102 protein-coding genes (2 of these 102 running past the window's edge) are annotated in these 115,343 nt (G+C 38.5%); 43 read left to right on the forward strand and 59 right to left on the reverse strand.

The window, feature by feature from the left end:
• The 3 genes from iolC (GQR44_RS01035) to iolE all read right to left on the reverse strand — a co-directional run.
• Positions 1-458 carry the beginning of a 5-dehydro-2-deoxygluconokinase gene (gene iolC / locus GQR44_RS01035; protein WP_166368350.1) on the reverse strand. It extends 541 nt beyond the left edge of the window, so 458 of the gene's 999 nt are visible here — the first part of the coding sequence; it begins with the start codon at positions 456-458; its stop codon lies off the left edge, out of view.
• A gap of 10 nt (positions 459-468) precedes the next feature.
• Positions 469-1,647: a Gfo/Idh/MocA family oxidoreductase gene (locus GQR44_RS01040; RefSeq protein WP_166368352.1), complete on the reverse strand. Its 1,179-nt coding sequence runs from the start codon at positions 1,645-1,647 to the stop codon at positions 469-471.
• A 138-nt stretch (positions 1,648-1,785) separates the two neighbouring features.
• The gene (iolE, locus tag GQR44_RS01045; protein ID WP_166368354.1) at positions 1,786-2,679 is read right to left on the reverse strand and encodes a myo-inosose-2 dehydratase; all 894 of its coding nucleotides are present in this window, start codon (positions 2,677-2,679) and stop codon (positions 1,786-1,788) included.
• Between the two features lie 602 nt (positions 2,680-3,281).
• On the opposite strand from iolE, the gene iolG reads away from it, so the two are divergent.
• Positions 3,282-4,265 carry an inositol 2-dehydrogenase gene (gene iolG / locus GQR44_RS01050; RefSeq protein WP_166368356.1) on the forward strand — a complete coding sequence of 328 codons (984 nt, stop codon included), beginning with the start codon at positions 3,282-3,284 and terminating at the stop codon, positions 4,263-4,265.
• 146 nt (positions 4,266-4,411) lie between these two features.
• Complete coding sequence (locus tag GQR44_RS01055) at positions 4,412-5,239, forward strand: sugar phosphate isomerase/epimerase family protein (protein ID WP_166368358.1); 828 nt, start codon at positions 4,412-4,414, stop codon at positions 5,237-5,239.
• Positions 5,240-5,324: 85 nt separating this feature from the next.
• On the opposite strand, the gene GQR44_RS01060 is transcribed toward GQR44_RS01055, so the two are convergent.
• The 11 genes from GQR44_RS01060 to iolC (GQR44_RS01110) form a co-directional block, all read right to left on the reverse strand.
• Positions 5,325-5,858: a helix-turn-helix transcriptional regulator gene (locus GQR44_RS01060; RefSeq protein WP_346774305.1), complete on the reverse strand. Its 534-nt coding sequence runs from the start codon at positions 5,856-5,858 to the stop codon at positions 5,325-5,327.
• Positions 5,855-7,228, reverse strand: coding sequence for a HipA domain-containing protein (locus tag GQR44_RS01065; protein ID WP_166368360.1), 1,374 nt, complete (start codon positions 7,226-7,228; stop codon positions 5,855-5,857). The genes GQR44_RS01060 and GQR44_RS01065 overlap by 4 nt, the downstream gene beginning before the upstream one ends.
• 1,136 nt (positions 7,229-8,364) lie before the next feature.
• The gene (locus GQR44_RS01070; protein WP_166368362.1) at positions 8,365-9,099 is read right to left on the reverse strand and encodes an NYN domain-containing protein; all 735 of its coding nucleotides are present in this window, start codon (positions 9,097-9,099) and stop codon (positions 8,365-8,367) included.
• Between the two features lie 142 nt (positions 9,100-9,241).
• Entirely contained in the window at positions 9,242-10,312 is a 1,071-nt protein-coding gene (locus tag GQR44_RS01075; protein WP_166368364.1) for a hypothetical protein, read from the reverse strand.
• A 122-nt stretch (positions 10,313-10,434) separates the two neighbouring features.
• The gene (locus GQR44_RS01080) at positions 10,435-11,046 is read right to left on the reverse strand and encodes a hypothetical protein (protein WP_166368366.1); all 612 of its coding nucleotides are present in this window, start codon (positions 11,044-11,046) and stop codon (positions 10,435-10,437) included.
• Between the two features lie 363 nt (positions 11,047-11,409).
• Positions 11,410-12,189, reverse strand: a complete 780-nt coding sequence (locus tag GQR44_RS01085) for an ATP-binding cassette domain-containing protein (protein WP_166368368.1) — start codon at positions 12,187-12,189, stop codon at positions 11,410-11,412.
• A gap of 1 nt (position 12,190) precedes the next feature.
• Positions 12,191-13,375 carry an ABC transporter permease gene (locus tag GQR44_RS01090; RefSeq protein ID WP_166368370.1) on the reverse strand — a complete coding sequence of 395 codons (1,185 nt, stop codon included), beginning with the start codon at positions 13,373-13,375 and terminating at the stop codon, positions 12,191-12,193.
• A gap of 83 nt (positions 13,376-13,458) precedes the next feature.
• The gene (locus GQR44_RS01095) at positions 13,459-14,409 is read right to left on the reverse strand and encodes a sugar ABC transporter substrate-binding protein (protein WP_166368372.1); all 951 of its coding nucleotides are present in this window, start codon (positions 14,407-14,409) and stop codon (positions 13,459-13,461) included.
• Positions 14,410-15,201: 792 nt separating this feature from the next.
• Positions 15,202-15,960 carry a sulfite exporter TauE/SafE family protein gene (locus GQR44_RS01100; RefSeq protein ID WP_166368374.1) on the reverse strand — a complete coding sequence of 253 codons (759 nt, stop codon included), beginning with the start codon at positions 15,958-15,960 and terminating at the stop codon, positions 15,202-15,204.
• A 266-nt stretch (positions 15,961-16,226) separates the two neighbouring features.
• Positions 16,227-17,735, reverse strand: a complete 1,509-nt coding sequence (locus GQR44_RS01105; RefSeq protein WP_166368376.1) for a CoA-acylating methylmalonate-semialdehyde dehydrogenase — start codon at positions 17,733-17,735, stop codon at positions 16,227-16,229.
• A 105-nt stretch (positions 17,736-17,840) separates the two neighbouring features.
• Positions 17,841-19,811, reverse strand: coding sequence for a 5-dehydro-2-deoxygluconokinase (gene iolC, locus GQR44_RS01110; RefSeq protein WP_166368378.1), 1,971 nt, complete (start codon positions 19,809-19,811; stop codon positions 17,841-17,843).
• A gap of 449 nt (positions 19,812-20,260) precedes the next feature.
• On the opposite strand from iolC (GQR44_RS01110), the gene GQR44_RS01115 reads away from it, so the two are divergent.
• A complete protein-coding gene (locus GQR44_RS01115; protein WP_166368380.1) occupies positions 20,261-21,088 on the forward strand; it encodes a MurR/RpiR family transcriptional regulator in 828 nt (275 codons plus the stop codon).
• A gap of 9 nt (positions 21,089-21,097) precedes the next feature.
• Here the strand turns inward: GQR44_RS01115 and GQR44_RS01120 are convergent, their stop codons facing one another.
• On the reverse strand, positions 21,098-21,514 hold the full coding sequence (locus GQR44_RS01120; RefSeq protein ID WP_166368382.1) for a group II truncated hemoglobin: 417 nt from the start codon (positions 21,512-21,514) through the stop codon (positions 21,098-21,100).
• A 415-nt stretch (positions 21,515-21,929) separates the two neighbouring features.
• Here GQR44_RS01120 and GQR44_RS01125 point away from each other — a divergent pair, with 415 nt between their 5' ends.
• From GQR44_RS01125 to tnpA, 11 genes are all read left to right on the forward strand, one after another.
• A complete protein-coding gene (locus tag GQR44_RS01125; RefSeq protein ID WP_166368384.1) occupies positions 21,930-22,721 on the forward strand; it encodes a transporter substrate-binding domain-containing protein in 792 nt (263 codons plus the stop codon).
• Positions 22,722-22,736: 15 nt separating this feature from the next.
• On the forward strand, positions 22,737-23,405 hold the full coding sequence (locus GQR44_RS01130) for an amino acid ABC transporter permease (protein ID WP_166368386.1): 669 nt from the start codon (positions 22,737-22,739) through the stop codon (positions 23,403-23,405).
• A gap of 12 nt (positions 23,406-23,417) precedes the next feature.
• Complete coding sequence (locus GQR44_RS01135; protein ID WP_166368388.1) at positions 23,418-24,068, forward strand: amino acid ABC transporter permease; 651 nt, start codon at positions 23,418-23,420, stop codon at positions 24,066-24,068.
• The gene (locus GQR44_RS01140; RefSeq protein WP_166368390.1) at positions 24,055-24,783 is read left to right on the forward strand and encodes an amino acid ABC transporter ATP-binding protein; all 729 of its coding nucleotides are present in this window, start codon (positions 24,055-24,057) and stop codon (positions 24,781-24,783) included. Before GQR44_RS01135 ends, GQR44_RS01140 begins: the two co-directional genes overlap by 14 nt.
• 46 nt (positions 24,784-24,829) lie before the next feature.
• Positions 24,830-25,648 (forward strand): MurR/RpiR family transcriptional regulator, encoded by an 819-nt coding sequence (locus GQR44_RS01145; RefSeq protein ID WP_166368392.1) that lies wholly within the window; start codon positions 24,830-24,832, stop codon positions 25,646-25,648.
• A gap of 39 nt (positions 25,649-25,687) precedes the next feature.
• A complete protein-coding gene (locus GQR44_RS01150) occupies positions 25,688-26,692 on the forward strand; it encodes a bile acid:sodium symporter family protein (RefSeq protein WP_205962916.1) in 1,005 nt (334 codons plus the stop codon).
• Positions 26,693-26,784: 92 nt separating this feature from the next.
• Positions 26,785-28,020, forward strand: a complete 1,236-nt coding sequence (locus GQR44_RS01155; RefSeq protein ID WP_205962917.1) for an amidase — start codon at positions 26,785-26,787, stop codon at positions 28,018-28,020.
• A 2-nt stretch (positions 28,021-28,022) separates the two neighbouring features.
• Positions 28,023-29,615: a gamma-glutamyltransferase family protein gene (locus GQR44_RS01160; RefSeq protein ID WP_166368394.1), complete on the forward strand. Its 1,593-nt coding sequence runs from the start codon at positions 28,023-28,025 to the stop codon at positions 29,613-29,615.
• The gene (locus GQR44_RS01165; RefSeq protein ID WP_166368396.1) at positions 29,605-30,837 is read left to right on the forward strand and encodes an alanine--glyoxylate aminotransferase family protein; all 1,233 of its coding nucleotides are present in this window, start codon (positions 29,605-29,607) and stop codon (positions 30,835-30,837) included. Before GQR44_RS01160 ends, GQR44_RS01165 begins: the two co-directional genes overlap by 11 nt.
• 11 nt (positions 30,838-30,848) lie before the next feature.
• Positions 30,849-32,081: an allantoate amidohydrolase gene (locus GQR44_RS01170; RefSeq protein ID WP_166368398.1), complete on the forward strand. Its 1,233-nt coding sequence runs from the start codon at positions 30,849-30,851 to the stop codon at positions 32,079-32,081.
• A 161-nt stretch (positions 32,082-32,242) separates the two neighbouring features.
• Positions 32,243-32,671, forward strand: coding sequence for an IS200/IS605 family transposase (tnpA, locus tag GQR44_RS01175; RefSeq protein ID WP_166368400.1), 429 nt, complete (start codon positions 32,243-32,245; stop codon positions 32,669-32,671).
• Positions 32,672-32,786: 115 nt separating this feature from the next.
• Here the strand turns inward: tnpA and puuE are convergent, their stop codons facing one another.
• Positions 32,787-33,719: an allantoinase PuuE gene (gene puuE / locus GQR44_RS01180; RefSeq protein WP_166368402.1), complete on the reverse strand. Its 933-nt coding sequence runs from the start codon at positions 33,717-33,719 to the stop codon at positions 32,787-32,789.
• A gap of 795 nt (positions 33,720-34,514) precedes the next feature.
• On the opposite strand from puuE, the gene GQR44_RS01185 reads away from it, so the two are divergent.
• The 3 genes from GQR44_RS01185 to GQR44_RS01195 all read left to right on the forward strand — a co-directional run bounded on the left by GQR44_RS01185 (position 34,515) and on the right by GQR44_RS01195 (position 37,917).
• Positions 34,515-35,951: a solute carrier family 23 protein gene (locus GQR44_RS01185; RefSeq protein ID WP_166368404.1), complete on the forward strand. Its 1,437-nt coding sequence runs from the start codon at positions 34,515-34,517 to the stop codon at positions 35,949-35,951.
• A 410-nt stretch (positions 35,952-36,361) separates the two neighbouring features.
• The gene (locus GQR44_RS01190; protein WP_166368406.1) at positions 36,362-37,483 is read left to right on the forward strand and encodes a permease; all 1,122 of its coding nucleotides are present in this window, start codon (positions 36,362-36,364) and stop codon (positions 37,481-37,483) included.
• A 140-nt stretch (positions 37,484-37,623) separates the two neighbouring features.
• Complete coding sequence (locus GQR44_RS01195) at positions 37,624-37,917, forward strand: metalloregulator ArsR/SmtB family transcription factor (RefSeq protein ID WP_166368408.1); 294 nt, start codon at positions 37,624-37,626, stop codon at positions 37,915-37,917.
• A 118-nt stretch (positions 37,918-38,035) separates the two neighbouring features.
• Here the strand turns inward: GQR44_RS01195 and GQR44_RS01200 are convergent, their stop codons facing one another.
• Positions 38,036-38,794, reverse strand: a complete 759-nt coding sequence (locus GQR44_RS01200) for a DeoR/GlpR family DNA-binding transcription regulator (protein ID WP_166368410.1) — start codon at positions 38,792-38,794, stop codon at positions 38,036-38,038.
• Between the two features lie 437 nt (positions 38,795-39,231).
• On the opposite strand from GQR44_RS01200, the gene denD reads away from it, so the two are divergent.
• The 10 genes from denD to GQR44_RS01250 all read left to right on the forward strand — a co-directional run bounded on the left by denD (position 39,232) and on the right by GQR44_RS01250 (position 50,369).
• Entirely contained in the window at positions 39,232-40,179 is a 948-nt protein-coding gene (denD, locus tag GQR44_RS01205; RefSeq protein WP_166368412.1) for a D-erythronate dehydrogenase, read from the forward strand.
• 31 nt (positions 40,180-40,210) lie between these two features.
• Positions 40,211-41,710, forward strand: coding sequence for an SLC13 family permease (locus GQR44_RS01210; RefSeq protein ID WP_166368414.1), 1,500 nt, complete (start codon positions 40,211-40,213; stop codon positions 41,708-41,710).
• A gap of 414 nt (positions 41,711-42,124) precedes the next feature.
• The gene (gene ltnD, locus GQR44_RS01215; protein ID WP_346774311.1) at positions 42,125-43,042 is read left to right on the forward strand and encodes an L-threonate dehydrogenase; all 918 of its coding nucleotides are present in this window, start codon (positions 42,125-42,127) and stop codon (positions 43,040-43,042) included.
• 1 nt (position 43,043) lies between these two features.
• Entirely contained in the window at positions 43,044-44,300 is a 1,257-nt protein-coding gene (otnK, locus tag GQR44_RS01220) for a 3-oxo-tetronate kinase (RefSeq protein WP_166368418.1), read from the forward strand.
• The gene (locus GQR44_RS01225; protein ID WP_166368420.1) at positions 44,297-44,929 is read left to right on the forward strand and encodes an aldolase; all 633 of its coding nucleotides are present in this window, start codon (positions 44,297-44,299) and stop codon (positions 44,927-44,929) included. Before otnK ends, GQR44_RS01225 begins: the two co-directional genes overlap by 4 nt.
• Complete coding sequence (gene otnI / locus GQR44_RS01230) at positions 44,929-45,705, forward strand: 2-oxo-tetronate isomerase (RefSeq protein WP_166368422.1); 777 nt, start codon at positions 44,929-44,931, stop codon at positions 45,703-45,705. Before GQR44_RS01225 ends, otnI begins: the two co-directional genes overlap by 1 nt.
• Positions 45,706-46,609: 904 nt before the next feature.
• A complete protein-coding gene (gene kduI, locus GQR44_RS01235) occupies positions 46,610-47,449 on the forward strand; it encodes a 5-dehydro-4-deoxy-D-glucuronate isomerase (protein ID WP_166368424.1) in 840 nt (279 codons plus the stop codon).
• Between the two features lie 31 nt (positions 47,450-47,480).
• Positions 47,481-48,461, forward strand: a complete 981-nt coding sequence (locus GQR44_RS01240) for a TRAP transporter substrate-binding protein (RefSeq protein ID WP_166368426.1) — start codon at positions 47,481-47,483, stop codon at positions 48,459-48,461.
• 55 nt (positions 48,462-48,516) lie between these two features.
• Positions 48,517-49,062 (forward strand): TRAP transporter small permease, encoded by a 546-nt coding sequence (locus GQR44_RS01245; RefSeq protein ID WP_166368428.1) that lies wholly within the window; start codon positions 48,517-48,519, stop codon positions 49,060-49,062.
• Complete coding sequence (locus GQR44_RS01250; protein ID WP_166368430.1) at positions 49,062-50,369, forward strand: TRAP transporter large permease; 1,308 nt, start codon at positions 49,062-49,064, stop codon at positions 50,367-50,369. The genes GQR44_RS01245 and GQR44_RS01250 overlap by 1 nt, the downstream gene beginning before the upstream one ends.
• 180 nt (positions 50,370-50,549) lie before the next feature.
• Here GQR44_RS01250 and GQR44_RS01255 read toward each other — a convergent pair whose 3' ends face one another.
• Complete coding sequence (locus GQR44_RS01255) at positions 50,550-51,320, reverse strand: FCD domain-containing protein (protein ID WP_166368432.1); 771 nt, start codon at positions 51,318-51,320, stop codon at positions 50,550-50,552.
• A gap of 469 nt (positions 51,321-51,789) precedes the next feature.
• On the opposite strand from GQR44_RS01255, the gene GQR44_RS01260 reads away from it, so the two are divergent.
• Genes GQR44_RS01260 through GQR44_RS01270 form a run of 3 tightly spaced genes read left to right on the forward strand, consistent with a single transcriptional unit; the run spans position 51,790 to position 55,274 of the window.
• The gene (locus tag GQR44_RS01260; protein ID WP_166368434.1) at positions 51,790-53,223 is read left to right on the forward strand and encodes a mannitol dehydrogenase family protein; all 1,434 of its coding nucleotides are present in this window, start codon (positions 51,790-51,792) and stop codon (positions 53,221-53,223) included.
• 9 nt (positions 53,224-53,232) lie between these two features.
• Positions 53,233-54,249 carry a zinc-binding alcohol dehydrogenase family protein gene (locus tag GQR44_RS01265; RefSeq protein WP_166368436.1) on the forward strand — a complete coding sequence of 339 codons (1,017 nt, stop codon included), beginning with the start codon at positions 53,233-53,235 and terminating at the stop codon, positions 54,247-54,249.
• 17 nt (positions 54,250-54,266) lie between these two features.
• Positions 54,267-55,274, forward strand: a complete 1,008-nt coding sequence (locus GQR44_RS01270) for an Ldh family oxidoreductase (RefSeq protein WP_166368438.1) — start codon at positions 54,267-54,269, stop codon at positions 55,272-55,274.
• Positions 55,275-55,358: 84 nt separating this feature from the next.
• On the opposite strand, the gene GQR44_RS01275 is transcribed toward GQR44_RS01270, so the two are convergent.
• The 5 genes from GQR44_RS01275 to GQR44_RS01295 form a co-directional block, all read right to left on the reverse strand.
• Positions 55,359-56,126 carry an IclR family transcriptional regulator gene (locus tag GQR44_RS01275; RefSeq protein WP_166368440.1) on the reverse strand — a complete coding sequence of 256 codons (768 nt, stop codon included), beginning with the start codon at positions 56,124-56,126 and terminating at the stop codon, positions 55,359-55,361.
• Between the two features lie 401 nt (positions 56,127-56,527).
• Positions 56,528-57,415 carry an SMP-30/gluconolactonase/LRE family protein gene (locus GQR44_RS01280; RefSeq protein WP_166368442.1) on the reverse strand — a complete coding sequence of 296 codons (888 nt, stop codon included), beginning with the start codon at positions 57,413-57,415 and terminating at the stop codon, positions 56,528-56,530.
• A gap of 11 nt (positions 57,416-57,426) precedes the next feature.
• Positions 57,427-58,542 carry a substrate-binding domain-containing protein gene (locus GQR44_RS01285; RefSeq protein ID WP_166368444.1) on the reverse strand — a complete coding sequence of 372 codons (1,116 nt, stop codon included), beginning with the start codon at positions 58,540-58,542 and terminating at the stop codon, positions 57,427-57,429.
• Positions 58,542-59,579 carry an ABC transporter permease gene (locus GQR44_RS01290; RefSeq protein WP_166368446.1) on the reverse strand — a complete coding sequence of 346 codons (1,038 nt, stop codon included), beginning with the start codon at positions 59,577-59,579 and terminating at the stop codon, positions 58,542-58,544. The genes GQR44_RS01285 and GQR44_RS01290 overlap by 1 nt, the downstream gene beginning before the upstream one ends.
• Positions 59,566-61,104 carry a sugar ABC transporter ATP-binding protein gene (locus GQR44_RS01295; protein WP_166368448.1) on the reverse strand — a complete coding sequence of 513 codons (1,539 nt, stop codon included), beginning with the start codon at positions 61,102-61,104 and terminating at the stop codon, positions 59,566-59,568. The genes GQR44_RS01290 and GQR44_RS01295 overlap by 14 nt, the downstream gene beginning before the upstream one ends.
• 411 nt (positions 61,105-61,515) lie before the next feature.
• On the opposite strand from GQR44_RS01295, the gene GQR44_RS01300 reads away from it, so the two are divergent.
• Positions 61,516-61,653: a hypothetical protein gene (locus GQR44_RS01300; protein ID WP_166368450.1), complete on the forward strand. Its 138-nt coding sequence runs from the start codon at positions 61,516-61,518 to the stop codon at positions 61,651-61,653.
• A gap of 222 nt (positions 61,654-61,875) precedes the next feature.
• On the opposite strand, the gene GQR44_RS01305 is transcribed toward GQR44_RS01300, so the two are convergent.
• The 17 genes from GQR44_RS01305 to uraD all read right to left on the reverse strand — a co-directional run bounded on the left by GQR44_RS01305 (position 61,876) and on the right by uraD (position 77,041).
• Entirely contained in the window at positions 61,876-62,199 is a 324-nt protein-coding gene (locus GQR44_RS01305) for a hypothetical protein (RefSeq protein WP_166368452.1), read from the reverse strand.
• A gap of 50 nt (positions 62,200-62,249) precedes the next feature.
• On the reverse strand, positions 62,250-63,200 hold the full coding sequence (gene tal / locus GQR44_RS01310; protein WP_166368983.1) for a transaldolase: 951 nt from the start codon (positions 63,198-63,200) through the stop codon (positions 62,250-62,252).
• A 20-nt stretch (positions 63,201-63,220) separates the two neighbouring features.
• The gene (locus GQR44_RS01315) at positions 63,221-64,090 is read right to left on the reverse strand and encodes an L-ribulose-5-phosphate 3-epimerase (protein ID WP_166368454.1); all 870 of its coding nucleotides are present in this window, start codon (positions 64,088-64,090) and stop codon (positions 63,221-63,223) included.
• Between the two features lie 9 nt (positions 64,091-64,099).
• Positions 64,100-64,858 (reverse strand): IclR family transcriptional regulator, encoded by a 759-nt coding sequence (locus GQR44_RS01320; RefSeq protein ID WP_166368456.1) that lies wholly within the window; start codon positions 64,856-64,858, stop codon positions 64,100-64,102.
• Positions 64,859-64,865: 7 nt separating this feature from the next.
• The gene (locus tag GQR44_RS01325; RefSeq protein ID WP_166368458.1) at positions 64,866-65,510 is read right to left on the reverse strand and encodes a 3-keto-L-gulonate-6-phosphate decarboxylase UlaD; all 645 of its coding nucleotides are present in this window, start codon (positions 65,508-65,510) and stop codon (positions 64,866-64,868) included.
• Entirely contained in the window at positions 65,503-66,996 is a 1,494-nt protein-coding gene (locus GQR44_RS01330; RefSeq protein WP_166368460.1) for an FGGY-family carbohydrate kinase, read from the reverse strand. Before GQR44_RS01330 ends, GQR44_RS01325 begins: the two co-directional genes overlap by 8 nt.
• Positions 66,996-67,487, reverse strand: coding sequence for a YhcH/YjgK/YiaL family protein (locus GQR44_RS01335; RefSeq protein WP_205962920.1), 492 nt, complete (start codon positions 67,485-67,487; stop codon positions 66,996-66,998). The genes GQR44_RS01330 and GQR44_RS01335 overlap by 1 nt, the downstream gene beginning before the upstream one ends.
• 7 nt (positions 67,488-67,494) lie before the next feature.
• On the reverse strand, positions 67,495-68,307 hold the full coding sequence (locus tag GQR44_RS01340) for a Cof-type HAD-IIB family hydrolase (RefSeq protein ID WP_166368462.1): 813 nt from the start codon (positions 68,305-68,307) through the stop codon (positions 67,495-67,497).
• Positions 68,308-68,319: 12 nt separating this feature from the next.
• Complete coding sequence (locus tag GQR44_RS01345; RefSeq protein WP_205962921.1) at positions 68,320-69,018, reverse strand: L-ribulose-5-phosphate 4-epimerase; 699 nt, start codon at positions 69,016-69,018, stop codon at positions 68,320-68,322.
• 83 nt (positions 69,019-69,101) lie between these two features.
• On the reverse strand, positions 69,102-70,076 hold the full coding sequence (locus tag GQR44_RS01350) for a DctP family TRAP transporter solute-binding subunit (protein ID WP_166368464.1): 975 nt from the start codon (positions 70,074-70,076) through the stop codon (positions 69,102-69,104).
• Between the two features lie 19 nt (positions 70,077-70,095).
• Positions 70,096-71,376, reverse strand: a complete 1,281-nt coding sequence (locus tag GQR44_RS01355; protein WP_166368466.1) for a TRAP transporter large permease subunit — start codon at positions 71,374-71,376, stop codon at positions 70,096-70,098.
• A gap of 3 nt (positions 71,377-71,379) precedes the next feature.
• Positions 71,380-71,865, reverse strand: coding sequence for a TRAP transporter small permease (locus tag GQR44_RS01360; protein WP_166368468.1), 486 nt, complete (start codon positions 71,863-71,865; stop codon positions 71,380-71,382).
• A 25-nt stretch (positions 71,866-71,890) separates the two neighbouring features.
• Positions 71,891-72,892 (reverse strand): 3-dehydro-L-gulonate 2-dehydrogenase, encoded by a 1,002-nt coding sequence (yiaK, locus tag GQR44_RS01365; protein WP_166368470.1) that lies wholly within the window; start codon positions 72,890-72,892, stop codon positions 71,891-71,893.
• A 574-nt stretch (positions 72,893-73,466) separates the two neighbouring features.
• The gene (locus GQR44_RS01370; protein ID WP_166368472.1) at positions 73,467-74,381 is read right to left on the reverse strand and encodes a homocysteine S-methyltransferase family protein; all 915 of its coding nucleotides are present in this window, start codon (positions 74,379-74,381) and stop codon (positions 73,467-73,469) included.
• 284 nt (positions 74,382-74,665) lie between these two features.
• Positions 74,666-75,895, reverse strand: coding sequence for a urate hydroxylase PuuD (locus GQR44_RS01375; protein WP_166368474.1), 1,230 nt, complete (start codon positions 75,893-75,895; stop codon positions 74,666-74,668).
• A gap of 286 nt (positions 75,896-76,181) precedes the next feature.
• The gene (uraH, locus tag GQR44_RS01380) at positions 76,182-76,547 is read right to left on the reverse strand and encodes a hydroxyisourate hydrolase (protein WP_205962922.1); all 366 of its coding nucleotides are present in this window, start codon (positions 76,545-76,547) and stop codon (positions 76,182-76,184) included.
• Positions 76,544-77,041 (reverse strand): 2-oxo-4-hydroxy-4-carboxy-5-ureidoimidazoline decarboxylase, encoded by a 498-nt coding sequence (gene uraD, locus GQR44_RS01385; RefSeq protein ID WP_166368476.1) that lies wholly within the window; start codon positions 77,039-77,041, stop codon positions 76,544-76,546. The genes uraH and uraD overlap by 4 nt, the downstream gene beginning before the upstream one ends.
• Before the next feature lie 528 nt (positions 77,042-77,569).
• On the opposite strand from uraD, the gene GQR44_RS01390 reads away from it, so the two are divergent.
• The 7 genes from GQR44_RS01390 (at position 77,570) to GQR44_RS01420 (ending at position 85,461) form a co-directional block, all read left to right on the forward strand.
• Positions 77,570-79,150: an ABC transporter ATP-binding protein gene (locus GQR44_RS01390; protein WP_166368478.1), complete on the forward strand. Its 1,581-nt coding sequence runs from the start codon at positions 77,570-77,572 to the stop codon at positions 79,148-79,150.
• On the forward strand, positions 79,143-80,231 hold the full coding sequence (locus tag GQR44_RS01395; protein ID WP_166368480.1) for an ABC transporter permease: 1,089 nt from the start codon (positions 79,143-79,145) through the stop codon (positions 80,229-80,231). The genes GQR44_RS01390 and GQR44_RS01395 overlap by 8 nt, the downstream gene beginning before the upstream one ends.
• Before the next feature lie 22 nt (positions 80,232-80,253).
• On the forward strand, positions 80,254-81,180 hold the full coding sequence (locus GQR44_RS01400) for an ABC transporter permease (protein WP_166368482.1): 927 nt from the start codon (positions 80,254-80,256) through the stop codon (positions 81,178-81,180).
• 1,289 nt (positions 81,181-82,469) lie between these two features.
• Positions 82,470-82,691, forward strand: coding sequence for a transposase (locus GQR44_RS01405; protein WP_166368484.1), 222 nt, complete (start codon positions 82,470-82,472; stop codon positions 82,689-82,691).
• Between the two features lie 588 nt (positions 82,692-83,279).
• Positions 83,280-83,993, forward strand: coding sequence for a hypothetical protein (locus GQR44_RS01410; RefSeq protein WP_166368486.1), 714 nt, complete (start codon positions 83,280-83,282; stop codon positions 83,991-83,993).
• A gap of 831 nt (positions 83,994-84,824) precedes the next feature.
• The gene (locus GQR44_RS01415; protein ID WP_166368488.1) at positions 84,825-85,229 is read left to right on the forward strand and encodes a hypothetical protein; all 405 of its coding nucleotides are present in this window, start codon (positions 84,825-84,827) and stop codon (positions 85,227-85,229) included.
• Position 85,230: 1 nt separating this feature from the next.
• Positions 85,231-85,461, forward strand: coding sequence for a hypothetical protein (locus GQR44_RS01420; protein ID WP_166368490.1), 231 nt, complete (start codon positions 85,231-85,233; stop codon positions 85,459-85,461).
• A gap of 361 nt (positions 85,462-85,822) precedes the next feature.
• On the opposite strand, the gene xdhC is transcribed toward GQR44_RS01420, so the two are convergent.
• The 3 genes from xdhC to xdhA are packed head-to-tail and all read right to left on the reverse strand — an operon-like array spanning position 85,823 to position 90,600.
• Positions 85,823-86,725, reverse strand: coding sequence for a xanthine dehydrogenase accessory protein XdhC (gene xdhC, locus GQR44_RS01425; RefSeq protein ID WP_166368991.1), 903 nt, complete (start codon positions 86,723-86,725; stop codon positions 85,823-85,825).
• Positions 86,712-89,090 (reverse strand): xanthine dehydrogenase molybdopterin binding subunit, encoded by a 2,379-nt coding sequence (gene xdhB, locus GQR44_RS01430; RefSeq protein ID WP_166368492.1) that lies wholly within the window; start codon positions 89,088-89,090, stop codon positions 86,712-86,714. Before xdhB ends, xdhC begins: the two co-directional genes overlap by 14 nt.
• Positions 89,077-90,600, reverse strand: a complete 1,524-nt coding sequence (xdhA, locus tag GQR44_RS01435; RefSeq protein WP_346774306.1) for a xanthine dehydrogenase small subunit — start codon at positions 90,598-90,600, stop codon at positions 89,077-89,079. The genes xdhB and xdhA overlap by 14 nt, the downstream gene beginning before the upstream one ends.
• Before the next feature lie 219 nt (positions 90,601-90,819).
• Here xdhA and GQR44_RS01440 point away from each other — a divergent pair, with 219 nt between their 5' ends.
• Entirely contained in the window at positions 90,820-91,887 is a 1,068-nt protein-coding gene (locus GQR44_RS01440) for a BMP family ABC transporter substrate-binding protein (RefSeq protein ID WP_166368494.1), read from the forward strand.
• Between the two features lie 129 nt (positions 91,888-92,016).
• A complete protein-coding gene (locus GQR44_RS01445; RefSeq protein ID WP_166368496.1) occupies positions 92,017-92,706 on the forward strand; it encodes a TetR/AcrR family transcriptional regulator in 690 nt (229 codons plus the stop codon).
• Positions 92,707-92,882: 176 nt separating this feature from the next.
• On the opposite strand, the gene GQR44_RS01450 is transcribed toward GQR44_RS01445, so the two are convergent.
• The 8 genes from GQR44_RS01450 to GQR44_RS01485 all read right to left on the reverse strand — a co-directional run bounded on the left by GQR44_RS01450 (position 92,883) and on the right by GQR44_RS01485 (position 101,208).
• Positions 92,883-94,259: a TRAP transporter large permease subunit gene (locus tag GQR44_RS01450; protein ID WP_346774312.1), complete on the reverse strand. Its 1,377-nt coding sequence runs from the start codon at positions 94,257-94,259 to the stop codon at positions 92,883-92,885.
• Positions 94,259-94,825, reverse strand: coding sequence for a TRAP transporter small permease subunit (locus GQR44_RS01455; protein ID WP_166368500.1), 567 nt, complete (start codon positions 94,823-94,825; stop codon positions 94,259-94,261). The genes GQR44_RS01450 and GQR44_RS01455 overlap by 1 nt, the downstream gene beginning before the upstream one ends.
• Before the next feature lie 196 nt (positions 94,826-95,021).
• Positions 95,022-96,068, reverse strand: coding sequence for a TRAP transporter substrate-binding protein (locus GQR44_RS01460; protein ID WP_240923538.1), 1,047 nt, complete (start codon positions 96,066-96,068; stop codon positions 95,022-95,024).
• 177 nt (positions 96,069-96,245) lie between these two features.
• On the reverse strand, positions 96,246-97,226 hold the full coding sequence (locus GQR44_RS01465; RefSeq protein WP_166368504.1) for a DMT family transporter: 981 nt from the start codon (positions 97,224-97,226) through the stop codon (positions 96,246-96,248).
• A 73-nt stretch (positions 97,227-97,299) separates the two neighbouring features.
• Complete coding sequence (locus tag GQR44_RS01470) at positions 97,300-98,094, reverse strand: HAD-IIB family hydrolase (RefSeq protein ID WP_166368506.1); 795 nt, start codon at positions 98,092-98,094, stop codon at positions 97,300-97,302.
• Positions 98,095-98,148: 54 nt separating this feature from the next.
• Positions 98,149-99,432, reverse strand: coding sequence for a TRAP transporter large permease (locus tag GQR44_RS01475; RefSeq protein WP_166368508.1), 1,284 nt, complete (start codon positions 99,430-99,432; stop codon positions 98,149-98,151).
• Between the two features lie 8 nt (positions 99,433-99,440).
• On the reverse strand, positions 99,441-99,950 hold the full coding sequence (locus GQR44_RS01480; RefSeq protein ID WP_166368510.1) for a TRAP transporter small permease: 510 nt from the start codon (positions 99,948-99,950) through the stop codon (positions 99,441-99,443).
• A gap of 229 nt (positions 99,951-100,179) precedes the next feature.
• On the reverse strand, positions 100,180-101,208 hold the full coding sequence (locus tag GQR44_RS01485; protein ID WP_166368512.1) for a C4-dicarboxylate TRAP transporter substrate-binding protein: 1,029 nt from the start codon (positions 101,206-101,208) through the stop codon (positions 100,180-100,182).
• Positions 101,209-101,521: 313 nt separating this feature from the next.
• On the opposite strand from GQR44_RS01485, the gene GQR44_RS01490 reads away from it, so the two are divergent.
• Together GQR44_RS01490 and GQR44_RS01495 are read left to right on the forward strand one after the other, a co-directional pair.
• Complete coding sequence (locus GQR44_RS01490; RefSeq protein WP_166368514.1) at positions 101,522-102,235, forward strand: glycerophosphoryl diester phosphodiesterase; 714 nt, start codon at positions 101,522-101,524, stop codon at positions 102,233-102,235.
• Positions 102,232-102,966, forward strand: a complete 735-nt coding sequence (locus GQR44_RS01495; RefSeq protein ID WP_205962923.1) for a DeoR/GlpR family DNA-binding transcription regulator — start codon at positions 102,232-102,234, stop codon at positions 102,964-102,966. Before GQR44_RS01490 ends, GQR44_RS01495 begins: the two co-directional genes overlap by 4 nt.
• Positions 102,967-103,090: 124 nt before the next feature.
• Here the strand turns inward: GQR44_RS01495 and GQR44_RS01500 are convergent, their stop codons facing one another.
• The 8 genes from GQR44_RS01500 to GQR44_RS01535 form a co-directional block, all read right to left on the reverse strand.
• Entirely contained in the window at positions 103,091-104,704 is a 1,614-nt protein-coding gene (locus tag GQR44_RS01500; protein WP_166368516.1) for a glycerol-3-phosphate dehydrogenase/oxidase, read from the reverse strand.
• A 414-nt stretch (positions 104,705-105,118) separates the two neighbouring features.
• On the reverse strand, positions 105,119-105,922 hold the full coding sequence (gene phnE / locus GQR44_RS01505) for a phosphonate ABC transporter, permease protein PhnE (protein WP_166368518.1): 804 nt from the start codon (positions 105,920-105,922) through the stop codon (positions 105,119-105,121).
• Entirely contained in the window at positions 105,922-106,719 is a 798-nt protein-coding gene (gene phnE, locus GQR44_RS01510) for a phosphonate ABC transporter, permease protein PhnE (protein WP_166368520.1), read from the reverse strand. The genes phnE (GQR44_RS01505) and phnE (GQR44_RS01510) overlap by 1 nt, the downstream gene beginning before the upstream one ends.
• A complete protein-coding gene (gene phnC, locus GQR44_RS01515) occupies positions 106,707-107,477 on the reverse strand; it encodes a phosphonate ABC transporter ATP-binding protein (RefSeq protein WP_028868552.1) in 771 nt (256 codons plus the stop codon). Before phnC ends, phnE (GQR44_RS01510) begins: the two co-directional genes overlap by 13 nt.
• Positions 107,478-107,651: 174 nt before the next feature.
• The gene (gene phnD, locus GQR44_RS01520; RefSeq protein ID WP_166368522.1) at positions 107,652-108,683 is read right to left on the reverse strand and encodes a phosphate/phosphite/phosphonate ABC transporter substrate-binding protein; all 1,032 of its coding nucleotides are present in this window, start codon (positions 108,681-108,683) and stop codon (positions 107,652-107,654) included.
• A gap of 253 nt (positions 108,684-108,936) precedes the next feature.
• The gene (locus tag GQR44_RS01525) at positions 108,937-110,304 is read right to left on the reverse strand and encodes a sigma-54 dependent transcriptional regulator (protein WP_166368524.1); all 1,368 of its coding nucleotides are present in this window, start codon (positions 110,302-110,304) and stop codon (positions 108,937-108,939) included.
• The gene (locus GQR44_RS01530; RefSeq protein ID WP_166368526.1) at positions 110,291-112,168 is read right to left on the reverse strand and encodes an ATP-binding protein; all 1,878 of its coding nucleotides are present in this window, start codon (positions 112,166-112,168) and stop codon (positions 110,291-110,293) included. Before GQR44_RS01530 ends, GQR44_RS01525 begins: the two co-directional genes overlap by 14 nt.
• Before the next feature lie 741 nt (positions 112,169-112,909).
• Positions 112,910-114,493: a BCCT family transporter gene (locus GQR44_RS01535; protein WP_166368997.1), complete on the reverse strand. Its 1,584-nt coding sequence runs from the start codon at positions 114,491-114,493 to the stop codon at positions 112,910-112,912.
• Positions 114,494-114,816: 323 nt separating this feature from the next.
• Between GQR44_RS01535 and GQR44_RS01540 the strand changes: the two genes are divergently transcribed.
• On the forward strand, positions 114,817-115,343 hold the 5' portion of the coding sequence (locus tag GQR44_RS01540) for a ring-hydroxylating oxygenase subunit alpha (RefSeq protein WP_166368528.1). Its footprint extends 595 nt past the window's final position; 527 of the gene's 1,122 nt are visible here — the first part of the coding sequence; the start codon lies at positions 114,817-114,819; its stop codon lies beyond the right edge, outside the window.

Below are 115,343 nucleotides of genomic sequence, written 5' to 3' on the forward strand. Positions count from 1 at the left end.
CTTGGACTTGCTGACAATGCCGTACCGGTAACAATTAATGTTTTACTTTTTTTAATATAATCAGGGTCAATTTGTTCTGTTTTCAGCATTAAATCCGAAGCATTATTGCGATAGATTAAAACATCACAATCACTCGGTTTCATTTCCGTAAAGGCGACGGAAGTACGCGAACCACTACCATCAACCATCATGCCATCAAGGTTAATACCCTGTTTTTCCATATAACCCTGTACATAACGCCCAAATGAATCGTCTGCGACACAACCAATAAAACCTACCTTTGCACCCAGCTTATTAATCGCTACGGCAATATTAGCCGCAGAACCACCGACATATTTTTCAAAACCAGAGACATCGGCAATATCCGTATTCGCTTCACGAGCATATAAATCAACACCTGCACGCCCTAATACAATTGCATCTAACGTTCTGTCTTGTAAAAAATTCACTTGTGCCATTGTTTATTCCTTAGTCTTTAAAATTAACCCATTGCGAACCGTTATCTGCAGACTCAGCACATTTCTCACAGAGTCGGGTACCTTCAATGCCAGCATCAATACCTGGAAACCACATGCTATCTAAAGCGGCTTGATCATCTTCTGCAACGGCATTAAATGCATAGGCAAAACGAGCATATAAATTAGCCCAAGATTCAAAATAACCTTCAGCATGACCACCACCAATTCGGTTACATGAAACACCTTGATCATCTTGATATAGATACGGCATACCTCGGTCTAATACACGAGGTGCTTCACCTTGAATTTCATAACGAAGTTGATTTGGAAATTCATCCCACCATTCAATCGATGCTTTCGATCCAACAATGCGAATTTTTTGTTGATGCATAGAGCCTGAATTAATTGCAGATGCCCATAATGTACCAACAGCACCACCTTTAAATTTAAGCATCACATGCGCATTATCTTCCAATGGCGCGCGCGATTTAATAAAGCTTTGACGCATGCAACATAGGCTCTCAACTTCCATCTCAGTAATCATTTCACATAAAAAATGAGTATGTGTGCCTAGGTCGCCCAATACATAAGTAGGACCCGATGCGGCAGGTGTTACACGCCACTTTAAACTTGGATCATCTTTCTCATATTCTTCGTTATGAAAACCATGAGCAAATTGCGCATTAACAACACGAATATCACCGAGATCACCACGACGAACCATTTCACGAGCTTGGTGGATCATAGGGAAACCTGAATAACCGTACATCACACCAATAAGGCAGTTATTTTCAGCAGCTAACGCTTTAAGCACATACGCCTCATCCGTGGTAAAAGTCAGCGGTTTTTCACAAATAACATGTAATTTAGCTTCTAATGCTGCTTTACATATTTCAAAGTGAGTGCTGTTAGGTGTTGCAATTGAGACAGCTTGAATACCATCTTCTCGGCCTTTTTCCTGTGCAAACATCTCTTTATAAGTTGCATATGAACGCGTTCCGTCAATGCCCAAATTCACCGCAAAATCACGACCACGATCAGCGTCTAAATCAAAGGAGCCGGCAACAAGCTTAAATAAACCATCTCGTTGCGCTGCATTTCTATGCGAATAACCAATTTGACTACCACGACCGCCGCCGACCATCGCCCAACGAATAGGCTGTTTTAAATGACTTTCTTCATTAAACATGTTGTTCTCACATTTCATTAAATAGCAGGAAACAAAACGACTACAAGTGACTAATGAAAGGCCTAACATGCTCCGTTAAACCTTTTATACGCATTCATTTCCTAACAAACAAAGGTACCTTGCTAAACAGTCAGCGGCTTATAGGCCAAATTTTTGTGCGTAACCAGAGATATTTTGATAAGCCGTTTTAGCAAAAACTAATGGATTAGCTTTGGCAGGATCTTGCTCCGCTTCAACCAATAACCAGCCTTCATAATCGCGTGCTTTTAATGCAGTGAAAACATCATCGTAATTAACATCACCGGTACCAGGTACAGTAAATACGCCATCTAATACTGCACTTAAGAATGATTTATCTGCAGCACGTGCCGCTTCCATCACTTCTAAACGTAAATCTTTAAAATGCATATGCCCAATACGATCACCCCAGCGGTTAATAATATTCACAGGGTTACCACCACCGTAAGTAATATGACCCGTGTCTAAGGTTAAAAAGACAGAAGGACCCGTCACTTCCATAAAGGTATCAATGTCTTTTTCGGTCTCACAAATAGTGCCCACGTGATGATGGAAAGACAGCTTAATGCCATGCTCGTTTAATAAATAGTCAGCAACAACAGTAATTTTTTGACCGTATTCTTGCCATTGTTGATCGTTTAAAATCACACGTTTAGAAACAGGAATGGCGATATCACCATGTACAGAATTACTCACTTCGCCATATACCATTGCTTTACAACCAGCGGCTTTCAATAATTTAATATGCGTTTGCATCGCTTCAATTTCTTGCTCTGCAGTGTTGGTCATTAAGTTACCGCTAAACCAACCAGATGCGAGAACTAAACCGTGACTTTTAAGTAAAGGAACTAATATTTCAGGATCTCTTGGATATTTAGTGCCAAGCTCAGTGCCTGTAAAACCGGCTTCAGCCATTTCACTTAGACACGTTTCTAGCGGGATATCGCCACCTAGCTCTGGCATATCGTCATTGGTCCAAGTTAAAGGGCTAATACCATATTGAACTTTACTCATACTTATCTCCGGATTAATTGTGGTTACTGAATGAATTGAGCGTACAAGCTTTAAATCCTAATGAGCATTGACTTGTCGCTAGCCAAATCGAATATACGTCAAAAAAAATATAATGAAAATATTTTTTCATTAATACTTAGTGCTTTATCAACTTTTTTTGGAAAAAATTTATTGACCCTCTATTTTCAAGTAAAACAAAAAATTAACATAAAAAACCATTTAAAAATAAAATACATAAAAAACAACAACTTAATTTGTTTTATTTTTGTTAAATTTATACCCCGTGATAAGCTTAACGTTTCAATAAAAATAAATAGTAAAGAAATAGCGCTTTGATAAAATAAACAATAATATCAACCCACCAATAAAAATGAAAAATATTTTTCTATTGAAAAACTTTATTTGCACACCCAGTAATAGAGATTAATTTTTATTTTAAAAAGACCTATAAACAGCACTTACCGAAACGAGTAAGCCGTAAACTGGTTAAAGCCCTCTCTAAGCCTTATAAATGGCAGTTAGAGTAGGAAAAGGTTAAAAGCGAAAGCAACGTAAACACAAAATCATAAATGACAGCACATTGACACTTTAAGGAACACAGTATGTTTAATATTGCATTATTTGGAGTTGGAAGAATTGGACGCATTCATGGACAAAACATTCATGATCATGCTCAAACTAATCTTTATTCGGTTATTGACCCCTACGTAGAAGGGCGAGAAGAGATATCTGAAAAGTACGATGCCAAAATTCAAACTACAGAAGAAGCAATGGCAGATCCAAATGTAGATGCCATCTGTATCTGCTCTGCAACGCATACTCACGTCAACCTTATAGAGTTAGCGGCAGCCCATGGTAAAGCAGTCTTCTGTGAAAAACCCATCGATCTCGATTTAGCAAAAGTACGTAATTGCCTCAAAGTCGTTGAGCAACACGACACCATCTTATTTATCGCCTTTAATCGTCGTTACGATGCGCACTTTAACGAATTAAAGGGTCGCTTAAGTGAGAATGCAATTGGACAAATTGAGTCACTGATCATCACCTCTCGAGACCCTTCTGCTCCACCAGCAGAATATACTAAGATCTCAGGTGGCATGTACCGAGATATGACTATTCATGACTTCGATATGGCACGTTATTTAATGAATGAAGAACCTACTAGCATTACCGCATACGGTAGTTGTATGGTTGATCCTGAAATTGCTAAAGCCGGTGATATTGATACGTCAGTGGTTGTTTTAACTTTTGCATCGGGTGCGATTGCAACCATTAATAATAGCCGACGCTCAGGTTACGGATACGATCAACGAATCGAAGTACATGGCAGTAAAGGCCTCTTAACTGCAGGTAACATCAATGAAAACTCAGTCAAACAATTCGGTGACCAAGGGACTATTGAAGCAAACCCTGAATACTTCTTTTTACAACGTTATGCAGGAGCCTACAAAAATGAATGGAACCATTTTGTTGAAGTCTTAGGTGGAGCGGAGTCATTATCACCTGGTATAGATGGTGAAAGAGCACTGGCGTTAGCAGATGCGGCACTAGAGTCATTACAGACTAACAAAACAGTAACATTATAAAGACTGCGTTACTAAAACGTTAAAAATAAACCATCAACAACATGGTTAACTACTGGTATTAAAGAAGATAAACCAACAGTGGTTTATTTTCTTATTTGCTATCAAAAAGCTTGGATTTAAGTTCAAGACAATGAATAGGTGATTGTATGAAATTTGCATTACACGGCATGTGTTCTTTACATAACAATATTGTAAGCGATATTCGTCTTGCAAAAGAAACTGGCTATCAAGGTTTAGAAATCCATACGGAAAAATTATGGCGTTATATAAATAGTGGCTTAAGCAGTGCCGACCTAAAAGCGAAACTAGATAATGCAGGCATTTTACCCTCTGCAATTGATATCATCGGCAGTGTTGAAGCACCTGATAAAGCGACACAACAAAGTGTGTTCAAACAAGTTGAAACCCTATGTCAATTTGCAAGCGAGATTGGCGCTCCCACTATTCAAGTAAACTCATTTGAAGGGCTCAATGGCCTATCAGTTGAAGACAACATAAAAATCACCGCGCAAAATATTACACACATTGCAGATATCGGTAAAGAGCATAACATTCGCTTTCAGTTTGAAGGTGCAGCGTGGACACCTATTGCAAAATTAGATGATTATCATCGTTTACATGATGCCGTTGGCCGCGATAATTTTGGCTTTGTATTAGATACTTGGCATCTTTGGTCTTGCCGAGGCGCAACCTTAGAGCAAGTCGCTAAAGTAGACAAAGAGCTAATTTACAACATACATATTTCCGATGGTCTAAGACCTGCTGAAAACCAACCTTGGGTAGATGAAAAAGAGTTACGAGGTTGCTTAATTGGTGAAGGTGAAATCCCACTACAGGAATGGATTGATGCTATCCAATCTACAGGATATGACGGTTTCTATTCCGGTGAATTTTTAAATGATCAACTATGGGAAGGTGATCATTATGAGACAGCAGAGAAAATGCTATCAGGCATGAAAAAACTCGTTAAATAACCCTTTAAAATACCCTTTCCCTGTTGGCTTCATTGTCGTTCTAACCGACCTTGAGGCCTTTTTTATTGTGCTGCTGAAGCTTTAACTACTCGGGTAGATAAGCAGTAAAATTATTATAATCCTCAAGCACATCTTTTAATACTGTCGGTGATATTGGAATCAGCCCTACGTTTAAACCAAAAGGCTTAAACACTTTATTCAAGATTTCCACGCTTGAGTTGCTTCTATTATTTTCTATATCTGAAAGTTTTTTACGAGAAACATTAACTAATTTTGCATACTTTTCTTGGTTAAAACCTAGTACTTGAATGCGTAGCTGAATTAAAGCATCTCCTTGAGTAATCTCAGAAAATAGTAATTTAGCAATAACACTATTAATGACCGCCTTGCGTAACTGAGCATCTTTAATGGCAGTATTATTAGACGAACGTTGCCTTACTTTAACTTCATCGGCTTCCCCACTATGCACAACAACAGGCACACCGGATAATTTAACTTTCCTCTGTGACTCATCATTTTTAGCATTGATACGTTCACCCTCACTATTAAATTTCATATTCCTATCTGCATTATGCTTTTTTAAGAAGTTGACGGTATCCGTTAAACTTTTATTTTTCACAACAAGCCCCACTGTTCTAATTTTTCATCAAGAAAGTCAAATCCAATTGCAGGCATATTAACTATTTGTTCGGGAACACCACGCACTATTAGCCTCTGCTTTAAACCTACTAACTGACGCGCTGTTGCTTTTAGCTCGCTTAATAAGTGTTCTGGTTCAATTAAATCACTCAAGGAGTATGCAATCTCAACAAAGTTAAATGCACCACCAAGCTCTAAAGTTGGCGCAGCCCATTTAGTTGTTCGAGGTATACCTTCTGGATCTGCTTTCATAGGTGCAAAGTCATAGATGGGTGTTAACCTTATTCCTTTTTCATCTTTATAGAATGATGTATTTCTTCCGTGGTTATCACTATTACCAAAGGCAACATTTAACAGATCACGACGAACCCATTCGATGATAAATGCCTCTACATCAAAGTGCAGTTTTTTCTCTTTCACCGTATTACTTTCAGTGATCAGCGTAATCAAATCACGTATTGTTTCACCATGATCTAAAATAGCACCAGGTTGTTTTCTTAACATTGAATACACAGATTCCATACCATAACGTTTGGTCGTCCCATCTGCTTGAGTCTCTATATCGAACCTTGGCAACCAAAGTGAATGATAGTTTTCACCTTGTTCTAACTTCATGTTTGCTACAGGTATAGTAATAAACCCCATATCGGTTAACTCATGATAATAATGGTATTCGGTGACGAGTACCGCATCGTTAACTCCCCTTTTATTCCCTCTTGGAAATTTAACAAGATAATACATATCGTCCACATTTGTATTTTCTTGATAGGTATCTATCCAGACAAGATCATCTTTACTACGTCTTAACAAAAGTTTCGGTGCTTCTCCACCCGCACCTGTTGCCCCGCCTGCTGCTGCGCCTCGAGTTTGTGCATAACTCAAAAAGTCTGCAGCTCTGCTTGTGACTTCCGAAACTTGGAAATATTGCGTAGGTATTTTATCAATCGCTTCGATAGACTCTTTAATACGTAAATTGCCAATGGGAGAAATAGTACCGTATGTAAGTAAAACAAACTTTTGTTGATTACTAGACATCCCTTCAGTATCTATTTGGGTTAACCAGTATTTACGACTTGAACCACTAGGAATAATATCGTCAATGAACTTCAACCAACCTCGTTGCCCATTACCATCAAAAAATAATTCAACAGGATGATTAATAGAGACTGCATGATGGTCATCCTCAGAAAGATGGTCAATTGCATAATCAAATTCATAATCAACTTCGCTAATATCATAGGTGTAGTTAGCATTATTCGGGAATGTAATCTTCGCAATATCCTTCCATGAGTTATCAATGAAAGCTTGTACCGTTAGCTCATTTAAATTTTCAAAATTAATCGCCTTCATAGAATCCCCCTCAATAATAATGAACACTATAGCACTCAAAAAAGAACAATTATCGAAATAAAGTTCATTATAGTACTCAATATTTTTTGATGTTGAGTTATTAACCACAACCCGACCCATTGATTTGATGTTTAGAGATAATTTATTGAATATCTTCAGATAAAATATTAATGCGTCTTATGGTACTCAATAATTAACATTAAAATCATTTTTGAGTACTATAATACCCATTTTTGATATTAGGTACTTAACTATATTTAGTATGAATTGAGTAATCGGAACCTGTAGCGATGCTTGGGCTGACGGAAATTGAACTGTAAAGGCGATAGGCAAAAGACAAGACTTGCCCCATTTTTTAAGGTCAAAAGCGGTTTAACCACGAAGGCACGAAGGGTGAAGAAGATTAAGTATTTAACTTTAGGTTATTTTAAGTTGTTATTAGTAAAGTATAAATGTTGATTAAAGTTTGTGGATATATAGCTCTATCATTAAGGTCAAAAACGGGTTAATCACGAAGGGTAAAGAAGGTTGAGTATTTAATCTCAGATTATTTTTAAGTCGTTATTAGTAAAGTGTAAATTTTGATTAAAGTTTGTGGGTGTCCAGCACGTTCACTTACCCTTTTGGCCTTATTGTCGCTCTAACCGACCTTGAGGCCTTTTTTAAGGTCAAAAGCGGGTTAACCACGAAGGGTGAAGAAGGTTAAGTATTTAATATCAGATTATTTTTAAGTCGTTATTAGTAAAGTATAAATGTTGATTAAAGGTTGTGGGTGTTATTCGTGAAGCGAAGCGCTTCGTGGTTGCTTTATTTTTAAGCTCAAAAGCGGGTTAACCACAAAGGCACGAAGGGTGAAGAAGGTTAAGGATTTAACTTCAGGTTATTTTAAGTTGTTATTAGTAAAGTATAAATGTTGATTAAAGTTTGTGTTCTGCGTTTTTATGGCATTCAACATATAACATACTGATATAATTTAGGTATCAATTGTATACTAGCGAGACTCGTCTTAAAGAAAGTTGAATCATTGAGCCAGCCAGAAACCAATTCCACTATTTACTATATAAAGCAGAGAGCCTCGTTCGGGCTTGTCCAACAACCAGATAAGGTGTCGGCTGTGCGACACCTATCCTTGTTTGTTATCCGATGTTAATTTCAAGAAGACGATTTGCCCTCTTGCCAAAATCAACTTTTATACAGTTTTGTTCAATCATTGTTTCGACTAAACGATTAAAACGCTTGTACTCCGTTTTTGACACATCAAAACTAGGGTCTAAACTTTTCATTCTGTCATTTATAACTGACACATTAACAGGTAATTTACTGTGGTTAATGTAACCTAATGCTTCTACAAATAATGATTCAATTACATTTACTTTTTTTCGTTTTACTTTTATCTCATCAAATTTATAGTCTTCAAGAAAGATCATGTTATCAAACGCTTTAGATAAAATTACTCTATCTTTATCTGATCTCCTACAAGCTAACCACACTTCTCTGCCAAATTTTCTTAACCTGTCTCCAATAACAGTAAAGTCAGAATCGCTAGTCATGAAGCAATAGCGATCTATTTCTGGTGTATTTAAATAAAGAGTTTCAAAGGCATCTAGACTCATCAATAAATCCGCTCGATTCTTGCTTTTTGATATATGAGGAGTGTCTATAATATTAAAGTTATGATCAACAACCGACTTTTTAAATTTAGCCGGCATTTTGGACTGCTCTCCATATGCAGACTTTATTGCAAATATGAAGTTAAGATTATCCTGGTCTGATTTAGTAAAAGACTTCATTATTTCTTCTAGGCTAAAATCAATACCACAAACATTTTCCATATCGATGTATACGGCGATATTAAAGTTTTCTTTTCTCATATATGGAGAACACTCTCTATAGTTAATGGAATCAACGCGGTAATAAGCGGACTAAGACAGTGGGTTAAAATGTGAAGCGAAGTTAAACGTAACCCACTGTTTTAGTAACGTTTAATTGCTTTGCCATGCCCTGGCTTAAAACTTATTCTGTTAGCACTAATATGTTATTTCTGGTGTATTCAGAGAACTGTAACAATCCAAAGTAATGGCCAAATCTACGCAAGTCTTTTATAGAAGGTTCTATTTCATCCCATGTTTCAATAATCGTTCGCAAATAGGCTTTCCCGTTAGTTCGATTTAAATTACCTATTAGAAAGTACTCATCTGGTATTTCTGGTTGCTGAGTTCTACATCGAAGCCAAAATAAACCCGCAGCCGTAGCTGCTTGATTACACATCCCAACAGTCATTTCGCGCTTAAGTTCAATTCCAATATGTTTATGAAGTTCAGAAACACTCAAAAATTCATATATTTGAGGTATAACATTTTCTAGTCTGGTTAATGGGTTAGGGTGACTTCCTCTAGGTAAACAATCTAAATCAAGAGATTTTTCACCATGGAAACGATACAATATCGTGGAAATCCCACACACAAATAAGTAGATTGACGCCTTTAAATCTTCACCAGAAAAATGTCTTATCAACTCAGAGATGCAAGAGTCAATCGCTTCAAAATCCGCTGCCATTTCAGTCACATGATAAATAGCAGCAGTCTTCCCCTCAATCGTTATGTTTTTTTCAATATGACATTCGTTAATTAATTCTTGTTTTGTATTAAGAAATTGGCTTCTTATATATCCATGTTCTTGCTTCAGGTGCCCTAGCTCATGAAAAAATACCCACGTAATCGCACTAATGAACATATTTTTTCTTTGAGCTTCAGTAGAGAATAGTGATGGTAACATTTCAATAGGCTGTTCTAAATTTTGAAACCAAAAGTCAAAAGCCTTGCTATCAAGATCACTTTCTAGATATTTACAAAAAGCTTCAATATCTCTATATAGTTGACGGACTAGTTCATAATGAATACCAATTTTGTGGTTAGGTGGCTCATTAATAGGAGCCAAAGATTCAGCCCATGCGTTTACCGTTGGGATCTCGCTCCATACTAAAGATAATTTTCCATTAAGATTTAAATAAATTTCTTCATTTAAGTCACTAGTTATAGAAGAAAGCACATCACCTGCTAATTGGTATATTTCTAGATCTTTCAAATTTTGGCCTAATTGATTGAATCCACCACAAGGGGTACAACGCCCATATTAACAAGCTAAAAATTGTGGGCTAAAATAGCGAAGCGATAGCCCGCTGTTTTAGTCCTTGTTGAATTGTCTTGTTAGAGCTCATATTTAGAATAATAATTTTCTATTTGGTTTAGTTGTTTTTTACATGCTTCATTCAGGTTTATGTTATGGAGTAATTGCTTGAACTCTACTAGATTTGGAGCTGATTCAAAACTATGGTTTCCAATTTTTTTACTCGCAATTATAGAAAATTCATCTTCACCAGCTCGTTCGATATTACCACTAAGCTCTTTCACCATATCCCAAGCATTTATACGAATGTATTTTCTTTTTGCTTCGTCTAGAGTCTCATCTTTTAGGCTAATTTCTGTTTCTAAAGCGACTAATTTATCGAAAAGCTCATGACTTTTATTAATTGCATCTCCTCCACCAAAGCGTCCAGCATTAGTAATGAGATCTAAGTTCGTTATTAGGAGAGGAGTTGCGACCGATTTTAAATGCTCAACGGTGGCATTGGCTTCATCTACCACACTCTTGAGTTCAGCTTCAAACCCAGCACCTTTAAATTTTGAAAATTTATCTAAATTTGCAAAAGCTAAAAAAACAGCACTAGCCGCAACAGCAATTCCCATTTCAACTGCCATTCCTTTCAAACCAAATAAAAATATAGAGACAACTAATAAAACAAAACCAATAATATTCAAAAATACTCTCCTAAAGTTGGATTACTCATGAGTTCTAACAGCTTCTTATACAGAAAAATTCCATATTTCCGGTGGAAATGCGGAATACCTTAATTTGTTAAAATTGAATCAACAATACGCTGATCAAGTCTAAAAACAATAACTTAAAATAAATAATCAAATCTTCGTCATGTGGATAGATAGAATAATTCTGTATTAACAACAGGAATACGGATTAGTTTTAAAAATGAGAGTATTGGAATATGAAATAAGAAATTTAATAGCAATGTGAGGTTTTGATCGAGGTGAGAGGTTTAGAGCGTGGTGGCATAATTATTGATACCCAAATCAGGCCAACCGGTTTGGGTATCAATATAATGATGGTTAAATAGTACCAGCTAGTGAGCCTTCTATTGTTGCAAGCGTTGCACCACCCGCCATTAGGTTTTGTAACTCTTCAGACGTTATTTCACCTTTTTTGGCTGTGCCTAATGTGTGACCTCGATTCAATACTGTGAAGCGATCACCTACCGCAAGAGCATGGCGTACGTTATGGGTAATAAATACCACGGCAATGCCACGTTTACGTACTTTATCAATGGTTGCTAATACATTCGCTGTTTGGCGAACTCCTAATGCAGACGTTGGCTCATCCAGAATAAGCACCTTCGCGCCAAAATGTACCGCGCGCGCAATGGCTACTGTTTGTCGTTCACCGCCTGACAAAGTACCAATCGCTTGATCGGCAGAGCGCAGGTGGATGCCCATACTTTTCATTTCTCGCATGGTAACTTCATTAGCGAGTTTATGGTCAAAGAAACTAATGCCTGCAATTTTTTTAGTTGGCTCATTACCCATAAAGAAGTTACGTGCCACAGACATTAACGGGATCATGGCTAAGTCTTGATAAACCGTTGCAATCCCTGCGTTGATGGCATCGCGAGGACAATCAAAGTCCATCTCTTTGCCTTCAAAGTAAATTTCACCTACCGACGGTTTATGCACACCAGACATGGTTTTAATAAATGTCGATTTACCCGCACCATTATCACCTAATAAACATAAGCATTCGCCAGCCATCACTTTCAAGGACACACCAGAGAGCGCAATTACAGATCCAAAATGTTTCTGTATCTTTTTCATTTCAATAATTGGTTCGCTCATACTATTTCTCCCCTGTGATCATGCGACGTATATATGTATTCAGTATTACTGCAAATAATAAGATTGCGCCGAGGAATACTCTAAATAGAGAGCTTTCAACACCAGCAAAGAATAAACCTTGTTGTACTACTCCGAAAATAATTGCACCTAGTGCGGCACCGATAACAGAGCCGTAACCACCAGTTAATAATGCGCCACCAATAACCACTGAAATAATGGCTTCAAACTCTTTTAATAGACCACGGTCTGCACCAGCTGAGCCGAACTCAATAACTTGTGATGTTGCAAAAACACAGGCACAAAATGCCGTAAACATGAACATTAAGATTTTAACGCGATTAACTGGTACACCAACATAAGTGGCCGCTTGTGCGTTGCCGCCAGAAGCAAAAATCCAGTTACCAAATTTTGTTTTTGTTAATAACCAATGACCGAATACAAGTAATATTAAAGCCCAGACCATTAACATTGGGATGCCTTCTACAACTGGTTGTCCTTTTTTGAAACCACGCTCAAAGGTTTCAATCCAACCGTTATCACCCATCCATTGAAATAAACCAGTGAATACTTTGCCGCCAAATACAGGGGCAAGCCAATCACCTTGTGCAGCATCTTTAATGCCACCGACAATGGTTTTATTGGTGGTAGAAATTGCAGCAAAGATAGTTAAACCACGAAGAATAAATAAGAAAGCTAAAGTAACGATGAAACTAGGTAATCCAGTTTTAATCACTAACCAACCACTTAATGCACCGATTCCCATGCATAAAATGAACGTTGCGATAATGGCCACCCACATAGGTAAACCAAAAACGACGGAGAGTAGCGCAATTGACATGCCGCTGAACCCGATCATCGACCCAACTGATAAGTCGAACTCACCAGCTATCATTAATAAACAAGCACCTACTGCAATAATAATAAATTGCGATGAAACAATTGACCAGTTCATGACACCCGCAGCAGAAAACATGCCCGAGTCGCTTGCAGTCAATAAGAAAAATAAAAATACCAATATAGTCCCACAAATCCCGCCTAATTCAGGTCTAATCAATGCTTGTCGAAAACTTGACCTATTTTTAACACGCTCATCCGGTTTTGTTTTACCTAGTTCGTTTGATTTTTCTGACACAGGCTTCTCCGGTTTTACGCTGCTCATGGATTGTGTTGATGTGATTTCATTCATCTGTTGGCCTCTAAAATTTTTAAATTGAGATGGTTTGAGGTAAAGGCAAGCACCATCATAGTGCTGCCTTATTAATTTAGATTTTAACGATATTCACCCGCGTATTTTTCAACTAAAGCTAAGCCGTCTTTTGTTACAAAGCCAGGGCCTGAATTGATATTGTTACCAGGTAATACTCCATAACGGTCATAGTTCGTTAGCAGTACTACAGGTAGGTAAGCTTGTAGGAAGGGTTGTTGATCAATGCCCCAGTTGATGATGCCAGATTTAATGGCTTTTACTATATTCTCACCAAGGTCAAAGGTACCGAAGTAGATATCACCAGCATAACCATTTTCTTGTAATGCTAAGATAGTTGGATCAGCAGAAGTAGGACCTAAGGTTAAGATCGCATCAACTTTAGGATGTGAGCTTAAGTAAGCTAATACACGGTTTTTAATTTCAGAAGGATCTTGGCCACTGTCTAGCATTGAATCACCCAGTTTTACACCAAGGCCTTCAGCAAAACCACGACAACGTTCGCCAACTACGGCATTAGAGATAGCATGGTTAACACAAACAAATGATTTAACACCGTCACCTTTTGCACGTAAACCCGCTGCAAAACCTGCATCAAACTCTGGTTGGCCAACAAACATCAATGCACCAACTTCACGCGCTTGTGCTGGTGTGCCAGAGTTCATGATGATCACGTTAATACCTTGGTCAACTGCACTTCTAATTGGACCGCTTAATACGTCAAAGTCAGCAAGCGTAGTAATAATACCGTCTGGCTTAGAAGCCGTTGCTTGCTCTATAATACGCGCCATGTCTGCAAGGTCACCTGTTGGTGGGTTACGATATTCAACTTCAACCCCCATTTGTTTACCTGCTAATGTCACACCATTTTTTACTGTATTCCACCAGCTATCTGAATCAGGTGCGTGGCTTACTAAGACATAACGCTCTGCAGAGGCTGTCATAGATGTCAGTGCAAGTGGTGCTGCTAATGCGACTGACATAACCGCTGCAGTTAATAATTTAAACTTTTTCATTAAGACTCTCCTAAATAGTACTTTGGGTTTAAAAATGAAGTTTACTTATAAACATAAGTTCTAATAATACGAAGAGCTAAACCTCACTCTCAATTGACTATTAGAAGCTGTTATTTACCTTTCTTGGGTGGTCATGCTCACTTTATAAAAAGATGAATCATGACAGAAACAAGAAGTGAAAAATTATTTTCATAAAAGAACAACCTCATACTAATCTTTCAAATCTAGTTAGGCTACAGCTTAAAACTCAATTGTTGCATAATTGTTAACCACGTCGAGTTTAAGCAATAAAGCAGGCTTAAAAACCACTTCAACCCCCTAAAAATGGATAAAAAGTGCCATTTATCGTTGTGTCAGCCATAAAAAGACACCGTATTGTGCTTTATAGTGCCCCCAATCAACAGTAGCAGGCCTTCAGTAGCGGCAAGAAACAATGGAAAAATATTTTTCAAAATAAGAATAAATATTTATAAAAACAGTTGTATTACTATATAGGGAGGTAAAAAAAGAGGGGGTTATAGTTTAGAATAGAGAGCCATAAAGCTAAAAGTGACACTCAATAGCCGAAGAATTTGACACTGCTAACATTTTTAACGTTTAACACTAAAAAACAGGCAATATCGGTGTTAGAACAAGGCGAATAAAAATCAACATAAAATTTTTAAAAAACACTAAAGAATAATAATATAAAGTCTATTTAACAATGTATTAGCCATAGATCAAGCATCGATTAGTGAGCAATTAAAATTACTAATAAAAATCAAAGCGACACAATCAGCACTAAAAGCTCCGTTAGGATAAAAACCAATGAGTCCCGCCATCCCAAAATAATTTACATCCAGAAAGAAACAGAAATAGATAACATAGTCGATATACTAAGGCTTGGCTTATTTTATGTAATAACATAATGCCAACTTTTACTCCCACCGGCCCTAGGGGCATTAGCACTAAAGACGTCATCAAATTAGTTGAATCAAACTCACCTAATAACGTATATGGGATTAACTTAAACAGATTGATGATGGCAAACAATACCGCCATGCTGGCAATTAACACCACTTTATTTAGCTGCAACGGTAACAAATATATACTCGCAGGGCCACCACCCGCATGTAACGCAGTACTAGAAAACCCGCTCATTATGCTCCAGAACCAAGCACTAATAAGCCCTCCTTTATGTTGATTTTTGCCACCTTTAATTACATATTGTAAGCAGAATAATAACGATAAACCGCCAATCACCACTTTTAAACCAGGCTCAGAGATCACACTCAAAAACATGCCTGCGATTGCAACTCCAATAATCGAACCCGGTAGCATGCGCTTTAAAATACGATAATCGGCATTGCGATAATGTTGCTTAACAGCAAAGAAGTCCATTAAACATAAAATAGGCAATAGGATAGCTGCTGCTTGTGTCGGTGCAATGGTCATCGCCATTAATGGCACGGCTATGATGCCCAGTGCGCCACCTAATCCACCTTTGCCAATGCCATATATAAAAACAGCGGGGATCGCAGTGGCGTAAAACCAAGGGTCTGTAACGATCATCGGCGAGTTACCTTATAAATGACATAAATGATAAAAGTAGCGTATTCGCTAAATACAAAATAAATACAAAAAAACAGCGCTTAGGTTATTTCCCTAGCGCTGTTTGTTATTAGCAATGAATGAGGCTTAACCCCAACTCGGGGCAATGAAATTTAAATTCAAAATCAACTAGTTACAATTTATCAGTATACAATGTTGATAGTTTTGTTTAGTTCAAGGCATATCACGAGCTTAGATTACTTATTTAGATTACTTATTTAGGTTACTTACATAGTCGGCATCGCAAAGCTGCTTTCATGATCTTCTAAACGCACACTTGCAGGCCAACGACTAGTCACTGTTTTCATGCGAGTGTAGAAACGCACGCCATCACTACCATGTACATTCAAAGGACCAAATACCGAACGCTTCCAACCACCAAAGCTATGGAATGCCATAGGCACTGGAATCGGTACATTTACACCAACCATGCCAGCTAATACATTTTCACTAAACTCACGTGCAGTTTCACCATCGCGTGTAAAGATAGCGGTACCGTTACCGTATTCATTACGATTAATTAACTCAAGTGCAGTTTGATAATTAGGCACTCTCACTATAGCAAGTACGGGTCCAAAAATTTCTTCTTGATAAATAGTCATCTCTGGAGATACATTATCGAACAAAGTAGGACCAACAAAATAACCAGCTTCATGCCCTTTAATCAAAACATCACGGCCATCAACTAATAACGAAGCACCCTGTTGTTCACCAGTACTAATAAAGTCACAAATTTTTGCTTTATGTTGCGCAGTAACAACTGGCCCCATATCATTTTCAGGTCCATCAACAATACCTGGCCCTACACGCATTGCTTGAATCTGTACTTTTAATTTATCAATCAATTGATCTGCTGTTTCATCACCCACGGCAACTACAACCGATAACGCCATGCAACGTTCACCGGCAGAACCATAAGCAGCGCCCATAATGGCATTCGTTGCCATATCAAGATCTGCATCAGGCATTAATAAACAATGATTTTTTGCACCACCAAGTGCTTGGCAACGCTTGCCATGAGCAGAAGCTGTACTATAGATATATTCCGCTATCGGTGTTGATCCAACAAAACTAACGGCTTGTACTCGATGGTCAGTCAGTAACACATCCACCGCTTGTTTATCACCATTCACTACATTAAAGACACCATCGGGTAACCCTGCTTGCTTTAATAACTCAGCTAACTGCAGTGCTAAAGACGGATCTTTTTCTGAAGGTTTTAACACAAAGGTATTACCCGTTGCTAACGCGATCGGGAACATCCACATCGGCACCATCGCCGGAAAATTAAAAGGTGTAATGCCAACGCAAACCCCTAATGGTTGCATCAAAGAATGGCTATCAACACCGGTGCCCACGTTGGCAGAGTGCTCACCTTTTTGTAAATGAGGAATACCACAGGCATATTCTACAACTTCTAAACCACGCGTGACTTCACCCATCGCATCGGAAAGTACTTTACCGTGTTCACTGGAAATCAAGGCGGCCAACTTTTCTTTATTCGTTTCTAATAATGCTTTAAAAGCAAACATCACACGGGATCGTTTAAGCGGTGAAGTTTTTGACCAAGCAGGAAAAGCTTGTTCTGCAGCGATGATTGCAGCTGTTGTTTCTGCTTCATCACTGAGCACGACTTGCTTGGTTTGCTCGCCTGTAGCAGGGTTAAATACCGGTGAAAAACGCTGACTATGACTGGCACTTACTTGACCATTAATAAAGTTTTGAATGGTTTCCATGAACAATTTCCTTAAAAACTAACTACGAATAATATGAAAGCTCAATAATGATGTTGTGACCTTGTATCGCTATTGAACTTAATGTCTGAATCACTAATAATAATTTTATGCCGCACTACCATCTACACTCACAGCACCATTCGCCTTCACAACACCATCTTGATTGGGTTGATTGCGTTGCTGCCAAGATTGAATAATTGCGTGGTAATTACTTTTAATTTGTTTGATTAAGGTCTTATCATCAATATCGTTTGCTAACCAAGCTTGTGATGGCGCAGAAAAGATGGTGCGCCCTATGGCAAATCCTTTAACCCAAGGACAAGTTGCAGCGATAGCAAAACCTGCTTTTAATTGTTCAGCCGGTGCATCTAAACCTAATAAAACCACACCACGACAATGTGCATCGTTTGTTTCGATCAAGTCACTTACTTGCTGCCATGATGCAGCACTCAGCGGTGGTAGCTTCCACCAATCCGGTTTCACTCCCAGTTGATAAAAGTCAGCAACTAACTGTACATAATGGACATCATCCTGTGGCATCTCTTTTGGCAAGATCACCTCTAGCAATAATTCGTGACCAGAAAGGCAACAGGCTTTATACACTTCTTGCACGGTTTGTTGTTGTGCAAGTTGCATTTCAGCGCTGTCTTGAGGATGACAAAAAACTAAACATTTAACGACGTGTTCCAGCGGCCACGTTGTAAGTTGTGAACCTATATTGCCATGTTCAAGCGCTAATGGACGCGAACCAGGTAATTCGATAGGACGACCAATCCAACAATCGCTACCCGTTGCGTGATTCAATACTGTTTGTCCAAAGCGGCTATCGGATAAAATGCCCGCTTTACCTTCTAAATTGGCTTCTTTAGCAACTTCTTGGCTGGCTTTAAATATCAGCTCTTTTAATACGGGAATACGCCCAAGATCCGCTCCAGACTGTTCAGCCATATCGACTAATTGACTACGATGATCAAAAGCTAATACACATAACTCATGCCACTCTTTTCGGCGTGTAGTAACGCGATGAAGATGATTTAATTCAAGGTCTAAATCAGGACGAAGTACTTGATCTGCTCTTTCTAAATAATTATCTAGCTCTTCTTTAGAGGGCATAGCAGGTGCGCAGCCATGACGCGATACAACCAGCGCACCACAAGCATTGGCATATGCACAAGATTTCAACCAACCTTCATTATTTAAATAACCACGTAATAATCCGGACATAAAGGCATCACCAGCACCTAGCACGTTTAAAACATCCACACGCACACCTTCAATGGTGATCCCATCGTCCAGTGCTTTAGGGATAGTGCCAGAAAAAACAGAGCAACCTAATGGGCCGCGTTTACAAACTAATTCAGCTTGGCTGACTGCGCGAACTCCACGCAACGCGGCTATCGAATCGGTAGAACCACCAGCAATATGAAATTCTTCTTCGGTGCCTACTATTAGGTCGAATAAATGCAACACATCTTGTAATTGTTGTGTCACAGAAGATGAAGCAATAAAACGAGTTTCCCCGTCACCTAAAGAAGTAAGTCCCCATAAAATAGGACGATAATCGATATCTAATGCAGTTTTCACCCCATGACGGCGAGCATATTTTAATGCAGTTAACACTGCTTCTCGCGTTTGAGGATTGGATAAGTGCGTTCCAGTAATTGCCAGGCAACGAGCAGAAGCAATATATTCTTCGCTAACATCTTCAGCGGTGATCGCCATATCAGCACAGTTATCGCGATAAAAAATCAGTGGGAATGTTTCAGTATCTTTAATGCCCAATACAACTAATGCAGTTAAACGCTCTTTATCGGTAATTAAATGGCTAGTATCCACACCTACAGCGTCCAACTCTTCCTTTAAAAATCGCCCCATATGTTCATCACCAACACGTGCAAGCATAGAAGACTTTAATCCTTGGCGAGCAGTCCCGTAAGCAACATTGCCCGAAGAGCCTCCCAAGTATTTTGAAAATGACCCCATGTCTTCAAGGCGAGCACCTATTTGCTGTCCATATAAATCGACCGCAACACGGCCCATACAAATGAGGTCTAGTTTCTTGTTTTCAGCTTGCATTATGTTGTGCTCCATTATTTGACAACGTCTCTGGTTGATAGCATTGGTCGCATTTGTAAATAAACAATACGCTTATGCCAACAACAAAAAGTCGAGAACTTAGTGCAGTTAATGATCAAAGAGATGCTCTTTTATTAACCATGCAGGCATACTATGAAATAAATGTTTCACTTTCAAGTTAAATGAAAACTTTATTTCATTTTTAATAAGGCAATGTGATGGGTGTTTTAGAAAAAGAGAAAATTAAAATTTAAAAAATAAATAAAAAACATTAAATATCAATAGTTAATAATAAATTTTGCATTTCAAAATTAAATGAACTATTTATTTCATTAATTTAACTTTTTGAAATAATATATTCATAAATTAGGTGTGTAGGCTAACAGCCCCTATAATTAACCTTTCGATTATGTCGTCAACATTAATAAAGTGAAATAAAGGGAAGTAACATGACCGTAGCTACTAATATCGCACAATTACAACAGCAGATTCGTACTCGCTATGGTGATTTAAGCAAACGATTACAACAAGTTGCTTCTTATGTATTAGACAATAACAACAGCTTAGCTTTTGATACGATTGCCGTCATCGCGACCCAAGCCGATGTTCCTCCTTCAACTTTGATCCGTTTTGCAAAAGCCTTTGGGTTTAGTGGGTTCAATGAAGTAAAACAATTATTTAGACGAGATTTAATTGAAGAAACAAGTAATTATACGGATCGTGCTAGGCTGCTAAAAGAACACGAACCTTTGCAAACAGAGCGCGGTAAACCGCTACATATCTTACAACAGTTTGCACTGGTCAATTCACAGGCAATGCATCAACTTGCAGCTCAAACATCACAGCAACAGTTAGAAATGGCCGTCGACATATTAAATAAAGCTGACAATATTTATATTGTTGGTTTAAGGCGCTCATTCAGTATCGCTACTTACTTAACCTATGCATTACGTCATGCGCAACGCCGCGCATTTTTAATTGATGGGTTGGGGGGAATGTTTAACGAGCAGTTATCAATGCTTGGTGTAAACGATCTTGTGTTATCAATTAGCTTCAGTCCCTATGCACAGGAAACAATCACGCTAAGTGAAGCTGCCTCAAAGGCCGGCGCTAAACAAATCATTATTACCGATAGTCAAACTAGCCCACTCATGCCGTACAGTGATGTTTGCTTTATTATTAATGAAGGTAAAGTCGATACGTTCAGGTCTCAGTCTGCATCACTATGTTTAGTGCAATCGTTAGCCGTTGCATTAGCGTTTAATGATGATGAATAAAGTAAACGATTAGCCTCGACCGCAAGCCATTCGAATTCTTGCTGCAGGTATCGATAACTGCTCTAACAAATAAACTTTAAAGGCCGCTTCATAGGGTTGTTGATCAATCGCTTTTTCCATACATAAAAGCCAAGCATTACTTTCTTCTATGCCAACAGATAAATGCTGATGCGCCGCCGGAATATTAATGCTGCCATAATTTTCAGCATATAATTTAGGGCCACCCAACCAACCCGACAAAAAGTATGCGAGCTTTTTCTTTGACTCAAAAAGGTCGCTACTGTGCATCGCTCTTACTTTTTTTGCTTCAGGAAAGTTATCCATATTGATGTAAAAATCATCAACCAGTTTAGAAATACCTGCTAACTTCCCTGCCATAGTGTACGAGTTATCACCTACACCATATTCCATACTAGAATTAATCATAAACTGAAACCTATTAAGCTACTTAGTATTAATATATGGCTGATAATAACCTACTTTAACGCTGATTTGATTATCCACCCTCGCCTTTATTGATCCAATAATAAATTGTTGGTTAATCGCGTAACAATTAATACACCCAACCAAAACATCTCCCCTGCTCTATTGATAGCTATTTATGGAGCGCTTTCTCTTATGCTGTTTCTGAATCAGCTTCGCCCTATTGCAGTGCATCGATTGCATCACTTGCACCAACACGGAAAGACATAAGCGAATAAAATATTTATCTCAAACAAAAAACAAACATAAGCAACTGTTTTTATTGAAATTAAAAAATATAACGTGAGTGGCACAATCGTTGCAAAATAAAAACAAAGAGTTCCGATCGTTTCATTTAAATAAAATATGGAGATACAATATGAAATTTTTAAAGGTTTTATCTAGCTTAGTTTTATCCACCTCTTTACTGTTTTCAGCACAAGCAGTACAGGCAGATAAATTAGCAGATATTAAACAATCGTCAGTACTTAGAGTGGCAGTGCCCCAAGATTTCCCTCCTTTTGGCTCTGTTGGAACAGATTTACAGCCACAGGGTTACGATATTGATATGGCTAAGTACCTTGCCAAAGAATTAAACGTAAAGCTGGAATTAATCCCCGTTACAAGTGCAAACCGTATCCCTTATTTACAAACCGGTAAAGTTGACCTCGTTATTTCAAGCATGGGCAAAAACCCTGCACGTGAAAAAGTGGTCGATTTCAGTGAAGCTTACGCACCCTTTTTCCTAGGTGTCTTTGGAACCGCTGACGAGCAAGTTAGCAGTGCAGAAGATCTTGCTGGTAAAACAATTGGTGTAACACGTGGTTCAGTAGAAGATCTTGAGTTAAGTAAGTTAACTCCTAAAGACACAGTCATTAAACGATTTGAAGATAATAACAGTACTTTGTCTGCTTTTTTATCTGGCCAAGTTAGCTTAATCGCAACCGGTAATTTAGTCGTCACTGAAATTGCAACTCGTTACCCAGACAAAGCCCCACAAACTAAGTTTTTATTACAAAACTCTCCTTGTTATGTCGGTGTTATGAAAGGTGAACAAGCGTTACTTGATAGCGTTAACAGTTTAATTAAAGCCGCTAAGCAAAATGACGTATTAGAAGGACTTTCACAAAAATGGTTAAAAGCGCCGTTCCCTGCAGACCTTAAGTCATAAGTTGGAATAAAGACGATGAGCTATCAACTGGATTTTGCAGGTTTAGTTCCTTACCTGCCGCAATTTGCGGCAGGTTTATGGGCCACTATAGAACTCACTGTTATCTCAACACTAGGAGGGTTGTTATTAGGTACTCTTTGCGCACAGGGTCGAATCAGTAAAGATGCATGGTTACGAAGAAGTTGTTCCTGCTATATCGAAATCATTCGTAACACTCCGTTTATTGTGCAGTTATTTTTTATATTTTTTGGTTTACCTGCCTTAGGGCTCAAGCTTTCAGCTTGGCAAGCCGGCATGTTCGCGATGATCATTAATCTAGGCGCTTATAGTGCAGAAATAATTCGAGCAGGTATTGATGCAGCGCCAAAGGGACAATGGGAAGCAGGCCAAACACTTGGTTTAACAAGACGTCAGGTTTTTTGGCATATCATTTTACTACCAGCTTACCAACGTGTTTATCCAGCGTTAGTCAGCCAATGTATTATCGTCATGCTTGGCTCAGCCGTGGTCTCGCAAATATCCGTTGAGGAATTAACCTTTTCAGCCAACTTTGTGCAATCACGTAGTTTTTTAAGTTTTGAATCTTACATGGTAGCCGCATTAGTTTATTTACTCTTAGCAATATTAATGCGTCAGACGTTTGCATTAATAAAGCGTTTCGCTTTTAAAAACCCGTCTCTGTAGGAGGACTTTAAAATGGTACAGTTTACTGATTGGGATATTTTAAAAAACCTACTACTGGCAGCTCGTTGGACAATTTTATTGTCATTATTAGCGTTTGCAGGTGGTGGTCTATTTGGTTTGATACTAACCCTATTGCGCAGTATGCGTAGCAAAATCACCACTCGAATTATTCAAACTTACGTAGAAATATTCCAAGGTATTCCATTGCTGATGCAATTGTTTTTAACCTTCTTTGGCTTATCGTTAATTGGTATTGAAGTGGACGCTTGGTCTGCCGCAGTAATTTCTTTAACCCTGTTTAGTAGTGCCTTTTTTCATGACATTTGGCGAGGTTGTATCGAAGCGTTACCAAAAGGTCAGTGGGAAGCCTGTCGTACACTAGGTTTAACTTATTTACAAACCATGCGTTACGTTATTGTGCCGCAAGCGATGCGCATGTCGATCGCACCTACCGTCGGCTTTTCTGTACAAATAGTTAAAGGTACAGCGCTCGCATCTGTTATTGGTTTTGTTGAGTTAACTAAAGCTGGCACCATGATCAATAATGCCGTTTTTGAACCCTTTAAAGTCTTTGCACTAGTTGCAGTATTGTACTTTCTTATCTGTTTTCCACTTTCTGTTTTAGCTCGCCATTTGGAGAAAAAAAATCATGTCGCTCGTTAGCCTAGATCAAGTCCATAAATACTATGGCGAAAACCACGTATTAAAAGGTGTTGACCTTAAGGTCGAGGCTGGTGAAGTAGTTTCTATCATTGGTCGCAGTGGTTCAGGTAAAAGCACCCTTCTACGTTGTATGAATGGTTTAGAAGAATACCAAAAAGGTGCGGTTATTGTTGATAATCAGTCGGTTGAAAATGATGATTACAAACTACGTTTATTAAGTCGTAGTGTGGGAATGGTATTTCAAAACTTTAATCTTTTTCCACATATGACGGTAGGTGAGAACGTCATGCTAGCGACTAAGCTAGTCATGAAAAAGTCTTCTGCGGAAAGTGAAATGTTAGCTAAAGAACTATTAGAGAAAGTTGGACTAGCAGATAAATTCTCAGCTTATCCTGGTAATTTATCTGGAGGTCAACAACAGCGTGTTGCTATTGCGCGATCACTGGCTATGTCACCTAAAGTTTTATTATGTGATGAGATAACCTCTGCATTAGATCCAGAGCTAGTAGGTGAAGTACTAAAAGTATTAGAAAAACTTAAACAAGAAGGTATGACATTAATACTGGTGACACATGAAATGAACTTTGCACGCGATGTTGGCGATAGAGTGGTATTTATGAATCAAGGCCGAGTATGGGAGACAGGTCAAAGTGATGAAGTATTTTCTAACCCACAAACCGAAGAATTACAAAGTTTTCTTGCGGCTGTGAGATGATAGAAAGCTATTTTTACTGCCTATATTAGCCTACAAGGAAGAGTAGATGACCAGCAACAGTCACTCATTGATTGAGCGTATTACTAAACATTACCCAGACTTGACGCCAAATAGTCGTCGCTTAGCCGACTATTTACTGCTGAACCCTGAGAAAGTCCTGATCATGTCAACAAATGACATTGCAGAGGTGTGTTCTGTTTCTAAAACCAGTGTCAGTCGTTTTATTCGTCGCTTAGGCTATGCGGATCATCTTTCTCTACGTAATGAGTTATTAGCAGTACGCGAAAGAGGCCAACCGGTATTAACAAGTGCATTAGATAACTGCGATTTTCACCAAGAGATTCAAGCTTTAGAGCGCTTACGGGAGCAACTTAAAAGCGTTGATATGAAAGCGATTATTAAACATCTTGCTGAAGCGAAACGTATTAAAATTATTGGTTATCGCAACAGTTACCCTCTGGCGCTTCACTTTAGACAACAGCTGATGCAATGCCGCAGTCATGTAGAACTGCTTCCTTTACCAGGGCAAACTATCGGTGAAGATTTAGCTGCAATTGAAGAAGACGATTTTGTGATTGTGATAGGTATTCGCCGTCGAGTAAGTCATTTTTCAAAAATAATTGAGCAGTTGCAAACACATCAATGTTTATTGATCACGGATCAATCTGGGCAAAAATACGTACAAAGTACCACCCATTCACTGATTTGCCATATGAATAATGAAACGCCTTTAGATAGCTATGCGGTTCCCATGAGTTTAATTTCTCATTTGGTTAATAACACCTATCAATTATTAAATGGTGAAGCGACCAAAGTAAGCAGTAAAATAAGTGTTAATTATTCCAAGCTCAATGAGTTAGAGTAAATATTAAATTAAATAATCAGCCGTAAGAGTAATAATTAAATGATAAATGTTATAAATAAACTTAAAAAAGAGTGGTTTTTAGTGGGCATGGTGATCGCCATTGCGTTAGCTACAATAACCGCTGAACTTGGTAAATCAGGAGGATTAATTCATCTTGATAAACTTACCGGTATCGGTGTTGCGATTGTCTTCTTTTTACATGGTTTAGGGCTTTCCCCTTCTGCGATTAAAGCCGGTGTCAGCAACTGGCGTATGCACATCTACATTCAAGCTGCGACGTTTATTGCTTATCCTCTACTTTGGATCATTTTTGGTGATCTATTGCTAGCTTATATGCCAGCAGCATTAGCATTTGGTTTCTGCTACTTATTCGTTTTGCCAAGCACTATCTCTTCTTCAGTGGCGATGACCAGTGTTGGTAAAGGTAATGTTCCGGGGGCAATTTTTAATGCCTCATTATCTAGTATTCTAGGCATTGTGATCACGCCTCTTTTAATCCAAGCATTCATGGGTTTTGAAGGTGTTGAACTTGATTTAGTCGCTTCTATTACCTCGATTGCTAAGTTACTGTTATTACCAATGATCCTAGGGCAATTAGCGAGACCTTTTTTATTAAAATTTGCGGAAAGACATAAATCAGTAGTGAGTAAGGTTGATAAATACGTCATTTTATTAATCGTTTATAACGCTTTTTGTGACTCTGTTGCGAACGGCATTTGGAGTTCATTCTCAATGCAAATGTTGATCACCTCGATTGCCATTTGTGCAGTGGTATTACTGTGTATGGTTCACCTTATTCAATGGGGAGCTCGCCGTTGTCAATTTCAATTAGCCGATGAAGTAGCGGCGGTATTTTGTGGCACTAAAAAAACACTCGCAGCGGGTATTCCGATGGCGACCGTTATTTTTGGCAGTAATCCCGACTTAGGCATGATCCTATTACCTATCATGCTGTATCACCCGATTCAGATTTTCTACTGCGCAATACTAGCTAGCCGTTATGCCACTCAAAGTGAACAAGTTAAGACGGCCTCTTCACATTAAGTGTTAAGTAGCTTTAAAGATAACAGTAGTAAAAAATAGTGACAAAAAAACAAGGTTAAATAAAGCAGCCTTAAACAGGGAGTACGTTAAACATGGATCACCTAATAACTAAAGACGCAAGTGTGTACTGTACACAAGGGCCCGATAATTTAGCGGCAACTGCTGACGGTGAGCTAAGTGGTTTAACCTTCGTGTTTAAAGACCTATTCGATGTCCAAGGTTATGTCACAGGAGCAGGTAATCCGGCGTGGTTAGCAAGCCATCAACCAGCGCAGCAAAGTGCGAGTTTAATTGAGCGCTTGTTAGCCAATGGTGCAAGCTGCGTCGGCCGCGTTCAAACCGATGAGCTTGCTTACAGTTTAAACGGGCAAAATATCCACTATGGTACGCCCGTTAATCCGCTTGCGCCAAACTGCTTACCGGGAGGATCTTCAAGTGGTAGTGCAGTGGCCGTTGCAAAGGGTGAAGCTGATTTCTCAATCGGCACAGATACTGGCGGTTCAGTGCGCGTTCCTGCCAGTTATTGTGGTCTATTTGGTTTACGCCCAACACTTGGGAAAGTGAGCTTAGATAATGCTTTTCAATTATCAAAAAGCTTTGATACCGCAGGCATTTTCAGCCAAGACTTAAACAAACTAGCGAATGTTTTTTCATTATTAGGTGCTTCAACACAACCGGTAACTGATCCCCAAAAACCGGCAATTACTTTAAAAAAACAAGGACAAGTTGCACAAAATTTGTATCTAGATAAAACATTACAGCAACAATTCAGTGCCCAAAGGTTGAGTGTATTAAGCCGTTGGTGCCAACAAGCTAATATCACACTGCTAAGCTGTGATCTATTAGCCGACACAGAGCAAACTCTTGATAAGCTGAGTCTATTATTCCGCACTATTCAAGGTTTTGAAATAATTGAGGAGCACGAGGCTTGGTTAACAAAACACGGTGACGCCTTAGATCCTTCAATTCTACAACGTGTGATTTGGGCACGTACTATTACGCCCGAACAATATCGTGAAGCTAAAGTACAACAGCATAATTTTAAACAACAATTACTTAGCCAGTTTAATGATATGCAAGGTTTATGGGTGATACCAACCACTCCATCAGGCCCACCAGCGCTGACTATGGCAGGTGAAGCACTAGCTGAATATCGGTCGCAATTAATGGGATTAACCAGCATTGCAGGTTTAGCCGGTTTTCCACAGTTACATCTACCGATACAAAACTTACAAGAAGGACCCTGCGGATTTTCATTGATGGGTATCGATAACCAGGAAGCGGATCTGATCAAAACGGGTCTTAGCTTATGGCAAGGAGAGCAATAACGATGACATTTCAAACTTCATTTACCGCACCACATTACAAAGCAGCACAAGCCGGACAAGCAGTATTAGATGCCGGCGGAACGGCTAGCGAAGCAATGGTGGCAGCGGCGGCGATGGTGTCAGTGCAATATCCACACATGAATAGTATTGGTGGAGATGGTTTCTGGTTAATTTGTAAAGCAGGGGAAAAACCGGTCGCAATTGATGCCTGCGGTGGTGCAGCGCTAAATATTGATGTGGAAAGTTACCGACAGCAAGCGGATGAATTACCAGAAAGTGGTGGTAAATCAGCAATAACCATGGCGGGTACGGTTGCAGGTTGGCAACAAGCTCTTAAGTTAGATAGCAGTGGGCTCAATGGTAAAGCGATGCCTTTAAATAGGCTACTTAAACCTGCTATTGATGCCGCTGAACAAGGAATTGAAATCACCCAAAGTTTGGTTGATGCCAGTGAAAAAACGCTGTCTCGTTTAAGTCATTTAGCTAATTTTGCAGCGCGTTTTTTGGATCAAGATGAAGTCTTAAAAGTAGGTGAAAGCCTCATTAATCAACCATTGGCAGATACCTTTAAACATTTAGCTGAGAAGGGTTTAGATGACTTTTATCGAGGTGAGCTTGCCAAACAAATGGCGGATGAACTTGCTGATGCCGGCAGCCCGTTAACGTTGAATGATTTTAACCAGTACCAAGCCACGGTATCAACGCCGTTAACGGTGGATATCTCTAAGGGTAGTTTATATAACTTAGATGCACCCACTCAAGGTTTAGCGTCATTATTAATCTTAGCAATTTACGACCGTTTAGTGGATCAAGTGACCTCTGAAGTTGAACATATTCATCTGTTAGTAGAAGCAACTAAACAAGCCTTTATCATTCGCGATCAGCAAATCACCGATCCCGCGTACCTAGATGTACCTTTGCAGCAATTATTAAATGACGATGTGATAAAAAAATGTGCAGCTAATATCTCTTTTGAACAAGCATTACCTTGGCCACATGTCGCAAAACCCGGTGATACAGTATGGATGGGAGCATCGGATCAATACGGCACCATGGTCAGTTTTATTCAAAGTATTTACTGGGAGTTTGGTTCAGGCGTAGTACTACCAAGCAGTGGTATTACATGGAATATTCGCGGTAAAAGTTTCAGCCTTGACGCAAATCATCACAACGTACTTGCTGCAGGTAAAAAACCATTCCATACCTTAAATCCAGCCTATGCAGAGCTCAAGGATGGACGTCGTTTTGTTTACGGTTCAATGGGCGGTGAAGGACAACCACAAACGCAAGCTTGTTTATTTAGCCGCCACCTTTATCAAGGCATAAGTTTAGCGGCTTCAGTTTCAAAACCTCGTTGGTTGCTAGGGAGAACTTGGGGTGACAGCAGCAATAACTTACGAGTAGAAAATCAACTTTACAAACAACACGGTGCCACCTTAAGAGCGCTGGGTCACGATATAACAATAGTGGCTGATAATAATGAATTAATGGGGCACGCAGGTGCCATTATGCTCGATAAAAACGGGAAAGCAGCAGCAACTAGCGATCCTCGTAGTGATGGGCAAAGTTTACTTGGAGAAAAAAATGACCACTAAATCCCTATTTGAAACACTTAACCCGCCAGTTCGTTTATTAATGGGGCCGGGACCAATCAATGCGTATCCACGTGTTCATCAAGCTATTTCTAGTGCATTAATCGGTCAATACGATCCGGTCATGACAGGTTACATGAATCAAGTGCAATCCCTATACCGTGGTGTGCTTGAAACCGAAAACCAACAAACGATGTTAGTTGATGGTACTGCACGTGCAGGTATCGAAGCGGTATTGGTTTCCATTTTACAACCTGGCGATAAAGTATTAATTCCAGTGATTGGCCGCTTTGGACACTTATTGTGTGAAATTGCACAGCGTGTTGGTGCCGTTGTTAAAACCATCGATATTGAATGGGGTGAAGTTTGCCCGCCAGAATTAGTAGAACAAGCAATTAAAGAGTTCCAACCGAAACTATTAGCAACGGTACAAGGTGATACCTCTACCACCATGAATCAACCGCTTGCTGAAATAGGTGAAATTTGTCAACGCCATGGCGTTTTATTCTACTGTGATGCAACTGCCTCTATTGCAGGCAATGAACTGAAGATGGATGAGTGGCACTTAGATGCAGTTTCAGTTGGTCTACAAAAATGTTTAGGTGGTCCATCGGGTAGCGCACCTATTAGCCTAAGCGACCAATGTGCAGAAGTTATCAACCGTCGTAAACACGTTGAAGCAGGGATTAAAGCAGACCATCATACTGCCGGTACCGATATTAGAATTCAGTCTAACTATTTTGATTTAGCCATGGTAATGGATTATTGGGGGCCAGAACGTTTAAACCACCATACCGAAGCCACCAGCATGTTATATGCAGCACGAGAATGTGCGCGTATTTACCTTGAAGAAGGCAGTGAAAATGTTATTGCTCGTCATAAACAAGCTGGTGATGCAATGGCAATGGGTTTGAAAGCAATGGGATTAACATTGTTCGGTAATCAACAATTTAAAATGAATAACGTGGTCGGTGTTTATATTCCAGATGGCATTGACGGTGACAAAGTACGACAAGAGTTATTGTTATGTTTTGGCATTGAAATTGGTACTTCCTTTGGCCCTCTACATGGCAAGATCTGGCGCATTGGAACGATGGGCTTTAACGCTCGCCAAGAGTGTGTGTTAACAACATTAGCGGCACTAGAGTCGATCTTATTAAAATACAAAGCTGGCATTCAGCCTGGTCAAGCAGTCACTACTGCAATGCAGTATTACACTGTTTAAAAGGAGCCTTTATGTCCCAGACTACAACAAATGACGGTGCGCAAAAAATCATGCAATGGGCGGATCACCTCGCCACATTCACGGCCATGCAAGGCGGTTTGCTTCGTGCTTATTTAACAGCAGAGCATAAACTAGCGCATCAACAAATTGAACAGTGGATGCAACAAGCTGGCCTACAAACTTGGGAAGATAGTGTCGGAAACCAATGGGGACGTAAGCTATCTGCTAATCCAACATTACCCACTGTATTAATAGGTTCTCACAGCGATACCGTAGCCAATGCGGGTAAATATGATGGTAACTTAGGTGTGCTACTTGCAATTGAAGCAATGACGCAATTAATGGATCAAGAATTGCCCTTTCATGTTGATATTGTAGCCTTTGCAGATGAAGAAGGTACACGATTCAATACTACCCTGATTGGATCTAGTGCAACTGCCGGCTGCTTTAAGCCAGAATGGTTAGCCATCACTGATAACCAAGGCATTAGCATGGCACAAGCGATGACTGATTTTGGTTTAGATCCGATGCGAGCAGGCCAAGATAAACGCAATGCCGATGATATCTTAGCGTATTTAGAAGTACATATTGAGCAAGGTCCGGTACTAGAAGATCTCAATTTACCGGTGGGAGTTGTAACTGGTATTGCCGGTGCAAAACGCTATCAATTCAAACTTAAAGGCATGGCTGGTCATGCTGGCACAGTACCCTTAGCATTACGTAAAGATGCTATGTCAGGTGCCGCACAAATGATTGGTATGATTGAGCAATTTGCCTTTGACCATGGCATTGTCGCTACCGTTGGACGCTGCGATGTGTTTCCTGGTGCAGTGAATGTGATTGCAGGTGAAGTACATTTCACCGTCGATATTCGCAGTCAATCTCAGTCAACTTTAGAGAGTTGTTGTGAAAAGCTATTACAGAATTTAACTGATATTGCCGACAAACGTCAACTGACCTTAACACATGAAAAACTTTACCAAGCAGAAGCAGTTTTATGCAGTGATGATCTACAACAAAAATGGGGTGAAGTGGTTGAAAAGCATACTCAAAAAACACCTTGTTTTCTATCAAGTGGTGCAGGTCATGATGCCATGGTGATCACCAATATTGCAGATATCGCCATGTTGTTTGTACGCTGTGAAAAAGGGATTAGTCATAACCCTAGAGAACAGGTGATGGTTTCCGATGTCGCCGTAGCCTTGGATTGTTTAATCGATATGGTTAAAAAACTTGCTGCGTAAGCTTTTTCATTTCTAAATTCGCATAGCAAAAAAAGAGATAAAAAAGAGCACTTAAATACCTTATTTAAGTGCTCTTTTATTAGTCACCTAAAAGGTTAAAACCATCGGCTTTAGCCGGTCAGCTTTAGCTATAATCTCTCTATTCGTGTTAGGAGGTAGTTATGGATTATAGATATGGCAGCCATACAGTTTTTAAAATTCAATACCACTTTGTTTTTGTGACTAAATATAGATATCAAGTATTACAAGGGGATGTTGGTTTAAAAGTAAGAGAATTAGTTCGGCAAACATGTAATGCCTTTGAAATTGAGATTTTAAAAGGCGTTGTGAGTAAGGATCATGTTCATCTTTTAGTTTCAGCGCCACCGAATATGGCGCCCAGTGAAATAATGAGAAGAATTAAAGGGCGTTCATCTGCTAAATTATTTGAAAGTTTCCCGGATCTAAAAAAAAGATATTGGGGTCGTCATTTCTGGGCTAGGGGATATTTTTGTGTCACATCAGGAGATGTTACCGAAGAAATGATTAAGGAATATCTAGAGCACCACTTTGAAGTTAAAGGTGACGACAATTTTAGAACGGAAGGTTAATTCAACGGGTCTTTGACCCGTATCCGGACTTTAGTCCGTAAAACTAACCCACCTACTTTAGTAGGTGGTTGTTGAGTTCAATACAATAACTAAAACTTTAATAAACTCAAATACACTAGTCGATACAAGGATGGTTTGCTATCCAATGTTGTGCAATCTCATCACGTCGTGCAACCCAAACATCATCATGTGACTGTACATAATCTAAAAATTTCTTCAGCGCCATAAAACGACTTGGCTTCCCTATTACTCGGCAATGCAAACCAATAGACATCATTTTAGGTTTGCTGTCACCTTCAGCATATAGACAATCAAAGCTATCTTTTAAATATTGGAAAAACTCTTCACCATGGCTAAAACCATAGGGAGAAGAAAAACGCATGTCGTTGTTATCTAACGTATAAGGAATGACTAAGTGTGGACGAGTTTCCTCTCCATCTTCATCGCTAGGTACTTGCACCCAAAAAGGAAGATCATCACCATAATAATCAGAGTCATACAACATGCCTCTCTGCTCTGCAACCAAACCGCGAGTATTAGGTGAGTCACGCCCTGTATACCATCCTAGTGGACGCGATCCTGTTAGATCTTCGATGATATCCAATGCTTGATGCATATGCTCACGTTCTTCTTCAATCGGCGTATGTTGATAATGAAGCCACTTTAAACCATGACAAGCGATCTCATGACCATCTTCAATAATCGCTTGGGTTACTTCTGGATTACGCTGTAAAGCAGTTGCTACGCCAAAAACAGTTAATGGTAAATCACGTAATTTGAATTCGTTAAGAATACGCCACACACCTGCTCTAGAACCATATTCATATAATGATTCCATACTCATGTGACGCTCTGGATAAGCTTCAGCACCCGCGATTTCAGACAAAAAGGTTTCAGAGTGCGGGTCACCATGCAACACACAATTCTCCCCACCCTCTTCATAGTTGAGCACAAACTGAACCGCTATCTTAGCGCCATTAGGCCAATTTGCATCGGGCACATTATCTCTTCCATAACCGATGTAATCACGAGGATTATTGATACTCATTTATTAACCTTCCTTAGTTTTATTATTTTCTAGATTCGCATAATAAGTTTGCTTTATTTATTAATACCATAGCTTATAAAAATTTATAAGGTCTGGTTTTATTATAAAGACTCTTTTTGCTGTTCGCCGGTCATGATAGTCGGCACCACTGACATACCAACACGTAGTTGGAAATCTGTGCTTTGTGCTTCAGCAATAATAAAACCGGCTGAATATAAGCATCGTTTATAAATTGACTACTCGAATCGAATTTAGGCTTATAAGCTGAAGAGCAACGAAGATAGTTGCCTCACGACTTCCCCACTAGGTGCTGATTCCTCCCACTATTTTAAATATAAGATGTCGTTATAACATTCGATAAGGGCTAACCATTTAAGGAGTAAATACTTATTTTTATACCTGTCGAGGCACATTAACGAAGTTGATTCTTATAAAGATCAATATATTACGCCTTGTATTGAGGTCCGTGTTAGCTATCAATAACGCATCTTTCATTGGTAACGGGTATAGGATGTTATGTAAATATACATTAGCAAGCATAACTAAGATTGTACAAAACCATGGTAACAAGTGAACACTATAAAAAATAAACTTCCAATAACCTGCTCAATTAAAGTGCAACTAGTGCACCAAAAATGTATTAACTGCATTTACTATTTTTCACATTTAAACGGATAAAAACTTTAATTCATTGTTTTTAAATGACTTTATAAAGCCCTCTTTAAGTGGCACGATCGTTGCAAAAATTAACTTACAAGTTCCAATCGTTCCACATAATGCATAGGGAAATACAAGATGAGTGACGCTTCAGAGTTAATTTACGAGCTCGATGATAATCCATCGCGCAAAGAATCTTTTTTTGCAGCCATACAGCATGTATTGGCTAGTTTTATTGGCATCATTACCCCCACCTTAATCATTGGTGGTGTACTTGGTTTAGGTGAGGAGATCCCTTATTTAATATCGATGGCATTAATGGTGTCTGGTGTAGGCACCATCATTCAAGCTAAGAAACCAATGGGTATTGGCGCAGGCATGATCTGTGTGCAAGGCACAAGTTTTGCTTTTTTAAGCTCAGTATTAGCAGCCGGATTTATTGCAAAAGCAAATGGAGGTGGTCCAGATCAGATCTTATCGCTTATTTTTGGTGTTTGTGTTCTAGGTGCCTTTGTAGAGATTGCTGTCAGCCAGTTTTTAGAAAAGCTAAAACGAGTGGTTACTCCTGTGGTTACAGGTACTGTGATCACGGTTATTGGCATTAGTTTAATCAAAGTAGGTTTTACCGATTTAGCCGGTGGACAGTGGTTATTAACCAATAAACCAGAGCTTTTTGCGAGTTTTGATAACTTATTTTTAGGTGTATTAGTGATGGCAAGTATTATTGTTGCACATAAATACGGTAACCAATGGGTGCGTTTATCCTCAATTATCATCGGCATGTTAGTAGGTATGGCTGCTGCGGTATTAATGGGCAAAGTTAATTACAGTGCTATCGGTAATGTAGAGACACTAATTAGCATACCTGTTCCTTTTAAATACGGCTTCTCTTTTGATTTAGCTGCGTTTATTCCTGTTGCGCTTATCTACCTGATTACTGCGATTGAAACATCTGGTGATATTACTGCCAACTGTATGGTATCAAAACAACCTATCAGCGGAGCCTCTTACCTTAAACGTATTAAACAAGGTATCTTAGGCGATGGTGTTAACTCATTAATTGCGGGCATATTTAATACTTTTCCAAATACTACCTTTAGCCAAAACAACGGAGTAATACAATTAACGGGTATTGCTAGCCGCTTCATTGGCGTTTGGATTGGTATGATCTTAATTGTGATGGGTTTGTTTCCTCATATTGGCGCTTTATTTCGTGCAGTTCCTAACTCTGTTTTAGGTGGTGCAACCATTATTATGTTTGCGACCGTTGCTATGGCTGGAGTAAAAATATTAACTCATGTGGAATTAAATAGAAAAAATATGCTCACCTTAGCCGTTTCATTTGGGATGGGATTAGGCGTGTTATTAGTACCGCAAGTGGTTAATACTGTTGCCGCAAATATTGGCGGAGATTTAGGTGCAATAGTAAAAAGTATCTTTGGCTCACCAATCACTGCGAGTGGATTAACAGTTGTATTTTTAACGCTATTTTTAGGTGAATACCCTGAAAAATATAACCCTATTATTCAAGACTTTCCGATTGATGAAGAGATGCCACAACAAGTGAAAAATTAAATTTTCAAAAAAAATAACATAAAAAATTAGCTCACCATTTTTCTTAATGCATACGTTGATGCAATTAATACAGAAATGGTGAGTTTTTCTTTAAATGACGCGGCAAAGTTACCTCCCTGCCAACTACCTTCTACAATAAAGATCATACTATCCTCTACAATAAAGTTCAAAAATTTAAGAAATACCCTCGGTAGTCTGTAGCAATTAATATGAATATTCTCGTTATCGTTCAGGGTACTAAAATCAACATTCGCCAATATAGATCCAAGCTTCGCTTTTCATTTCCTAACTTCATTACTCCATCACCTTGCCACCCCGTCATTTCGATAAATCTAGAATAATAGTTTGACATAAGCTTTAAACCGGAATATATTTCGAACAATCCAGAAATAACGAATAAAGGTAAGTAAATGAGTCCAGAAATATTAACAATGGCCAAAGAGGCCTTAAATATGTTTGCTTTTTTAGCGACAGAATTGATCATTCTTTTTTTAGCAATCAGCTATTTAGTAGGGGTATTACAAGAATTTATTACGCCACAAAAAATTCAATCAATTTTAAGTTCACGTAATGGCAAGGGTTACATTATCGCCGCCCTATTAGGCTCGATTACCCCCTTTTGCTCTTGCTCAACCATCCCTTTTTTAAAAGGCTTACTCAGAGCAAGAGCTGGTTTTGGACCAATGATGGTATTTTTATTCTCTAGTCCTTTACTTAACCCTGTCATTATTGGTCTTTTTGTCATTACTTTTGGCTTTGAAGTCGCCTTATTTTATTTTCTTATCGCTATTATTGTAGCGGTCACTGCTGGCTTTGTATTAGAAAAATTGGGCTTTGAAAGGTATGTAAAACCGGAAGCTTACGAAGCAGTAAAAAGTGATAAACCTTGCAGCAGCGCAAAAAAAGAAACAGCCACAAGTTCTTGCAGTGGCGATAGCGATGACAATAAAAACAGTGATATTGATAATAATAATAATAATAATAACAAAGCAGTGCAGAACAATGCTTGTGCAAGCGCCGCTACCAACACTGTTACCAAAAACACTCAGAAGAATAGTTCCTGTGCAGTAAATGCAGCCGTGACTTCGGACTGCGGCAATAATGTTAAGCCTAAAAAAGAAGATAATCGTTGGTTACGTATTTGGTTATCAACTTGGAAAGATTTCAAGCAAGTTTTTCCTTACTTATTAATTGGTATTTCATTAGGGGCTTTCATTTACGGTTTTATGCCAACAGATTTAATTGCAGAGTACGCAGGGGAAGGCCATTGGTACGCAATTCCTATCGCAGCCGTTATTGGTATCCCACTTTATATTCGAGCTGAAGCAGTTATTCCTTTAAGTGCGGCATTAGTGGCAAAAGGTATGGCGTTAGGCTCTGTGATGGCATTGATTATTGGTAGCGCAGGTGCCAGCTTAACTGAAGTTATCCTGTTAAAATCTATTTTCAAAAACCAAATGATTATTGCTTTTCTTGCGGTGATCTTAGGTATGGCGATGGCTGCCGGTTATCTTTACTCTTTTCTGTTTTAAAATAAAGCAATCAGGTCGTTTATAGTCGGCCTGATTGCCCCACCTTTTAATGACTAATGATTGGCACTCTCTAAGATTTCCAGTAATATCGAAATATATAAAATTTAAAATCTAACCTATTAAATAGAAAAGGTAAAATAATGGATATTGATGTTGTAGCCAAAGCATTAAAAGAGTTAGGTCACCCAACACGTTTGAGTATTTATAAAAGCGTCGTTCGAGCAGGTTATCAAGGTATCGCGGTGGGCAGCTTACAAGAAAAGCTAGCAATACCCGGCTCTACCCTATCGCATCACATATCCAGCTTGCTTTCAGCAGAACTTATCTCGCAACGTCGTGAAGGACGCACACTTTTTTGTGTCGCCGAATATAAAAAACTACAATCAGTCATTGGATTCTTACAAGATGAATGCTGTATTGATGAAAACAGTTGATATGCATGTACCGTTCAAGATATAAAAATTAGCAGTCTATAAGCAACTGACACTGATTTAAAAATAAGAGATTAGCCGAGTTTATTGATAGTTCTAATAAACTCGTTTTTTAATACTCTTATGGACACAACACTTCTAAACCTTTTTCAGCTAAATCCAACTTCGCACTTTCCGGTAAAGACGCATCGGTGATCACTGCATCAATTTTGTCGATATCTAAAGCGTGAAAAGAAGCTATTTTTCCATACTTAGAAGAGTCTGATACCAAATAAACTATTTTTGAGACCTTCGAGATTGCTCGTTTAACAGTTACTTTGTCTTCATTCGGAGTTGATAAGCCTTTCAAGCTCCATGATGAGGTTGAAATAAAAGCCATATCAATATTCATACTCAATAAAAAATCAGCCACTTTAGAGCCCACCGTTGATTGATTTTCTCGATCAATTTTTCCACCGGTATGGTAAATCTCATTTAAAGAATGGGTCATTAAAAAGGTAGCAATAGAGAAGTCATTAGTAATGATGAGTAAATCACTACGTTGAGAGATTTGGTGAGCAATCTCTAATGCGGTAGTACCTGCATCTAAATAAATCGTCGCGCTTCCCGGAATCAGACTCGCAGCCAACTTTCCAATTTGTTCTTTTTGTTCTGAAAACTGCATAATCTTCATTTCACGAGATAATTCACTATGAATTATTTGTGTCAACTGAACCCCACCAGATACAGAATTAACCTTGCCCTGTTTTTCTAATTTATCAATATCTCTACGCACAGTCATATGAGAAACATCTAATAAATCAGCTAGTTCAGTAATGCTAACTACTTCTTGGCTTTTTAAAAGCGTCAGTATTCTTCGTTGTCTTTCAGCTGGGATCATAAGGTCACTATCTAATAACAAAAGGAATAATAATATTAGCAGATAAACACCAACTTGTGAATATCTGTGAATTTATGTGTAGGCAAATAGCCAAAAATCGTAATTACTATTACTTATGGTTATAAATCAATCTACATTCACGTTATTCTGGTAAAAAATGTTCTTTTCATGTTAACCCACACCACTGCATGTTAATAAATGTTACTTAGTGTTAATAAATGTGATTTACAGCATGTTATTCATACGTAATTGCGCATATACTCCCAAACATAAACATAAATTAACAGTAAATTAACATTATCCTCATCACTACAGATTTTGTTAACTAATGACATTCATCGCTTTCATATAAATAATGTGTTCGATGAAATTAAATATGGGCAAAACACTGACAATTTAACAAAAATTCATTTATCAACATATATAAGGTTATTTATATGAATATTATCATCACAGGTGGCGCAGGTTTTTTGGGCGCCAAACTATCAGAAAGTTTATTACTTCAGTTCTCTGAAATTAATTCAATTAAACTTGTTGACCGGGTCCAGCCAAGTATAAACTTAGCTGCGAATGATAAAGTACAATTTATTACTGCAGATATTACAAAATCAGAAGAAATTGCTCAGATCATTACTGAACAAACAACCCATATATTTCATTTAGCAGCAATAGTGTCAAGTCATGCCGAAGAAGATTTTGAGCTAGGCATGCTAGTTAACTTAAAAGCAACAGAACTTTTGCTTGAACGCTGTCGTCATGTAAATCCTAAAATTCGCTTTATTTTCTCTAGTTCTCTTGCTGTATTTGGTGGAGAATTGCCTGAAAAAATTGATTATATGACAGCAATGCAGCCAAGTTCTTCATACGGCACCCAAAAGGCAATTTGTGAATTATTGGTAAATGATTATGCAAGAAAAGGTTTTGTTGATGCACTTTCAGTTCGACTACCAACTATCTGTATACGCCCAGGTAGCCCTAATAAAGCGGCATCGTCATTTGTTAGTAGCATCATACGAGAGCCACTCAAACATGAACAATCTAACTGCCCCGTTGATATTGATTTAGCGCTTTGGATTTCTAGCCCAAACAACGTCATAAAAAATATTATTCATGCAAGTCAACTAAATACTTCATCGCTAAAAGGTTTCCGCACCATCAATTTACCTGGACTGCAAACATCACCAAGAGAGATGATTGCATGCCTCATTAAAAAAAATGGAAAACCTGCGTCAGAGCTTATCTCCTATGAAAAAGATATAAATATAGAAAGTATCGTTGCTAGTTGGCCGAAGTCGATGAATAACGAAAGAGAACTAGAATTAGGATTTTCGAAAGACAATAATTTCACTGTAATCTTAAAAGAATTCTTAAATACAACGAATTAAACCTTTACTAATTATCGCGAGGAGCTACAACATGTTACCCATATCAGTTATCGGTTTAATAATAGCCGTATTTGTCCTAATATTTTTAGTTTTAAGAACCAGAGTTCATGTATTGATCGCAATGCTAGTAGCAGCTTGTATTGCCGGATTAATTGGAGGCTTAAGTGTAGATCAAACAATGTCTGCAATCAGTAAAGGTTTTGGTGGCACACTAGGTGGCATCGGCATTGTTATTGGTTTAGGGGTAATGATGGGAGCTATTTTGGAAACATCAGGTGCCGGAGAGTCAATCGCTTATCATTTTATTAAATGGCTAGGTAAAAGAAAAGAAGAGATGGCTTTAGCAATCACAGGTTATATCGTTAGTATTCCTGTTTTTGTTGATAGCGCTCTTATAATCTTATATCCAATCGCAAAGTCGTTAGCAAAAACATCAAATCGCTCAATTTTAACATTAACGGTATCACTTGCTGGTGGTTTAGTTGTTGCACACCATTGTATTCCACCAACACCAGGTCCTTTAGGTGTTGCAAGTATCTTTAATGTTGATTTAGCTTCTATGCTTGGTTTTGGACTTCTGATTGCAGTCCCATGTGTATATGGCATTATTTTATATTCACGTTGGCTTGAGAAACATTTTCCTGAATTTACAGTAATCCCTGAGTTAAATAAAACAGATGGGGATCTTAAGAAAGTACACGAAGATTATATGGCTTCTAAAACATCTAAGGATTTACCTTCTTTAATTAAATCGATTATGCCAATTGTTGTTCCAATAGCATTAATTTTAATCAAATCCCTGATGAGTTTAGCCGAAAATCAATTTAATATGGAAGGATTATCGTCTAGTACAATCGGTACTCTTTTTAACTTCTTAGGCCACCCAATTATTGCATTATCTATTAGTACTTTATTAGCAGTATATACACTAACACCATATTTAGATAAAGAAGCTACGACTTCTAAATTAGAAGAAGGAATTTCAACATGTGGAATTATTTTATTAGTGACAGGTGCAGGTGGAGCGTTAGGAAGTGTATTACGCGAGTCTGGTGCAGGCGCGGAAATAGCTAATCAGATTGTTAGCTTATCGATTTCACCAATTATGATTCCGTTCATTATCGCTACACTTGTTCGAATAATTCAAGGAAGTGGTACAGTATCAATGATAACAGCGGCATCAATATCAGCTCCAGTATTAGCCGAAATGCAAGGGGTCAATATGTTATTTGCTGCCTCAGCTGCAACAATGGGAAGCCTATTTGCAGGTTACTTTAACGACAGTTTATTCCATATAGTTAACCGTTTAATGGGCGTTACTGAAGTCAAGAAACAACTAATCATTTGGACGATACCAACCACTATTGCATGGGCTATTGGTGGTTCATTGATTATGACTTTAAACCTAATATTTGGCAGCCAAGGCAGTATCTATGATCCATTATTCCCTTTATTGGTTCTAGCAGGTTGCATATTTTTTGTTAAAAGCCAGAGTAAAATAACAGAAAAACTTATACAACAAACTGCATAATAGAAGCACTAGTACTTAAATCAAGAATGGAGCACTCGAAATACTCCATTCTTTCGCCTTAATTAATAACTAGAAATACACTTTATGTACAAGTAAATAAAAATTTAGATTAAAAAAATAAAATTATTTGTTCCGTTAATACTATTTTCATTTCCCTAAACTACCTAGTTAAAATAACTATATTACATTTAAGTACTTCATTAGATATCTATTTACTAACAACCTCCGTATTAAAATAATGCCCAACTTAATTTATTATGCTGCAGTATTCAATTTTCCTAAAAATTGTATTTATTCATTGAAAACACCAAAAATGTTAATAAATGTTAAATAAAGTTAATTAATGTGATTTAAAACATATTATCTGACCTATTCAAGGGGTACAATCTCAAATCAAGACATAAATTAACAATTATTAACGGAGGCGGTATGGCAAATCAAGTTAAATCTATCGGTGTGATAGGACTAGGATCGATGGGAATGGGTGCAGCAAAATCTTGTGTTACTGCAGGATTAGACGTTTATGGTATCGATTTAAATAATAAAGCATTACAAGAACTCAGTGAGTTTGGTGCTAAAGCTGTCTCCAATAATGCCTTAGATTTCTCAGACCAATTAGATGCGGTATTGGTACTTGTTGTTAACTCTAAACAAGTCAATATGGTGTTATTTGATACTGGATTAGCAGCTTCACTTAAACCAGGCACAGTAGTAATGGTATCAGCAACTATATCAGCTGAAGATGCTAAAAATATTGAGCAGAAGCTAAAAGAACACCAACTAATTATGTTAGATGCACCCGTTTCTGGTGGTGCAGCTAAAGCTGCCACTGGCGATATGACCATTATGGCATCAGGCTCAACACTCGCATTTGAAAAACTTCAACCTGTACTCGATGCTACAGCCGCCAAAGTCTATAACATTGGCGAACAAATTGGTTTAGGTGCAACCGTTAAAATTATTCATCAGTTACTTGCCGGTGTGCATATTGCAGTAGGCGCAGAAGCAATGGCACTTGCCGCACGCGCTAACATTCCACTAGATCTTATGTATGACGTTGTGACGAATGCAGCAGGAAACTCTTGGATGTTTGAAAACCGCATGAAGCATGTGGTTGATGGCGATTACTCACCAAAATCAATGGTCGATATTTTTGTTAAGGATCTCAACCTTGTTGCTGATACCGCTAAAGAACTGAAGTTCCCTCTTCCTTTATCGAGCACGGCTTTAAACATGTTCCTTTCTGCCAGCAATGCAGGATTTGGACAAGAAGACGATAGCGCAGTGATCAAAATTTTTGATGGAATAGAGTTACCAGGTGTGGAGAAATAATATGTTATTAGGTGTTATTGCAGACGACTTTACAGGCGCAACTGATATTGCAGGTTTTCTAGTTGAAAATGGCATGCGCACAATCCAAGTTAACGGTGTGCCAGCGACATCAACAGACATAAATGCAGATGCTGTTGTGGTTAGTTTAAAATCTCGTTCATGTCCAAGCCAACAAGCCATTGATGATTCAGTTGCCGCATTAAAATGGTTACAAGCCCAAGGCTGCCAACAGTTCTACTTTAAATATTGCTCTACCTTTGATAGTACAGCAAAAGGCAACATTGGCCCCGTTACAGATGCGTTATTAGATCAATTAGGAGAAGACTTTACGATTGTTTGCCCAGCTCTTCCAGTTAATGGGCGTACAGTGTTCAATGGCCATCTTTTTGTACTTGGTCAGTTGTTAAGTGAATCAGGCATGCGTAACCACCCTGTCACACCCATGACTAACTCTAATCTTATGCAGTTAATGGATGCACAATCAAAGGGTGAAACAGGTCTAATTGATTATCAAAATATTGAGCAAGGTGCTGACCATATAGTATCAGGCTTCGAGCAACTTAAAGCACAGGGAAAACGTTATGCAGTAGTGGATGCTTTTAATGCAACTCATCTAGATGAGATTGGTAAAGCAGTCAGCTCGCTTAAACTGATTACCGGTGGTTCAGGTTTGGCAGTGGGCATCGCAAACAACTGGGCCGAGCATTTGCAGGATCAATCCGAAGCGAAAAAAGCAGGTTATCCAGCCAAAGCACCTACTGTTATTTTCTCTGGTTCTTGCTCTGTAATGACAAATAAACAGGTTGAGGATTACAAAGCAAAAGCACCGCACTTTGCGATCGATATCGAAGATTGTTTACATAAAAAAGAATACAGCACCCAAGTTTGTGATTGGGTGATCAATCAATCTACAGGTCCACTAGCGCCAATTGTTTATGCAACAGCGGATGCTAAAGCACTGCAACTGATACAACAAAAATACGGTGCAGAAGTATCAAGCCAAGCGGTTGAGAACTTCTTTAGTAAATTAGCAATTAAATTACAAGCGCAAGGTATTACTAACTTTATTGTCGCTGGAGGAGAAACATCAGGTGTTGTTACACAAAGCTTACAAGTTGATAGTTTCCATATTGGCCCGCAAATCACACCGGGTGTGCCTTGGGTAAAAGCGGTTAATCAAAATCTATCTCTGGCTTTAAAATCAGGCAATTTTGGTGACCAAACCTTCTTTACTAAAGCGCAGGAGTATTTCCAATGAATGAAGTTCAATTAAGACAACAAATGGTTGATCTTGCTCGTTCAATGTTTGAACGAGGTTACGCAACCGGTGGTGCTGGAAATTTATCATTAAAACTACCTGATGGTAACTTTCTTGCTACCCCAACAGGTTCTTCATTCGGACGCTTGGTGGCAGATGAACTCTCTGTCGTAGATAAAGATGGCTTACATATTTCAGGCAAACGCCCCTCTAAAGAGGTCGCTTTTCACCTAGCGATTTATGAGAAAGATGAACAATGTAATGCCATTGTACATTTACATTCAACCTATTTAACTGCTTTATCATGCCTTGAAAACTTAGATCAAGATAATGCAATTAAAGCCTTCACACCTTATTACGTGATGCGCATAGGTGAATTGCCAGTGGTACCTTATTACCGCCCAGGTGCACCAGAAATTGCACAAGAATTATCAAAACTTGCTGGTAAGCATCGTGCATTTTTACTTGCAAATCATGGCCCTATTATTACTGGAACTGATTTTTTAGATGCTATTGATAATGCTGAAGAGCTAGAAGAAACTGCAAAATTAGTATTTTTATTAACAGGAAAACCAACTCGTTACCTAACAGATGAAGAAGTAACTGATTTAAAAGGGAGAGGAAAATAATGGCTAAATTTGCAGCAAACCTAACCATGCTTTTTACCGAAGTTCCATTTTTAGAGCGTTTTGAACGCGCACATAATGCTGGCTTTAAAGCAGTAGAATATTTATTTCCCTATGCGTTTGATGCCGATATTTTGGCTAATAAACTACAACAATTTGGCTTTGAGCAAGCACTGTTTAACATGCCTCCTGGCGACTGGGATGCTGGTGAACGTGGTTTTGCAGCAATACCTGGACGCGAACTAGAATTTCAAGAAAGTGTTAAAACAGCGCTAACGTACGCTAAAGCACTTAATTGTAAAAAAGTGCATGCAATGTCAGGTATTGTTGATCCACGCTTCACACGTGAACAACATACAAATACTTTTATTAACAATATCCGTTTTGCTGCTGATGCTTTTGCAGAACAAGATATTGAACTGATGATAGAGCCATTAAATACACGCGATGCGCCTAATTACTTTATTGCGCATCAACGACAAGCTGCAGATTTAATTAGGCAAGTTGAGCGTGCTAACGTGAAGCTTCAACTGGATCTTTACCACGCTCAAATCATGGATGGTGATCTTACACACCTTATTAATGATCTTGCTGATGTTACTGGCTATATTCAAATTGCCTCTATTCCAAGTAGAAATGAGCCTTTCGAAGGTGAAATCAACTATCCACACTTATTTACAGTACTGGATGACTCTGGATATGACGGTTGGATTGGTTGCGAATATAACCCTAAAAATACAACAGAAGAAGGTTTGGACTGGGTTAAGCCTTACTTATAAACGTCCAATAGCAAGCTAGCCAAATGACCGAACAAAGTGGCTACTAATTTATTTAGTAGCCTATTTAAACTTATTTAAAAGTAAGTTCAAATAGGGGTTCACCATGGATAGTACATTAATAGGTATTTTCCTCGGTATCATGGAATGATGCTAATGATCATAAAAATACGTATCCCATTAGCACTAGCAATATTTGCCACGAATCTTATTATGGGACTGTTTACTGATATGACACCACTGATTGGTTAACCCAATAAAAGCAAAATATCCAGCAACACAATCACCTGCTATTGCTTAATGTTTTTATAAAGGTCTAACAATGTTAGACCTTTATATTTCATCACTACCTAGTTTTTTCAACGCTTTACTATATTTCTTCTAGATTAAATAAGTACTTGCTACTTAATAACTCAATCCTTTTAACTATCTATATCTCAATAACAGTTAAATCCTATTTTCACCTCACTACTTCCAACGACAAAACAAGTTGGTTTACCTTTTTTAAGTTTTTTTCCTTGTATTACCCCCTCTCATTTTCACAAAAATTTATTTGAAGAACAAAAAAGTTAAAGACAGGAAAATTAGATAATAAAAAACAATAAGTTAAAAGCAATTACAAAAAATAATAAAACAAAGTAATAAAAGTTATTTTTTGAAACAATGTTTCAATTAAGTTCAATTATTAGATCCCTGTCAAAAATAAAACAAATTGACAACCAATAACATTGATTGGTTAACAACCCTGTCGTATTGTACTCACAGACGACTAATTATTAGACGATTAAAATATTTGAATAGCGTTATTCAGTTACGAATTTTGATGATTTTAATTGTTGCTAACAATAAGAAAAATGCAGCAACCTAATATAAATCAAAGCATTAACGAACTTCACAAGGTGTAAAAATGCATATTAATTATAATAGTAATCCAGTAGACGCAAAAACGTACGATACCACGCGGCTTCGAGATGAGTTCTTAACCGAAGAGATGTTTAAAGATAATGAAATTGTAACTGTATACAGCCATATTGATCGTATTGTGGTAATGGGAGTCTCACCTAAAAACAATAACTTAGTATTAGATGACTTTATTAATAATAAAGATTTTGGTACCGATTTTTTTCTTCAGCGTCGCGAGTTAGGAATGATTAACCTCGGTGGTAAAGCAGAAATAACAACCAAAGAAAAAGTTTATACGTTAAAGCATAAAGATGCTTTATATCTGGGTCAGGGCAATGAAAATATCGTATTTAAATCTTTAGAGAGTGAATCCCCCGCTTTATTATATTGTATTAGCGCACCATCTCACCATATTCATCCTTCTCGCATTATTCGTCTTGAGGATGCAAAGGTCGTAGATTTAGGTGATCAAAGCAATGCAAATGCACGCTGTATTAATCAATACATTCATCCTGATGTTTTACCTACCTCACAGTTATCAATGGGACTAACTTCATTAAAAGCTGGCAGTGTTTGGAACACCATGCCTCCTCATACCCACGAACGTCGTATGGAAGCTTATTTCTATTTTGATATTAAACCACAACAGGTGGTATTTCACTTCATGGGTCAACCGCAAGAAACTCGCCATATTGTTGTTAGAAACCATCAAATGGTGCTATCTCCAAGTTGGTCAATTCACTCAGGATGTGGAACACAAAATTATAGTTTTATTTGGGGAATGCTAGGTGAAAATCTTACATTCGATGATATGGATTTTGTTGATATGAACAAAATTCGTTAATTTTTCATTAATAATGACACGGAGTACAATTATGTCTAAGTTTAAAGTATTAACCCTTGCTACCACTATTGTCGGTGCACTTGGCGTTTTTTCAATGGCGAATGCTGCAACGGAAATAAAAGCAGCCTTCAACCAATCAGATAAACATCCCCAATACACAGCCCTCAACGATTTTGGAAAAAAATTCGCCGAAGCAACTGACGGTCGCTATAAATTGAATATTTTCCCAAATGAATTACTGGGCGATCAACGCGCATCATTAGAATTGGTACAAAATAGTGCAATTCAAATGGCTATAGTTGCTAATCCGCTGGTTGAAAACTACAGTGCAGATTTTGGCATTATTAGCCTGCCATACATATACAGTGGCTATGACCACCAACAAAAAGTATTCACTTCAGGTGTATTAGATAACCTATTCAAACAAACCACGCCAATGGGTTTTGAAGTATTAGCTGCATACACTGGTGGTGCTCGTAGCATGTACACTAAAGAAGGCCCTATCAATACGATTGCAGACATGAAAGGCGTGAAAACGCGAGTGATGCAATCTGACACCATGATTAAGACTCTTTCATGCATGGGTGGCCAAGGCGTTCCAATGGGACAGGGTGAAGTTTACTCAGCAATTCAACAGGGTGTACTTGATGGCGCTGAAAACAGTGAAATCACCTACTACGACCTTAAACAATATGAAGTTGCCCCATTTTATTCAGCGACCCGCCATTTAATGGTGCCAGACTTAGTGATTGTGAGTACTGACTTTATTAATTCAATGTCAGAACAAGATCGAGCTACCTTTAGACGTCTAGCCAAAGAAAGTACTGCTGCTGAATTTGATTTATGGAAGAGCCAAATCAAAGTATCTAAAGAAGCAGCACAGAGCAAAGGAGCTAAGTTTAACGAAGTTGATATCACTCAATTCCAAAAAGCATGTACTCCACTTCAACAAGAGTTAATCAAAACTGCCGCTCAAAAAGAGTTATACAACAAAGTTATTGCTCTGCGATAATTATTTGAGAAATAAGGTCAGGAAAACACTGACCTTATTTTTTCAGGATTAAATTATGCCAAATAATAAATTAAACCGCTTAGTTTCAGTGTTTCAGAAACTTAAATTCGGAATCGATAAAATACTTTCAATTTTTTTAATCGCACTGATGGGATTAATGACCTTACTGGTAACCTATCAAGTCATCGTTCGCTATGTTTTTGATAACCCTAGTGCTTTTAGTGAAGTTGCCTCACGCTACCTATTTATTTGGATGATTCTATTTGGAAGTGCCTATGTTTTTGGATTACGCGAACACATGGCGATCACCTTCATTAAAGATAAATTCAATAAAAAGACACGCATTATTGTTGAAATGTTTATTGAGTTAATCATCGTTATCTTTGCTTATACCGTGATGATTACAGGTGGTTATAACGGCTCTATGCGCCAAATGTGGCAACTTGATTCTTCATTACAGATCCCAATCGGTGTCATTTATATCGCCATTCCAGCATCTGGAGCAATCATGTTATTTTATTTTATTTGTCATGAAGTGGGCTTTGTTAAACAACTAGCAGACTTAAAGCACGATCAACCACAGCAAGGAGGTAATTTATAATGGATATAGCATTAACTGCTTCGCTAATTATGTTTATCGGTGTTGTGGTCCTATTAATTATAGGTGTGCCGATAGCAATGAGTGTGGGAATTTCATCGTTGGCAGCGATGGCAACTATTCTCCCTTACAACGGCGCGTTAACCACGTCTGCACAACGTATGTTTGTTGGCTTAGACTCCTTTGCTTTGCTAGCAATACCTTTTTTTATTCTAGCCGGTAACCTAATGAATAATGGTGGGATTGCAATACGACTAATCAACTTTTCAAAAATTGTGAGCGGCTTCTGTCCCGCAGCCCTTGCACAAACTAATGTAGTATCTAACATGTTATTTGGTTCAATTAGTGGTTCTGGCGTTGCTTCATGTGCAGCTGTTGGTGGCATTATGAGCCCAATTCAGAAAAAAGAAGGTTATGATCCTAAGTTTAGTACCGCGGTAAATATTGCTTCAGCACCAACGGGAATGCTAATACCACCAAGCAACGCTCTGATCGTATACGCTACGGTTGCTGGTAGTGTTTCTATATCTGCATTATTTCTAGGCGGTTATGTGCCCGGTCTTCTATGGGGGCTTGGTGTGATGATTGTGGCTGGAATAATGGGAAAACGTCGAGGATATATCGGTAAGCATTCAATGACACTTAAAGAGTGTATTAAAGTAACCATTGATGCCATTCCTAGTCTGTCATTAATTGTCGTTGTGATTGGAGGTATTCTAGGCGGAGTATTTACTGCAACAGAGGCTTCCGCAATCGCCGTTGTTTATTCAGTTATATTGGGATTTTTTTATCGACAACTGAAAATTAAAGATTTACCAGAAATCCTTTTAAGCACAGTGAAAATGGCTTCGATTGTTATATTTATGATTGGTACATCTTCAATAATGTCTTGGGTGATGGCCTTTACACAAATACCAGGCATGATCGCAGATGGCTTACTTTCACTAACCGATAATCCTATATTAATACTATTAATCATTAACTTAGTGTTATTATTTATCGGCACTTTTATGGACCCAACACCTGCAGTATTAATTTTCACCCCCATTCTCTTACCCATTTGTATGGACTTAGGAATGCACCCAGTACAATTTGGTATTTTGATGGTATTTAATCTATCTTTAGGGACTATCACGCCACCCGTTGGGCCGATCTTATTTACGGGTTGTAAAATAAGCGGTATCAGTATTGATTCGGTTATCAAAACCTTATTACCATTCTTTTTAGTTATCTTCTTAGTACTCATGTTAGTAACATACATTCCAGCTATCTCAATGATGTTACCTACGATGGCAGGCCTAATAATGTAAAAGGTGAAGTAAGCAAGTAGAAGCAGTTTTGTTGCTGAGTGAGTGTGATGGACAGTACCTCACTCAGTGACATTTTTTAATTTAAAGTAATTAAATTAAAACTATAGCCCTCTAAAAAGCCAAAGATCAGCTATTTTCGACAATCAAGCAAGCACTATAAATAAAGAAAATAAAACAAAATTAGATATCTATATTATCCATTTCAGTAGCAAAAAAATAATCATCCATCGATTCATTACTATCATCTATATCAGCCAATTTTAACAACTCTTGCTTACTATTCTCTATATGCTGCCATACTGCTTGGCGTGCAGATTCAGGGGATTTTTTTTGTAACGCCATCAATATTCTTTTGTGATCTTGAATCCAAGTTGTTTGTAATTTTTCTTCATGTAAATACTTATGGTTCAGTTCTTTCCATAACGGGTTTTTAGTGCGGACTAAGTTCCACAAATCACTGGCTTGCTTTATCAACACTCTATTTTGTGTCGATTCCGCGATAAGTCGATGAAATTCTTGATCTAAACTTTCGAATTTTTCACTATCTCCGTTAATCTCATTTTCTTGCTGCCTCAATACACTTTTTAACTCTCTAAGCTCATTAAACTTGATTTGGCTGGCAGCAAAAGCAGCGATACTGCTTTCAAGAATTTGTCTAGCTTGTAATAACTCAAAAGGACCAACATCAGAAATTGGAATAAAATTACGTTGATTTAACTCATCTGGAGAATCTATAAAATAGATACCTGCACCTTGTTTAACGACAACTAAACCTTTTAATTCCAACATAATAATAGCTTCACGGATAGTTGCACGACTTGTATCAAGTCGCTCACTTAGCTCTCGTTCAGATGGCAGGCGTTGACCTGCTTTAAATACACCCGTATGCAGCAACTCTTCAATTTGTAAACCAATTTCAAAATATCTTCTCTTTGTCGCTGCTTTATCCATTTTAAACTTCCTCATGATGGATTATCAATTCTATAACGCCTGATAATAACGAAAAGCCCTACAATGAGCAAGGAAAGGCAAGCACTATAAGGACTAGCGACACAAAGCTTAACTTAAAAAATTAATAATGGAGGTTCAATAAATGAGCTCAAAGTAAATCATGGCTTATCAGTTACTTTGTCAAAAGTTGATTCCCAATGAAATTGGTTGATAAAAATTAAAAATTTTAATATTGCACTATTATCAGCCGGCTATTTATAACAATTAATTTAAATATCCCTCAAAGCTAGAAACATAAAAAATAACTATAAATCAACAAATTAAGAAAAACAAACTAAGAAATCAAAAATAATGAGCTTGCTTCAAGATCACATTTCAAGACTTTGCTTATTTTCCCTATGGAAATTGGTTGTCCAATTGTAGATAATGGTTAACACAAAAAGATAAAACATAAATAGGTAGCCTTCTGATGAACAGATTTGAACAACAGGGTCATTTTGATTTACACACAACTTACAATCGTTCTGATTTAACCTCTCGCATTGTACACATAGGATTTGGTGCATTTCATCGCGGTCATCAAGCGGTTTATAACGATATCACTAATCAGGAAAGTGGTGACCTTTGGGGGATCTGTGAAGTAAGCATGTTTAGCTCCATTGAGCCCCTTAAAATTCAAGATTGTTGTTTTAGTGTTGTTGAACAGTCAGCAGAGAAAACAAGTACACGCTTAATTAGAACAGTTTCAGAAGCGTTGGACGGTCGCCATGATGGTATTCAAGCAATTATTAAAAAAATAGCTGAACCACAAGTAGCGATAGTGTCTTTAACGGTCACTGAAAAAGGTTACTGCATCGATCCTCAAACGCGTCAGTTAGATATTAAAAATGAACATGTCATACATGATTTAGAGTCAGAAGGCCTACCTAAAACTGTTATTGGTTTACTCGTTCAAGCTTTAAAACAAAGAATGCTCAATGGACAAAGTGGTTTAAGTATTATGTCCTGTGACAACATTCCTGAAAACGGCATTTTAACGCGTAATGCAGTGATTGGTTTTGCACAACAGAAAGATGCAATGTTGGCAGATTGGATAGTTAAAAAAGTATCTTTCCCGAGCACAATGGTCGACCGAATAGTCCCCGCGATGCAAGTTGAAGAGTATGCATTAATAGAGAAACTGACTAATGTAAAAGATCAGGTCGGTGTGGTATGCGAAGATTTTTCACAATGGGTGATTGAAGATAAGTTCATTGCAGGTAGACCTAATTGGGCACTTGCTGGCGCATTATTTGTAGATGATGTTGTGCCCTATGAAGAAATGAAGTTACGTATGTTAAATGGCAGCCACTCATTTTTAGCTTATAACGGCTCCCTTGCGGGTTATGAGTTTATTTATCAATGTATGCAAGACAATAGTCTAAAACAAGTCACTAAAAACTTGATGGAAGAGCAGTCTCACTCCTTAAAAAAAGGACTGAATGTTGATATAAATGAATATATTAATCTACTTCTACAACGTTTCAGCAACCCTAAAATTAAACATAAAACAGCGCAAATTGCGATGGATGGCTCTCAAAAACTACCACAACGCGCATTAGATCCTTTTTTAACCTTACAAACAACAGGCTGCCATAGCATTTATATTCCAATCATGGTCGCGGGTTGGGCACATTACATCATCAACTCCATCAACAACCATGTCGATGTTAAAGATCCTCTCGCTTCTCAATTTATTGAGATCGTCGAAACAGCATCTAGCCCTCAGCAAGCGTTACAGCAGTTATTAAACATAGAAAGAATCTTTGGAAAACCAAACCAGGCACTATTTAACCTAGTGAATAAAGCCTTTGAAGAAATTAGTGATAAGGGTATTTGTGCCTTTATAGAAAAAATTAAATAAGGAATAAAGATGAAAACGCTTATTTGTAATGAACCACATTCTATTGAATACATTGAACGTGATATTCCAACTATCCAACCCAATGAAGTGTTATTGAAAATAAAATCTGTTGGTATTTGCGGCACTGATATTCATGCTTATACAGGTAACCAACCTTTCTTTTCTTATCCTCGCGTATTAGGCCATGAAATGAGTGGCACCGTGAGCCAAGTAGGGAGTGATTGTAAGGATATTACACAGGGTCAACGCTGTGCTGTTATTCCCGCCATTCCATGTGGTCAATGTGCCGCCTGTGCCGAAGGGAAAACAAACTGCTGTGAAGATATTTCTCTTTATGGCGTTCATCAAGATGGTGGCTTTTCTGAATATTTAGCCGTATTAGAAGATAACTTGGTGAAGCTACCTGATAACGTTAGCGATAGCCAAGGATCTATCGTTGAGTGTTTTTCTATTGGGGCTCACTCAGTTAGACGGGCAGAAATAAAGCCAGGACAGAATGTATTAGTTATTGGTGCAGGACCAATAGGGCTTGGCGTTGCTTCGATTGCAAAAGCAGAAGGTGCAAATGTAATTATTGCAGATGTATCAGATGCCCGTAGAGAACATGCAGAAAGCTTATTACAAATAACAGCGCTAAATCCAATGTCTGAAACGTATGTTGATGATTTGAAATCAACATTTAAAGGGCGACTCCCATGCGTATTAATGGATGCGACAGGAAATAAAGCCTCAATGAGCCGCTCCGTTGAACTCATTCGACACGGAGGAAAAATTGTATTTATCGGCTTATATATTGGTGATTTAGTACTGGATGATCCCACTTTCCATAAAAAAGAAACCACCCTATTAAGTAGTCGTAATGCAACGAGACAAGACTTTGAACGTGTCATCGAATTAATGTCATTAGGCAAAATAGACGAAAAAATAATGAAAAATAAAGAATACGACTTTCATACTTTTGGGAATACCTATAAAGAAAATGTGGTGGAAAATAAGTCTTTAGTTAAAGGCATCATTAAATTTTAAGCGAAGGGAACCAAAACATGACAACTCAACTTATATTTGCAGAAGAACTCAATAAACTCGCTTTTGATAAATTGCATGGTGCAGGGCTGGATCAAGAAACAGCACAAAAAGTAGCAGATGTATTAGTTCATGCTGATATCACCGGTGTCCATTCCCACGGTGTAATGCGTATAGAACATTATTGTAAACGCCTTGCAGCAGGTGGTTTAAATAAAACAGCTAATTTTTCAATTGAACAAATATCTCCCTCCGTAGCAATTTTAGATTCAGATGATGGTATGGGACATGCGGCATTAATTGCAGCCACAGAGCACGGTATTAAATTAGCTGCTGAAACAGGACTTGGTTTTGTCAGTGTAAAAAACACCTCGCATTGTGGTGCATTGTCATACTTCATGGAGCAAGCAACGGACCAAGGAATGATTGCTATTGCAATGACACAAACAGATACCTGCGTTGCTCCCTATGGTGGTGCGACTCGGTTTATTGGAACAAACCCTCTGGCATTTGGATTCCCAGTAGAAGGGAGTACACCAATGATTGTTGATTTTGCAACCAGTGCCACCGCATTTGGTAAACTATTATTAGCTAAAGAATCGGGTAAACCAATTGAGAAAGGTTTAGCGATAGATGCTAATGGATATGAAACAACAGATGCCAATGAAGCCGTCACATTATTACCTTTCGGTGGCCATAAAGGGACAGGTATTGCACTTGCAATCGATGCGTTAACAGGAATATTAATGGGCGCTGAATATGGTAATCACATAGTCAGAATGTATGATGAATATGACAAAATGCGAAAATTAGCTAGTTTAGTTATTGTCATTGATCCACGTAAATTAGGTTCGCCTCTATTTCCCGTTATCATGGCAATGATGGTCAAAGAATTACAGGCTGCGCCACCAGCACCAGGAGTTGAAAAGGTGTTAGCACCTAATGACATTCAGGTCGAGTATAAAGCAAAATGCCAAAAAGAAGGTATTCCCATTAAGACCGCGTTGTATCAATTCTTAACAAGTTAAGGTATTAATTTCAATACGCTACGGTCGCCGTTAGTAGTCTCCAGAATGAGCCTGCTAACGGTGTATTAGTAGCAAGCTACTCATTTATTTATCTACTTTTTGCCCTAGTTTTGCAGAGACAAATGCAGAAAACTCATGTAATTCATCTATTAGCTTACTTTGACCATAACGCTTAATCTCAGGGGTTAAACCAGACACACTAATCGCATAAGAGACGATGCCATTAATTTCCAAAGGCACACCGATACAAGTAATGCCTGATTCATTTCCTTCACCATCTAATGCAAACATACGCTCTTTAATACTGTCTAGTGCTGCAAAAAATGTAGTTTTATCACTGATGGTATTATCACTGAAGTGCTGTAATTTGTTCAAATCTTGGCAATGTGAAGCCCAGTATTTCTCTTTATCCTGTAGTGAAAAATTGGCCAAAATCACTTTGCCACAAGCCGCATTAAGCAAAGAGGAAGTTAAGCCAGTATGCGCATTAGTATGGAAAATAGAAGCACGAGATTCTTCTTTTTTTAACAAAATAACGTTATCAAAATCACGGCGCTGTAAATTGATTGTAAAACCCACTCTATTAGCTAGATCTGACATATGAGGCGTAATATCCATCAGTAAGGCATCATTATGTATGACGTTGTAACCTAATGAGATCATTTTAGTCGTTAACTGATACAAGCCGCTTGAGCGTTGGCTGATATAGCCATTTTGGTTTAAACACTTACAAATTCGATGCAGTGTTGGTTTAGGGTAAGGTAATTCCTTCCCCAATTGCTCTAATGTAATACCATTGGAATAATTAGCTATTTTTTCAAGCACTTCGAAAGTTTTATTAACTGATTGCATAGTATATTTGCCCGTTTGCCTGCATTTTTTATTTTAGTTATTTGCTCATCAATCTTTATTGTTACTTTTTGTAGCAATTAAACCAATGTAAGTGGGGATAGTTTACTATTATTACATACGCTAATCACTCGATACCGTGTAATGGCACTAGCGACAATGTATTAAACGAGGAGAATTTAAAGGTAATAATATGATAACCCGGCTTTATCCCCTGATAGATAGAATGTGCCATATTACATGATTGCAGCACAATATACCTGCTGACCTTTAAGCGTATCGTTGCCTTTAGTTGAGAATATAAGCACAAGGCTTAAAATAAGTGGCATAGCGTCAAGGTTTGCTGATTTGTTCACATCCCTCTAGCATAGCCACTTAAGGTTAACTTAATAGCGAGCTTTCTTTTAACTCAGCTTGCTTAAATAAGCGGTATCAATATCTATCGCATACACTGAAGTTGATGCTGTGATATATAGCGTTTTCTCTGCACTATCAAAGGTGCAATTAGAAACCGTTTCGGTGGTCGCAATTTTACCTAATAATTGCATCTCTTTACTAAGCACTAATATGCCTTCAGAAGAACTTAAATAAAGCGTCCCAAATTGATCAACTGTCATGCCATCCGGTATACCATGCTCCACTTCATACACTAAACGGCCATTCGATAAAGTACTACCATTAACATCAAAGGCTTTTAAATGTTTTAAACCTTGCGTTGGAAAATCCACAATGGACATATCAGCGACATAAAGTATTGATTCATCCGGAGAGAACACAAGACCATTTGGCCTTTGCACATCAGTGGTAGCTATCGTCAACTGCTCCGTTTTAGGGTCATAACAATAGACATAACAACCGACTATTTGGCTCTCTGATTTAAACCCCTCATCATCACTAATAATGCCGTAGGGAGGATCTGTAAACCAAATCGTTTGGTCAGATTTTCGTTCAACTAAGTCGTTAGGTGAGTTTAATCGCTTACCATCCAACTTTTCGATAATCACCTTCGCAATAGCTAAATTATCTTTAGACCTTAAAGAGATACATCTTCGCCCATGTTCACAGGAGATCACATCGCCGCTGCTTAAGGTGCAATTACCGTTAGCATAATTAGATTGGTCCGTGACTAACAAAGTTGATTGGGTATCAACATCATAAAGGTGTAACGCCCCTTTTTTAACATCTGAAAACAATAGTTGGTTAGAATGCGGCAACCAAGCCGCACCTTCACACCAAATATGTCCTTCGCTGACTCGTCGTAATGGCGAGACAATTGCTTCAGAAAATGGCATGTTTATCTCCTCTATTTAGCATTCCAAGACGCAGAGTAATAAGCACGGTAATTGTTATCAGGATCATAAAGGTTATCATCCCCACCATTACTATGAATGTTATCGGCAGTCACCAAATGTACTGGTGTTACGTAACCACTAATAGGTTGATCTTGGAAGATACGATTAAACTCATCAATAACTTGCCAGCCATGTAAACTCAATGGTTCAGCTACTGTTGCTACCTGAAAATCACCATTACGAATTCTTTCAAATGCCGATTCACTACCATCACCCGCAGAGATGTTATAAGGTGCATCACCTTTTTTCTTACCCGCTGATCTTAATGCTGGGGACATATAATCGAAATAGAGATCATTGATCGCTAATGTATAATTATATTTTTCACCGTGTTTTTGCACTAAAGAGTAAGTCAGCTGTGGAATACGTGATGACGTGTTCGCTAGCGGTGTATCTTCATAACCTAATACCGAACAACCTTCACATTTTTCAATGTAAGATTTCATTACATCCGCTTTATGAACAGCAATGCTGTACAGACCGTCGGTCAATATAACAACATTAGCTTTCCCCTCTGATTTAGCAATTGCATACATCGCAGATACGCGGGCTACATCATCAGCTGAACTCGTAATATTGGTTTCAATAAATAAATCTTTGATAGGGCCTGGATCAGGCGTTGCATGCCAACTCACTAACTTGATACCTAATTTATTAGCTTTACGTAATGTCGGCACCATAGTATTTGGTGTAAACCCACCTATCACAATCCCATCTGGCTGTAAGGCAAGGGCTTGTTTTACCGCAGATGATTGCGATGGCACACTACCCGCGCCATCCAATACTCTGACATTCCAACCAATCGCTTCTGAAGCTTCCTCAAACCCTTTTACCACGCCAGCGACACCACTATTTTTTAAGTCCGATGCGATAAAGATAACTGTTTTATCTTTAACTGCGGCAGGTCCTGCAGGCAAAGAAAAAACACTATTAGTTTCACCTGATGCTTCAGCAACCACTTGCTTTGCCATATCAACATATTGTTGGGCACTGCTGGTGTCAGCATTTGCGTAGCTTGCTAGTGATGTGATCACTGCAAAGCTCAAATATTTCATTGTCTTTTTCATTATTTCACCTTTACGTTGTTTTTAGTTGCGGTTTGTTTTCGTTTTTGACTAAAACCAGCCAAGGTAATAGCCACTAGTAAAATTGCGCCATTAAATAAGGGTTCGACGAAGAAAGGAGTACCCAGTTGTTGTAAACCTGAGATACCAACACTTACCAAGGAGACGCCAATAATGGTGCCCCATACATTCACTCTGCCAGCTCTAAATGTGGTTGACCCTAAAAAAGCCCCCACTAAAGCAGGTAACATAAAATCTTGTCCAACCGAAGAGGAACCAATACCGATATGTGAAGCTAACAACACACTAGCAAAGGCGATCAGGCCATCGGAAACAACATAAGATCCGATATAACAAGCCTTTGTATTAATACCATTTAAGGTTGCTGTATTAGGGTTCGCACCTACCGCATACAACTTTCTGCCCAGCGCTGTATATTCAGTTAACAACCACAAAGCAAAAGTGATTGCTGCGAGATAAAACACCACAACAGGCAAGCCAAATATTTCAAAACCACTTAAATTATAAAAACTTTCAGGTAAAGCACCGACTATTTGACGACCATCCGTATGCCAAAGTGAAATAGCATAAATCACTGTGCCGGTTCCTAATGTTGCAACAAATGAATCAATGTCTGCTAATGCCACTAACATGCCATTTAGCACGCCATATAAGCAGCCACATAACACCACGATAACTGCAGCCACTTCCCATGAAAAACCGTAACGTTGTTGTAGTGTAATGACTAAAACATGCCAAAACGTAACACCAAAACCTACATTCAGATTCATCTTGCCTGTCACCATAGTGACCATTGCAGCTAGCGCCAGAATCGCGACCACACTCTTTTCACTGAGGATCGCCTGTAGCGTTAACATCGAGAAAAAAGTATCTGTGGTGGCACTAAACAATATAATTAATAAGACGGTTAGTATTAATAAGCCATATCTCATTAATACTTGTGTGACCATGTTTCCTAAACCTAGCTTCATCGTCACTTCTGTTTCTAACGCGGTAGACTTAATATTAGATGTTGACATGTTGTACCTCTTCTACTTTTGAACCTGACGCGTACTTCAATAAATTTGATAAAGTCACATCTTCTTGAATTAACTCTTTCACGACTCGTCCACGGTTAAAGACTAACGCGCGATTTGATATATTGACGACCTCTTCAAAGTCGCTTGAAATAACGATCACAGCGAGACCATTGTTAATCGCTTTTTGCATTATTTTGTATATTTCAGAGCGTGCACCTATATCAACGCCAGCAGTTGGGTTATCTAAAATCATGACTGGTTTATTCATATTGAACCATCTAGCTAGGATAATTTTTTGCTGGTTGCCACCACTCATAGCATTGATAGCAATGTCAGGATCCCTTGGTCTAACCGTATACTCGAGCATCGCTTGTAATGTCGATGACTGCTCTTTTTCCTTGGACAAAAACGATAAATCGTTCTTGCCTAAGTTCTTCGGATTTAAGTTTAAATTTTCCAAAGCACTCATCGATCCACAAATACTTTCTTTTACGCGGTCTGCTGCGACCATCGCTATACCACTGGCAATACTATTTGCTGGTGAGGAAATATTCGCTGGCTGCCCATTAATCACTACACTGCCACTGTGAATATTTAAGCGACCAAATAACGATTGTCCTATTGCCTCTTGCCCTGCGTTTCTCAACCCAACTAAAGAAATTAGCTCACCTTTTCGTAGCGTCATATTAAAAGGGTCAAGGTCACCCACCTGTAGATTTTTTATATCTAAAACAATGTCAGCGGTTGAGTTTAATGGCGTTCTATAACTCATCTCTTTTTTCATACCAACGATTAACGTCACTAAATCATCTAATGAATAATCTTTAACTAAACCAGAGCCCACCATTTTTCCATCACGTAACACCACCACATCATCACAAATATCATGAATTTCATCTAAACGGTGTGAAACATAAATCATGCCTACACCTTGAGACTTCAAACGCTTAAGTACATCAAACATGCGCCCGACATCACTCGCCACTAAAGATGCTGTTGGTTCATCCAATATCAACACCTCTGCATCAGCTATCAGCGCACGAGCAATCGTTAACAATGCTTTTTCAGCAGCGCTCAAGTTAAAAATACGTTCAGAAGCTTTTGCATCTAAGCCCACTAAGTTAAGAACTTCAGTTGCTTTTTTTTCAGCTTCTTTCCAATTAATTAAGCCCCACTTTTTAGGAAAACCTAACGTTAACCCAATATTTTCGGTAACTGTCATCCATTCAATCAATCCCAAATCTTGATGGATAAATGCAATCGGTGATTTACCAGAACGATTCAGAACAGTGGCATCTTCTATCGACTTGTCCTTAAAAAGAATGTCACCGCTGGTTTTTTTATTAATGCCAGCCAAGGTTTTGATTAAAGTCGATTTGCCAGCACCATTTTCTCCTAATAAAGCAACGCACCGACCTGGGTGCACATTAAAAGAAGCAGACTCTAACGCTACAAAATTAAAAAACCGTTTCGTCAGGTTATTAATCGAAAGCAAACTACCTTCGGGGGTCTCTACAAATCTCATACAATCCTCTTATATTGTCTTTTTAATATAAGGACTAAATTCCACAATGTGGAATATCATTCCGACAAATTCCATATTATAGTAGTGATAGTCATTGAAATAAGATGTGATTCACCTCCTAATTTAAATCTATTGGTTCACTAATCTCTGTTTAATTGATCTTCATCCCATTAAAATCACTCACTAAAAACAAGGTTTTATAAGTAAAAATGAACAGATGAAATGCAAAAAATAGCCATCAAAAACTTAGCTATATCGCATTATTTATTGATATTTTTAGGTAGGTCATTGATCTAATTTGAATTTATTACCAATCTGAAAGAGGTAATAATATTACAACGCAAAGTTGACTTGAGTCACAGTTTTGAGGATAATATGTACGAATTCATTATATAAGTAAGGAAATTACGTATGAATACTACAACTTTAGATAACTCAGTAAAAAATTTAGACAACGTTTCAGCATTTGCTGATAAAGCATTTTTCTTCGCGAAAATGGCGATTGTGATGAGTGCAATTATTTTAGTAGAAGTGTCAGCTTGGGTTTAATTAATCATTTTTTTAATTAAAAATGAAAATATATATTTAAAAACGAAAACATAATATAGAAAAAAGTCTCCCTTTTTGGGGTACTAATAGCACTTATTACAAGCACCACAATAAAAAAACGCCAGTAATGATCCACTACTGACGCCTCTTGTTTAACAATCATCCATATTCTTATGCTGATATAGGCTTAGTACACTTCGCCTAGCACAGCAATCAAATGTATTAATCCTGAATAAGATTCATGTGATGCACCCTAATGTTATATTTTTCAATAATTTTCTTAGTTGCATTCATACTCTGTATTCTTTGTTCAGAATCTAAAGCCTGTTGCATTAATGCTTTGTTTGCATAGCTATGCTGCATTATCAACAATACTTCCTGATGCGCTTCAGACTCAATAAACTCAGGCTTACTTAATACAACACCTTGATTGTGAGGAAAAGTATCAATAATAGGTGCAACAACCTGTTGCATATATTGATAAAAATCTTCTTTTTCTTCAGCACTCAAGTTGGCTTCAAAAAATGCCGTTCTTAAAATAGTCATTCAGTATTTCCTTTGTAACCTATTAAACTGTTAAACCAAGCTTTAGCAGATTATAATTTAGCTGCAATCATCGCTTCAAGTTTGCCTTGGTCGAGTGCAAAATTTCGAATACCTTCAGCCAGTTTTTCAACCGCCATTGGGTCTTGGTTATGTTCCCATAAAAACTCAGCTTCGCTCATTGCTTCAGGGCGATCTTGCTGTGTTTGAGCGGGTTGTAATTTAACTTCAACATCACCATCTGACTGTTCTAATTTTTGCAATAAATCAGGGCTGATCGTTAATCTGTCACAACCTGCTAATTCCAGAATTTCACCTACGTTTCTAAAACTAGCTCCCATCACTACGGTTTTGTAATTATGCGCTTTGTAATAATCATAAATTTGGCTAACAGACTGTACACCAGGATCTTCACTGGCTTCAAAATCTTGTCCTTGCTTCGCTTTATACCAATCCATAATACGACCAACAAAAGGCGAAATTAAAAAGACACCGGCTTCAGCACAAGCACGCGCTTGAGCGAATGAAAATAACAGAGTTAAATTACAGTTAATGCCTTCTTTTTCAAGTTGCTCGGCAGCACGTATACCCTGCCAAGTAGCCGCCAACTTAATCAAGATACGATCATTCTTAATACCAGCATCGTTATACATTTTGATTAACTGACGTGCTTTAGCAATACTGCCCTCGCAATCATAGGAAAGGCATGCATCGACTTCTGTTGAAATACGCCCTGGGACAACGTTTAATATCTCTTTACCAATGCTTACCGCTAACATGTCACAGGCTGCTTGGACTTGTTCTTTACTGTCTTCACTTTGTGTTTTTGCATAGGCAATCGCTTGATCCATTAAAGGTGCATAATCACTTAATTGTGCCGCTTTTAGAATCAAAGAAGGGTTAGTTGTTGCATCTTGAGGATGATATTTTTGAATCGCTTGAATATCGCCAGTATCAGCAACCACTACGGTTAGTTTTTTAAGCTGTTCTAATTTATTCATTATTACTATTCCACCTCTTATATTTATAGTGCAAAGCCTGCCGCATTAGCAATGGTTTTTAATTTGCTTCTAGCTGCTTTAATATCATCTAACCATTGATCATTTTGCGCCCACATTTCAATAACGAGGGGAGCGCTATAATCAATCTCAGCTAATGTTTTAAAGATCGCTGGGAAGTCCACTTGCCCCTCACCAATAACTAAATCTCTAAATTGGCCTTTACAGGTTTCAGAAACACGCAGCGTATCTTTTAGATGTATTTGCACAATATGGTCACGCGATAATTTCAACTCTGTACACACGTCATAATTCCAACCTGTAATGTTACCCACATCAGGATAAGCCATAAAAAATGGAGATGGAATTTCACGCTTTAACACTTCAAACTTACTTAATGAGTTAAGGTATGGTGTATCCATGATCTCTACACCAAGCATGATCCCTGCTCTTTCAGCCATTTTAGTTGCTTGTTGCATGCCATCAATAAAACGCAAATGAGTTTCCTCTGACTGCGGTTCATAAAACACATCGTAACCCGCCATTTGAATACAACGAATACCTAGCTTATAAGCCAGTGCGATTGCTTTTTCCATGATCACTAATGACTCAGCTCTAATAGCATCGTCCATTGAACCAAATGGAAATTTTCTATGCGCACTTAAACACATAGATTGCAAAGGCATTTCATGTTCTTCACATAAACGGCGCAAAGCATATATTTCTTGATCACTCCAATCTAAACGCGCACGACGTTCATCAGTTTCATCCACAGATATTTCTACAAAATCAAATCCCGCTTGTTTAGCATTGATTAAACGCTCTTCCCACGTTAATGAGGTTGGCATCGCTTTTTCATAAATACCCAAACGAAACTTATTCTTTAAATTAAACATACTAGGTCCTTAGTAAAGTTGCTGCTCTATACGTGCAGTAAAGGATTGAATTTTTTGAGCTAAAATGGGGTAACTAATTTTCCTCATTTTAGGTGTTAAAGAGGAGACGCTCACCGCGTAAACAGGTTTTTGAAATTTATCAAAAACGGGTACCGCAACACAGGAAATACCAGCTTCATTTTCTTCATCATCGAGGGCATAACCTAATTTTTTAATATCATCTAAAGCAGTAAAGAACTGACCTTTATCTAGGATGGTATTCTCGGTTAGCGGTTTCATGGTGCTAGCATTTCGTTGCCAGTAAGCTTCTCTGACCATGTCAGAGCTAAAGGCTAAATAACATTTCCCAGCCGCAGAGCAATACATTGGCGAGTGTAAGCCTACGTAAGTACGGGTTCTAAAAGACGCATTCTCAGGCTCAAACTTATCTTTAAAGACAATGTTATCAGCATCAAATGATAAGAAATTAACTGTCTCATTCACTTCACCTAATAACTCAGATAAATAGGGTTTTACTATGCCAGTCACGTCAGAATTCATTGCAGAATGGCCAAGGTGCACCAATTTCATGGTCAATCGGTACTCTTTACCTGAACTGAGTTGAGCAACATATCCTGCTTCTTCAAAGGTTGCCAAAATTCGATGAGCTGAGGATTTATTAAACCCAGTTCCTTCTGCAATTTTTTGTAGAGAAACGCCATTAGGGAACTGCCCTAAAAATTCTAAAACGACTAATGCTTTCGATAAGGATTTAATTTGCTCACTCATAATGTCATTACCAATATTTATTCATTTGACTATGGAAGCTATTAGCAATTTCAACACCGTTGCTACCCGCTAAAGCGCGACCAGCAATAAATGATTTAACTGATATATCCTGAAATAGATGTACATCTTCAGGCACAATGCCACCGGTGATAGAAAGCGCAATACCAAGGTCTGATAGGCTTTTCATTTTTTTCAAATCTTCATCTGTCCAACTCACCCCAGCTAATTCAGCATCACGAGAGCGATGATAAATAGCTTGAGTAATACCCATTTCAACCCAATCTTTAGCATCATCTAATGTCCAATGGCCATAAAGCTCGATTTGCACTTCACCATTAAATTCATCGGTTACTTTTTTCGCAGAACGAATGGTTTCTATATGTGCAGCAGCACTCACTGTTACCCAGTTAGCACCGGCTTCCATAGCTAAACGCGTTAGAATGGCGCTGGCATCGGTAATTTTCATGTCACAAACAATAATATGATCTGGGTATTTATTGCGTAATACTTGAACGCTATCCACACCATGAGCAAAGGCTAAAATCGTTCCTATTTCAATCACATCTAATTTTTCTGAAACATCTGCTACTGAAGCTATTGCCGTTTCTAGATCCGTTGCATCTAGGGCCATTTGTAATAAGGGTTTAGTCATTAATCTGTTCCTCAAATGTTTTAAATAGTTGAACTAATTGCTGATAGTGATGATATTTTTTATTCAAAGCTTGGTGGTTATCAACATTAGGCAGAATACGCTTGCTTTGACTGACAATATTATCCATGCACTCACGGCTCGATGAATACTCGCCAGCTCCAACCATCGCAACAATAGCCGCCCCTAATGAACCGGTTTCATCTATGTCCGTTATCTCCACTTCCATACCGGTCAAGTCCGCTAACATTTGCATCCACGTATTATTAGAAGTAGGTCCGCCAGTCACTTTTAGTATTTTTGCTTGTGGGAATCTAGCTCTCATTCTTTCTAGGTGTATATTGTGACAGAACAATATACCTTCCCAGATTGCTTGAATAATATGCGCCTTAGTATGGTGAGCCTGCAAACCATAAAAGCCTGATTTAAGGCCTAAACCTTGGTTAGAACCATATAAAAATGGAACAAAATAAACACTACTCGATGCCACTTCCAAGTTAGCCACTAATGACTCATTGTGTTGATGTTGTAATTCCCCATCTGCACTTAAATATTCAGCAAACCATTCATAATTTCCCGCCGATGTAGGGCTTGCTTCATGAATAATATATTCACCTTCAACGGCATAATGTCCGTACACAAAATTATGTGTTGCTTGAGTTATTTCACGTGTAATACCTGAGGTCACCGCCCACGTTCCCATCACATAGTTTAATGCTTGTTCCGATGCATCAATACCCGAACACAATGCGGTAGAAACAACATCAAACAATCCACCAAAAACAGGTGTACCAGCAACTAAACCCGTTTCAAGCGCGACTTGCTGAGTAATGCTACCGGCTAATTGATCCGGTTGAACAATATTAGGTAGAGCATCCCAAACTTCTTCGATATCAAATAAGGTTAATAAATCCATATCATATTGGCCGGTTTGAGCGTTAAAGAAATTACTCTCCGACATATTGGTTATTTCAGCACCCACCTCACCCGTGAAACGATATCGAATATAATCATGCGCCATCATGATCGCTCCAATATTAGAATAAAGCTCAGGTTGATTGTCTTTTAACCAACGGATAATAGACACCGGGTGTCCAGTCCATAGCGTTTGCAGCGTTTTGCTGTAGATCTGATCTGGTAAACCTTGTTGTAACCATTCTTTAACAATGCTTAATGAGCGTGAGTCAGAAGACATGATGCCACGCCCTAAGTTGTGACCTTGCTTATCTAGTAGGTAAACGCCTTTTCCTTGCGCGGAAATACTAATGCCTTTAATATCTTCACGATTGATATCTGTGGTTGCTAATAACTCTTTGATCACAATAACTGCATCATCCCACAAACTATCAAGATCTCTTTCTACCCAACCCTGCTGTTCATTAATGACACTTGCAGAGGTTCTTGTTAAAGCAACTTGTACACCTTTACTATCGTATAAAGCAGCCTTCATAAAAGTGCCGCCAGAGTCTAAACCTATATAATAATTCATTATTTTATGTCCAATAAATCGTTATGGATCTTCACCACCAGCTTACGAACTATTTGCTGATCATCATCTTGGATGTTCGTAATGTGGACCACATTCGGTGTAAACAGATAAAAGCACCCAGGGATCGCTGCGATATAATTTAAATCGATACCTTGATATTCATAAAAAAGAATATCTCTGTCTGGGTTATAAGGCTGATTAATTTGATGTTTACCTGTATCTAATGCCCATGCCATCGTTTCTTGGCCTGTTAATACTATTTGTAAATCAGAATGGTATTGATGCACTTCCGGCTGTAAGTCGGTTAATGGTGATTTGTTATATTCTAGAAGTACAAACCACACTTTTTGATTATCTAAGTTGTTAAACTCATGTCGCCCCAGCGCTAATGAATGCAAGTCTAAAGCTGATAACTCATTCAATACATCATCAATGATCGCCGGATAGCTAGTTCTCATTGCACTGTTGTCAATATGTCCAATTAACATCATGTACCCTCTATAAAAATGTTTTTAATAGCAGCTGTGCAAGTGCACTTGGGTGGTCGTTATTCGAGGTGACGTGTTGCGCGTGTTGCTTAACCTCTGGCTCAGCGTTATCCATTGCAACGCCTAACCCTGCTAATTGCAGCATAGAAATATCATTATGATTATCACCAACCGCGACAATCTGATTTGCTTCAATCCCTAAGTTAAGCGCATATTGAGAGAGCGCATTACCTTTGCTATTACCTTTATTGGCAAAATCAACTCTATCTACCCAAGAGCGTTCACCATTAAAATTATTGTTAATAAAATCAGTCTGATTAAACGAGTCCACTTCACCGCCTTCAACAACAAACTTCCAAATATAATCTGTCTCTTGTAAGGCATCAGTAAAACTATCAACCTGTAAAATACTTGGCCTTTCGGCTACTGGATAGTTATTTGCCCACTGTGACAGTTTTTCCATATAAGCAACCGGTTGCTGTGTTGAATACAGCATTGAATCTCGGCTATACATCACCATTTTGAGGTTGAATTGTTTCGCAAGCTTAATGAAATCAAGTGCTTTTGACTTATCTATTGATTTTTCAGAGAGCACTTTTTTATTATGGTAATCGTAAATATAAGTACCGTTACAACAAATAATTGGCGTGCTTAGGCCTAACTCATGGTAATAAGGAGCAGCCGCCACATGATGACGTCCAGTCACAATAACAACATGGTGAACCTGTGAAATTTGTTGAATTGCCTGAACTAACTGAGCGCTAATTTTATGCTCTGAATTTAAAACAGTACCATCGAGATCCAACGCCAATAATTTATACATAAGCATGTGCCTTTATTTTTGACCGTAGTAAGAGTTTGCACCGTGTTTGCGAGAATAATGTTTATCTAATAACGCGGGATTAATCATAATCTCAGGATTTAATGCTCTAGTGCCAATCGCCATTGCAGATATTTCTTCTAATACAACCGCATTATGCACGGCATCAAAGGCATCTTTTCCCCATGAGAAAGGAGCGTGCCCAGCAATTACAACACCTGGAATTGCTTTTGGATCTAACTTGCGTTTAGCAAATTCTTCAATAATCACCGTACCTGTATTTTTTTCGTAATCATGCTCGATTTCAGCATCACTTAATTGTCGCGTACATGGAACATTGCCGTAAAAATAGTCTGCGTGTGTTGTCCCTAGCGCCGGGATATCGATGCCAGCTTGGGCCCAAATAGTTGCATTTCTAGAATGCGTATGAACAATGCCACCGATATTAGGGAAAGCTTTATAGAGTTCGATATGCGTTGCCGTATCACTAGAAGGGTTAAGCTCACCTTCAATTCGATTACCTTCTAAATCAATAATGACAATATGTTCTTCTGCCATTACATCATATTCAACACCCGATGGTTTAATCGCAATCACACCTTTTTCTCTATCGATTTCAGAGACATTACCCCAAGTAAAAGTCACTAGACCATACTTAGGAAGTTGTAAATTAGCCTCTAATACTCTTTTTTTTAATTCTTTATATATGCTCATACCCTGTGGCCCCTTTTTATCATTTACATTGATAAATACGCCACCTAGTCACACCCTTAACTAGATGACGTATATTTTCTTATCTATTTTGTAGCAGCTTGGATCTTGTTAATCATGTCATCGCCATTTGCTTCAATAAATGAAGCCCATACTGGCTTAACCACTTCTTGGAAAGCAGCACCATCAACATCACGGTTAACTTTCATACCATGCGATTCTAAATCAGCGATCATTTGATCTTCTTTAGCAATACTAAGCTTACGTTGCATATCAACGGCTTCTTTAGAAACTTCTGTTATGATTTTTTGATTTTCAGCACTTAATTTATTGAATTTTTTCAAGTTCATAGTCAATACTAAAGGCGAGTAAGCGTGTTGCGTCATGCTTAAGTATTTTTGAACTTCATAAAATTTAAATGACAATGTCACGCCAATTGGATGGTCTTGTGCATCAACAACACCTGTTTCTAATGCGCTGTAAAGTTCAGCAACAGGGATTTGTTGTGGATTGGCTTTAAGCTCATTAAACATATCATTCAATGCTTTCGAACCATTTACTCGCATTTGTAAGCCTTCAAGATCTGCTGGTGTGCGAATTGGTTGACGGCTGTTAGTAACATTACGGTATCCACTTTCAGGATAACCTAAACCTTTAATACCGAATTTTTCCATTGAAACTAATACTTCTTTACCAGGTGCGCCATCAAGTGCTGTATAAGCAGATTCGCGGGTAGGAAATATAAACGGAAGTGTAAAAGCCGATGATTCAGGTAAGAAACCAGAGTAGTTATTTACACCTACCATGGAGAAATCTAGAATCCCTGAGCGAGTACCGTCGATCATTTGTTTATCGTTACCTAACTGTCCCTGTGGGAAGATATTAATTTTAATATCGCCATTGGTACGAGCCTCTACTTCTTTTTTAAAGAATAAGGACATGTCTTGTTGTAAATCAGATTCAGGCGCAGCATGAGCCAGTTTTAATGTCGTTTGTGCCGACACTGATGAACAAAAAGCAATCGTCGATGCAATCCCTACTATTTTAAAAAATGTTTTCATTTTCTTCTCCTTGGGTAGTTTAACCAATGACAAAAGCCATCGGGACAGTAATAATACTTGGAAATATTACAAATAAAGTTAACAGAATCATGTACGCACCAATAAAAGGTAACACCCCTTTTACCGCGGTAGACATGGGTACTTTAGCCACACCACACACCACGTTTAAAACGGTGCCAACAGGTGGAGTGATTAAACCTATAGAACAGTTAATAACAAACATCAAACCAAAATAAGTGACGTCAATACCCGCCATTTTAACAATCGGCATCAGTAATGGTACGAGGATCAAAATCGTCGGACTAAGGTCCATTACCATACCCACACACAATACCAATAACATGATCACAGCCATCAATAAGCGAGGGCTATCAACCAGTGGACCTAACATGCCAGCAAGTTGTTGTGGTAATTGCGCAACAGTAATCAACCAAGCCGCAACCATTGCACATCCCACCAAGAACATAACCATGGCAGTTGAACGCCCCGCAGTTAATAAGATGTTATAAAAATCTCTTAAGGATATTTCACGGTAGATGACACTTGATACAAAAATGGCGTAAACAGCAGCAACCACAGCCGCTTCTGTTGGTGTAAAAATACCAAAACGTATACCGCCAATAATAATGAATGGTAAGAACAACGCCCAAATACCATCTTTTAGTGCTGCACGTCTCTCTGCTTTTGATGCTTTCTCTTTGACTTCTAAATCTTCTTTTCTAACTAATAAGCTCCATACAAACATGAGCGTTAAGCCCATTAACAAACCAGGTACGATACCGCCTAAGAAAAGGTTTTTAATAGAAATACCGCCTGCAACACCCACTAAAATCAGTGGTAGTGAAGGGGGAATAACAGGGGCGATAATGCCACCGGAAGCGAGCAAGCCCATTGATGAACCTTCAGGGTATTTAGCTGCTTTCATCATAGGATATAAAATACTAACCAATGCCGCCGCATCTGCTACTGCTGAGCCAGATAAACCCGCCAGTAATACCGAAGTTAAGATTGCTACGTAACCTAAGCCACCTTTACGATGCCCAACATAGGTGGTTGCTAATCTCACAATTCTTTTAGACAGACCACCTGCAGACATCACCTCACCAGCGACTAAAAAGAATGGAATAGCTAATAATGTGAAACTATCTACGCCATTAATAAGGCCTTGAGCAAGAATATCCGCACTGAATAGATCTAAATGGAACATCAGTGCTATTGATGACAATAGCAATGCAAATGCAACCGGAAGACCTAACAGAATTGAGATAATCAATACCGATAAAAATATTGCTAAAACCATTATTTATTCTCCATTCTCTTTATGATCGAGCAACCAATCTGGATTAATAATCCGTACCAAAGCAATCACTCCCATCAGCCCGCCAGAAATAACACCCGCGAGATAAAATAGTGCAGATGGTAGCCCCGTCAGTTGAGAAATATCTCCCCAATTAGCCATCATTTGATTGAATGAACCTAGGTATAACATGCTAACTGACACTAAAATGACAGCCCAACATAGGCGTCTTAATATGGGCACGAACTTGGGAAACAATTTCTCGGAAAATTCACTCACAGCAAGGTGCTCACCGCGGCGCAGCACAACGACTGCACCTAACATGACAACCCAAACAAGGCCTAGACGAGAAAGTTCCACGGAAGGACGTAGACCTGAGGAAAATCCATAACGTAAAACAACATTAGTAAAGACAAGCACAATCATAAAAGACAAAACGGCTGCCATTAAAATATCGATACAGTTCCAGATCCACTTAAATACACTTCGCATAAAGTTCTCCTAATCTAGCGCTCAATTACAAGGCTGTGATTTGATTCCAAATCTCATCGTGAATCTCGATGCCACCGGCTTTTTCATGCTTATCGATGAAGTTCTGCATTTCTGAACCAGCAATCATTACAGATCCTGTTTCAGCAGGCTCAGACGCTAATACATAATCACGAATACGTTTCATCTCACGAGCAAATTGGTCTTTTTCCATAGTTCTGCTCAAATCAATCGCAATCAAGAATTGAGATACGCCAAATTCGCCGCCCATATCTTCAGTAAGAGCAGGAACAGAGTTACCACCAGTGATTGCCGTTAACATCATGTCTAATACGATAGACATCGACGAACCTTTCCAAAATCCCATTGGTAATAAACGTTTGTTTTCCCATAAGATATGCGGGTCAGTCGTTAACTCACCATTATCATCAAAACCACCAACAACAGGTAATTGCTTATCAGCTAATACATAGTTTTGTAATTGACCGTAAGAGAATTGGCTCATTGAGCAATCAACAACTACAGGTGGATCGCCGGCAATTGCCATAATAAGCGGGTTAGAACCAACACGATGATCTTTACCACCCCAAGCAGGCATAACAGCGATAGAGTTAGTTGATGCGATACCAGCAAACCCTTGTCTCGCCATTTTTAATACATAAGCACCACCACGCATCCAATGGTTAGAATTACGCATACCAACCATGCCAATACCATGTTCGCGTGCTAATTCCATTGCTCGTTCAGAACAAATCAAACCATTCAAAACACCCGGTCCAAAATTACAATCCCATTGCTCAAGCGCGCCCATACTGTTAACACATTTAGGCACTTCATTAAGTTTGATTTGGCCTTTATCTACTTGATCAATAAAAACAGGAAAGCGATTAATACCATGAGAATAAGTTCCTTCGTTAGCCATCTCTACGAAACCAGCGGCTAGTTTTGTAGCCATTTCGCCATCCATATCTCTCGCTAATAAAATGCGTTCGTATTCTTCTTGTAATCTTTTAATTGCTACTAATGCCATCTTGACCTCCAGTTATGAATTCCACAATACGGAATTAATACTAACCAAGATTCCATTTTATTCACTATTTTAAGGCTTGTTTTTAGACACAAAGCACACAAAAATTTATAAATAATTGTTTTAAAAGGATTTAAAATAAATTTGAAGGAGATCGTATAAATAGAGATTAAAAGAGATGGTTTTATAAAAATTTGAAATGAATCACTTTTTTATTGCTGGAAATAGAGTTTCACCTGTCATTACATAGTGAGATAGTGAGATAGTGATACAAAAAATATAGGGAAAGCGTGAGGATGAAAAACAAGGAGTAGTTATTGTGGATAAGAGAAAGCCGGGCAATGCTGCAATGATTTTTGTTGCAGCCATTGATGCCACAGAAGATATTAGTGACCCAATAATGGGCTTTATTATACCTACCCCGTTAGTTTAATAATCGAATATTATGTAGGGAAAAGGAGCTAGTTTAAGGCAAAAGTTACCGTAAATGGTTACTCCCTTTACAAAACTTTTAACGCAAAAATAGTTTCTTTTAGCCAGTAAGATTGATCAGTTACTTAGCGGAGTCGGTATTAGCTTAAGCAGCTTCGATACTATCTCTCCACTCAGCCAGCACTTGAATATGATCAGGTCTGATACCACAACATCCGCCGATAATATTGGCTCCTAGCTCATACCATTTTTTAGCAAATTCGAGATAGGCTTCAGGGGATAACTCACGGTAAGCTTGCACACCTTCATTGGCTTTATAATCGCTAGCGATCGGTGTAAAGCTATTAGCAAACACACCGATGTTGGCCTGTATGTTATGCACAGATAAAGCTTGGTTAGTATCTGCTATTGCCTGCTCTATTACCTCTGGAATAGAACAGTTAAAGAAAATACCGTCAATATTTTCATTAAAACTGCCATTAAGGATAATGTTAATCGCTTCTGTAACAGACTCGCCAGATCTTAATCTAGCAACTTGTTCAACTTCATCGCTTAATGTGAATGCATAGTGGCAAGGTTTTGTTGAATGCTTAAGTACATTTGACATAACCTGTGCTTCTTCAATACTTGAGATGGTTTCAGCCAACCAGATATCTACATGTTCATCTTGTGCGTTAAATAAAGTGCTTAAAATATCAAAGGCACCTTCGCTTTCAAATAAATCTGGACGGTAAGATCCAAAAGCAGGCGGTAAAGATCCAGCTACTAAAACCTCATGTTTAGCGCCTTTTGCAACGTCATTAGCAATCACTGCAGCTTGTGTTGCTAATGCACTACCTTGTTGTTGATACAATGTTTCACCGAGATGAAAAGGCACACAGGCATAGCTATTAACCGTAATAATTTCAGCACCTGCATCAATGTACCCTTGGTGTGCTTGCGTTACATAATGTGGGGCTTCTAGCAGTGCTTGTGCACTCCACAATGGTTGCGAGAACGGTGCGCCAATACGCTTAAGTTCGCGTCCCATGCCACCATCTAATATAGTTAATTTTTTCATTAATGGACTTCTATACGTCTAAAAGATATGTCCTTATTTAAACATATTTAGACAAAAATCATAATGAAACTTACGCTGGATGAAGATGAGAAAAATTCAATGTAGCGGGATAGGTTAAAAGCACTCAAGATAAGTGCTTTATTTCATACGTTATTCAAGATTTTATTCAGTACGTTTATAACCAACACATTCATAAATAGAAGCAGGACTAGCCGATGATCAGCCAGCGTGATCGAGGAGCCCTAACATATTAAACAGGGCTCATCTTGAACGTTAAATTTTAATCACTGCTTGGCTTTCTTCAGGCGATAGTTTTCAATCCATCTACCCAAAGTTTCACGTTCCTCTGCTGTGATCTTCGTTAAATTAGCTAAAGGCATGTCTTGGTTTAACACCGCTCGCGAATAGATCTTGTCATGTTGGATTTCCACAGCTTGCATTGAATCAAGCGTAAACCCTAACGGCGCGCTAGCAAACATCGTTGAAGTCGGTGTTGCACTGTGACACTCAGTACAATGCTTTTCTATAATAGACCAAGCTTGCGCATCTGAAACTTGCGCTATATCGGTTGCTTCTGCTCCCGTTGCAACAACTCTCGGCGCAAAACTATCCCAAGGTGCAATCGCCAACATCAATACAAAAAATGCAGCAATACCACTGATTAATACGGAAGGTTTATTAATATGGCGATGCTTAAGATTAAAATAATGTCTGATCCACATACCAATCACGATAAAGGCGATTAACACTAACCAACCATACTGATGCGTATAAGTATGTGAAAAATGATTACTTAGCATAATGAAAATAATCGGCAGAGTTGCGTAGTTATTATGAATTGAACACAACTTTGCTTTTAAACCTACAGCCGGATCAGGAATGCGCCCTGCTTCTACTTCTTTAACTAGATAACGCTGACCAGGCATGATGATATGATAAACATTACCCGCCATACAGGTACCAATTAATGCACCGATATGAATATAAACTGCTTTATCAGCAAACAATTGGTCAAAACCCCAAGCCCATACTGCTAACAGCAGCACCATAGCTACCGCAAATAACAAACCGTTTTTAACCAAAGGCGAATTACATAATAGGCGATAAATAATATAACCTACCGCGATACTACCCAGTGATGTTGCAATCGCCGCCAGTTTACTTAATTCACTTTTACTACCATCTAATAGGTTTACATCCGCGCCAACGTAATACAGCAAACTAAATAACAAACCACCGGTGATCCAAGTTGTATAAGCTTCCCATTTAAACCAATGTAAAGTGGTTGGCATGTGCTCTGGCCCATTTTTATATTTAGCCACTTCGTAAAAACCACCGCCATGAATAGCCCACAGGTCTCCACTGATGCCTTTATCTGCTTTTACTTTTGGGGGCGTTTCTAAGCTGTTATCTAACCAAGCAAAATAGAAAGAAGCCCCAATCCATGCGATGCCTGCAATTACATGGAAATAACGCAATACTAAATGCGCGACCTCAATTAAGTAATTTTCCATAATTTATATCGTCCTTTTTATTCTTATTTTTAGGTAACTACTCAGGCCGTCGCTATTTAAGCCTATTTCTTCGTTGAAAAATGCTCATTTAAACGACTAAACTGCGCTTTTTCGCCTTGAACTAAGCATAAATAGCTTAGCCCTGAGCATTTACGTTTTTATTTTGGTAAAAAAGCACTCAGTTTTAATGGGTGCTGAGTAGTTACATTTTTAGTGGCTATTTTTTTAGTAACGGTTTTTTAGAGTCTATAGAGCTGTTTTTTACGGTCTATAAAATAGATACTTACTAGCTACCACGGTATGTGGAATAACTATAAGGGGAGAGCAAGAGAGGCACATGATGGTGCTTACTGTCCTGCACTTTAAAACAGATTTCAGCGCTAGGATAAAAGGCATCAATACCTTGCTTCTGCCAATAAGCATCCAGCTCAAATACGATTTTATAGGTCGAAAAAAGATCCTCTGGCTGTTTATCTTGATACCAGCTGTTATCCAACCAATCGTCAATGCGTCCATCTTCATTAGTCACAGCAGCAGACAATAACTGCCAAGTTTGCTCATTTAAAACAAAAAGCTGAATGGCTATATCCGCTGCCGGTTTACCCAGTGCAGTATTAAGTATGTGTGTGGTTATTGGGTTTTTATTGATCATAATTGTTCCAACCTAATTTGCGTTATTTTGGCCTGTTCTTGACTGGCTATTGTGAGTTCAGTTTGACGATCGTTACCGATCCTTGATTGAATAATCGCTAACATTTGTTGTGCACTTTTCCCCGATGCACAAACAATAAAAATAAAACCAAACTTGGCTAAGTAAGCTTTATTTAAGTCCAGCATCTCCTCAAGCAGTGTTTGTTCTGCCACTGACATACCTGACTGCTCATGACTTGCACTGCCAGAAGTGCTGGCATATTTTTCATGTAGAGTCGCTAAATTACCTATTTGCGGATGTCCGGTAAAAGCAGTTAGATAATCCTGCTCAGATAATTGCAGAAATATGCGTTGTGATGCCGCTAATAATGCACTCATATCTTTGAATGGACGCTCTGCAACCATGCTATTAATCCAGTTTGGCGCGCAACAGCAGTGCTCAAAAAGATCATAAGCTTGCTCTGCACTGGCATTATTTATTTTATCCAAACTCATCTAACTTCCTTTTTCATCTCGGTAAGATTGACAATAAACCTCATTATATAAAAACACTATTCTGCTGTTCGCTAAACGCTGTTGATGATCTGTTACAGCAACAAATAGTAATACTCATTAACTACAAATCGTTAATCGATTACTGTTTTAATCGAAGCCCTGTAATGGTGCAAAAGAGAAAATAATGTCCACTCTTGGTGCTTATAAAATTATTTTAAGACCTGACTTGCTAGGTTTAAAAAACCATTAAAAATGCATTTAAAAACATAAAATCATTTATTTATTAGTGCCTTAAGCTATTTATAAAATATCACTTACGGGCATTCAGCCAATGGATTTTTAATAACTGGTAAGGTTATTGCTAATATCATACCAACTTTGACCAATTGGACAGGTTACAGTGTAAACCAGTATTAATAAGGCTATTTCGATGGGCATTCTGATGGTTATAGAACAACCAAAATACTCCTTTATTAAAAGCTGTTTTTAAAAGACACAGTAATCATTGTAATTAAAAGGGATTTATTAATGAGCAATGTTAAACGTTTGGCAATGCAGGGGATAACCAAAGAATATCCAGGCTGTAAAGCCAACGATCAAGTCTTTCTAGATATAGAGCATGGTGAAATTCATGCCCTATTGGGAGAGAATGGCGCCGGAAAAAGCACCTTAATGAAAATGTTATACGGCGTAGTCAAACCCGATGCTGGCAGCATTATTTGGAATGGCTCACCTGTATCGATAGATCAACCTGCGATTGCACGTGGTTTAGGTATTGGTATGGTTTTTCAACATTTTTCATTATTTGAAACCTTAACAGTGACTGAAAATATAGCACTCGTACTAGGTGATCAAGCAGGCCACCTGAAGACATTAGCGCATCGTATCAAAGCAACGTCTGAGCGCTATGGTATGCCCTTAGATCCCGAGCGTCGTATTTCTAGTTTATCCACAGGTGAACGCCAACGTGTTGAAATCGTGCGTTGTTTATTATTAGATTTACAGCTACTCATTTTAGATGAACCCACCTCGGTATTAACCCCTCAGGAAGTACAGGACCTATTTAAAACCTTAAAAAAACTCACTAAAGAAGGCTGCTCAGTACTGTTTATCAGCCATAAGTTACATGAGGTCACTGAGCTATGTGACAGCGCAACCATCCTTAGAGCAGGTAAAGTAACTGGTCATTGCATCCCTAAGAATGAAACCTCCGAGTCCATCGCACGTATGATGGTAGGCGACGATATAGCGATCAGTAATGAATGTAAACGCGCTCTAGGCGGTGATGTTTTTGCCAGTATTGAAGGCTTGTCTACACAGTCAATCGGGCAATTTGATATTGCACTTAAAAATATTAATTTACAGGTTAAACAAGGCGAAATTGTAGGTATTGCAGGAATAGCTGGCAATGGACAAGAAGAGTTATTAAAAGCGTTATCCGGTGAAGAGATCCACCGTAATTCACAAGCAATAAAGTTTGCAGGTCAATTTGTTGATCAACTCAGCCCATTAAAACGTCGTCGTTTAGGGTTAGCTTTTGTGCCAGAGGACCGCTTAGGCCGAGGTGCTGTTCCTGATTTAGACTTATGCGATAACGCACTACTGACCAGCTTTGATTCAGGCTTAGTGCAAAATGGCTTCTTAAAAAAATCTAAAATTGTGCAGTTAGCAGACAAAATAATTAAACAATATAAAGTAAAAACACCGGGTAATCACACTAGTGCCGCAAGCTTATCTGGCGGCAACCTACAAAAATTCATTGTTGGGCGAGAAATAGATCAAGAGCCAAAATTTTTATTAATGTCGCACCCAACTTGGGGAGTTGATATTGGAGCCCAAGTCGCTATTCACGATGCAATTTTACAGTTAAGAGACCGTGGCTGCGCAATTTTAATTATTTCCGAAGATTTAGACGAGTTATATAAAATCAGTGACCGCTTAGGTGCTATCTGTGACGGTAGCGTATCAGACTTTTTAGTACCGGAAGTATTACCGTTAGTTAAGTTAGGACAATGGATGGCCGGTGATTTTGGACCAAGTACAGAGCCAAAGACAGCAACAACCGCTGCGACAAAAACAGTGGAAATAGGAGCAACAAGTCATGATTAAGTTAACCCCTCGCGCGCAAGCTTCGGCAAAGTGGGGTTACCTATCCCCTGTATTGGCCGTTTTTTTAACCCTGATTGCAGCCACTGTCTTATTCTGGGGATTAGGAAAAGATCCACAACTCGCGTTGTATACCTTTTTCATCAGCCCTATTGAAAATTGGTACGGCATTACAGAATTACTAGTTGTCGCAATCCCTATTTTACTCTGCGCCTATGGGTTGGCCTTATGCTATCGCGCTTCAATATGGAATATCGGTGCAGAAGGACAATTATTATTAGGTGCAGTGGTTGCCACCACAATGGCCTTAAAATTTGTTGATTCAGATAGTTTATGGGCAATGCCCTTAGTATTACTGGCAGGTATGGTTGGCGGTATGCTTTGTTCCGGCATCTCAGCGTTCCTCAACTTGCGTTTAAATTGTAACGAAACGCTAGTGACCATCATGATGAACTACATCGCGCTTAATACTCTTTTGTGGGCGGTCTATGGCCCTTTAAAAGATCCGAGCGGATATAACTTTCCTGAAAGTGCCCTATTTGGAGACAGCTCTTTATTACCTATTTTATTTGAAGGAACACGCCTACATTTTGGTTTGTTATTGGTCATCTTAGCCTTGGTTATTGTTTGGGTATTTATGAGCAAAACTTTTTTAGGTTTCCAAATCAAAGTACTAGGGTTGGATAAACCAGCCGCTCGCATGGCAGGGTTTAAAGAGAAAAAATTAGCAGCGATGGTGTTTTTGGTTTCAGGTGCATTAGCAGGGCTTGCCGGCGCAGTCATTGTCACCGGTTCAACCGGCCAATTAATCCCCGCTATCTCTCCCGGATACGGTTATTCGGCGATTATTGTTGCCTTTTTAGGGCGTTTGCACCCAGTGGGAATTACCCTAGCAGGGTTATTAATTGCCTTAATATTTATGGGCGGGGAAATGTCACAAATGGTATTGCAATTACCTAGAGCAATCACAGGTATTTTACAGGGGTTGATCTTATTTTTCTTGCTCTCCTGTGATGTGCTGATCCGTTACCGTATCGTATTCACCGTTAAGTTACCTGGTTTCACAGCAGCTGCTAAACATTAAAGATTAACAAGGAGATCAACAAATGGATATTGATTTAGTTACCAATATTTTATACGCCATGATCATGACCGGTACCCCGCTATTATTGGTTGCGTTAGGTGAAATGGTATGTGAAAAAAGTGGCGTGCTCAATTTAGGTCAAGAAGGCATGATGCTAATGGGCGCGGTTGCAGGCTTTATTGCCATGTACCACACGGATAATCACTTTATTGGTTTTATCGCGGCGATCTTAGTCGGTATTGCCATGTCACTTTTATTTGCCTTCATTGCATTAAATTTAAATGCAAATCAAGTTGCAGCAGGCCTAGCCCTAACTATCTTCGGCACTGGTTTGTCCGCTTTTTTAGGCAACGATTATGAGGGCAAGCAAATAGCTGTGCTACCTTCGTTATCTATCGATGCATTACAAAGCATTCCATTAATAGGTAAGCCACTATTCGGGCAAAATGCGATTGTATATTTAAGCTGGATATTGGTCATTGTGGTGTATTTATTCTTCCGTTATCACCGCCAAGGTTTATCAGTAAGAGCGGTTGGCGAAGACCCAAGCGTTGCTAGCAACTTAGGACTACCGGTGATGTTCATTCGTTATTTATCGGTTATTTTTGGTGGTGCAATGGCTGGATTAGCAGGTGGTTACTTATCCATTGCTTATACTCCCATGTGGACAGAAGGCATGGTATCAGGCAAGGGTTGGATTGCATTAACCTTGGTTGTGTTTGCGAGCTGGCGAATAGAACGCATTATTTTAGGCGCATATTTATTTGGCTTTGCAAGTATTATGCACCTTGTGGCACAGGGTTTAAATTGGGATGTCTCTTCTAATTTATTAGCGATGATGCCTTATGTTGCGACATTAGTGGTGTTGGTGATGTTAAGTCGCGACAAGCAACGATTGAAGTTGTTTGAGCCGATGGCATTAGGGAAACCATGGCACAGGAGTAGCTAACCTCGCTAGGTTGTCATCGCTTATTTAATGCTTTGGATGGGTTTGCTTTGAGTTGGGTTCGTCTGCGCTCATCAGGTCAGTGCGATTAATTGTTCGCTTTGAGTTTGGTTCGTCTGCGCTCATCCGGTCTACTTGATATTTATTATCAGTGGTTTCGCCCTGTCGGCGACACGTCTTTCTTTTATCAGAAAAGAAAGGCGGCAAAGAAACTGACACCGAATCGTTTTCTCATCCAAATAATAAATGGCTTTTATAACGCACCGGCTCTTACGGCACATCCATGTGCCAAACGAGCCTAATCCAAACATCCTGTTTGGCTTTGCTAAAAGCCATTGATGATTTGGGAAAACTCAACGGTGGGATTGTTCGTCCATGATGGACAATGTTAACTGCTTATTTTATTCAACATGGCAAAGCTATAACCTATTTTCACATAATCCATTTGGTTCTGCATTTCCGCCATAAATGTGGGATTATTCTGTCTATCTACATGACCAAGGTTTCAGTTTTATTTTTAACTTGTTGATTAGTTTATTCAGTTTGTTATTCTAACATCAAATTTAAATAAATAATCGCGCTCTATCTATCCACCAGAAATACAGAATAGTTCTGCTTAATTACGCTGTTAGCTTTTACTCAAGGAGAGAGTTATCGAATACGCAGAAGAGTTCTCAAAACCGGAAAAATACAAAAGGATATTTTTATTTCTTTTGCTCGGTGTGCTGTGCCTAATAATTAATGAAAAGTGGTATCTACCTTTTCTTAATTGGTATGTAGATACTGTTCATTGTCACACACCGTTCGGTTACTCTGGAATTTCAGTTATGTGGTATTCGTTATTTGTAGGTATACCGCTCTTCGGTGCTTTCATGATTGGTATTGTTACTGTTCCAATTGGCTATAAAGGTATTATTCATAAACAGTTTCCCCCCAAGGGAATGAAAGTGTACAAGCCCACGAAAATCCTAAGAGGCTGGAAAGGTAATTTAAAATCGGTATTTCATCTATTAATACCAACCTTCTTAATATTGTTTTCTATTTGGGGCTACTTTCAAGTTGACCAAATGCCGCACGAAGTACCCGAAGATTTTGACTATAGCGTATGTAAAAGCTAATCGGGTAGCCGGAGGTATCTAACCTCCAGCCCCCACATCACCCTGCATGCGGCTCCGCACAGGGCGGTTCATCTTATGATGAATAGTGAATATTAATCCACAAGCCCTTTAATGACATCAAACCTTGTCTGGCTAAAAACTCATTACTAATCGCACTATTGATACCTTGAGTTAGTGGATTGGAGTGGACGTATTTTACGAGAAGATAAGCGAGGTGCTATTGCAGGCCATCATCCTAAATTGCTCAGTAAGCTTGGCCTAGATGAAGCAACTTGGTTAACGTTAGCTAGTCGATTTGGTAAAGACTATCAAGGTGCTGTTGGCTCTTTAGAAGAATTAGCTTCATTTGCAGAACATACAGGTAAATGCTGGATAGCCAGTAAGAACCAATTATGACGACAAGCTCATTAATCTTTCTTAAAAATTCCTTAATCAAAATATAATTAGCGATAGCTAATCGTAAACGTGCGCATAACTCACGATTTATGTTGAAATGTGTATTATTTGGGTATTTTAAACACCTAAGAATTCCAGCAGATAATGACGACTATGATTTTAACAATCATGTTTAAGCCTGTTTCAGATTTTAAATTATTGGCTGTCTATTTTTTCTCATATTGTTTATACCGAAGAAGTAAGCTACTGATCAGCTATAAAATCTTATCTCAGTTGATGCTAAATAATATTAAAATGTGTCAGTATATTTTACAGTTTACAATTATATAGAAAAGGTTGTTTTATAACTCATTAAAACTGTTGATAATCTTTTTTCGGTATACTTTATGCTTTGAACTTGACTGAAGGAACAAATACAAAAAGGTTAATGATAGCTCAATTAAATGGTTTTAATTGGAACAGAAAAATTGTCTGATTATTGAATAATCGTAGTAAAGCGCTTTTATTTCTCCTCTTTTATTTCTCCTCTAATATAACGAAAATTTAACATGAATTTAATATAGCTCTAACATAAAAGAGGATGTTGACATGAATAAATCTATAGTAATAGGCATTGTAATGAGTTGCGTTGTTGCACTTATTCCGGTTAAATCTAACGCGATCTTGTTAAATGCAGGCGATACTGCTTTTCTTCCTGGTACAACGGCTGCAATGGAGCCGGAATTAGCTGGCGTAGTTATCTCTGATAATTCAATCTACGATTCTATAGTGCCAGGTGGTAACAATCTTTTTCAAGTAGGCATTGATGTTACCAATAGAGTGACTCGCTCAAATGCTAACAATAGCTTAATATTTTCTCCTAGATTAGTACCTACATTGAATAACACTACTGGTAACTTTCTTGTCGACCAAGTTGTCATCGCTGGTTTTTCTGATTTTGTGTTAGATGTTAACTATCGTAGCGATGGTTTAGGCGACAGAGGGCCTAATACGGCAACTCGCTCGGCAGATGGAAACGAGCTTAGTTTTGATTTCCTGTTTCCACTCTCAGTGGCTAATTTATTCGCAAATCCTCAAGAACAGAGTTATTTCCTTTCAATAAACTCCAATGCCACGGCCTATACGAATACTGGTAGTATGAGCATTTTTGGCAGACACATAGATTATCCTGGGGAAACATTTGAATTTACTTATGCGGGGTTAGCTGTGCCTGTAAATGAACCTGTTGCGGTTAGTGAGCCCCCTCTCACTGCACTTTTTGTGATATTTCTTTCGTGTTTAATGGTATTTAGAAGATCTTAGGAAATGTAGGCTAGCTGCACGGATTGCAGCACCATTTTCATCCAATTTTAATCTTTTGTGTTTTGTTTCATTTCTTACAGTTAAAGACAGTTGTTTATTCTGCTTTTATATATAAAAAACAATTGCGTACACATATTTTATATCTGATATTTTTCATACACTAGCCGAGCTGAAACTTAGCTGGGCTACATTAAATTTGACTACAAGCATATTAGCAAAACCTTCAAGAGGTAATATCACGAGTTGAAATTCGTCGAAGATCGTGGACCCCCATAAACTTTGAGTTGGGTTCGTCTCCGCTCATCCGGTCTGCTTGATTAATTATATGCTTTGGTATTTCGCCCTTGCGGCGACTTTACTTTCTCTTGATCAGAAGAGAAAGTAAGCAAAGAGACTGACACCGAGTCGTTTTCTGGTCCAAATAATAAATGGCTTTTATAACACACCGGCTCTTACGGCACATCCATGTGACAAACGAGCCTAATCCAAACATCCTGTTTGGCTTTGCTAAAAGCCATTGATGATTTGGGAAAACTTAACGGTGGGATTGTGCGTCCATGATGGGCAATGTTAACTGCTTATTTTATTCAGCATAGCAAAACTATAATCTATTTTTCACATAATCTATTTGATTCTGTATTTCCGCCATAAATGTGGGATTATTCTGTCTATCTACATGACCAAGGTTCAGTTTTATTTTTAACTTGTTGATTAGTTTATTCAGCTTGTTATTCTAACATCAAATTTAAATAAACAATCGCGTTCTATCTATCCACCAGAAATACAGAATAGTTCTGCTTAATTACGCTGTTAAGTTTCTAAGGAGGTCTGGTGCCAGAATTTAAACTTTTAGATAATGTTATTGATTACATGGAATCCACTGGATCAACATATAAGTTAGTAACTCTTGGTGTAGATGAAAAGTTATTAAATGAAATCAATAGTCAAAACAATACAACCTATACGCTCAACGAATTAGAGAAAGCCGCTGATAAGTGTTTGGCTCATGAGTGGTTAACACATGCAACTATGGGGGGCGGTAAATACGGAAGTTTACGAATTACCCCAAAGGGTGTTGGTGCGGCTCGTTCAAGACGAAAAGCCGAAGAACTAAAAGCCTCACGAACATGGCTTAAGAAATCATCTGACTATATTGAAGACCACAAAGGCATTTTAATATTTTTCGGTGCTGTTATTGCTCTAGCTACATTCATTTTAAAAGTTACGGGAGAGTAAAATGGAAGATAAAAGCTTCTCAATTAGCTTAAAGTGTTTGTTTTGTGATTGTCCCCTTGAAGGGGAGTCTGAAACGGAGTTCAAGTCAGGAGATTTATTAAAGTGCCAAGAATGTGGTGAATTAAATGATTACGATGCATTAATCGATGTTGCATCTGATGAGGGCAAAGAGTTAGCCACAGATTATGCTAAATTAGAAATAGAAAAAATGCTCAAAAAGGCATTTAAGTAAACGAAACTTCAATCGGGTAGCCGGAGGTATCTAACCTCCAGCCCCCACACCACCCTGCATGCGGATCCTCACAGGGCGGTTCATCTTATGATGAATAGTGAATATTAATCCACAAGTCCTTTAATTACATCAAACTTTGTCTGGCTAAAAACTCATTACTGATCGCACTATTGATCCCTTTGGTTTTCGAACTACGACAAGGCCCTTTACTGGTACTTTTTATAAGCCCATTGGCACAGGAAACAGCTTCCTTTGGCTAATCAAAGGAAAGAAAGGCGTCACAAAGACGGAATACCAAAGCCTACCATTAACCTTAATGACCGGCGAGCGCAGACGAGCTATAGCCAATAGTAGGAAACTACTAACTAACCTTACTTTTATTACTTTGTAATTCACTTAAATGAACCAAGTTACTTTGTAACTCTTTCCATTCTTTACCCTGTCGTTTTGGTGATTGCACTTGCACACTTTGGTATAACTCAACTAACTGCCCTGCTATTGAAATAGCGACTTCCATTGGTAATTTACCTGATACTTCTTTTAGGCCAACAGGACAGGTCATGGTTTGAACCTGTGCATCAGTGAAACCTCTTTGCGATAAACGGTATTGAAACTTCTTCGCTTTAGTTTCTGAGCCAATCACTCCTAACCATAGTGAATCTGCACGTTTTATAACGGCTTGCGTTAACGAGAAATCTAATTGATGGTTATGCGTTAAGATTAAAGAAGCAGTATTTTTTACTGCATTGTTAACTTGATCCACAGGCGCTTCATCAACCACTTTTTGGACGTTGCTTGGTATCTGCTCTGGAAATAGATCTGTGCGGCTATCAATCCAACGTACGCGTATTGGCAGCTGCCCGAGCATTGGTATCAAGGCTTGCGCCACATGACCTGCACCATATATATCTAAGTGCATGTTGTCGCTAGCAAAGACTTCAAATAATACTAACACTTGGCCACCACAGCACTGTCCGAGACTGGCCCCTAGTTGAAAGTTTTCAACTTGCTGGCAGGTTTCTCCCTGTGTTATCAACTGTCGAGCATGTTTAATCGCTTTAAACTCTAAATGCCCGCCACCAATAGTCGCGTAGATATTATTTTTACTCACCACCATTTTAGTGCCACTGGCACGCGGTGTTGAACCTGCCGCGCCTAATAACGTAATAATGACGTAGGTTTCGCTACCCTGTTCAAGTTCAGTGGCAGCTTGTAACCAACTATGTTTATGCAAACCTTGCATTGAAATATTAAGCATCATCAACTCCTTGTTGGCCTTGTTCACTGCCCTCTTTTTTCTGCGCTTGTAACCACTCTTGCGCCACTTGCACGGCACCTAAAATACATTCTGCTGTAGCAGGCGTGTTTAAGCTCGGTGCAAATTGATAATCTGTGATACTGGCGACGGCATTTCGCAACGCACTCCACACGCTGATTCCTAACATGAAAGGAGGTTCACCGACGGCTTTGGATTTAAACACGGTTGTCGCTGGATTTTGTGAATCGTAAAGCGTGACATTAAACTCTGCAGGTGTATCGCCTATCGCTGGAATTTTATAAGTAGCAGGTGCGTTACTGGCCAACTGACCTTTATCATTCCAACTTAAGTCTTCAGTGGTTAACCATCCCATACCTTGAATAAAGCCACCTTCAATCTGTCCAATATCTAATGCGGGATTAATCGAGTTACCGACATCATGCAAAATATCAACTCGTGTGACTGAGTTTTCTCCGGTTAACACATCAACTTCTACTTCACTCAGTGCAATTCCATAAGCGTAATAAAAGAAAGGATTACCTTCCGCTTTTTCACGGTCGTAATAGATTTCAGGGGTGGCATAAAAGCCAGTGCTAGAAAGTGAAATACGATTTAAATAAGCCAGGTTAATTAATTCTGGAAAGCTGATTTTCCCTTTTTCATGGATCAACTGATTATTCACTAACTGTAAACTGTCCGCTTTTACTGCAAAGTGCTCGCTAGCAAAGGTGAGTAATCTTTCTTTAATCGTGTTTGCTGCGTTTAATGCAGCCATACCGTTTAAGTCGGTTCCACTTGATGCTGCAGTGGGTGAGGTGTTGGGCACTTTATCGGTACGTGTTGCATTGACTAGTACATGTTGCATATCGATGGAAAAAGCCTGTGCCACTATTTGTGCTATTTTGGTGTGTAAACCCTGTCCCATTTCCGTACCGCCATGATTCACATGAACGGAGCCATCGGCGTAAATAACCACTAGCGCACCGGCTTGGTTTAAATGCTGTACGGTAAAGGAAATGCCAAATTTAACCGGTGTTAATGACAACCCTTTTTTAATGATTGGAGAATGCTGATTAAAGTTTTCAATACTGGCTTTACGAGCCCAGTAATCGGCCTCTACTTCCATTTTTGCAATCATATCCTGAAGAATAAATTGCTCTACTTTTTGTTTATAAGGAGTGATATCACGACCAGGCGTATACAGGTTAAGCTTACGAATCTGTAATGGGTCTTTACCAAGGTAGTAAGCAATATCATCAACAATTTGCTCTGCGACAATCATGCCCTGCGGACCACCAAAACCTCGGAATGCGGTATTACTAACGGTGTTCGTTTTACAACGGTTTCCATTAATATGTGCGGCAGGATAATAATAAGCATTGTCAGCGTGAAACAATGCACGGTCTACAATTGCATCGGATAAATCTGCGGAGTAACCACAGTAACCATTGATATCAATATCAACACCGGTGATCAGTCCATCATCATCAAACCCTACTTGATAGGTGTTGTAAAAGGGATGACGTTTGCCCGTTACTTTAAAATCATCGCCACGTGCTAAACGAATTTTAACACTTTTACCCGTATAAAAAGCGGCCAGTGCAGCTAGACATGCCCAAGGTGCAGCCTGCGTTTCTTTTCCTCCAAAACCACCACCCATACGACGCATTTCTACGGTGACATAATTAAATGGTTTATTAAGAATTTTTGCGACTAAGTGCTGCACTTCAGAGGGATGTTGGCTTGACGACTCAATAAACATGCCACCATCTTCCGTTGGCGTGGCAGTGCTCACTTGCCCTTCTAAATAAAAATGCTCTTGCCCACCCACGTAGAGTTCACCATTAATTTGGTGCTTGGCGTCATTAATTGCTTTTTTTGGCTCACCTCGATGTAATGCATGTGGAGGGCGCACCCAATGTTGCTCAGCCATCGCTTGTTTAATATCAAGCACAGTCGCTGTCTCTTGATATTCAATTTTCACTTTTCTAGCAGCAGTGCGAGCTATTTGATAACTGCTTGCGACTACCAATAAAATAGGCTGACTATGATATTCAATTTTGTCATCTGCCAATAATATATCGCCACTAAATACAGGACTGACATCATTTTTACCCGGTATATCCTTGGCGCTATAAATATCCACCACACCTGTTACTGACAAAGCATCGCGTGTATCGATGGAAACAATATGGCCACAGGTAATTGTTGATAACACAGGGTAGGCATGCAAACTGTTTATTGCTTCGGGTTTATCATCAATATAAATGGCCTTGCCAGTGACCTGTTTAAGTGCACTTTCATGCGCAAAAGATTGGCCAATCGCATTCTTTGCAAGGCCACTTGGTTTATCTGTTTTAAAGTGCCTCATGATGGATCCTTGTTTGAATGGCGCTGCTAATTTGCGTATTTTGTTTTAATTGAATTTTACCTAATGCTTGAAACCAAATACGGTCAAAGAGATTTTTACTAACTTGAAGACGGTAAGTAGAAGAAGCACGGACGTCGGATAACGGCTGGAAATCGACATCTATTTGTTGTGCGGCGTGCTGTAGATTTTCTAGGTTTAAGATTTGACCATTTAGTGCTTTGGCAACATTTTTAGCCAGTGCTGGCGTTGCAGCCATGCCACCCATTGCACATCTAACATTGTGCATTTTATCGTTATCCAATTGATAACTTAAAACTAAACATACAGCGGAGATATCATCTTCTATACGTTTCGATATTTTATGACAGCTTAATTGCAATGTAGTCTCACGCTTAGGAATATGGATTGCAACGATCACCTCATCATCAGCTAATTGTGTTTTGCGATAATCCATAAAGAAGTCGGCCAATGCAATCACACGTTGTCCACGACAACTCTGTAACTCAATGTTAGCGTTTAGCGCAATAAATAGTGGAGCAGGATCGCCAATCGGTGAAGCATTAGCAATACTGCCACCTAGCGAACCTGCATTTCTAATTTGTAATGATCCTAGGCGTTCAAACAGTTCATGGGATTCTGGGTAAATTTCACAAAACCGCTCTAAAAATTCGCTATAAGGTAATGCAGCCCCAATATGTAAACCTTGCTGATCTTCATTAAACTGCATTAATTCAGGACAGTAACGTACTGAGATAAGTTTATTGTTATAACTAAGGCGCTGACTGAACTCTACCGATAAATCCGTTGCACCAGCTACAAATTGAGCCTGAGGATGTGATGCTTTTAAGGCACACAACTGTGATAAATTCTGTGGTAAATAAAAATGTTGATCACCCTCTTCTAACATTGGAATTTGATTTGCTAACAGGGCTTTTTTAAGCGTTTCTGTTAATACGCTAACCTGTTGGCTAAAACGATGATCTTGGTGTGAAATATTTTGTGCTGCCTGCTTTGGATAGCTAAAGCATTTTTTTGCGGCTTTTAAAATCGGTTGATAACCGGTACAACGACATAAGTTACCGCCTAGCGCTTGAATAACCGCTTCTTTACCAGGGTATTGATTATGGTTCATGTACAAAGCAAACAAACTCATAATAAAACCGGGCGTACAGAATCCACATTGAGAACCATGGCACTCCACCATCGCACGTTGTACTGGATGTAAATCTTCTAGCGTGGGGTCAACTTTAGTCGTGAGTGCTTCCACCGTGATTAGATGCTTACCATGTAAGTTGCCCACCAGCATTAAACAAGCATTAATGCTTTTGTATTGCCACTGGCCATTAATGAGATCGCCAACTACTACTGTACAGGCACCACAATCTCCTGAAGCACAACCCTCCTTGCTCCCTGCTCTCCCCATATTGGTGCGTAACCAGTCTAAAATGCTCAGACTTGGCGCAAACGATTTCAGTTCAATCATTTCGTTATTAAGTAAAAACTGAATCACGTAAACCTCCCTTTACTAACTGAGCCTTTGTTTATAGGTTCTTAGCATTATTAATTGTAGAACATTAAAAAATTTTAAATGCATTTGACCACTTGGTCAGTTTCTTGCTCTGCATACTATGTACCAACCTTGATTCGTGTTCAAAAAATGGTATTTGATATGGAACGTCATTAAGCAGTTTTTAATGCAAAACAAAAAATCGATATATGGAGAATAAATATGAAAAAGATTTTCAAAATGTTGTGTTTAACCCTGACCTTGGGTTTCTCTGCATTTAGCCACGCCGAAGAGCCATTAAAAATAGGGTTTGTTTACGTGAGCTCAACGGGAGAAGCAGGTTGGACCTACACACATGACCAAGCACGACTTAACCTAGAAAAAGTATTTGGCGATAAGATTAAAACAACGTTTATCGAAAATGTTGCAGAAGGGCCGGATGCTGAACGAGTGATCACACAACTTGCACAAAGTGGTCATAAATTAATTTTTACCACTTCTTTTGGTTACATGAACCCAACACTTAAAGTAGCTAAACGTTTCCCAAATGTTCGCTTTGAACATGCAACGGGTTATAAACGTGCTAAAAATGTCGGCACTTATTTCGACCGTATTTATGAAGCAAGATACTTAACGGGTGTGGTTGCAGGTTACATGACTAAATCAAACACCTTAGGTTATATCGGTGCGTTCCCTATTCCTGAAGTAGTGCGTGGTATTAATGCATTTACACTAGGTGCTCGTTCAGTAAAACCAGACCTAAAAGTAAAAGTAGTATGGGTAAATACTTGGTTTGACCCTGCAAAAGAACGTGAAGCAGCAAACAGCTTGATCGACCAAAAAGCCGATGTTATTACTTTTCATACGGATTCTCCAGCAGCAGTACAAGCAGCTGAAGATGCAGGTGTTTATGCCATTGCGTACCATTCAGATATGAGCGATTACGGTCCAACAGCACAGCTCACAGCAGCGGTTCATAACTGGGACAGCTTTTACGTTAAACGTGTGCAATCAATTATGGATGGTACTTGGAAATCGGAAGATGTTTGGGAAGGTATTGGGTCAGGTATGACACAAATTGCTCCTTTCAATAAAGCTGTTCCACAGGATGTGGCAGATAAAGTAAATGCATTGTCAGCACAAATTGTCAGTGGTGCATTCCACCCATTCACAGGCCCAATCAAGGATCAGTCTGGCAAAGTAATTGTACCTGCCGGCGAAGTGATGAAAGACGGTGATTTATTACGTATGGATTATTATGTTGAAGGCGTTGATGGCAAACTAAAATAGCCCTCATTCCTCTTAACATTATAAATAGATGGGATTTAAGATTATCTAAATCCCATCATGTTAAACATCTATTACATCTTTAAATGCGTCAGTTATTAACATAACAACCCTAAAGAGTGCTTCCTAGTTATGAACAAGACAATTAAAAAATCGACTCAAAAAACAGGACAAAAAAGAGCAATACATGAACGGGGAAAATTAGTTGATATACGTAAAGATAATGTAAAACATATTTTAGCAGCCGCTGAAAAAATATTTGCAGAGCGCGGTTATCGAGGCACCACTGTTTTAGCAGTCGCACAGGAAGTAGGTTTACCAAAGGCCAATATTCTTTATTACTTTAAAACCAAAGAAGGTTTGTATAAAGAAGTCATGAGCCAATTATTAAAGCTATGGATGGGCAGCATGAATGAAATGAATGAGCACTCTCACCCTAGAGATGCCCTGCCGATTTATATCGCCAATAAAATGCGTCAATCCCAGAAACATCCCAATGCATCTCGTATTTTTGCTGCAGAAGTCTTACATGGTGCTCATTATCTTCGTGCACCGTTAGAGGCAGAATTAAAAGAACAATATGAACAGACCTGCCAAGTATTCCAAAGTTGGATCGATAAAAAATGGATGGATCCGATGAATCCGCAACATTTATTGTTTATGTTATGGTCCAGTACACAGGCCTATGCAGACCATGGTTTACAAATAAGTATTCTAATGAAGAAAGAGCAGCTAGAAGAGCAAGACTTTGAACAAGGCGTGCAACTATTAACACAAGTGATTTTAAAGGGCTGTGGTGTTAGCAATAAAAATAACGATTAGTAGTAAAAATAACGAAGGAAAATAGACTGCTCTCTTTACGACTCAACAACAAATAATTCCCTCTACAGCTCGACAACAAATAACTCTCTTTACGACTCAACAACAAACAAAAAAGCGCTCTTTATAAAAGAACGCTTTTAAAGTTTAAGCAGAGTGAAGGCCAGTGAGTAGCTTTTTTAACCGTACACTAATTCAGGTAACCACGTTGCCAGTTGCGGGTAATAAGCAAGCAGCCCAATCACCACTATTTGAATCCCGATAAAGGGAATAACACCGCGATAAATTTGTGGTGTTGATACCGAGTCGGGCGCGACACCACGCAAATAAAACAGTGAGAATCCAAAGGGGGGTGTTAAGAACGACGTTTGTAAATTTAACGCGATCATAATACCTAACCAAACAGGATCAATACCCATTGCTAGCAAGATAGGGGCAACAATTGGGATCACAACAAAAGTAATTTCAATAAAGTCTAAAAAGAACCCTAATAAGAACATCACTAACATTACTAAAAAGACGGCACCAAACACACCACCCGGTAAGTTAGTTAAAAACTCACGTACTAGGTCATCACCACCAAAACCTCTAAATACCAATGAGAAGATAGAAGCACCAATGAGTATCATAAATACCATTGAGGTTACTTCAGTAGTGCTGCGTAGCACTTTCTGTAATACAGGAAAGGTGAGTGTCTTCTTAAGTTTAGCGAGAATAATCGCGCCAATAGAACCCACTGATGCAGCTTCTGTTGGTGTTGCGATACCGCCAAGAATAGAACCTAGTACTAAAACAATTAACCCAATTGGCGGAATCAATACGGTTAGTACTTGCATCCACAGTTCTCTACTTACCTTACGTTCATCGGCAGGGATCGGTGGAACTTTTTTAGGGGCAATAATAGCAATGGCGATAATATAAAGCGCATATAAGCTGACCAATAAAATACCTGGAAGCAAAGCGCCTAAAAATAGGTCTCCTACGGTGACACTTTCCGGAGAGAAAATGCCTTGGTCTAATTGTGCTTGTTGGTAAGAAGATGAAATAACATCACCTAATAACACTAAGACAATAGAAGGAGGAATGATTTGTCCTAAGGTGCCGGAGGCACAAATTACACCCGTTGCAACTTGTGGAGAATAACCACGCTTAAGCATGGTCGGTAATGCTAACAAGCCCATAGTGACAACCGTTGCACCAACAATCCCAGTACTAGCGGCTAATAACATACCAACAATCAGTACCGATAAGCCGAGACCACCTGGTTTGCCACCAAAAACTTGGCCCATGGTATCTAATAGCTCTTCCGCTATTTTAGACTTCTCTAACATCACCCCCATAAATACAAATAAGGGGATCGCTATTAATAGATCATTAGCGAGAATACCTTGAATACGATTAGGAATAGCCTCTAAAAAAACACTATCAAAGGTATCTGTTGCAAAGCCAACTAAAGCAAACAATAAAGCTGAGCCTGCTAACGCAAACGCAACCGGATAACCAATCAATAAAATGATGAAGGCAAAAGCAAATAACCACAGAGGAATAAATTCGATCATAGTCCATGCTCCTCTTCAGTTACATCTAATGCCAACACGTGTTGTTCATATCCTTTAATAATTAATATCGCTTTTAAGCTTTCGGCAATGCCTTGAATGATCATTAATACCGGCATTAATAAAATCGTAGACTTAAACAAGTAACGCGCATCCACTCCGCCCGCTTCCTGTGAACCTTCTAATATTTCCCAAGAGGCAGCCACATATTCCCACGCGATATAGAAGATAAAGACACAGGTTGGCAGTAATAAAAATAGGAAGCCTAATAAGTTAACCCAGGCTTTTTTCTTTGCGGAGGCAGGTCGGTAAAATATATCAACACGGACATGAGCACCTTTGAGCAAGGTGTAGCCCATACCTAACATGATCACATAGTTGTGAAAGTAACTAATAGATTCTTGCATAAATACAGAGCCAGTATTAAAAGCATAACGCATAACAACAACGGTGAAGGTAATCAGCACAATCGCTAAAACAAACCAAGAGACAAAACGACCTAACCAATCACTGAAACGATTAATGTTCCTGATCATTGCTATTAATGAAGGGGATGGTGTATCCATACAAAATTCTCAATCTACAAACTAAAAGAAACGGCGCAGTGTGACTATTAATCTAATGCAATCCAGTACATTACGATTCAATAAAATATCACGGCCGTTATTATGACGTTAAAACAGAAATTAATCCTATTCATAAAGGTATTAATAACACTTTAATGAACAGGATTAACATTGAGAGTAGTGAAATAGGGGCTAACTACTCAGGACTTCTTGCATTTAAGTAAGCTTTTTCTGAAATATCATGCCATTTAATAACTTGATCTCGATAAGCTTTATAAGATGCATAAACTTTTTTACTCATTTCATCTTTTTGAGCTTCTTCTTCAACCACTTCTTCTGACAAGGTTTTTAATTTAGCTAACACATCTTTTGGAAAAGGTAATAACTCAACACCACCTTTACTCATTAACTGTCCAAGGGCCGCATGATTACGCGTTGTGAAATCGGCTAACATATCTGCATTAGCAATTTTTGTTGCATTTAACACAATCGATTGCAGATTTTCAGGTAACCCTTCTAATGCTTTTTTATTGATCAGGATTTCCATTGATGAACCTGGCTCATGCCATCCTGGGTAGTAATAGTATTTAGCTGCTTTGTTTAAACCAAAAGCTAAATCGTTATACGGACCAACCCACTCCGTCGCGTCAATAGTACCCGATTGTAAAGCAGGGAAAATTTCGCTACCCGGTAGCAATACAGGTGTACCGCCAGCACGTTTTAAAACTTCACCACCTAAACCCGGTATACGCATTTTTAAGCCTTTAACATCGGCTAAACTATCGATACGTTTATTAAACCAACCACCCATTTGCACGCCTGTATTACCGCCCGGCATAGGCACAATACCAAAAGGTGCATAAGCTTCATGCCAAAGTTCTAGCCCGCCTCCACTATATATCCAGCCATTCATTTCTTGCGCCGTTAAACCAAAAGGTACTGCGGTGAAAAATTGGCCTGCTGGTACTTTACCTTTCCAGTAATAGGCTGCACTGTGCCCTAATTCTGCGGTACCACGAGAGACTGCATCAAACACTTCTAATGCACCCACTAACTCTTTTGCCCCATAAACTTTGACTTGAATTCGTCCATCACTCATCTCATTAATGAGTTTCGCTAATTCATTTGCCCCTGTCCCTAAACCTGGAAAGTTTTTTGGCCAAGTTGTTACCATTTTCCACTTATATTCTGCTTTAGCGGCATTGGCCATAAAAGGCGTTAATAACGCCCCTGCCATCGTCATTCCGATCGCTAATTTTGTAATTATTCTTTTTAACGGCATTCTAAACTCCTTGAATGGTAACGATTATTTATAGTGTTACATTTTCCAATGCTTCACTTATCTGTAATAAAGTCTTTAGGATGTTAATGAAATGCTAACAAGTAGCAAATAAATCATCCCTTAAGTGTCGATTTATTTTCAACTTTTTGACATACCTCTAGCCTGAGTATTGAATTTAAACAAAACAGCCAGTTTATTGGCTGGTAGCAGCGCGAATAACATGCCTAACAGAGAGCACACACCGCCTGCAATATGGAACCAAAATATGGATTCATCAAGAAATACAATCGCCAATACAGCACCAAATAAAGGCATTAAGGTTATTGATAATGACGCACTTTCCGCGCCTAGTCGTAAAACCCCATTGGTCCAAAATATATAGGCAAGAATGGATGGGAACACCCACAAATAAGCAAACAAACTGATGTGTTCAAAAGAAGGTAAATAAAATTTAAAAAATACAGCTTCAATGGCATAGGCGACTATCAAGAAAGGCAGCCCCAACATGATCAATAGATACAGCACATTAATAGACGATAATTTAAGTGACAACTTTTTCAACAACACAGTAAACAATGCCCACACCACCACAGCGGCAATCATCAATAGATCACCCTGACTGAATTTAAGGCTCAATAAATGTAGCAACTGCCCTTTTGTTAAAATCAGTAACACCCCTAATATTGAGATCACCATACCAAGGAATTGCATCAAGCGAGGACGATTACCCAAGACGCGCCATGCCATCAATAAAGTGGCAATCGGAATAAGCGTATTAATAAGGGTAATATTTACTACGGTGGTAAAGTTAGCGGCCAAATAAAGTAAGCTGTTATAAAATACGATACTTAATATCGCTAGCCCTGTTAACGCCGATAAATGTGGGCGGATCATTGCCCAATTTTTTATCACTCTAGGTAAGCAAAAAGGCGTCAGCAATATAAAAACACCGAACCAACGGAATAGATTCATCGCAATAGGCGCGACTTCAGGCATATAACTTCTCGCTAAAATAGCATTAATGGCCCAAAACAAATTGGTCATTAACAAACCTAAAAAAGCCATCCATAAAATACGATTATTAGTCGTTGTAGTATTACTCGCCGCTCTGTTAGTCAATGTTTACTCCGTAGGGATGATCTATAAGTGCTATGAACCTATCAAAGCAATAATCGTAACAGTGAATGCATTGTTAAGCTAAGTTCTTTATCGCTAATAACTGTTTAGTAAACTCAGCAAAACCATAACCACCTGGTTCAGTCATAATGAATTCTGGATGATGTAAAAGCCTTTCCCAGTAATTTTTGATATTAGCGACACCCACACTTTTAGGTAAAGCCGCGAACATAAATTGATCATTCAAAGAGTCTCCCACATAACAAGCTTGTGCAAGTATCTCAGAGGTTGATAAGCCTTTTTCCTGCAAAAACTGAAACGATGTCGCTTTTTTTGAATGCTCTCCATACCAGCTATTAATATGGATTGAGCTTGCCGTTGCATTAGCGCCCAAGGCTTTAATTTTAGAGACCACTTCTTCAATAATAGGCGTAGCAACAGGGTCTCGATTTTGACCGATATCAATCGCGACTTCACACAAGCGATAAGACTGATCCAATGTTAAACCTAAGTCAGGGTAATCCGCTAAAATGCTAGTAACTTGCTCTTTTAAGGTGGCTTTATTTTGTGCAATTTGTTGAAGAGGAAGCCCTGACTTAAGGGTTAAGTTACCCGCTTCCTTTTCCATAATAAAGGCACCATTTTCGCCAATCACTGCATCAACTGGCCACAATTGTGCAATATGGTCACACCACCCCGCGCAAGCGCCTGTGACAGCAACCACTTTCAGCCCAGCCTGTTGTAACGCAGCTAGCGCTATTAAAGTCTCTGGAGGTAGTTGCCCGTGCCAGGTTAGTGTGTCGTCAACATCTGTTAATACCCATTGCACCTCTTTCCAATCATTGGTTAAGGTGTTTTTTAATTGCTTCATTGTATTTCCTTAAGCATCTATAACGCTTATCTATTAATGCTTATTTATTCATGCTTACAGCAAGTTAGGTAAGAACATTACTAAACCTTCCGAGTACGTTAAAATCATTAACACGGTTAATAATGCTAATAATAAAGGTGCAACTTCTCGTACAAAATCAGTCAGTTTTACTTTAAGAATTGAGCAAACCGTAAACATCATGGATCCAAAGGGTGGCGTAACACCTCCAATCATAATATTAACAATCACGATGATCCCAAAGTGCACAGGGTTCACCCCAAGATTAAGTACTGCCGGTAGTAATAATGGCGTAAGAATAATCATTGCAGCGCCACCTTCAATAAACATACCCACAATCAACAACAGTAAATTGATCAACATTAATAGAACTAACTTGTTATCGGTGACTAAGATTAATGCTGAGGCAACGCTCTGTGGAATTTGCTCCAAGGTCATGTAATAACCAAAGATCATCGCACCGATAATAATGAACATGACACTACTGGTACCTTGCACCGTCTCTTTAAAAATAGCAGGGAAATGTGTCAGCTTTAACTCGCGATAAACAAATAAACCAATGATTGCACACAGTAAAACTGCGATCGCACCTGCTTCTGTAGGTGTGAATAAACCAAAGCGCATGCCTAAAATAATCCCGAAGGGAATCAATAAAGCTGGAATAGCTTTACCTAAATAATGAAGCCTTTCTTTGGCTGGTGCAGGCTCAGATCTTGATGGGGCATACTTTCTACGTCTCGCTATAATTGCAATCGTCACCATTAATGATAATGCCATCATAAAAGCAGGCACATAACCTGCGATGAACATTTCATGTACTGAAACATTGGCTAGCAAAGCATAAATAATCAAATTAATACCCGGTGGAATAACTGGGCTAATACTCGATGATGCCGCTGTAATTGCAGCGGTAAAGGGTAAATCGTAACCTCGTTTAGTCATTTCTGGTGCAAGTATTTTCGATTGCATGGCTGCGTCTGCATTCGCAGATCCCGAAATGCCTCCCATTAACGTACTTAAAGCCACATTCACATGCGCCAAACCACCGGTTTTATGACCGATCAATGAATCCGCCAAAGATAACAAACTGCGACTAATGCCGGAATAATTCATTACCGACCCCACCATAATAAAGAAGGGGATCGCTAATAGCGGAAATGAGGAAGCTGATGAGATGAATCGTTGCATCACTAGCGTCACAGGGATCGAGGTATTAATAAATAAAAAATAAACCAACGAAGAAGCTATTAAAGAAAATGCAATCGGTACATTTAGCAAAAACAGAGAGAACAAAATAATAATAGGAAGATAGATTTCCACTGTGTCACCTATATGTCTGACTGCGACGAGGAAGCGTCGCTAGATTGCTTAGTTTGTGCGGGTTGCCTAAGCTGCTTAATATCTTTGAAAATAAAATTGACGGTATGAATCGACATCAAAGAGAAACAAAGAAATAGCACACCATTAATAGTGAAGTAGGACATGCCCATCACCGGAGTCACTTTATTAGACAGCATCATGTAATCGTAACTTAGGTAAGCAAGGATCAAATTTATTGCCAGTAAAAAAACTGAAATGACTATATTGAATGGAATTTTTGCTTTTTCAGGCAATAGCGCAATGATCACATCTACGCCCATATGTAGCTTATGTTTGTAACAAGAACTAATACCAAAATAGACAGACCAAATAAAGCAAATAACGGCTAACTCTTCACTCCACGGAACAACAAAACCAAAACCATAACGTAGGATGACATTAATAATGACCATCAAAATGGTAATGGAGATAGCAACTGATGCTAAGATTTCTTCAAAATTTTTAAATAAGAAGCCCATGACTTCTCCTACTCGTTAACCCATTGCAGCACTGAAAAGCAACTAGGTTGGTGATACTTTGTTTTGCTTAAAAACACATAACTAATGCGAATGACACAATAACTATTACAGGCCAAAAAAGATGCTGCTTTATCGTTAAAACAATAAAGCAGCATTATTTTTTAATATTTAACGGTGGCACTCAGTCTTAGTGATTAAAGGCCAGTTAAATATAATGACTTCATTTCGACTATTTAGCTGCTCGAATTGTTTCCAACTCTGCACCTATTTTACTACGAATATCACTGCTCCATTCTGGGAACTGGTTATAAACGTCAGCAGTTAATTTACTAAATTCAGCGCTATCAACTTCGTTAAATTTAACACCTAACTCTTCCAGTTTTTGCGTGTATTCAGCATCAAGCTTAACTAGTTCTTTCGTATTTGAAATGGCACCAGCTGCAAACTCTTCATTAACAATTTGTTGTTGTTCCGGTGTAAATTTATCCCATAATGTAGGTGAAATATACAGACCAACAGTACCTAAGAAATGTTTAGTTAAAGACATGTTTTTAGCGACTTCATACATTTTAGTGGAGTACATTGTTAAAATTGAACCTTCAAGACCATCTACAACACCTTGTTGTACACCAGCATAGGTTTCAGGGAAAGGTAATGATGCAGGTGCAGCGCCCATTGATGCCAATGTGCTAATAAATAATTGGCTACCTGGAACACGAATACGCATACCAGCCATATCAGCAGAGTTTTTAATCTCTTTATTAGTGATCATGTGACGGAAACCAAACATGTAATCGGCATTTAATACTTTGATCCCTTTTGCTTCTACTTGTGCTGTTAAATCAGCAACTAATTTTGTATCCATCATGGCAAGGTATTCATCGTAAGAGTTGTATAACATAGGACCAGCTAATGCAGCAAAGTCAGGCACGTAATCACCTAGGTAACTTAAATCTTCTACCGCAATCCAATCTGCGCCATTAACAACTTGCTCAAGATTATCTTTATAAACAGGTAACTGGCCGCCTGGGTAAACTTTAATATTAATGCCACCATCGGTACGTTCGCGGATTTTGTCCGTTGCTTTTATTAATTCTTGAGTTAGTAACTCATTTTGAGTAAAAACTAAACTCATGTTGATGTCGATTGGCTCAACTTTTTTTGCAACGTCTGCGCTTTTCGTTGTATCAGCAGGTTTTTCGCCACAACCAACAAGCAATGCAACAGCTGTTAATACGGTTCCGATTACCTTTATCATAAATAGTACCTTTGTTTGTAAAGTTAGTTTTAATAAATTAGTTTGTTTATTAAAACAAAAAAATAGTGAAATAGGTTATATGTGCTTTTTTGTTAACCCACACAACATTATTCATATGAACATTTGTAGAATCATATGAAAATGATTATCGTGCAAATAGTAGGTTACAAAAATGTAGACCTGAACGTATAAATACCACTGAATTGTTAAGTTAATATGACAGCCTGTTGTATTTTTAAGCCTTTTATATTTTCTAAAATACATTATCATCAACAAAGTCATTAACGTTCAAATGAACATTACAGGTGGATTTATGATTGCAGGTCATCGTGGTGCAGCATCGCTAGCACCAGAAAATACATTAGCTGGTTTCAAAAAAGCTTTACAGTTTGGTGCAAAATGGATTGAGCTTGATACACAATTGAGTGCCGATAACACGCCCGTCATATTCCATGATGAGACAGTGGATCGTTGTACTAATGGCAAAAATAAAGTCGCAGACTTAACGCTTGAGCAGTTACAAGCATTAGATGCAGGTAGCTGGTTTTCCAAGGAGTTTGCAGGAGAACAGATTCAATCTTTAGAGCAAACGTTAGCCTTTTTTATAGCTAATGATTTATCTATGAACCTAGAAATCAAAATTCATCATGATCATCAAGTACAACCTTTAGTCGATAAAGTGGCAGAAGTGTTGGAAAAAATGAACTTCCCGCATGAAAAATTAATCATATCTAGTTTTTCAACATTAGCATTAACGCACTGTCGACAAGTAATGCCAACGATTCGTCTCGGTTATATTACCGAACATGAACCGCGAGCAACATTAGCAAAATTAAAACCGATCAATTTATACAGCCTGCATATTGATTACAAAATATTAACCGAAGAGATGGCCAAAGAAGTCATACAATCAGGTCTAAAATTAAATATTTGGACGCTTAATGATCTTCAGCAAGCGAGTAAATTTAGAGCTTGGGGAGTTGAGATGATCATCACTGACAAACCTGATCAGTTTGCTCAAGCATGATAAAAATAAATGCGCGCCAACAAAATATTCTCGCTCGTTTGAGGCAACACGAAGATATTCAGATTGATACTATTGCTGAATATTTTCAAGTTACCACTCAAACCGTTCGCCGTGATGTTAACCAACTGTGTAAAGCTGGCTATGCGCGGCGTATTCACGGCGGTGTTGGTTTACCAGTACTACTCACTAATACCAGCTATCAACTGCGTAGCGACTTGCAGTTTAATGTGAAAGACACGATCGCGAAGAAAGTCGCCGACTCGATTCCCGATGGCGCAACCATCATGATGGGAATAGGCACCACAGTGACACGTATTGCTTATTATTTAAAAACCAAAAATCGAGTGATCACCAACAACTTACAAGTAGTGAAGATTTTAGAGTCGAACCCTGAAATTGAAGTTTATATTGCCGGCGGGTTATTTAGATCTCAGCAACAGGATGTGGTGGGTCATAGTGTGTTAACGTTTTTTAATAGTTTTGAAGCAGATATTGGCATCTTAGGCTGTGCCGCCATCACTGAAAGTCATACTGCGATGGAACATGAAACCGCTGAAGCAGAGTTATCACAAAGTATTTTACATAACTCACGACAAACCTGGTTAGTGGCGGATGCGAGCAAATGGTCAGGTTCAGCTTCAGTGAAAATAGCTTCATTAGCAACATTTGATCAGATCTATACTAATCAAACTAACCTACCTCAAGATTTACCTATCACTGCAATCGAATAAAATTGCATTAAGCTAAGAATCATTTTTATTCTTTTAAAAAACAAAAAACCACTACGCTTGGTAGTGGTTTTATTAGCTTAAAGCTTTAGTTAATTTTCAATTTAAGAAACTAACTTTCGCGCAATTAATCTCGGTTGAATGAAACCGCGTTACGAAACTCAGTAACTTTCTGTTGTGCCTTGTCGCCAAATAAACGTTCACTAACCGCTTCTAGCCCTTCAGCATTATCTAAAAGTTCTTTACGGATCACTAATGTTGCTTTCGAGCGACGACGCAGTAGATCATCAAGGTTAACAACCATCTCATTCTCAGCAACCCAATCGATTTCAGCCCAAGTAAACTCTGTATGCTCAAGAGCAAGTTCAGCTTTACTAGGATCTTGCTTGATTGCCTCAAGTAAAACAAAAGCATCTTCACCATAACGGCGCCAGAAACGACTTGATAAAGGCTCTAGTGCACCTTTTGGTGTTAATTTATCAATCTCCACCATTGCGCTCATAAATTTAGCTTTAACTGAATCAGCTGGTTCACCATACCAAAGTGAATCATTCTTTTTCATTGGAATGGCTAGATCTTTAACGATATCAGCCACTTCATCACCAACATTAATACAGTCAGTTAATTTACCACCAAAGATACTAATGTGTTTATCTTGCTTATTAACATCTATCGCATGCTTGCGAGATAAAGCAACCCAGTCTGCCACGCCTTCTTCAGCTTCAATCGCTAATGGTCGAACACCACATCTTTCTGCAATAATATCTGCTTTAGTTAACGGCTTATCTAACTCTAATAATGTATTAGCATTATCAAGAATAAATTGACGATCTTCGTCTGTAACTTCTGTTTTATGGCTCTCTACTTGGTTATCAGTGGTACCGATACAAGTTTTTGAACCCATTGGTAATACAAAGAATAAACGTCCATCGCTTGCAAAAAAGGCCAATACACGGTGATCTTTTGAAATACGTTCAACCGTTAAATGCACACCTTTTGAAAACAAGTGATGATGTGATGTTTTCTGTTTGGTGCTTTTATTTACTTGGTCAACCATTGGTCCACAGGCATTGATCAAGGTTTTTGCTTTAATCGTAAAGGTTTCATCAGTGGTGTTATCTTTAGCATCAATAACCCATTGATTATTTTCACGCACCGCCTTAATTGACTCTACATAGTTTGCAACAAGCGCTGATTTTTTTGCAGCTGCCGTTATAAAGTTAAATACAAAGCGTGAATCATTGTCTTTTAAGAAAGCATCTGAGTACTCAAAACCTGCTTGAGCGCCAGTTACTTTAATACTTGGTTCAAGTTGTTTAATAGCATTACGTGTTAGGTATTTAGGTGCCATAGTAAATAGTCGACCAAATAACCAATAAGCTAACGTCCCCATGAATACAAACCAAACAGGGAAACGGAAACCTTTTTGAATAGTAGTTAAGAAACGTACCTCAGTCACTGATGACGGGTAATGTTTCATTAAGTTATTACGGCTCTTACAAAGTTTATTCACTAAACGGTATTCGTGACTTTCTAAATACTTAATACCACCCCATGCAAGATTTGATGAGTTAGAGCTTGTTGCGCCAGCAAAGTCGCCTTTATCGATCAGGCCAACTTTAACTCCCTTTGCAGCCAAAGATGCAGCAGCGACAGCACCGTTGATACCGCCCCCTAAAATAAGGACATCTAACTCTTCTTCAGCTAGTTGTTTAATATTGTTCGTTCTATTGAGGCTCATTTCGGAATCCTTGAATTAAATGTTCGTTCGCGCCAGTTAATGCTCACATTAGAACATAATGTTTTTCTAATTAATATGATCATTCGCACTTTACGAATAAAAAAGTGATACCTGTTCCATTAATAATGGACAGACGAAGGCAGCGATTACAATAATTAGATGAAAAACTAAATAAAAAATTAAATAAAAAGTTAAATGAAAAAAAGCCAACTTTATGGGGGCAGTTCATAATCAGTTGGCTTTTTATAGTGTTGTTTTATTGATTCGTTTCAAGTGAATGCAACCTGAAAGGTCGAGCTAAATAACTACTTACATATAACAACATAAGGCCTCCCTTTCTAAGCACACAAGAAATAAAATAAATAACTTACGTAAATAATGATTGCTCTAAACCATAAACGAGATCGTACGAAACTAGATCAAACGCTTACGGATTTGAATAGCGATAATTTCAGCAACAATAACCACTGCAAAGATACTAACAAGCACCATCGCAACTTTCTGCCATTGGAATAAGTTTTGCGCATCATTCAGTACCACACCGATACCACCAGCACCTACTAAACCTAATACCGCCGATTCACGCACATTAATATCCCATCTAAATAATACAATTGAATAAAATGCCGGCATCACCTGTGGCCAGTAACCTTTTACTAAAATACTGCCCCAAGGTGCTCCCGTTGCTTTCAAGGCTTCAATGGTGCCCATATTTACTTCAGCTAATGCTTCAGATAATAATTTACCCACAAAACCAATACTACGAATCGCGATAGCCATTATCCCTGCAATAACACCTGGTCCAAACAAGGCAATAAATAACAATGCCCAAACTAACGAGTTAATAGATCGCGTTGCCACTAAAAAGAATTGTGCAATCCAATTGAGTGTTTTACTAGGGGTTATATTAGGTGCATTTAATAAGGCTAAAGGCACAGCAAAAATTAACGTAATCAGCGTACCCAGCGTAGCAATGTGTAAAGTTTCAATTAATGCATCATGAATTGAACTAGGGTAAAACGCATAATCTAGCGGTGTCATCCGTTGAAACATATCCAGCAATTGCTCTGGTGCATCGTATAAAAACTCTTCAATCACCTCTACACTTTGCCATGACCATACTAGTGAAACCACGATCACCAAATAAACAGCAAAACGCGAAATCCTTTCCTGTAACGTAAATCTTTTCCACTCTAAATCGATACTTGAAGTTGTCATTAGAAAATCCTTCTAACTAAATTTGATAGCATTTCACCAACCAGAATAATAGCGATAATGGTAATTAAAATGGCAGAGACAAAATCGTAATCAAAGCGTTGGAAGGCTGAAAATAAAGTTCCGCCTAAACCACCAGCTCCAACGATGCCAACCATGGTTGAGTTTCTTAAATTTGAATCTAATTGATAACTTGCAAAGCCGATAAAACGCGTGAATACCTGTGGCATAACGGCGTAAATAATGACACTAAAGAAACTTGCCCCAGTCGCTCTAATCGCTTCTACCGAGTTAAATGAAATCTCTTCAATGGCTTCAGCAAATAATTTAGCGATAAAACCAATTGATGCAAATATCAGCGTTAATATCCCAGCTAACGCCCCAAAACCCACCGCTTTAACAAAAATAATAGCGATGATAACGGGATGAAATGAACGACACAGCGCAATAAACGCACGTACTGGCGCAGTGATCATAATAGGCATCATATTACGAGCCGCTAAAAGGCCAATAAACAATGAAATCACGATACCAAAAAAACTAGAAATAATGGCAATCTGTAAGCTTTCTGCCACCCCATCCATCAACAAACCAGCACGAGAAAAGTCTGGTGGGAACATTCTTGTTAGCAAACGCTCACTTTCACTAAATCCTAATAAAATACGTTCTAACGATAACCCTAATGAACTAGCACTATAAAAAATATAAGCAACTACAACTAACCACAGCGCACGATTTAATAACGAAGCTTTAAATGGGTTAACCGCATGCTTAGCGCTAGATTTGGCTAATCCATCCATGACTCACCTCCATAAATGACTTTCAGATCCGCCTCACTAATATCTTCAGGTGGGCCATCGTAGTGGACTTTACCGTTGGACATACCAATGATTCGTTTAGCGTAGCGTTTGGCCAAATTTACATCATGGATATTAAGCAACACAGGGATATCATTGCGTTGTGCAAAAGTTTCCATTAGCTCCATGATTTCAACGGCTGTTTTTGGGTCTAATGAAGAAGTTGGCTCATCGGCTAATAATAGATAAGGCCCCTGCATTACTGCTCTGGCGATACCTACCCTTTGTCGTTGCCCACCGGATAATCCATCGGCTCGTTGATTGGCAAAGTCAGTTAATCCAACCACCTCTAATAATTCAAAGGCATGTTTTAAATCTTCCGGTTTATAATTGCGGCGCCACGCATCCCAAGAGCTCATATAACCTAAGCGCCCACTTAATACGTTTTCTAAAACAGTCAATCGCTCCACAAGATTATATTCTTGGAATACCATGCCTATGTGTCTGCGCATCTTGCGTAATGCTTTACCTTGAAGTTTAGTTAAATCAGCACCGTCAAATAAGATTTCACCACTGCTAGGGTCATTTAAACGGTTGATACATTTTAATAATGTACTTTTACCGGTGCCTGAAGGGCCAATAATGGCTACGATGCCAGATTCATTAATATCAATATTTATGCCTTTAAGGACAGGTTTACCGGCGATATATTCATGATGAAGATCGTTAATTTTAATTGCGTTAGAACTTGTAGATGCCATGGTGACAATTCCTTGTATCAACAGAAATGCTAAGTAATACCAATCGAATTTAATAAAAGATCTATTTTGATGCCAAGGAAAAGTGATCAAAAAAGGCATAAATGAACGGATAATTCGTTAGATTGGTAAAATAGGCTGAAGCTCGATTTTCAGCCTATTACTTAGGTAGTTTTATTATTTTTCAGCGGCTAAAGCTGCGGCTTTTTTTGCGGCTTTTTTAGCAGCATTCTGTTCTGCTAACTTTTGTAAACCAGCTTTTGTATAAGCCGTGCCAGTAGCATGCGCGATATCACGGATCACACCCCAGTCTTCTTTATAAGTAATAGGTGCAAATCTATCTGCTCCTTTAAACGTGGCACTCATTTCCGGTGTAAAGCGGTAAGTTGAGAAGGCACTCTCTATTTTTTTAACAAGTTCAGGGTTAAGATCATTTGCATAACCAAATGCAGAAGTTGGGAATTTTGGACTACGGTAAATAATTTTAATGTTTTCATCATCAACACGGTCCGCAGCTACCATGCGGTCGTAAACATCTGAAGCGACTGGTGCAGCATCGTAATCGCCATTAAACACGCCTAAAATTGATTGGTCATGCTTACCTGAGTACAACACTTTATAGTCTTTATCTGGCACGATACCTAAGGCAGGGAATAAAGCACGAGGTGCTAAGTTGCCAGAATTAGAAGAAGCAGAAGTATGTGCAACCTTTTTACCCTTTAGATCTGCCATTTCATCAATGCCACTGTCTTTTCGAGTAATGGTGATCAAGTTATAACCTTGAAAACCTTCCGCGGTGCCTTTTACAGCAATCGGAACATAGCCCGCTAGATTAACGGCATAACCTGTTGGCCCCGTAGAAAATCCTGCAATATGTAAACGTCCTGAACGCATCGCTTCAACTTGTGCAGAATTAGAGTGTACTGTGTAATAAACAACACGCTTGCCTGTAACTTTACTGAGGTGTTCTTGGAAGTCTTTGAAAGCATCTTTATAAACAGCGGGATCTTCAACAGGTGTGTAAGTAAATACTAAAGTACTTGGGTCTCGCCACTGTTCAGGATCTTTAGGTGAATCTGCCACTAAATCATTATTTTCATCACAGTATCTATCATCTAATACACCGCGATTTGTACACTCATCAGCAATCGCTAATGTCGGCACAGTTAACGCGCCTGCGAGTAGTAATCCTTTGTATAATTTATTCATTTTACTTCCTTTTAGTTATGAGATTGTCATGCTCGTATCAGGTTATCTATTGGTCTGCTCTGAAACTTATTACATTGTCGCAGAGGTATTGGCCAGACATAAGCTATTGAGCAGGAATAACCTATAGCAAGCCAAATGCCAAAACAAAAAACAGATATTAATCAACAACTTAAACTAAATACAAATAAAAAACTCTATTTTTTGAGTCAATAAAGTCAACTAATTTAATGCTTTCAAAGGAAGAATGGGTCACTTATGTCTCTTTTGTTGCACTCACTCTAAAGTCAAATTTGTTGATGTTATATTTTTTTAACTTACGGTATAGCGTTTTTCTAGGCAGGTTTAATTGCTCTGAAGAAGCATTAATATTACCTTCTGATTTTGCTAGTGCTTCTAATAACAATGCTTTTTCATAGCCTTCCATTTGTAGGTCAAAATCAAATCCTTCAGGCTCTGTTTCTGAGGTTGTTTTCTGTAGGTTAAAGCCTTGCCCATCAATACCTAAAACAAACCTGTCTGCGACATTTCTCAGCTCTCGAGTATTACCCGGCCAATCATGCATATTCAGAGCACGTAATTGCTCACACAATAAAATAGGCGGTTGAGTTTGAAATTTTTGACAGGATTTTTTCACAAAATGACAAAATAGCGGATGCACATCTTCGACCCGTTCTTTTAATTTAGGAATATTAATACTGGCCACATTTAAACGATAAAACAGATCTTTTCTGAATAGCCCTTGATCACTGAGTTCCTCTAAATTTGCTTTACTCGCCGCGACCACCACTATGTTTACAGGGATCAATTGATTACCACCAACACGTTCAACGACCCTTTCCTGTATTACTCGCAATAGCTTTATCTGCACTGAAATAGGCATACTTTCAATTTCATCTAAAAAAAGTGTTCCATTATTCGCTAGTTCAATTTTCCCTATTCGTTGCTTACTGGCATTGGTAAATGACCCTAATTCATGTCCAAACAACTCACTTTCAATAATACTTTCTGTCATTCCGCCACAATTAATGGCCACAAAAGGTTGCTCTTTTCGTGTACTAAACTGATGTAAAGCATTGGCGACAACCTCTTTCCCAGTGCCCGTATCACCATTGATAATGGTATCGACCCCTGTTTTTGCCAGCACTAATATTTGTTGTCGAATCTGCTCAATACTGCGTGATTCACCAATCAAAAATTCTTCAATAGTGAGCGAAGAGTTGTTTTCAACGGCATCATCAATGCTTTCAAACTGGCGTTTAGCAAATGCATCATTCAATTTAATAATTAAATCAGAAGGCACTAGCGGTTTTTCTAAGAAGTCGTAAGCTCCATTTTTTATGGCTTGCGTTGCCATCGGAATATCACCGTGTCCACTCATCAATAACACCGGCAAATTAGAGGCACGTTTATTGATAGCATCCAACAAGGTTAAGCCGTCAATATGTGGCATTTTCACATCGCACAACACCACACAATGACTGTCAGATTTTATAGAGCGCAGCGCTAATTTAGGGTCGGTAAATGGCAACACGTCAAACCCTTCTAGTTCAAGCATTTCAGTTAATGCTTCAATTACATCGATTTCATCATCTATCAGCACTACTACTTTAGTATTTTGCATGGTTAATACACTCCCCGTTGATTTTCTTCAATTCAATGGTGAAGGTTGCCCCTTTCCCTAGTTCTGATTGCACAGACAAGTTGCCATTGAAATCTTTAATAATATTAAACGTAATTGATAAACCTAAGCCCAATCCCTTACCGACCATTTTTTTACTGAAAAAAGGATCAAAAATATACGGTAAATCTTCACTGATAATGCCAGCCCCATTATCTTTGACTTTAATGCAAAGTAACTGCTCACTTTCAGTAAGATAAATAGTAATATGTGGGTCTTTTACACCTTCCACTGCATCCAAAGCATTGGCGATAATATTAACCATCACCTGTTCCAAACGAATAGCATTAGCCCACACAGAGTAATCATCGAGTTGGGAATAACTGATCCTACATTTGCCATGGTCAATACGGCTTGATAACAGTTCCAACGCCTCTTTAATCACCTCATTAACACTCACTTTTTCAAGTTTTCCATCTGACTTACGAGCAAATGACTTAAGGTGTTGAGTAATAACCGAGGTTTTAGCAATTAACTTTTCTATTTTACATAGGCTATTTTTTACCTTATCCAGTTGCTGCCTTTCCAACCAAATCGACGCGCTGTGTAAGTGGCTATTAACCGCCGTCAAAGGTTGATTTATCTCATGGGTGATACCGACACTAAGTTCACCTAATGCAGCTAATTTCCCTGATTGCACTAATTCATTTTGCAGTAATATGAGTTGTTTATTGGTCTGTTCGAGCTTCTGTGAATTGGCTTGAAATAGCAGCACATCTTTGGCCATTTCAGTTATTTCATCACGCCCTTTGATTTGTATTTCAGTATCTAACTTTCCAGATGAAATTAAGCGCATGCTCGATTGCAAGTTACGAATACGTTGTAGAATATTATTTCGAACATAAAACCAAGAGAAAAAGACCGCGGCGCCTAAACTGAAAAATGAAACCAACAGTGCTAATTTCATATTCTGTAATAGTCTTTTTTCCGTCGAATCTATTTCTGAGTCGACTTGCTGATTAACACGCTTAGCGTAACTTTCTACTTGCACCGCCAGTTGATGTAACTGTAAACGACTGTTGCCCCAAAGGAATTTCTGTTGATAATGTAAATCGATCTGTTGGTTCTTTAATTCAAATAATTTACCCTGCCGAGACATCATGTTGTTAATAAATAAAAGGCGTTTATTAAGTGCTTGATCAGTGACTTCTAATTGCCCTGATTGCCATAACTCCCACCAATTACTACTCACTCTTTCTAAACGTAAAATAGTGTCGTCCAATTCGTTAAATGTCAGGTCGTTATACAGTTTTTCAGCTAAGCCAAATTGGTAATGTAATAACCTTCTTAATTCGTTGTGATTAATAGCGCGCTTTTTTGTTTCACTTAACTGCGATAACCATTGATCCGTTGCAATCAAAAATGGAAATAATCCACTTAATAAATCTTTAAATCGTGTATTTAGCACCTGCATTTTTACTTCATTACTGTATAGCAGACTTAAGTTATAATTAATTTGATTGATTAGGTTTTTAAAGTATTGATTGTAATCGGGGAAGTTAACCATCAACTCACTCATAGTAGAAAGTGAACTATCTATTTCTTGCATTGCTTGGTCACGTTCTTGATCTGACTCCGCAGAAAGAATAATAAAAGAAGTAGAAATAATGACACGAGCAAGGTCATTAAGGCGTGCCGCTTCTTCTAAAGAAACCATATCTTCCTGTTGGATTTCAGTCAGCTTACTCAAGGTTTCATTAAAAGTGGAATAGGAAACACTGGAGACTAAAATGGCTGAAAAAGCCAACACACTGAAAGCACAAACAAGCCTAAACCCGATACCAAAATACCTTGCTTTTGCTTTCATTAAACTTCACCTCGTATTAATTTATAAACTGTATTTATAACCTTTTGCATTTCTTTCCACTTATTTTTTACTTTCCAAACATTCAAAAATTTTTGCTTTCAATAGCGATTAACCAACCAAATAACTAAGTCAGTTAATAACAGCAGTCGATATAAGCAATTGCGCTTATTATACGAATCTAGGATAGGAATATTGATGCAGTTTTAACGAGGAAGTAGATTGATAATTAAGACTTTTACTCGGAGAGGGTAGCGCTAAATAACAAATAAAGAGTCATTAAAACCGCACAATAAATACCTAAACACCTGACCAATATTGCTCTAGGTAAACAGAGCAACTAGCAACAACAAGATTACACTTGATTAACAAAGATTAAACATCACAAACAAGAAAACACGTGTTCGAACACGTTAAATGAGCAAAAAGGAACACGAATGTGACCTAGGTTTAATGACATACTTGTAGTCGAGCTGTAGTGGTTATTTAATGGCAGTATAATGATGATGTAGTGGCGGTTTAGTTACGTAGTTATTGTTTGAGGGCTATTACAGATTTTTAGTGTAAGTTGCTTTTCTTACTTGAATTCAAGAAGAGGAAAATAACACTGCAACGGCATTTTGATTTTTAATCATTTAAATCGAAGAGGGTATTTTTAACATCAATAGCTGATAGGTTAGGTTGTCGCTCCGCCTATTTAAAAAAACGGCTTTCCTTAGAAAGCCGTCATAATGCAATAGTACTTTACACTTTTGCTATAACGCAGTCTTTTTCAGTCTCACCTTTAAAGATAACGGATTTAGCTTGTAACTCATCAGGAAAGTCTTCTTTAACCATTTTAAAGAAAGCTAAAATCATCATAATAATAACGGGAACCATAGGTAAAGCGACAATAATAGTAGAGGTTTGTGCTGTTTTTAATCCCCCGACAGATAATAATCCCACCCCTACAAAGGCAAGACAAGCAGTCCAAAATAGGCGGTTAATACGACTTGGTTCTTCTGTAACATGGAGCTTTTTAGACGTCACTAACGCTAACGTATAAGCAGATGAATCAACAGTGGTCGCTAAGAAGATAAAGCACAATAATATAAATAGAGGTAATACTACTGCTCCAGCTAAGGGCAATGTATTAACAATTTGCGTCACAGCTGCGGGAATACCTTCATTATTTAAAATCCCTTCAACATCCAATATGCCATTAAAATCTAAGTGTAAAGAGTATCCACCCCAAACGGCGAAGAATACACATGTACCAGCAGAGCCCCATAAAACACCATTTAATATAAACTCTTTTATAGTGCGCCCTTTTGAAATGCGAGCAACAAAGATACCCATCATAGGCGCATAAGCAATCCACCAAGCCCAGTAGAAAATAGTCCAACTTCTTGGGAAACTGTCATGTACAACAGGAGAGGTCCATGTGTTAACACGGAAAAAGTTATCTAAAAATAACCCAAAACTATTGGCATTAAGGTTTAAAAGAAAGATCGTTGGACCAGCAATGAAAACAATAGCAAGTAATAGAAATGCTAAACCAACATTAACGTTAGACAAAATCTGAATACCTTTACCCAGCCCTTTATAAACAGACCAGCCGATCAAAATAATCCACACGCCTAAAATGGCCATTTGCAACCCAAAGGATTCTTCAATACCAAAAGCGCTATTGATCAATGTTGAAGCAAGTGGAACAGACAATCCCAACGACGTTCCTACGGCACCCACAATTGATAAAATAACAATTAGATCAATTGTTTTACCAAGAATTCCATCAACTAAATTACCTAAAATTGGTCGGCACACCTCACTAAATTTCATGATAGGAATGCGTCGAACATAAAAATTGTAGGCCATAGGAATAGCGGGCAACAAATAAATAGACCAAGGTACTATTCCCCAGTGTAATAATGGGTACATAGCTCCCCACTCAATCGCCTTTGCACTACCTTTTTCGATCCCAAAAGGTGGTGAAGACATAATATAAATAGGCTCAATAAACGCCCAATTACATAATGAAATACCGATTCCAGCACAAAAAAGCATGGCAATCCAAGAAGCTTTACTAAACTCAGGGTGATCTTCCTCTCTACCCAATTTAATCCGTCCTATACGACTAAAAGCTAGAATGAACATCACAAAAAAACAAACAAGGCCAATACTCAAATAAAGCCAACCAAATTTACTCGTTGTCCAATTAAAAAGAGTATCGACTATTTGAGAGCCGGCCTCTGGTTCAATAGCGAGGTATGAGCAACTCGATATAATTATTATCATTGCGGGTATAAAGAGCGTGTAGTCAATATTGCTGGATCCATTTTTTATCATCACATTACTATCCTTTCATCAGTAGAGTTTTTGTTAACTAGTACTTAACATTAAGTGTTTAAAATCTAATCCTGTCAATACAACAAAAGGAGATAAAAAACATAACAAACTTAAAAAAATATACATAACAATATGTTTTATAACAATTAAAAAACAAGATCAACATGTTATGAAAGTGTTAAATATGAGTTAAAATTGTTTAAATTGTGATCGACAATTGTTTCCTGCAAGTTTACATTAATATGTTATTGATCGGATTTAATTTAAGATATAGCCTTCACGTAAACCTGAAGTTAACAAGCAAAACTAATGAGGAAACAATGATGCGTCCATTAACTAAGTTGAACAAAGAAGAATATACTGATATCGACAATGCATGGACCATCCCTGCACAGTACTACACCGATGAAAGTATTTTTGAGTCTGAGAAAGAGAAAATATTCGCTAATTCGTGGGTTTGTGTAGCACATAGCAGTGAAGTAAAAGAAAAAAATTCATATATTACTCGCGAGATTATTGGCGAGAACCTTATTGTTGTTCGTGGTAGAGATAATATCTTGCGGGGTTTTTACAATGTCTGCCCACATAGAGGACATCAGTTATTATCAGGGGATTCTGGTAAAGCAAAAAATGTGATTACGTGCCCTTATCACTCATGGGCATTTAAGCTTGATGGTGAGTTAGTACATGCAAATAACTGTGATAATGTTGAAAATTTTGATAAAGATTTATCTAGTTTAGTCTCTTTCCATGTTCAAGAGTTTGCAGGTTTTATTTTTATTAATTTAAGTGAAACGCCTAAGCCGATAGAAGATCAATTAGTAGGTTTAGAAGATAAAGTATTTGAAGC

Source organism: Psychromonas sp. SA13A, assembly GCF_011378715.1.
In the GTDB taxonomy this organism is placed as follows: Bacteria; Pseudomonadota; Gammaproteobacteria; order Enterobacterales; family Psychromonadaceae; genus Psychromonas.

Excerpts from the sequence above, each read along its gene's own strand:
- GQR44_RS01195 (WP_166368408.1), top strand. The coding sequence starts at position 37,624 with ATGGATATTGATGTTGTAGCCAAAGCATTAAAAGAGTTAGGTCACCCA.
- phnE (WP_166368518.1), bottom strand. The coding sequence starts at position 105,922 with ATGACAACTTCAAGTATCGATTTAGAGTGGAAAAGATTTACGTTACAG.
- GQR44_RS01095 (WP_166368372.1), bottom strand. The coding sequence starts at position 14,409 with ATGAAAAAGTTTAAATTATTAACTGCAGCGGTTATGTCAGTCGCATTA.
- GQR44_RS01190 (WP_166368406.1), top strand. The coding sequence starts at position 36,362 with ATGAGTCCAGAAATATTAACAATGGCCAAAGAGGCCTTAAATATGTTT.
- GQR44_RS01320 (WP_166368456.1), bottom strand. The coding sequence starts at position 64,858 with ATGAGTGAGCAAATTAAATCCTTATCGAAAGCATTAGTCGTTTTAGAA.
- GQR44_RS01455 (WP_166368500.1), bottom strand. The coding sequence starts at position 94,825 with ATGGATACACCATCCCCTTCATTAATAGCAATGATCAGGAACATTAAT.
- GQR44_RS01145 (WP_166368392.1), top strand. The coding sequence starts at position 24,830 with ATGACCAGCAACAGTCACTCATTGATTGAGCGTATTACTAAACATTAC.
- GQR44_RS01315 (WP_166368454.1), bottom strand. The coding sequence starts at position 64,090 with ATGTTTAATTTAAAGAATAAGTTTCGTTTGGGTATTTATGAAAAAGCG.
- GQR44_RS01480 (WP_166368510.1), bottom strand. The coding sequence starts at position 99,950 with ATGGGCTTCTTATTTAAAAATTTTGAAGAAATCTTAGCATCAGTTGCT.
- GQR44_RS01500 (WP_166368516.1), bottom strand. The coding sequence starts at position 104,704 with ATGAGCCTCAATAGAACGAACAATATTAAACAACTAGCTGAAGAAGAG.
- puuE (WP_166368402.1), bottom strand. The coding sequence starts at position 33,719 with ATGAGTATCAATAATCCTCGTGATTACATCGGTTATGGAAGAGATAAT.
- GQR44_RS01100 (WP_166368374.1), bottom strand. The coding sequence starts at position 15,960 with ATGATCGTTACAGACCCTTGGTTTTACGCCACTGCGATCCCCGCTGTT.
- GQR44_RS01325 (WP_166368458.1), bottom strand. The coding sequence starts at position 65,510 with ATGACTAAACCCTTATTACAAATGGCCCTAGATGCAACGGATCTAGAA.
- GQR44_RS01225 (WP_166368420.1), top strand. The coding sequence starts at position 44,297 with ATGAATGAAGTTCAATTAAGACAACAAATGGTTGATCTTGCTCGTTCA.
- GQR44_RS01340 (WP_166368462.1), bottom strand. The coding sequence starts at position 68,307 with ATGTATAAATTATTGGCGTTGGATCTCGATGGTACTGTTTTAAATTCA.
- GQR44_RS01150 (WP_205962916.1), top strand. The coding sequence starts at position 25,688 with ATGATAAATGTTATAAATAAACTTAAAAAAGAGTGGTTTTTAGTGGGC.
- GQR44_RS01280 (WP_166368442.1), bottom strand. The coding sequence starts at position 57,415 with ATGCCATTTTCTGAAGCAATTGTCTCGCCATTACGACGAGTCAGCGAA.
- GQR44_RS01120 (WP_166368382.1), bottom strand. The coding sequence starts at position 21,514 with ATGATTAATTCTAGTATGGAATATGGTGTAGGTGATAACTCGTACACT.
- GQR44_RS01295 (WP_166368448.1), bottom strand. The coding sequence starts at position 61,104 with ATGAGATTTGTAGAGACCCCCGAAGGTAGTTTGCTTTCGATTAATAAC.
- GQR44_RS01440 (WP_166368494.1), top strand. The coding sequence starts at position 90,820 with ATGAAAAAGATTTTCAAAATGTTGTGTTTAACCCTGACCTTGGGTTTC.
- GQR44_RS01255 (WP_166368432.1), bottom strand. The coding sequence starts at position 51,320 with ATGGATAAAGCAGCGACAAAGAGAAGATATTTTGAAATTGGTTTACAA.
- GQR44_RS01240 (WP_166368426.1), top strand. The coding sequence starts at position 47,481 with ATGTCTAAGTTTAAAGTATTAACCCTTGCTACCACTATTGTCGGTGCA.
- GQR44_RS01345 (WP_205962921.1), bottom strand. The coding sequence starts at position 69,018 with ATGAGCATATATAAAGAATTAAAAAAAAGAGTATTAGAGGCTAATTTA.
- GQR44_RS01250 (WP_166368430.1), top strand. The coding sequence starts at position 49,062 with ATGGATATAGCATTAACTGCTTCGCTAATTATGTTTATCGGTGTTGTG.
- GQR44_RS01070 (WP_166368362.1), bottom strand. The coding sequence starts at position 9,099 with ATGAGAAAAGAAAACTTTAATATCGCCGTATACATCGATATGGAAAAT.
- GQR44_RS01485 (WP_166368512.1), bottom strand. The coding sequence starts at position 101,208 with ATGATAAAGGTAATCGGAACCGTATTAACAGCTGTTGCATTGCTTGTT.
- GQR44_RS01040 (WP_166368352.1), bottom strand. The coding sequence starts at position 1,647 with ATGTTTAATGAAGAAAGTCATTTAAAACAGCCTATTCGTTGGGCGATG.
- GQR44_RS01135 (WP_166368388.1), top strand. The coding sequence starts at position 23,418 with ATGGTACAGTTTACTGATTGGGATATTTTAAAAAACCTACTACTGGCA.
- GQR44_RS01105 (WP_166368376.1), bottom strand. The coding sequence starts at position 17,735 with ATGGAAACCATTCAAAACTTTATTAATGGTCAAGTAAGTGCCAGTCAT.
- GQR44_RS01420 (WP_166368490.1), top strand. The coding sequence starts at position 85,231 with ATGGAAGATAAAAGCTTCTCAATTAGCTTAAAGTGTTTGTTTTGTGAT.
- GQR44_RS01090 (WP_166368370.1), bottom strand. The coding sequence starts at position 13,375 with ATGAATGAAATCACATCAACACAATCCATGAGCAGCGTAAAACCGGAG.
- GQR44_RS01535 (WP_166368997.1), bottom strand. The coding sequence starts at position 114,493 with ATGATAAAAAATGGATCCAGCAATATTGACTACACGCTCTTTATACCC.
- otnK (WP_166368418.1), top strand. The coding sequence starts at position 43,044 with ATGTTATTAGGTGTTATTGCAGACGACTTTACAGGCGCAACTGATATT.
- GQR44_RS01270 (WP_166368438.1), top strand. The coding sequence starts at position 54,267 with ATGACAACTCAACTTATATTTGCAGAAGAACTCAATAAACTCGCTTTT.
- GQR44_RS01165 (WP_166368396.1), top strand. The coding sequence starts at position 29,605 with ATGACCACTAAATCCCTATTTGAAACACTTAACCCGCCAGTTCGTTTA.
- GQR44_RS01170 (WP_166368398.1), top strand. The coding sequence starts at position 30,849 with ATGTCCCAGACTACAACAAATGACGGTGCGCAAAAAATCATGCAATGG.
- iolC (WP_166368378.1), bottom strand. The coding sequence starts at position 19,811 with ATGCAAGCTGAAAACAAGAAACTAGACCTCATTTGTATGGGCCGTGTT.
- GQR44_RS01245 (WP_166368428.1), top strand. The coding sequence starts at position 48,517 with ATGCCAAATAATAAATTAAACCGCTTAGTTTCAGTGTTTCAGAAACTT.
- GQR44_RS01355 (WP_166368466.1), bottom strand. The coding sequence starts at position 71,376 with ATGGTTTTAGCAATATTTTTATCGGTATTGATTATCTCAATTCTGTTA.
- GQR44_RS01300 (WP_166368450.1), top strand. The coding sequence starts at position 61,516 with ATGAATACTACAACTTTAGATAACTCAGTAAAAAATTTAGACAACGTT.
- GQR44_RS01290 (WP_166368446.1), bottom strand. The coding sequence starts at position 59,579 with ATGTCAACATCTAATATTAAGTCTACCGCGTTAGAAACAGAAGTGACG.
- iolG (WP_166368356.1), top strand. The coding sequence starts at position 3,282 with ATGTTTAATATTGCATTATTTGGAGTTGGAAGAATTGGACGCATTCAT.
- GQR44_RS01470 (WP_166368506.1), bottom strand. The coding sequence starts at position 98,094 with ATGAAGCAATTAAAAAACACCTTAACCAATGATTGGAAAGAGGTGCAA.
- denD (WP_166368412.1), top strand. The coding sequence starts at position 39,232 with ATGAATATTATCATCACAGGTGGCGCAGGTTTTTTGGGCGCCAAACTA.
- phnD (WP_166368522.1), bottom strand. The coding sequence starts at position 108,683 with ATGAATAAATTATACAAAGGATTACTACTCGCAGGCGCGTTAACTGTG.
- GQR44_RS01160 (WP_166368394.1), top strand. The coding sequence starts at position 28,023 with ATGACATTTCAAACTTCATTTACCGCACCACATTACAAAGCAGCACAA.
- GQR44_RS01460 (WP_240923538.1), bottom strand. The coding sequence starts at position 96,068 with ATGACGATGGCAGGGGCGTTATTAACGCCTTTTATGGCCAATGCCGCT.
- GQR44_RS01085 (WP_166368368.1), bottom strand. The coding sequence starts at position 12,189 with ATGAGCGAACCAATTATTGAAATGAAAAAGATACAGAAACATTTTGGA.
- yiaK (WP_166368470.1), bottom strand. The coding sequence starts at position 72,892 with ATGGCATTAGTAGCAATTAAAAGATTACAAGAAGAATACGAACGCATT.
- GQR44_RS01130 (WP_166368386.1), top strand. The coding sequence starts at position 22,737 with ATGAGCTATCAACTGGATTTTGCAGGTTTAGTTCCTTACCTGCCGCAA.
- GQR44_RS01395 (WP_166368480.1), top strand. The coding sequence starts at position 79,143 with ATGATTAAGTTAACCCCTCGCGCGCAAGCTTCGGCAAAGTGGGGTTAC.
- GQR44_RS01285 (WP_166368444.1), bottom strand. The coding sequence starts at position 58,542 with ATGAAAAAGACAATGAAATATTTGAGCTTTGCAGTGATCACATCACTA.
- GQR44_RS01330 (WP_166368460.1), bottom strand. The coding sequence starts at position 66,996 with ATGAATTATTATATAGGTTTAGACTCTGGCGGCACTTTTATGAAGGCT.
- GQR44_RS01490 (WP_166368514.1), top strand. The coding sequence starts at position 101,522 with ATGATTGCAGGTCATCGTGGTGCAGCATCGCTAGCACCAGAAAATACA.
- GQR44_RS01265 (WP_166368436.1), top strand. The coding sequence starts at position 53,233 with ATGAAAACGCTTATTTGTAATGAACCACATTCTATTGAATACATTGAA.
- GQR44_RS01155 (WP_205962917.1), top strand. The coding sequence starts at position 26,785 with ATGGATCACCTAATAACTAAAGACGCAAGTGTGTACTGTACACAAGGG.
- GQR44_RS01065 (WP_166368360.1), bottom strand. The coding sequence starts at position 7,228 with ATGAAGGCGATTAATTTTGAAAATTTAAATGAGCTAACGGTACAAGCT.
- GQR44_RS01140 (WP_166368390.1), top strand. The coding sequence starts at position 24,055 with ATGTCGCTCGTTAGCCTAGATCAAGTCCATAAATACTATGGCGAAAAC.
- phnE (WP_166368520.1), bottom strand. The coding sequence starts at position 106,719 with ATGGATGGATTAGCCAAATCTAGCGCTAAGCATGCGGTTAACCCATTT.
- GQR44_RS01125 (WP_166368384.1), top strand. The coding sequence starts at position 21,930 with ATGAAATTTTTAAAGGTTTTATCTAGCTTAGTTTTATCCACCTCTTTA.
- uraH (WP_205962922.1), bottom strand. The coding sequence starts at position 76,547 with ATGATCAATAAAAACCCAATAACCACACACATACTTAATACTGCACTG.
- GQR44_RS01530 (WP_166368526.1), bottom strand. The coding sequence starts at position 112,168 with ATGAAAGCAAAAGCAAGGTATTTTGGTATCGGGTTTAGGCTTGTTTGT.
- GQR44_RS01350 (WP_166368464.1), bottom strand. The coding sequence starts at position 70,076 with ATGAAAACATTTTTTAAAATAGTAGGGATTGCATCGACGATTGCTTTT.
- GQR44_RS01360 (WP_166368468.1), bottom strand. The coding sequence starts at position 71,865 with ATGCGAAGTGTATTTAAGTGGATCTGGAACTGTATCGATATTTTAATG.
- tnpA (WP_166368400.1), top strand. The coding sequence starts at position 32,243 with ATGGATTATAGATATGGCAGCCATACAGTTTTTAAAATTCAATACCAC.
- GQR44_RS01275 (WP_166368440.1), bottom strand. The coding sequence starts at position 56,126 with ATGCAATCAGTTAATAAAACTTTCGAAGTGCTTGAAAAAATAGCTAAT.
- GQR44_RS01260 (WP_166368434.1), top strand. The coding sequence starts at position 51,790 with ATGAACAGATTTGAACAACAGGGTCATTTTGATTTACACACAACTTAC.
- GQR44_RS01370 (WP_166368472.1), bottom strand. The coding sequence starts at position 74,381 with ATGAAAAAATTAACTATATTAGATGGTGGCATGGGACGCGAACTTAAG.
- GQR44_RS01305 (WP_166368452.1), bottom strand. The coding sequence starts at position 62,199 with ATGACTATTTTAAGAACGGCATTTTTTGAAGCCAACTTGAGTGCTGAA.
- GQR44_RS01335 (WP_205962920.1), bottom strand. The coding sequence starts at position 67,487 with ATGATGTTAATTGGACATATTGACAACAGTGCAATGAGAACTAGCTAT.
- GQR44_RS01525 (WP_166368524.1), bottom strand. The coding sequence starts at position 110,304 with ATGCAAAATACTAAAGTAGTAGTGCTGATAGATGATGAAATCGATGTA.
- GQR44_RS01390 (WP_166368478.1), top strand. The coding sequence starts at position 77,570 with ATGAGCAATGTTAAACGTTTGGCAATGCAGGGGATAACCAAAGAATAT.
- kduI (WP_166368424.1), top strand. The coding sequence starts at position 46,610 with ATGCATATTAATTATAATAGTAATCCAGTAGACGCAAAAACGTACGAT.
- phnC (WP_028868552.1), bottom strand. The coding sequence starts at position 107,477 with ATGGCATCTACAAGTTCTAACGCAATTAAAATTAACGATCTTCATCAT.
- iolE (WP_166368354.1), bottom strand. The coding sequence starts at position 2,679 with ATGAGTAAAGTTCAATATGGTATTAGCCCTTTAACTTGGACCAATGAC.
- GQR44_RS01200 (WP_166368410.1), bottom strand. The coding sequence starts at position 38,794 with ATGATCCCAGCTGAAAGACAACGAAGAATACTGACGCTTTTAAAAAGC.
- GQR44_RS01400 (WP_166368482.1), top strand. The coding sequence starts at position 80,254 with ATGGATATTGATTTAGTTACCAATATTTTATACGCCATGATCATGACC.
- xdhB (WP_166368492.1), bottom strand. The coding sequence starts at position 89,090 with ATGAGGCACTTTAAAACAGATAAACCAAGTGGCCTTGCAAAGAATGCG.
- GQR44_RS01185 (WP_166368404.1), top strand. The coding sequence starts at position 34,515 with ATGAGTGACGCTTCAGAGTTAATTTACGAGCTCGATGATAATCCATCG.
- GQR44_RS01115 (WP_166368380.1), top strand. The coding sequence starts at position 20,261 with ATGACCGTAGCTACTAATATCGCACAATTACAACAGCAGATTCGTACT.
- GQR44_RS01495 (WP_205962923.1), top strand. The coding sequence starts at position 102,232 with ATGATAAAAATAAATGCGCGCCAACAAAATATTCTCGCTCGTTTGAGG.
- GQR44_RS01055 (WP_166368358.1), top strand. The coding sequence starts at position 4,412 with ATGAAATTTGCATTACACGGCATGTGTTCTTTACATAACAATATTGTA.
- GQR44_RS01410 (WP_166368486.1), top strand. The coding sequence starts at position 83,280 with ATGAATAAATCTATAGTAATAGGCATTGTAATGAGTTGCGTTGTTGCA.
- GQR44_RS01210 (WP_166368414.1), top strand. The coding sequence starts at position 40,211 with ATGTTACCCATATCAGTTATCGGTTTAATAATAGCCGTATTTGTCCTA.
- GQR44_RS01375 (WP_166368474.1), bottom strand. The coding sequence starts at position 75,895 with ATGGAAAATTACTTAATTGAGGTCGCGCATTTAGTATTGCGTTATTTC.
- otnI (WP_166368422.1), top strand. The coding sequence starts at position 44,929 with ATGGCTAAATTTGCAGCAAACCTAACCATGCTTTTTACCGAAGTTCCA.
- GQR44_RS01445 (WP_166368496.1), top strand. The coding sequence starts at position 92,017 with ATGAACAAGACAATTAAAAAATCGACTCAAAAAACAGGACAAAAAAGA.
- uraD (WP_166368476.1), bottom strand. The coding sequence starts at position 77,041 with ATGAGTTTGGATAAAATAAATAATGCCAGTGCAGAGCAAGCTTATGAT.